This window comes from Oscillibacter sp. KLE 1745, from assembly GCF_000469445.2.
Lineage (GTDB): Bacteria > Bacillota > Clostridia > Oscillospirales > Oscillospiraceae > Oscillibacter > Oscillibacter welbionis.
On the sequence record NZ_KI271720.1, the window covers coordinates 20,908 to 117,052 of the forward strand.

Here is a 96,145-nt window from a genome sequence, read left to right on the forward strand (position 1 = left end):
ACCGGTTCCTGCCGGACAAGGCCATCGACCTGATGGACGAGGCTGCCAGCCGGGTGCGGATGGAGACGGAGGAGATCTCCCCGGAGCTGAAGAGCCTGGAGGAGAAGATCGCCGCCCTGGCCAAGGACAAGGAGGCTGCCATCGAGAAGCAGGACTATGAGACCGCCGCCAAGCTGCGGGACATTGAGAAGGACTACCAGGAGCAGGTGGAGATGGAGCGGGAGAAGCGCCGCAAGAACAACACCCAGCACCGCCCGGTGAACGCTGACGACATTGCCGCCGTGGTGGCCGGCTGGACCGGTATCCCCGTCACCCGTCTGACGGAGGATGAGGGCACCCGCCTGCTGCACATGGAGGACACCCTCCACGAGCGGGTAGTGGGTCAGGACGAAGCCGTAAAGGCCGTGGCCCGGGCCATCCGTCGGGGCCGTGTGGGTCTGAAGGATCCGAAGCGCCCCATCGGCTCCTTCCTGTTCCTGGGCCCCACCGGCGTGGGAAAGACGGAGCTGTGCAAGTCCCTGGCAGAGGCCATGTTCGGCGATGAGAACGCCATGATCCGGATCGATATGTCCGAGTATATGGAGCGGCACACGGTGTCCCGTCTGATTGGCTCCCCGCCGGGCTATGTGGGCCACGAGGAGGGCGGTCAGCTGACGGAGAAGGTGCGGCGCAAGCCCTACTCCGTGGTACTGTTTGACGAGATCGAAAAGGCCCACGAGGATGTGTGGAACATCCTGCTGCAGCTTCTGGATGACGGCCGGATCACCGACTCTCAGGGCAGGACGGTGGACTTCAAGAACACCGTCATCGTCATGACCAGCAACATCGGTGCCCGCAGCCTCACTGCCATGGGCAGCAAGCTGGGCTTTTCCGCCGAGGAGCGGGACTCCGATCCTGACGCTGAAAAGAAGTTCGAGACCGCCCGGGAGCAGGTGATGGCGGAGCTGCGCCAGACCTTCCGCCCGGAGTTCCTAAACCGGATCGACGATATCATCGTATTCCGCCCCCTGACGGAGGAGGACATCCGGGAAGTGGCCCGGCGGATGCTGAAGACCGTCTCCGCCCGGATGGAGACCATGGGCATCCACCTGGATGCCAGCGACGAGGCTGTGGCAGAGCTGGCTAAGGAGGGCTTTGATCCCAAGTACGGGGCCCGTCCCCTGCGCCGGGCCATCCAGAGCAAGGTGGAAGACGCCGTGGCCGAGAAGATGCTGGACGGCACCCTCAAGGCCGGTGACACCGCCAAGCTTACCGTGGAGAACAATCGACTCTGCGTTTCCAAGTGAAGAGACCTGGTCAAGCCGTCCGGAGGCCCCATAGCCTCCGGACGGCCTTTCCGACATACCGGCCGGAAGCGAATAGACTTGACTTTGGCGGAGAAACAGGTAAAATAGAGAGGTATAAAATGAACCCATCGTGCTGTCCACGATCCAGTAAAAGATGGTGCCAGAGTGCCAACGCGGCGGATCGCAGAGTATATTGCCGCACGTATGTGGGGAAGAACGCCCCCGGGTGGGAGAAATATCTATGACCAAATGTAGCGTAGTTGGCAGCACGCGTGATTTGGGAGGATAGACGACCTATCCATTCCCTTGAAAGTGAAATCCCGGAAGTCCTTGGGACAGTAGTCTACGGCGGAAATTTCCCGGTTGAAAAATTTCGGCAAAATCGGGCTTGACCACAGCGCCGCCCACAGACACGAAAAACTTGCTTTTTCTTTCTCCGCATGGTATCATGCAGAAAAACTGAATATCCGGGTGTAGCGCAGTTGGTAGCGCACGTGATTTGGGAGGATAGATGACCTATCCATTCCCCCAAAAGCGAGAGTCCGGAAGTCCTTGGGACAGTAGCTTGCGGCGGAAATTTTCCGGTTGAAAAATTCCGGCAAAATCGGGCTTGACCACAGCACTGCCCACAGACACGAAAAACTTGCTTTTTCTTTCTCCGCATGGTATCATGCAGAAAAACTGAATATCCGGGTGTAGCGCAGTTGGTAGCGCACGTGATTTGGGTTCACGGGGCCGAGCGTTCGAATCGCTCCACTCGGACCAAAATGTGTTGATAAAAAAGATGCACAGCAGAAATGCCGCACGAAAGTGCGGCATTTCTGCGTTTTTACAAAGAATGCTGGCTAAATAACAGGAAAAAGTCAAACTATTGAAAACCAGACCCCGTTTCCCCAAAATCACGCTCCAGAGAGATGCAAATGCGGCAATTTCAGCACTGAAGTGTTTCGAACTCTCCGGCTTTCCCGCACCTCCGAAGTTTTCCATTCGCAACGGTAAACTTTGGGGGCCTCTTTGCTTTTCAGAAGGGGTCGGGCGCATGGTACTTATGCTGCGCTTGTTCGCCATTCTTTGTTGGTGTTGGTAATAGCTTTCACAATGCTTTCTGGGTATACTTGCGTTACCATCAAGGAAGGAGGCCAGTACAGAATGGCAGAGACGAAAAACCTATGCGCCCAGATCGACCTGGCCCTCCATACGAAGGTATGTGAGGAGCGGGAAAAAGCAGGCCAGACCACCAGCCAGTACATCACCCAACTGCTTATGGAATACTACGAGATGAAAGAAAATGGAGGGAAAAGCAGCATGGAGAATAAGGGAAACAGAACGATGGCATTTCAGATCTCAGAGGAACTCTTCCAGCGGATCAAGCGGTACCTGGAGCGGGAGAGCAAGCACCTGGGCCGTAAATATACGCAGCGGGAATTCGTTCTGGACCTGATCACCGAGGCACTGGACGCGGCAGAAGCGGTTGGGGAAGCCTCTGGAACCCGCCAAGAGGAAGGGGAGGCCCTGGAATCGACACTGGCAGAGAACACCCCCGTAGAGGCGGAATCCGAACCGGAAAAGCCAGGGTATGATGCCGACTGGTCAACCGCCATCGGATGATGAACGAACCAAGCAGGAAAAGCTGTTCAGGACATCCGCTCAGACCGGATGTCCTGAGCAGCTTTTGTGCGTTGCTGCAAACCCAGCAGGACTTGACAGGCATTTAAAATGTAGCATATAATGGATATGCCGCATGAATAGTCTCTCGCCTCACTGATTCTGACTTGGGTAAATATACCCACATTATGATATAGGCGACAAGGCAGATCATGCGGCATTTTTGCAACAAAATGGAGATGAGCTGTTATGGAGAACAATGTGGTTTCAGAATATCTGCTCGGCATTGAAATTGACGGCGTGAAACAGGGCGTGGTTAAGGTAGCAAATCCATCCCCCCAGACAATCGAACTTGATTTGGCGTCGTTTGAGGTCTTAAAAGATGGGAAAACTCATCAGATTCGGCTGACGGAAGTGTCCGCCTAAAGAGTATGCGGTATAGGCATGGACGAACACTGAATGTTCGCTTAATGCCCAATATTCAACTATTATTAACAGAACAGCCCGGAGAGAGCTTTTCATAAAAGCTCTCTCCGGGCTGTTTTTGCTTTTGGGAGGTGAAGTATACGGAGACAAGAACAGATCATCGTTTTTCGGACACGGAAATGCAGATCGCCAGAGAGACGGATCTGCCGGACCTGCTGGAGCACCTGGGATACCAGGTCAGACAGATCGGCAGGTATCATACCACCAAGGAGATGGACAGCCTCCGCATCAGGAATCGACGCACGTGGTTTCGCTACTCTGACAAGACTGGCGGGGATGCCATTGCGTTTCTCCAGTGGTTCTGCGGCAAGAGTTTCCAAGAGGCGGTGAAGTGCCTGCTGGCCTACCATGGGCGGTCCAGGGATGCACCAGCCAGATCATCGCCACAAGCTCAGCCAAAGGAAGAACGCGCGCTGTTCATGCTTCCCCCCGCAAACGCAGATCACCGCCATGTATTTGCTTATCTTCGGAAGAGAGGTATCGCGCCGCAGGTGATTCGTGCTTTTCTCAGTTCCGGCCTGCTGTATGAGGACGCCCTGCACCATAACTGTGTATTTGTGGGCAGAGATGCTGAGGGAGTACCCAGATTCGCCAATCAGCGAGGAACGTATGATCAGAATGGCCCCGGTTTCAAAGGAGATGTGTCTGGCAGCGACAAGAGCATTGGATTCCGCCTCCCCAGCAGACCGGACCTGGATTGGGCGCTGGTGTTTGAGGCACCCATCGACCTAATGAGCTACCTCACCCTGCACCGGAAGGTTACCAGCAACGCCGTCGCCCTGTGCGGCCTGTATGAAGGAGCCCTGGACACATACTTGCGGGACAACCCCGCCATCCGACAGATTGCCCTGTGCCTGGATGCGGATGGCCCTGGGCAGACGGCGGCGGAACAGTTCCAGACCAAGTACGAAAAGCTTGGGTACACCGTAAAAATCAAGAAGCCGCCCAGGGGGAAGGACTGGAACGAATACCTGCAGCAGCGCAGCTGGCAGAAAGAAAGGGGGGATGCCTGCCAAGGAGAGAGCAGATAAGGAAAACCAGGCCAGCTATCATCAAAACACGGAGGAATAACCATGAAACGAATCCTGACAACCCTTTTTACCCTGGCCATCATCATGGCCGGGAGTGTCCCTGCTCTGGCTGCCGGGGAAGAAACCTCTACCGGCCAGAGCGTCATCTTCTACCCCATCTCCGTGGAGGAGTACACCTATGGCGAGGCAGAGGAACCCCGCATCAACAAGGTCTATCAGCTGTCCCTGTCAGATGACCCCTCCGGCATTCCCACAGAGGACTTCGTGCGCAATGGCCGCCGGTACTATCTGCTGGACATGACCCGGAAAAATGAGGTGGGCGTGGACACCAAGCCCCACATTGAGACGGTCACCCAAGCCAGCAGCACCGACGATATGGAAACCATCCTGCAGCAGCTGAGCGCGGAGCTGGAGGTCACCACGGAGGACGGCTACACCGGGACCTTGCAGCTGGATCACACGACGGTCAAGGTGACCGTGGATGGCTACGCCACCAAGACCCAGGCTCTCTCTGCCAGTCGAAACTATCCGAACTTGTCGGAGGCGGATGTCTCCCTCATTCCAAAAAGCATCGAGGAGAACGGAAAGACCCTGACCCTGGCGGATGCCCAATGGGACAGCACGGAACAGATAGACGGCGTGGGTGGGATCATCACCCGTTATACCGCTACCGCAAGCTACACCGGCACCAGCAGCTCACGCTATGCCACAGGCTACACCGTAACCGCGGATTATACCGGCGAGGTGGCCAAGCCCGACTGCGATGTTGTGACCTATACAGCGATCTTCGGCAGCACGCAGGCATCAGAGGGAACTGCCAAGTCCTCTGTGAGTCTCTCCGCGGTGAAGATTCCCCTGCTGGCAGGCGGCGCGGCAATCGCATTGACTGCCGGAGGTGTGTTTGTGTTCCAAAAGATCAAAAAGAGGAGATGATCACGCTTGAAAATTCGGGTCTTATTTCTGGCGGCCATGCTGTGCGCACTTTGCGTCGGCCAGGCCAGCGCATTAGAGTACACAATGGAGGCACCGGACGATTATCTGTTCGCCCGGCCCACAAGTGACGAAACGATCTACGAATGGGAGAATCCCAATGTGGACCGGAGCAAAAACACCGCTCTGATTCCCCCTACATTCGGTTCCCCGACCAGCTATCTCCCCGGATCGGGAACGCCTTTGACGCCCAATCTGGTGCCAGGCGCTCTGGACGGCGGCCTGGTTACGCAGATGGGGCCTGTGAACTATCCTAGCATCAGCGGCGGGGTGTCTTCGACTGGATCTGCCGGTTCAGGCTATACCGAAGTGACCTCAGACCTTTATTACGCCAACGGCAGCCTGGGTACCCTGAAAATTCCGGCCATCGGCCTGAGCGTCAAGGTCTATGAGGGGACCGGCAGCGCCACACTGGCTAAGGGAGCGGGTCACTTCTCCAATACAAGTCTGTGGGATGGAAATTGCTGCATTGCGGCGCACAATCGTGGAACGAACAATTATTTTGGCAAGATCCATACCTTGGAATCTGGTGATACGATCACCTGGACCACGAAGCTGGGCACCCGGACCTACGAAGTCGTGTCTGTGGAAAAGGTCCTGGAGACAGATACCAGCGGGACAGCGGCCACGCCAGATAATCGGCTGACATTATATACGTGTGTGCGCGACCAGCGGGAATACCGCTGGATGGTGCAGGCTGTGGAGAAGTGACATGAACAGATACCATATTTATATGCAGCTCATTTAGCCCCCGGCTCCAAGAATTTCTCGGAGCCGGGGGCTTTTTTCTCATTTCTGGAATGCAAGCTGTTTTTATGAAGGAGGCTATATGAAAAAGAGAATCGTCACATTGCTTCTGACTCTGCTGACAGTGCTCACGCTCCTGCCCACGGCGGCGATGGCAGCGGAGTCCACCGGTGTGGGGATTACGCCGGTGACGGACCCCAACCTCTGGACCACCCGGCTCAACTCCCAGGGCCAGTCCTATTCCTACCGCCCTCCCACGGCGGCCGGGCGGCAGCTCTGGTGCATGGATCTGGGCTACTCCTACCGCTACGGAACGGAGAGTTTTTTACAGTCCTACACCTACCGATCCGCCACCGGAGCGGACGCGGACGCCCTGTGGAATGACGCGGTGGCCGAGACCGGCTTGGGGGAGATGGACGCCATCACCCGGGAAAACGTTAAATGGATGATGAGCTACATCGCTGACTACACCGGCGAGATCCCCGGCAGCCTGTTCATGGCGCTCCAGACCTACATCTGGGACAACCAGAGCGATAAGAGCGCAGGCGGCGATCCCAGCGGCGACATCGACGCCGGAGGCTTTGCCAACGCAGATACCTACGACCAGTACGTTGAGTATTACAACTGGCTGCTGGGCCAGAAAGCCAACGAGGACGCGGAACTGCAAGCCCAGGTGGAGGAATACGCCGCCCAGGGCATCCGCGCCTCCATCGTGGAGGATGAGAGCTCCAAGTGGGTGGTGCTGGCCACCTCCAGCGTGTCCGGGCGGCAGACGTTTTTTGCCTATCATTCCGACCGCAAGGTGATAACGTCCGGAGAGCCTGGAGAGGACCCGGAGGAACCGTCTCTCCCCGCCGGAGATGGTGACATCACCTTCCAGAAGGTCATCGCCGGCACGGACCGGGGCCTGGATGGGGCAGTCTACAACATCTACCTGGACGGCCAGATCGCCGGCAGCGATGTGACCTCCGGCGGAGGGTACATCGAGGTCCACGACGTCACCGAGGGCCTGTGGTCTTTTGTGGAGCAGGAGGCCCCGTCAGGCTACGCCCTGGACCCCACGCCCCGCAGTGTCTATGTCAGCGTCACCGACGGTGACAAGCAGTACACCGTCACCGCTGAGGATGAAGAGCTGCCCGGCATCAAGGTCATCAAGACCTCGGCTGCCGATGGCTCTCCCGTGGAAAACGCCGTCTACTCCATCAAGGGCGTCACTTGCGCCTTCAGCACCTCCGTCTCCACCGGGCCGGATGGGTGCGCCCTGGTGGAGGACCTCCCCGCCGGCGTTTATGTGGTCAAGGAGGAGTCCGTTCCGGAGCCGTTCGTGCGGACCGCCAGTGAGCAGACCATTGCCCTGCGGCCCGGCAAGATCAGCGAGGCACGGTTTGAGGACTACACCCGGCCCGGATTGGAGATCGTCAAGCGGAATATTGCCGACGGCTCTCCCATCGAGGGAGTTACCTACCAGGTCCGACAGATCGACGGGGATTTCCAAGACACCGTGGTTACAGACAGCGAGGGCCGGGCCTTCCTGGAGGTGGACCCCGGCAGCTACGAAATTTCGGAGGTCAACGTACCATCCAACGTCATTATCAGTGAGATCCCCCAGACCATCTCTCTGGAGGCGGGCGTCACCCGGACGGTGCGCTTCTTCAACGCGGTCAAACCGTCGCTCACGGTCATCAAGCGGAATTCCATCACACAAGATCCGCTTGAAAACGCACGTTTCCATATCTATTATGCTTCGGACAATACCACCACCGGCGAGATCAACGATCTTGGGACGTACTACACGGACTCCTCGGGCCGCATCACCCTAACCGATATCAATAGGGGCTGGTACAAGGTCGTCGAGGAGGAGAGTCCGACGGGATTCTCCATCCAGGATGATGGTGTTTACGAGTTCTATCTGGAGGCCGGTGCCAGCAAAGAGCTGGTCGTGGACAACACACCCCTGTCGGCACTGGTGGTCTACAAATACGACAGCCGGACGGGAGCTCTGCTGGAGGGGGCTCGTTTCGAGCTGCGCTACCTCAGCGGCGAGACCTCCGGCACAGGGGGGACGGTCATTGGCGAATATGAGACCTCGAAAAATGGCTCCTTCACAGTCACAGGGCTGAAAGAGGGCACCTATATCGTCCAGGAACTGGAAAGCCCGGACGGCCACCTCATTGACTCCGAGCCCCAGACCGTCTACATCTCCGGCAAGGAGCAGGACGTGGTCACCCTGCGGTTCGGCAACGCCCCGCTGGGCAGTCTTTTAATTACCAAGGTCAGCGATGACGAGAAGCGGGAACCGCTCTCCGATGTAGAGTTCCTGCTGACAGACAGCTCCGGCAACTTCATTGGTACCAACAACGGCCGCTATGTGACCAACAGCGCGGGCGAGATCTTGGTGGAGGGCCTCACCCCCGGCACCACGGTGGTGGCGCGGGAAGTCCGGGCCAAGCCCGGCTACCTGCTGGATGACAGCCCCCGGTACGCCCTGATCCGCAGCGGCGAGACCGTGGGGCTGGAGTTCCGCAACGCCCCCGCCGGCAATTTGGTCATTGTCAAGCGGAGCAGCTCCGGCACCCATGAGCCGCTGGAGGGGGTGGAGTTCAAAATCACATATGCGGATGGGGCCTATGTCCCGGACGAAAACGGCCAGCTCTCCTCCAATGGCCTCTATTACACCGACCGGGAGGGGAAGATCACCATTTCCGGGGTGGTGGGCACTATCGTAGCAACGGAAACGGCCTCGATCCCAGGCTATACCATCGACGAGGCCACACGGACGCAGACGGTAGTGGTCCACCCCAATGACACCCAGACGCTCTATTTTTATAACAAGCCAGAGACGACCCTCGTCCTGGAAAAGTTCATCAAAGGCACAGACCGGGAGCCGTTGGCCGGCGTGGAGTTCCTGGTCACAGACGGCGCCGGGACGGTCATTGGTCCCAACAACGGCGTCTATACCACCGGGGAGGATGGCCGTGCGGTCATCACCGGCCTCACCCCCGGAACTACCATCACCGCCAGGGAGACCCAAACAGCGGAGGGCTTTGTGCTGGACGGCAGCCCCCAGAGCATCCTCATCAAAGAGGGCGAGGTCCAGACGTTGACCTTCTGGAATGCCAGAGAGGGCGGCGTGGAGATCATCAAGGTCAACGCCGCGGACAAGACGGAGCGGCTTCCTGACGCCGTTTTTGAGATCCACAAGGCATCGGATGACGCCCTGGTAGACACCGTTACCACCAGAGACACGGGCACTGTGTTTGCTCCGCTTGCCGAGGGCGATTATTATGCCTTGGAGCAGGAAAGCCCCTCCGGATTCAAACTGGATTCCACCCGGCACTATTTCTCCGTCAAGAATGGCGAGGTCACCCAGGAGGTCATCGAAAACGAGGCCGTCTCCGGCATCCTGGTACACAAAATCTCCACCGCGGACGGGGAAGGTATCCCCGGCGTATCGTTCATTCTCTATGACAGCGGTCATAACCCCATCGACCAGCAGACCACCGATGACCGGGGCTATGCCTGGTTTGAGGACTTGGAGGGAGGCGGTCGTTTTTACCTGCGCGAGTTGGAGAATGAGGGGTACATCCCGGACACCCAGCTGCGCACGGTCTATGTCAAGGCGGGTGAGACCACCCTGGTGGAGTGGGAGAATACGCCCATCACTGGCCAAATTCAGATTGTCAAGCGGTCCGCGGACTACAATCCCACCAACGGCCTGCCCGCTGGGACGCTCCTGGAGGGGGCGGTCTTTGAGATTTATGACAAGGCCGGCAATCTGGTGGACACCATCAAGAGCAATAGCCGGGGGCTTGCGGTTTCCAAACAGCTGCCCTTGTCGCTCTATTCCGTCCGGGAGGTCAAGGCCCCTGCCAATTATGGCATCAACGAGGAGGTCCTGACTGCCTATCTGGAGTACGAGGGCCAAATCCTCCGCTTTGAGGTGACGGATAAGAGCCTGTCCACTGGTGTTTCCATTACGAAAACCGGCCCCAAAGAGGTGGTCAGCGGCCAGCCGGTCAACTACACCTTCTCCGGGATCGCCAATACCTCTAATGTGCGCTTAGGCAGTTTTTATTGGCGCGATACTCTGCCCGCACAGGTGCGGCTAGACACTGTGGTGACAGGCACCTACAACTTCCCCGGCGCCTATAAGATCACCTACCGGGTGAACGGCGGAGAATACCGGACGTTGGCGGACAACCTATCCACGGCGCAGAATTACACGCTGGCCGCGTCTCCCGCGGCCCTGGGCCTCGCCGCCAATGAGCGGGTAACGGAGATCATGTTCGTGTTCGGCCAGGCGCCGGGCGGTTTTGCCCAGGTGGAGAAGCCCATGCTGAAATGCACCGCCGTCAGCGGCCTGACCGCAGGCAGCTCCTTCGTGAACATCGCGGATGTGGGCGGCGTGTATAACGACCAGTGGGTCCAGGCTATCAGCCGCTGGGTGACAACGGTGTATGGCAAGACAGAGACCCTGCCCAGAACCGGATATTGATTTACCCCAGGGAGGCCCGCGGAGGGCCTCCCTCTCTTATAGCAAAGACTATCACAAAGAAATCCATTTGAAAAGGAGAACAAAACTATGCTGAAAATCACTGCAATCGGGAACCTGACCAACGATGTGGAGCTGAAGATGAACGAAGCTACCGGCAAGCCCTATGCCATCCTGCGGATTGCCTCGGACCGCCGCTACCGGGATCAGGCGGGCAACCGGCTCACCGACTTTATCTCCATCAAGGTACGCGGCCCTCTGGCGGAGCGGTGCGCCGCCTTTGCCTGGAAGGGCTGCAAACTGGCCGCTGTGGGTGACTTTGAGACGATCACCTTTGAGGATGATCCTACCCGGCAACCGGGCTTCCTGATCAAAGCCACCGAGGTGGAGTTCCTCTCCCCCCGCAAGGTGGAAGAAGAACCCCAGACCATGGATCAGCCGGACGTCTGTGAGGCCGCCTGACCATGCGGAACACAGGCATCCTGTACAGTAGCACCGAGCGCAAGCCTGTGGTGCTGCCGGAGCTGGTCGAACTGCTCCCCCCGCTGAGTGGGGAGCAGTTGGCAGCCCTGGAAGCGGATCTGCTGCACAATGGCTGCTACTCGCCCATCATTGTCAACGAGGACCTGGTCATCGTGGATGGACACAACCGCCAGCGGCTGTGCGAGGAACACAGCCTGCCCTATCAGATGGCGGTGTTCGCCTTTGAGGATCTGTTGGAGGCCAAGCAATGGGCTCTGGATACCCAGAAGGGCCGCCGCAATCTGGACAAGTGGGAGCTGGGAAAAATTGCCCTGAAGCTGAAGCCGGAGATCGAGGCCAGGGCAAAGGCAAATCAACAGACGTACCATGGGAATCAGTATGAGAGTGGACTTTTGGCAACATTGCCGGAAGTCCACTCTGCCTCTGTGGATACCCGCAAAGAGTTGGCTGACTCTGTTGGGCTTGGGGAACGTACCATGGGCAAGGTGATGCAGATCGATGAACACGCCCCTGCTGCTGTGAAAGAGGCGCTGGACAAAAAGGAACTGTCTATCAACCAGGGGTACAATCTGACCCGTCAGCTCCAGGAGGTGCCGGAGGAACAGCGGGAGCAGGCGGCTGTCGCCGCTGTGGAGATTGAAAAGGCCAAAAAGGAGATCCGGCAGAAGGATACGGAGATCGACCAGCGGAGCAGGATCGCCGGCCTGTTTTGTAAAGCGTTTGAAAAGGCTGTTCTGCTGGAGCCTACAGAGGAGAATGTGCGGGCCTGGGTGGAATGCACCCGGATGAACCGGGAGGAGCTGACGGACACCGTAAAGGAAGCCCGTGAGCTGGCGGAGACATTCTCCTCCATCGCAGACATCCTGGAACAGAGCATCCTGCCAAGCCAGGGCCAGAAAGAGGAGGCGGTATAGTGACGGAGATGTCTGTGCGACAGTGGCAGGAGCGATTCCGCGCCGGTGACTTTAACAGCCGGGACCTGTCTGTGCAGTGTGAGGCCGGCTGGTTTGATTGGTTTTGCAGGAACGACGCCCTGGCTGGCAGACTGAAGAAACTCTCCAGCGCGGTGCTGGGGATCAAGGCCCCCTTCATCCTGGACAACTACTATGTATGGTTCAAGAATAACTGTCCCATGGCGGGGCCGCTGTATGACGATGTGCGTTTCGAGCCGCTGTCCGGTGAGCGTGAGGGGAAATACTTTGTCATCACACTGGACTGCCCCCACGAGCTGGCCAAGTGGGTACTGTACACAGAGCGGTATGGATACGACGCGCCGGAGTTCTGCAGCGGCAATGTGCGGGACATGGGACAGTACATCAACAGCATGGCCGCCGAACTGGAACAAGGCATCCAGCCCGCCTTTCTTTTGGAGAAGCGGGCGGTCAGCAAGTATATCTTTCGCCATGAGGGAGAACACGGCATTCCCGTCTATCGGGACAGAGAACACGAATTCAGCTACATCTCCCGGAAAGACCGTCAGCTGCGGAAGGTAATGGTCACGGACAGCATGGAGGCCCTGCCTCCCGGCTATGGCGCGGAACAGGCGGAGCGACACGGGAAGCTGTATGTGTTTGGCGTGGAGCCCCCTATCCCAGAAGGGCCCACTGTCCGGCCGAAAACTGTTCAGCGAGGGGGGCAGGAGCGATGAAGGAGCAGAATCAGGTCAGACCAGGGCTCCCGCCTGACGCCAGGGCCGAGATCCTGGAGACGCTGAGCGCCAATATGGAGATCGGCAGCGATGAGATCGTGGCCATTCTGAAACGGCACTATGTGGCGGAGGATACGGGCATTCTGCAGGACCGCTACCGCCGGCAGCTGGGGCAGCGTCTCATGGCCAGCCTGCGAGATGACGATGGCAGGCGTGAGGTCATGTCCAACGGCAAGGGGCGGTATTTTGTGTTGGAGTGCTGCCGGGATCAGCGGCAGCTCCAGAGCGTCCAGCGCCGTATCCAGAACCAGATGCGGGGCCTGGATGCCACGGCGGGCAAGGTACGGGTGCGCATCCGCGTATTGGATCGCCTGAAAAGCGTACTCATGCAGGGAAAGAGGAGAAAAGCGGGATGAAGGGACTGGATAAAGCGGAAGAGCTGAAAGAGCTGTATGAGCGCGTCGCATCACAGTACGATCCGGACGGTTTCCGGCTTTACTTTGCCGCCCAGGAGATCACGGGGATCAAGCGGCTGTGGGAGGAATATCCCTACGAGGACGCCTGCGGCCGCTTTACGGCGGCGGACGGCCATGAACTGCTGAGGTACCTGACCGCCGCCTATTTTAAGGCTGTTTCTTGGGAGATTGTGCCCGGCACGACCTATGAACGGGCCATCCTGCGAGGGGTGGACACCAACACTCCAGAATACAGTGCCTTCAAAAAACGGCTCTATGAGACTGTCCTGGAGCGCATGGGCTTCCGGGAACGGCCGCCTCAGCTGTCAGGCAGAGCACGGATGGACCATGCAACTGGAAAAGACAACTGCAAGCGAGGTGACGCACGATAGATTCTACGATCACGGAAATCAACAAGGAGACCTTTTGGGGCCTGATCCATGAAGCAAAAGAAAAGTGCGGACAGAATATGGAGGCCATGGCTTATGAGCTGCAGGATCGACTGATGTCCATGGGGCCGGAGCAGACCCAGGCGTTCCATGATATTCTGCATATCTACGAGGAACTGGCTGACCAATACGGTCTCTGGGATGCAGCCAGCATCATGATGGAATGGTGTTCTGACGATGGATTTATCGATTTCCGGGCCTGGCTTATCGCCCAAGGCAGGGAGGTCTATCTGGCCGCACTGAAAGATCCAGACTCGCTGGCAGATGTGGAACCGTATGGAAACTGCTGCTTTGAGTCTCTTTCCTATGTGGGCGATGCCACATATAGACAACTCACAGGAGAGGACGTCAATGAAAACGCAGATCCCGCTGCCAAAGAGAAGTGGAAAGCCATTCTGGAGGCAGACATCATTTATCGGGAAGATATCCGATTTCCCAGGCCGAGACAGGCTCTGCCTGCCGCATATCCCCGGCTGTGCGCCAAATATGGAGGGACAGAGCGATTTAACACCGAAAATATTGGATGGAACATCGGGGCGGAGGATGTGCGGTCGATGCTGGAGCAGGGGAAACAGTATGACTTAAAGAAGAAACTATCGCGGAAGAAAGACGGTGAGGCAAGATGAGCGACTTAATCATCATCGGGGTGGATCACGGCTATGCGGCCATGAAAACTGCCCATTTTTCCTTCCCAACCGGGCTGGTGGAATATGAACATGAGCCGTACACCCAGAAAGACGTCCTGGAGTACGGCGGAAAGTATTATGTGGTGGGCAGCGCCCGCCAGCCCCTCCAGCGGGATAAGACCCGAACGGAGGACTATTACCTCCTGACCTTAGCGGCCATCGCCAAAGAGCTGGACTCTCGGAGCATGGAGCGGACAGCGGAGGTTCTGCTGGCTGCCGGCCTGCCCCTGACCAGCTTTGGACGGGACAAGAAGAAGTTTCGGGACTACCTGCTCCGGGATGGCAAGCCTGTGTACTCCCGCTATGAGGGCAGGGACTATACCGTTCGCTTTACGGATGTGATGCTGTTCCCCCAGGGCTACGCCGCCGTGCTGACCCAGACGGAGCTGCTGGACGAGCCCTCCGTCATCGTGGCAGACATTGGCGGCTGGACAGTGGACTTGATGCGGTTGGACAACCGCATCCCCAACGCCGCTACCTGCCGAAGCCTGGAGCTGGGCATGATCCGCTGCCTGGATGAGATCGGCGAGAAGGCGCGTCAGATGTTCGGCGTGTCCATGACAGACGTGCAGATCGAGAGTATCCTGCGGGGCGGCGCTGTCAGCGTGGATGACCGCATCCGGGCTGTCATCCACACCCAGGCGGGCCAGTATGTCCAGGACCTGCTTTCGGCCATCATGGAGAGCGGCCTGGATGTGCGCGCCATGCCTGCCATCTTCCTGGGAGGCGGGGCGGCGCTCCTGAAGCGGCACGTTACCGCCACAGAGAGCCTGTGCCGGCCTTTGATCCTGGATGACGTATGTCTGAACGCCAAGGGGTATGAGCGGCTTGTGGAGCGGATGACGGGGAGTACGGCCCATGAGCAGTGACCGGCGCAGGCTGAATCTCTCCCTTTCTATGCAGTCGCCCCAGCAGCGGGAGGCGTGGAAGGTCCTGCGGGCCATTCCTCTAGGGCAGCGGACGGATGCTGTGTGCAGAATGGTATGTCGGGCCCAGGAGCAGGAGGCGCTGCTGGATGCTGTCCGAAAAGCAATTCGGGAGGAGCTGGAAAAATTCCACATTGAACAAAGAATAAAAGAAACTGAGCGGCCGCAAGCCGAGGAGGTGGACGAGAGCATCCTCGGCTTTCTGCGTGCGTTGCAAGAGGGAGATGATACAGCCTGATACGCTATTTTGATATGTTCGCGTGGATCGGCGGTTTCCGGGCCGGACTGACCCGCGCGAATGTGACTGGCTATGTGATCGAGGCCATTGGCCGCCGGCTGCAAGCTGTGGATGAGGCGTTGTGCCGGGAGGAAGCGGCATGATCGATATGAAGGATCAGTGCTTCGGCGTGGAGGTGGAGTTCACCGGCATCACAAGGGAGCAGGCTGCCGAAGTTCTGGCAGGGTATTTTGGGACTACGCCTCGGCACAAAGGCGGCACCTACGGCACATGGGTTGTCCGGGACACAGAAAACAAAGAGTGGAAACTGGTGAGCGACTCCAGTATCCGCGGGGAACAAAAGACATCGGACGGTTATGCGAGAACTGGAGACCGGCACTACTGGGTGGAGATGGTTTCCCCCAAATTGACCTATGTGGAGTTGCCTAAATTTCAGGAATGTGTGCGGCAGATGCGCCATGCCGGAGGCAAGGTCAACGACTCCTGCGGCATCCATGTCCATGTTGACGCCTCCAACCACAACCGGCAGAGCCTGAAGAATCTCCTGAGCATCATGTTCTCCAAGGAGGATATCCTTTTCAAAGCCCTGAATGTGAATCCTGACCGTGTTGCAGCATATTGCAAAAAAGTACGGGAACCTATGCTGCAGAAGGCCCGCCAGCTCTCCGCTGAGGAGACAACGGATCTGACGCAGCTGGAGAGCATTTGGTATGAGGGGAATGTCGAAAGCGGTAAACATTACAACTGGACGCGCTATTACGCCTTAAACCTCCACTCTGTTTTTTATCGTGGTACGGTGGAATTCCGCTGCTTCAACTCTACTCTCCATGCGGAGCAGGCAGCGGCGTATGTTAATTTATGCCTCGCCATGTCTGCACAAGCAATCAACCAACGCAGCGCGGTCATGCAGAAAACACACAGCGACAATGAGCTGTTTACCTTCCGGGTGTGGTTGGTACGCCTGGGACTCAACGGCCCGGAATTCAAAAACACGCGTGATCATCTGCTGGCCAACCTGGACGGAGACCGCGCCTGGCGCTATGACAAGGATAGTTATGAAGTCAACAAACGAAAGAGACAACATCGTGAAATGGAGAGATGATGAGATGAAGATTCGAATTGAAGCGGACGTCCTTTCCGGTACCGCGGCAGAGATCATGGACCAGCTGCGTGGGCGCGCCTTTGATCCCACAGAGTTTCCAGACACAGAGAGTTACATCTGGTTTCTACAGAACAATGTGATCCGGACAACCGGCTTGGAGTTCCCGCTGCCGGAGGGCGATGTGGAGCAGCAGGCGCGCTTCATTTTTGACCGGCTCTCCAAAATCGGGGCCCTGACCATTTTGGAGGGCTGAGATGGCGGAAAAGCTGTATTTTGCATACGGCAGCAATATCAACCTGAAGCAGATGGCATACCGCTGTCCAGATGCCCATATGGTGAGCCCTATCATTTTGGAGAATTATGAGCTGCTGTTCCGGGGAAATACCAGAGGAAACGGCGTGGCCACCATCGCTCCCAAGGAAGGGGGTCAGGTACACGGCCTGCTGTGGCGGATCACCCCAGCCTGTGAACAGTCTCTGGATCTCTATGAGGGCTATCCCCGGCTGTATGAAAAAGAGCAGGTGACAGTGCGAGACAGTGAGGGCAAGCAGCTCACAGTCATGGCCTATGTGATGACGGGCGACGAACGGTGGATGTCCCCCACGATGCCCTCTGCGTTCTACTACCGCGGCATCCAGGACGGCTACCGCCAGAACGGCCTGCCTGTGGAGGAACTGAAAAAGGCCTGGGAACACTGCGCCAGAGAGGTGAATCAGGAGACGGTGCGGATCAACCAGATGGTTGGTAAACGGGGTAAACCGCCCAAGGAGAAGCATGACCAGGAACGATAACATACACCGGAAAGATGGCGCGGAGATGTCAGGACGGAAGTTTCCTTTTTATGATGCGGCGGATGGCAGCCTCGATCCGCTGTTTACATCCAAGCTGCAGGAGGAGGCCCAGATGGGGTGTCTAAGAGGCGTGTTCTTAGGGGAAGAAGTCGGAGATGATGTTATGGTGACCTGGCTGCCTAATAACAAGAGACTTGACTCCTTCACGTTTCGCAAAGAGCTGTATGAGCTGATCGGTGAACTGCAGAGCGGCGAGATGTTAGGCAGCCTTCCCGCCATGATCGCGTTTTGCCAAGCCCATCCAGAGGCGCGGATGTCTGACCGGCAGACCTTCTATGCCTTCCGCATGGACAGCAGCAAATACAGATACCACCTCCGGCTGTTCCCGGATAAGCAGAAATTCTATATTTTCTGTTACCAGACAGATCGGATGCGGGAGGCGCGCCCCACACCGGATCGCAATTATTTATACAGAGGCAGAACAAAGAGACGAAGCGGGAAGGGGGAGCGGGCGTGAAAGTATTAGTCGTGGAACCACTGAAGCCCTGCTATGTGCGGGAGATCGAGGGCTTGAAAGCTATGCAGGCTCTCGTAGGCGGCCATATTGAGGCGATCTATCCTTACGAGGAGCCGGTGGCGATCATTGCAAACGAGGAGGCCAAACTGCTGGGCCTGCCCTATAACCGGCCTTTGATGGATGAGCATGGAGTCCCGTATGACATTGTCTGCGGGACATTTTTTGTGACCGGCCTTGGGGAGGAAAACTTTGTCTCCCTGACAGATGACCAGATCCGGCGCTATAAAGAGCTGTTTGACAGCAGAATAGTTCTGACCGTTCCAGCCAAATCACAGAAAGAGAAGCTGTACTTTGCCTACGGCATGAATGTCAACTTAAAAAAGATGGCGGGGCTTTGCCCGGATGCCCATGTGATGGGTCCCGCTGTCCTTGAGGACCATGAACTCCTTTTTCGCGGCAACACTGCCGGAAACGGATTGGAAACCATAGCGCGGAAGGCGGGAGGCAAAGTACATGGCGTTCTGTGGAGGATCACGCAGGAGTGTGAGAACAGCCTGGATACCTATGAGAGATATCCAAATTTGTACAACAAGCAGCAGATCATGGTGCATGATCTGAACGGACAGGAGTTTTCAGTTATGGCTTACGTCATGGCAGAGGATAGGTTCCCGCAATTGGCGAGGCCCTCCAGCTATAACTATAAAGTGATTTTTGAAGGATACCAGCAGAATGGGCTGCCCGTAGCAGCATTGAAAAGGGCGTTGCGGCACTGTGTGCAGGAAGCCCGGCGGCAGGCAGCAATCCAACAGGTGGAAAACCTGGGCATTCAAACAACAAAACCGAAAGGAACAAAAGGACATGAGAGATAAATACATCCAGACCGCGGAGTCGGTCACCGAAGGGCACCCGGACAAGCTGTGCGACACCATTGCGGACACCGTGCTGGACAACTGCCTGGAATACGACCCCAGCGCCCGCGTTGCCTGTGAGGCCCTGGCCACAGCCGGGAAGATCCTGGTGGCGGGCGAGATTACGGCCAAAGTAATTCCGGATATCCCCGCCATCGTCGCCAGAACCGTTCAAAAAGCCGGCTATGAGACTGAATATGAGATTGAGGTCATCACCCACGACCAAAGTACCGACATTGCGGAGGCTGTGGGGGGAGATAAGACTGCATCCCCTCAGCAGGGGGCTGGTGACCAGGGAATCATGTACGGCTATGCCTGTTTGGAGACGGACGAGCTGCTTCCCCTGCCCGTTGTACTGGCCCACCGCCTGACTCGCTTGTTGACCGATGTTCGAAAGGCAGGTACGATCCGGGGGCTGGGGCCGGACGGTAAAGCGCAGGTGTCTGTGGAGTATGTGTTCGGCCTGCCCAGCCGGATCACCAGCGTTGTGATTTCCTGCCAGCATGAGCCGGACAAGACTCTGAAGGACCTACGTCGGGAGGTCATGGAATATGTAGTCATGCCCGCACTGCAGGAGCTGCCCCCGGATGAGGAGACAGAGATCCTGATCAATCCCTCCGGCCGCTTCGTTCTGGGCGGCTTTGAGGCGGACACCGGCCTAACCGGCCGCAAACTCATGGTGGATACCTACGGCGGACTTGTCCCCCATGGGGGCGGAGCCCTGTCTGGAAAGGATGGGACGAAGGTGGACCGCAGCGGAACCTACATGGCTCGGTATATCGCCAAGAATATTGTGGCTGCCGGGTTGGCGGAGCGGTGCACGGTCTCTCTGGCCTACGCCATCGGTAAGGCGGAACCTGTGGCGGTGGACATTGACACCCACGGGACCGGCGAGTATGCCGCCACTGTGCTGGAACAGGCTGTTCACATGGCGTTTGATTGGACTCCGGATGGAATGATCCGCACATTGGGACTGGACAGGCCAATCTTCGCGCAGTATTGCAACTATGGACATTTTATGTACGCGGACGCCCCCTGGGAGCGGACAAATAAGACGGAGCTTCTGGCGGAGATCTGCCGGTTTAAAGAAGCGGGGGCGTCCAGGCGTTGAGATACATTGCTTCCTGCAGCTTTGGAAAAGACAGCCTTGGAGCGATCCTGCTGGCCCAGAAGTACGGGGAACCATTAGACGAGGCGGTTTACTGCGAAGTAATGTTTGATCAGAATATCTCAGGCGAAGTCCCGGAACACCGGGACTTTATTTATACCAAGGGCATTCCGGCTCTGGAGCGCATGGGGATCAAGGTGACTGTGCTCCGTGGGGAAAAGACCTATCTGGATCTGTTCACCGGGCGAATCACCCGCGGCCCTAAAAGGGGGATGCTGCGTTCCTTCCCCATCTGCGGGCGGTGTGCCATCCAGCGTGACTGCAAAGTAAAGCCCATCCGGCGATACCAGAAAAGCATTCCTCCCGACACGATCCAGTATATTGGTATTGCCAAGGACGAGCAGGAACGACTCTTGCGGCTTGGGCGGAATCAGGTATCCCTCCTGGAGAAGTACAACTGCACAGAACAGGATGCCAGGGAGCTCTGCGAGAAAGCGGGACTCCTTTCTCCTGTCTACGCCTTTACCGACCGGGGTGGATGCTGGTTCTGTCCCAACGCCAAGCGCCGGGAGCTGCGCCATCTCTATGACCACCACCCGGAGCTGTGGGCCAGGATGCTGGAGCTGCAGGCCCTGCCAGGCAAGGCAACAGAGAAATTCAACCGCACCCAGCGGTTTTCAGATATTGACGCGGCGTTTCGGCAGGAGGACGAGCAGCTGGATCTATTCCGAGAAGCTGCGTAAGAGAGGAGATGATAATGACGACCAATCAGAAATATGAAATCACCGAGATCGCCCATGAGAAGTACCCCTTCCTCCACCGCATCCGCGCCCTGCGGGACATCGGCAGCGAGGTCAAGACCGGGACTCTGGGCGGCTTTGTGGAGAGCGAGGACAACCTGTCCTTCAGGCCGGGAGATGATGCCTGGCTCTTTGACGACGCCATTGCCTGCAATGACGCCTATGTGGACAAGGGCTCCTACCTGCGTGGGAATGCCATTGCCTGCGGTCATGCCTATGTGTCCCGTGGAACCCTCCTGGCCGGCCATGCCCGAGCGGAGGATGACGCCTATATCCGGGGCGCGACCCTCACGAATCATGCCAGAGCATCCGGCTTTGCGGTGATCGTGTATAACCAGGATACCGGAGGCGTTCCCATGCTCTCCGGCCAGAGTGCCGTCTATGGCAGGGTGTCCGGCGATGTGCGGTTGACCGGCTCTGCGCTGGTAATCAGCGGTGAGGAGATTCAAAATGACACGCCGGATACTTTGGTCATTAGCGGCCGGGGCCGCTCCGTCATCCGGGATGATTCCAGGGATGAACTGGCGCCGCAGACGGGTCAGCCGGAGACTTCAAAGGCAAAAATTAAGGAGAGGCAGGTGGAGCGGTGAGCAACTTCTTCGAGCAGGAGCTGCGGAAGCTGTTTGGAGACGGGAAGATCATTCACGCTCCGGCCTTCGTGGGACGCGCCTGTGTGGGTGGTCTTGACGCGGGCAGGCAGGTGCGGGCAGAATTTGTGACCATGGGCCACGCGGACCATTATGAGGCCCTCCGTGTCACCCTGCTGGACAACGATCTGGGAGTGGTGGACAAATTAACTCTGCGCCTGGAGGATGTGTGGGGCAAAAAAGCGATCCCCAACAATCCTTACCTGAAAAGCGGCGTCACCCCCCACATCTGGGTCAATGACGACAAGACGGATTGGTACGCATATCACCCGACGCCGGCAGATTATCAGGTGATCCGGCAGGCGACAAGCGATTATCTCAGTGCTTTCCGGGAGAGAGTACCGGAGCATGACACCCGCAGTGGCCCCAAACTGGTGTATATTTGCACGCCTTTGCGGGGAGAAGCGGAGCAGAATATCACCCTCGCAAAAGAAACGGCGCGGGCGGTGTTTCAGGGCGGAGATATCCCGATCTGCCCGAACCTCCTGTTCACACTTATCGCCGCCCCCGGCGATCCTGTTCAAGAACAGGCGGCACAAGAGATGGGCCTGCGTTTGGTGGAGCTCTGTCAGCAGGTCAATGTGTATGGCCCGGTTCTTACACTTGAAATGCAGGCTGAGACGCAGCGTGCGCATGACCTGGGCATCCCGGTCATATTTGACCAGAAGCGGCTGGAAAAGACACGGCCCCGCCCCAAGCGGGGGCGGGCCAGATAGGAGGAGAGCGTGGCAGAGATTCAACAAATCACAACAGATGACCTGCGGCGCATGGATGGACAGGAGGGCCTGATCCTCCAGGGCTGCGGCGGCAACCTCCGGGAGTGGGTGGACGGGATCAACGACCTTCTGACGGAGGCGGGTATCCTGCTGGACGGCAGCCGGTTTGAAAACGTCTCTATGTTTCAGCATCAGGGGCTGACCAACCTGCTGTTCCCCTTTGATCGCGTCAAACTGGATGTGGGGAAACTGGCCACGTGGCGCCTGCAGACCCACGCGCAATTTGGTGGCACCTGGCTGAGCGACTATGTCCCCAATCAGCTGGGCGGGTACCTTGTGGAGCAGAAAAAGCCCTCCATGCGCTTGGAGGGTCAGGACGGGAACATTTTCAACATCCTGGGGCGGGCCTCCCGCCTGCTGAAGGAAGCAGGTCAAAAGGGCCAGGCGGATGAGATGTTCCGCCGTGTCACCAGCTCCGGCAGTTATGAGGAGGCACTCCACATCATCAGCGAATATGTGGACACCGAGCTGTCTGACTACACACCTTCTCCAAAATCCCATCAAAAGAAGAAAGGAAAATACGCCTATGAACGATAATCCCAAGTGGGAAATCATCCAGGGTGATGCCCTGCAGCTGCTTCCCAATTTTGCCCCCGGAACCTTTGATGCCGTCATCACCGATCCGCCCTACGCCTCCGGGGGGCGCACCCAGGCGGAGAAGAACAAATCCACCGCCAAGAAGTATTCCAGCATGGGCGACCACGCGCCCCCGCCCTTTGATGGGGACTCCAAGGACCAGAGATCCTGGACCCGCTGGGCGGCGGAGTGGCTTGGCGACGCCCGGAAGCTCTGCAAGCCCGGCGCCCCGGTGTGTATGTTCATTGACTGGCGTCAGCTCCCTGCGGCCAGCGATGCCCTCCAGTGGGCGGGGTGGATCTGGCGCGGCACCGCTGTCTGGGACAAGGGCAACAGCCGGCCCCAGAAGGGCCGGTTCCGGCAGCAGGCGGAGTACATTGTCTGGGGCTCCAATGGTGATATGCCCATCAGCCGCCCGGTGCCCTGCCTCCCCGGTGTATTCAAGTACGGCAATCCACAGAACCGCATCCACCTGACGGAGAAGCCACTCCAGCTCATGCGGGACATCGTGAAGATCACCGAGCCGGGAGGCCATATCCTGGACCCCTTCGCCGGCAGCGGTACTACCGTGCTGGCCGCCGTGCTGGAGGGCTACACCGCCACCGGCATCGAGGTCACGGACGAGTACGCAAGGCTGGCCAGAGAGCGGATCACGCGGGAGCTGGAGCCGTGTGCGTGAATTGCGGGGACTGTCTGGGAAAAAGAGTGGATAGATCGGTGGAGGTGAGGTATTTTGTGGGCAAGCCCGCAAAAGGGAGGTGAGACAGATGAGAGTTGACATGACCTTTGACCAACAGAAAGTGGAGCAGCAGGGCTACACCTTGGCTGCCGTGCGGCAGACGGTTCAAAAGAACTTCGCGGCTCATGGCCTGCACTGTGTTCAGAATGGCCCGGTGCTTTCCTGTGCAGATTGTGGCAGCGCGGATGACTTTGCCGATTTATGGGCGGTTATCATGGCGCTGCTGCGGACAGAGTGGTTCCCTGACCTGGCCTCCTCCTGCGTTTGGCAGGATGACAACGGCGCACAGGAGGATCTGCTGGCCCAGGCGGGAAAGCTCCAGGGATGGAAGGTGACCTGATATGGCCAGCAGCGGAAGCCGGAAGCAGATTACCTTCGACTTGCGTCAGGAATCCCTAAAGAAATACTATCCGCATTCCTTAACGCAAGCCTACTACGACATCCGTCGGTTTATGGAGAGCCATGGCTTTGAGCACCGGCAGTCCTCCGCCTATGTCTCCCTGGACAAAATGACGACCCTGGATGTGGTAAGTCTGGCGGAGCAGCTGGCAATGGCGCTCCCCTGGCTGAGCCGATGTGTCAATGAGATCGACGTGGCCAATATCGGGGTTCAGCACAGTTTGAAGAAGGTGCTGGAGAATGCCTCTCGTCCCCTGTCTGTGGAGCTGGAGGCACTTCCTCTGGAGGCGGCCGCTCCGCGGCCAACACACTCAGGGCATCTTCATGCCGGAAAGCGGCATTCTGCAATGGAGCGGTGACCCGTCTGGAACACAGAACTGTTTGTGTCCCGTTTCCCCTTGCGTAAATATGTGGGGGCCGATATAATGAGGGAGAAAGGAGGGACAGCGCATGGAGCAAGCGTATGTATTGCGGCTATACGACACCGACCTTCTGTCCTTCTCTCTGTCTGAGCAGGGTATTGAGGGCCTGAAAGCGCAGATCCACAGCATCGACGAAGAAGATCGGGCACTGTTCCCCCTGGACCTGGAGCTGACGGACGACGGGCTGGTGAAATGGCTGCAGCGGCGGGTGATCCCCAAGAACCGCGCCTATGTGGCGGAGATTCTGAAAACCTATGGCCTGAGTGTCAACGACACCAAGGGCATCATCGACGTGTGCAAGGGCCTGTCCCTGAACGACAGCTATTGGGTGGTGCCCCAGGGTTTTACCGGGACATTTGCCCAGTACAATCTATATGAGAACCGCTTCTCTGAGATCCTGTCCCTGGTGGCCTACACCGGCATCGGACAGAGCGACGCGGCCTTTACCACCTCGCCGGAGCTGACCACCAACGGGATGCTCCCCAAGGCATGGCGATTTATCGAGGGCGAGGGCATCTATCTGTACAAAGGCGGAACCTTCGGCGCGGCCAACACCGGGAATGAGCCGTACAGCGAGTTTTACGCCAGCCAGGTCGCCCAGGCCATGGGCCTGGATGCGGTGGCCTACGAGTTGGAAAACTGGAAGGGCATCCTGGCCTCCCGCTGCAAGCTGTTCACGGATATTAACACCGCCTATATCCCGATCGGTCGCATTGTGCGGGAGGGTGGCCTGAAAGCCTGCCTGGAGTATTACCGGCAACTTGGACCGGAAGCCTATGAGCAGATCAAGAGTATGCTGGTGTTTGATGCGGTGATCTATAATGAGGACCGACATTTCGGCAACTTCGGCGTCCTGCGGGACAACCACACCGGGAAGGTCACCGGCGCGGCGCCTGTGTTTGACAATGGGATGTCCCTGTTCAACTTCGCCATGCCAGAGGATTTCCAGGATCTGGACTCCTATGCCAAGACCCGTGGGACGGCCTACAGCGTCAGTTTTGAGAGTGTCTGCCAGGAGGTCATGGGACCCATCCAGGCCCGGCAGCTGCGAAAGCTCATCGGCCTCACCTTCCACCGCCATCCCCGGCTGAACTGGCCGGAGTACCGCCTGGAGGCTATTGAACGCCATCTGCAGAAGCGGGTACGTCAGCTCTTGGAGCTGGCGCCGGAGTTAAGGCGGAGGCAAGAAATCAAGCAAAGAGACCTGGAGAGGTAAGCGCAGACAGAGAATGCCATTCACAGCGTGTGGTTTTTCCTCGCATATCAAGAGTGAAAATGATGAGGTTTGACAGCACATTGTCTGCGGATTTAGATGGATGGCAGCGCCTTCCTGTGGTATATTGAAGTCAAGGACACAGCGAAGAAAAGGAGGAAATGGAACATGGGCCAAAAAGAAATCGAGGCTCTGATCGCGGCAGGCGGCGCCCCCTGTGAGATTTGCGGAGGCCGGATGCTGAAGGTGGATGGCTGCACATGGCCTGGGGTATATTCCAGAGGCAAGTATTATAAGCGGATCAAGTATGGCGATGAGGACTTTGCATGGCCTGATGAGCGGTGCCATGACTGCGGCGCGAAGCTGGGACACTACCATCACGCCAACTGCGATGTGGAGCAATGTCCAGTATGCGGCGGGCAGCTGATTGGTTGTAACTGTGAGATTGAATACACGAATGACACTCCAGCAGAAGCGCAATAAATTCAATCATTGCATCTATGACTCTGAAAAATATAATTACAAATAGGAGAAGTAAGGGAATATGGAATCTAAAATCTTTTTAATTTTTTTGGACAATATGGATGCTGGCTGCCAGTTTGTCGGATATGTGCGGAGTGAGGAGGCAGCGGAGAAAGTGTGTGAGGAACTCAATGCTACTACGCCGTGGGACTTTCGTTCTTCCGATTATCAATATCTCGAATTGGACTGCCTGGAACATGAATGATGAGGTGTTTGAAAAATGCCGTCATTCCTGAACGGGAGGCGGATCAAGAGATCAGAGGGGAGAATCGTGGATGACCGGCCATTTTGTTGAGGAACTGATCCACCGTTTTGAAGTGGAACAGCAAAAAAACGACCGCAGTGGCATCTATGCGCTGACTCAGCGGATGATGGCTTACAACTCCAATAAGATCGAGGGAAGCACGCTGACAGAGAAACAGACGGCATCCCTCTTCGACACCGGGACACTGAGCTCTGAAGATGCCGTGATCCGTGCGAAAGACGTGGAGGAAATGACAGGGCATTTCCTGATGTTCAACGAGATGTTGAAAACATACGATCTGCCCCTTTCTCATGAGCTTATCAAGCGGTATCACTATAAGCTGAAGAGCGGTGTTTTTGAGGATCTCGCCAATGGATATCCCGTTGGAGAATATAAAAGCAGGAGAAACATGGTCTCGGATATTGTCACGGCCCTGCCGGAAGAGGTGGAGGGACGGATGACGGAGCTGCTGGAGTGGTATCATACGATCCCCCAGCATACGCTTGGGGACCTGGCAAAATTTCATGCAGACTTTGAGGCGATTCATCCATTCCAGGATGGAAACGGCAGGACCGGGCGGATCATCCTGTTTAAAGAGTGCCTGAAAAACGACATCGTTCCCTTCATCATCCGGGACGGCAGAAAAGTGGAGTATTACCACGCCCTGAATGCGGCGCAGACAAAGGGAGCGTATGGGGCGTTGGAACAGTTCTTCTTGGAAGAACAGTCGGAATATAAAACGTTGGCGGAAGGGTTTGTGGTGCCGATTGAGCGCACCTCAAAACGGAGGCAAAAAGAGCCAGACCAAGAGCGATAACCGTATGGCATGGTGCAATGTATTTGCACCATGCCATTTTTCTATGGGTGCAAATACATTGCACCTGAAAGGAGGTGAAGCCTTGACAGCTCCTATCCAGACGGCGAGATTTGTCTGCAAAGCGGAACGTGTTCGGGAGCTGACGGATGCCCTGACCCATATAATCCGGCAATCCCCCTTCCAGGTGGTCAAGATTATCGAGCTGACCGAGGCGCAGTACCAGCACTATGCCGCACACCTGGGTGAGGAAGCTCCATTTATCACGACGAACCAGACCATCATGGGCACAGATAAGCACGGTGTGACCCGCTGCCTGCTGATAACAGTTCGGAGCCGGAGAGACGGTATCCTCATAGATGCCCAAGGCTATGACTATGCCCGCTACTCAGCCTATATCCGGGACAAATTGCGCCTAAGTCTGCGGGATATTCCGATGGAGCATTACAACCTGAAGCTACGGGAGCGCCAGAAGGGACGGGACAGATGACCCGTCCTTTTCTCTTGCTGGAGAACGCATCTCTAAAAGAACATCCAATCAACCTACCGCTGAGAGACGGCCCCAGCGGGGCCGAGGCCCTCACCGCCTCTGGCGGAGAGGGCGCAAGCATAGCGCGGATGTACATCCGCGCGCTTGCAGGGGTATCCCCCTGACCCCAATGCCGCCTGCGGGCGGAAAGGGCCGCGGCCCTTGGCCGTGGAAAGGAGCGTGACGTTGCGGCATATCGCCAGTGTCAGCTTCGGCAAGGACTCTCTTGCCATGCTGCTGCTATTACTGGAGAAAGGGATGCCACTGGATGAAGTGATTTTTTACAACTCGGAAATGGAATTTCAAGCTATCTATGATATTCGGGATCGGATGAGGCCGGTTCTGGAGCAGCGGGGCATCCGCTTCACAGAGGTGAAGCCGGATGCCCCGTTTTTGTACTATATGCTGGAGAAGCCAATCAACTCCAGAAAAAATGGCTTCCATCACGGCTACGGCTGGTGCGGCGGCCCCTGCCGCTGGGGAACCAAACTGAAAATGAACGCCCTGGATAGTCTAGCGCTGGATGCGGAAAAGCATTATGTTGGGATCGCCGCGGATGAGCTGGACCGCCTGGAAAAGCTGAAAGCACCCAAATGCTCACCGCTGGCCGAGGAGGGGATAACAGAGGCAGACTGTTTGGAATATTGCTATCAGCGGGGATTTTTCTGGGAAGAAAACGACGTCAGGCTGTATGACATCCTGGACCGGGTCTCCTGCTGGTGCTGCAAGAACAAGAACCGGAAAGAGCTGAAAGCGATTTATCAGTATCTCCCCCACTACTGGTCACGGCTGAAGGAACTGCAGGCCCAGATCCCTATGCCCATGAAGCCATACAGCCGCATGGGAGTCCCTTACGGCAATGTGTTTGACTTGGAAAAAGTCTTTGAGCGGGAAATCCGGGAGGAGAGTTCTGTTCCTCTTTCCAAAAGGAGGGCGGCATGAGTCGGCCAGATAGGAATGAAAAGCATCATCTTCACATCGAACTCACGGCACAGCAGTACCAGCTGCTGTGCCGTCAGGCTCAGAAATGCGGCCTGACCAAGCGGGCCTTCCTGGTCCGCTTGATCGAGGGGAGGCCGGTCAAAGCCCGTCCTGCCCAGGAGATCAAGGACCTGCGCACGGAGATCCATCACATCGGAAACAACATCAACCAGATCGCCCGCAGCGTCAACGCCGGGATCGCCAGGCCGGAGGATGCCAAACGCGGGCTGTACCTGCTGGATCAGGTCTATGAGCTGATGTACCAGGTGGCGAAGAAGTAGATGGCAGTCACCAAGATCTTGGCCCGCAAGGGCCGCCTGGATGTGGGGGTCCGCTATGTTCTCAACGGAGATAAGACCCAGGAGCAGATTCTCACCGCGCGCCTGAACTGTGAGCCTGACCGGGAGGTGCGGCAGATGCTGGAGACCAAGCGGGACTATGGAAAGGAGGATGGCGTCCAGTATTACCACATGATCCAGTCCTTCCGGCCCAGCGAGATCACACCGGAGCTGGCTCTGGAGATTGCAAAAGAGTTCGCCTCAGAGCACCTACCCGGTTACCAGACAGTCATCGGCGTCCATGTGGACAAGGAGCACATCCACGCCCACATCCTTTTCAATTCCGTCAACGCGGACACCGGCGAGAAGTATCACAGCAATGCTCAGAGCTACTACCGGCAGATCCGGGCCATCTCAGACCGGTTGTGCCGGGAGCATGGTCTCTCTGTAATCGTGCAGGGGGAACCCTCCAAAGCGGTGAGCTACGTTGAATGGCTCCGCCAATCCAGAGGTCAGGCCACCTTCCGCAGTCTGCTGAAGGCGGATCTGCGGGAGGCCATCCAGGATGCCAACGACTTGGGCCACTTCTTCCTGCTCATGGAGCACAAGGGCTATGAGATCCGCCACGGGAACCGGCTGGGCTTCCGCCTGCGGGGACAGGAACGTTTTCTCGTTCCCGGCAGGAAAGATCCATTGTTCACGGAGGAGGGCATCCGTGCCGCCATCCAGGGGAACCTGTCTGCCATCGAAGCGGGGCGGCGGCCTGCCATCCTGCCCCGGACAGTCTATCGACCCTACACACCCCATCCCAAGTACAAGGGCTTTCTGGCCCTCTATATTCATTACCTCTATTTGCTGGGGAAGGTTGGGCAGCGGCAGTATCCGCCTCGCATGACGCCCCAGCTCCGGCAGGAGGTAATGAAAGCCGAGCGATACCGGGAGCAGTTTGCATTCCTGCGGGAGAACAATATCGTTGGCCCTGATGATGTGATGGCCTTCCTTGCCCGCACAGAGGAGACGCTGTCCAGCTTGACCAAACAGCGTACCATCTTCAACGTGCGGAAAAAGAGGCGGAAGAGGCTGTACTCAGCCCTGGCGGACGCGGAGGCTCTGGCTCCGGTCAGGGAACTCTATGAGGATGGCCTGTCCGGGATGGAGGCGGAGTTTGCCCAATACCTGGAGGCGGTCTCCACCCTGGAGCAATGCGGAATCCCCCGAGAGCAGCTGATCTCGGAAAAGGCGCAGGTGTATCAGCAGCTGGCGGAACTCAACCGTCAGATCCGCCAGGAGCGGAAAAAGCTGGCCCTGTGCCGGGAGATTTTAGACCGGATACCTCAGATAGAAACGGAACTTCAGAAAGCAGAAGTGAGAGAAAAGGAGGTGAGAAGCGATGAATATCGGAGGCGGTGAAGCCGCCGATCAGCTGGTGCGTATGATGCTGACCGGCACAGAGGCAGCCGTTCGGTTATCTGGCTCGGCCTTGAAAAATATGCTGGCCCTCAGCTTGGCCCTGGCCAAAAACCATAAGCGGATTTCCGGTAAGATCAATCTGGGAAAGATGCTGCGGGAGACACGCGATCTGCGGCAGTTTCCCATGACCCTGGAACAGTATCATCAGTTTCAAAAGCTGGCAAAACGGCAGAAGCTGCTGTACTCCTCCATCCATGACCGGGACGGCCATGGGAAGATCATCGATGTGATCCTGCCGGTGACGGAGCTGGACCGGGCAAACCAGATCTTTGAGAGGATGCTGTATCAGGAACCATCCCGGCATCCGGAGCGGCAAGGGCCGCAGGAGGCGGAGAAGACCGCTCCCAGGCGCCAGGAGCAGCCAGTACAGGAGGAGAGGCAGGAGGGCGCTCAGAGCCGCCAGAAGGGCCCTGTGGCCCAGCAGCAGGCGCAGAGGCCAAAAAAAGATTTTCGGTCGGAACGAGACTCGCACGATACAAGAACCAGCTCCTCTACACCCAGAGAGAGCGGGAGTACCGGGATGACGCCTGAGCGTCCCTCCGTCCTGGAGAGGCTGAAGAGCTACCGGGCGCAGCTGGATCGGAAGTCCGCTCCGGCCAGACAGAAAACAAAAAATCACCATAAGACACGATAATACCGTCAACGACCAGACAGGCGTTCCTACCCAACGGGGGTGCTGGAGAAGCTCCGGCACCCCCTGGCTTTTTTCGTTTTATCAGAGGAGATGATCGCTGCTGCAGCAACCACCAAAAGCCAACAGCCTGCTTGCCTGGCTGTTTCTCTATGTCCCCGTTGCCTGGGCGGCCCTGCTTCTTGCCCAATCCCTGGGCGGAGGCTTGCCGGATATTCTGACCCACCTGACGGAAGCTCTGAAACACCCCTTCCAGATTCGCTGGACAGAGCACAGCTTCGCATCCATCCTGGTCTGCTCCGGACTCTACGTCATGGGCATCTGCCTGTATCAGTCTGAGCAGGGCCGGACACGGGATGGGGCAGAGCACGGCTCCGCTGCCTGGGCATCCCCCAAGCAGGTCAATGCAATGTTTGCCCAAAAGCAGAACAAGATCCTCACCCGTCAGGTCCGCCTGGGCCTGGACACCCACAAGCACCGGCGCTCCCTGAATGTGCTGGTCATCGGCGGCAGCGGCGCCGCCAAGACCCGCAGCTATGTGAAGCCCAATATCCTGGAGGCCAATACCAACTATGTCATCACGGACCCCAAGTCCGAGGTCCTGCTGGCCACCGGCGGCTGGCTGGAGAGCCAGGGCTATGACATGCGGGTTCTCAATCTGGTGAATCTGGAGCAGTCAGACGGCTACAACCCCTTCCGTTACCTACGGGACGAGAAGGACGCCCTGCGGCTGGTCAATAACCTCATCCAAGCCACCACGCCAAAGGGCAGCCATGAGTCCGACCCCTTCTGGACCAAGGCGGAGACCGCGCTGTTGCAGGCCATCATCCTCATGCTGTTTCAGGAGGCCCCAGAGTATGAGCAGAACTTCTCCATGGTCATGCGGGTGCTGGAATACGCCGAGGTGAAGGAAGAGGACGAGGAATATGTCTCGCCACTGGATTTGTTGTTCCAGGCCATAGAACGGGAGAACCCCAACAGCGTGGCTGTCCATCAGTATAAGGTCTTTAAGATGGCTGCGGGAAAGACCTCCAAGAGCATTCTGGTCTCCACCGCCGTCCGCCTGGCCCCCTTCAACCTGCCCCAGATCCAGGCCATCACCGACCACGATGACATGGACCTCTACACTCTGGGGGAGAAGAAGGTGGCCGTTTATGCCGTGATCCCAGACAACGATAACACCTTCAACTTTCTGGTGTCCCTGCTCTATTCCCAGGCGTTTCAGACCCTCTACTACAGCGCCGACCAGATCCACCACGGAGCCCTGCCCCGCCACGTCCACTTCGTGCTGGACGAGTTCGCCGCCATGCCTCTGCCGGGCTTCACCCGGGAACTTGCCACCATGCGATCCCGGAATATCTCCGCCAGCACCATCATCCAGAACATGGCCCAGATCAAGGAGTTGTACAAGGACTCCTGGGAGACCATCCCCGGCAACTCGGACACCATCCTGTACCTGGGCGGAAACGAGGCCAGCACCCACAAGTACATCTCGGAGGCTCTTGGGAAAGCCACGATTGATACACGCACGCATGGACAGACCAGAGGGCGGTCAGGCTCCTACTCCACAAACTTCCAAATGAGCGGCCGGGAGCTGCTCACTCCGGACGAGGTGCGCGGCCTGGACAACCGATACGCCATCCTATTCATCCGGGGCGCCAGGCCCGTCATGGATCTGAAGTATGAGCTGACCGACCACCCCGCCATCCGCCACACGGTGGATGGCGGCGGACCGCCCTATATCCATAAAGGCAGACACAAGCCAGCGTTCCAAGGCATCCCGCTCTTCCAGGCATTTTCCGCTGGCACATCTGATGAAGAAAAGGAGAATTCTGCATGAAAAATGATCTTCACAACCGCAGATTTGAACGCCGCGCACAGAGGGCATACGCTGTGTTTGCCTGCCTGGTGGCGGTCCTGACACTTACCGTCATGCCTGCCATGGCAGCGGACGATCCGCTGGCCGTGGTGGATAATCTCTCCGAGTTTGTCTTTTCCCTGATTCGAGCCATTGGCCTGATCCTGCTGGGGTGGGGCATCGTCCAGGTAGGTCTCTCGTTTCAGTCGCATGACCCCTCTCAGCGATCCAACGGATTCCTGACCCTGGCAGGCGGCATCGTAATCACCTTCACCAAAGAGATCCTCACCCTCATTACCGGCTGATGTTCAGGAGACAAACGATTCACCCGCGGCACCTTGCGGGGCCGCGGGTGGGGAAGGAGGTGTGGTAAATAGGAAGCGGAAACTGGATCGTGGACAATCTTAACTCCGCCCTGACCACCTGGAACGATAAGCTGGCGGAGCTCTGGACGCTCATCAGCACCAGTCCGGAGAGCTTCAAGGGCGGAGGCGTCTGGACAGTGATCCAGAACATCAATGGGGCGCTCCAGGCAGTGGGGTATGGCCTGCTGGTGCTTTTCTTTGCCGCCGGCGTGGTCAAGACCTGCGGCAGCTTTGCCGAGCTGAAGAAGCCGGAGATGGCCTTTCGTTGCTTTGTCCGTTTTGTACTGGCTCAGGCCGCAATCGGCCATGGGATGGAGTTGATGATGGCGCTGTTCAATATCGCCCAGGGCATGGTGTCCACCATCATGTCCTCCTCCGGTCTGACCGCTGTGTCAGCCACCGCCCTGCCAAGCGAAATGGTGACCACCATTGAAAGCGTGGGATTTATAGACAGTATCCCTCTGTGGGCCATCACCCTGCTGGGCTCTCTGTTTATCTGGGTGCTCTCTCTGGTGATGATCCTCACTGTCTATAGCCGTTTTTTTAAGCTCTATATGGCGACGGCGATTGCCCCCATCCCCTTGGCCAGCTTCGCGGGACAGCCCTCCAGCAGCATTGGCGTGGCCTTTCTGAAAAGCTACGCCGCCATCTGCCTGGAGGGCTGTGTGATTGTACTGGCCTGTGTAATTTTCTCAGCCTTTGCCTCGTCGCCGCCCGCCATCACGGACAGCATTCTGGCGCCGGCTACCATTGTGTGGAACTACATCGGAGAACTGATCTTTAATATGCTGGTTCTGGTGGGGGCCATCAAGATGAGCGACCGGCTCATCCGGGAGCTGATGGGACTGGGCTGACCTCAATCCCACAGCCCATCGGTGCTGACAGCGGACTCGCCGCTGGCCCTGCTCTGCCGCACTCGGCTGGCCAGCTCGTGCGCTGCGGCTCGTTCTGCAAGCTGTTCGTCCAGCCACGCATAGGCTTTCCGAATGGCAGTCACTACCCAAGACAGAGCGGACAGCCCTACCAGGACAAAGAATATGCCGTCTGCCAGCGCGGTATGGGTCTGGTACCAGCTGTGGAACACTGTGAGCATTCCCAGCGCGTATAGGATCGGAATTCCCAGCCGGAGCCGGATCGCCAGCCGGAGCAGAATGGGCAGGAGGAACAACCCTGCCACCAGGAACAAGTACAGCATTGCCACGACCTCCTTCGTCTGGTTTGTGGCATCTTACCATACGCGGACAGCCCCTGCAAGGTGTGTCTGCCGATTTCTGAAATAGGAGGAACTGTGAAATACGAAGAATTTGACCAGCAGATCCGGGAGATGATTCCTCAACCATCCGCAGCAATCACTGATGCCCTATACCGGATGGGCGTGGAGGCGCTGGAGGACAGGCCGCAGGACCTCCTGATCGCCTTTGAATTCATTTCCCGGTATTTTAGCGTGGATGTGCTGCAGGGAGTCTATGAAATTATCCAGCATGGTTCTGCCGTACTGCCGAATGAATTGGTAGCTGCCGCCGTCTTTTTACAGACCGGCGACACATCTGAGCACATGGCCCAGATGGCAAAGAATGGGGAGCTGATGTGCTTTTACAGTCCAAGAGAAAAAGGAGAAATCAGCCCCTTGGCCATCTGCTCTGTTCTGGAAGCCGGAAAAAAGGTCAATTATTTCACTACAAAATTCGGGAAGTTTACGCCAAAGGATATCCTGGCTCGGGCCAAGAGATTTGCCAAGCAGCAAGGAGTCTCTGTCACAGGAGCACTTGAATGTATTTCTCCAGAAGGAGAGGTGAGCACGGGCTTATATGCGGCGCGGAATGTCCTTGCCAGGCAGTGGACCAAGATGACTACGGCATTGGACACGATCTTTGGAACTTGTCCTGCTGTTGCTGCCCGCGTTACCTTTGATGCAGATCGCGGACATACTGCGGTAGAGTATAATCCCCTTTGGCAAAAAGCACACATGGCGCATGGACAGATCGCACATCGGGAAAAACAATCGAAACCCTTTTGCCGAGAGAGGTAGGTGATATTCTGGAGGTACGCATCAACAAGGAGGTCCGTGACTATCAGGAGAGCCTGTTCTTTGGGCTCTCCCTGCGGCAATTCCTGTTCGCCCTGCTTGCCGTCGCTGTGGCGGTGGGCGTTTACTTTGGGCTTCACACTGTGGTGGGCAATGCGGACGTGGGCTGGCTGTGTGTGCTGGCCGCCTTTCCCTTTGCCATCTGCGGCTTTTTTACCTATAATGGCATGACCTTTGAGCGGTTCCTGATCGCGGTGATCCGCTCGGAGCTTTTATATCCCCGGCATCTTGTGTTCAAATCGGACAATCTCTACGCAAAATTGATGGAACACACTTCGATGAAGGAGGATCTCAAGCTTGATTAGAACCCTGCAAAACACCATCAAACAGGACAAGGAATGTTTTGCGGTTCCAAAATCAGTACAGGAAGCCATTCCCATCCACCGCCTCTGGCCGGATGGGATTTTTCAATTCGGCACGAAATATTCCAAAACCATCCGTTTCTCGGATATCAACTATGCCATCGCCTCCAAGGAGGACAAGACCTCCATGTTCCTGGGCTACTCCGAGCTGCTCAATGCCCTGGACACCGGCTCCACCACCAAGATCACCATCAACAATAAGCGGCTCAACCGGGAGAACTTCCGGCGGGAGATCCTGCTCCCCCGGCAGGACGACTACCTGGATGGCTACCGGGCGGAGTACAACGCCATGCTCATGGACAAGGTCACCGACTCCTCCAACAGTGTGGTGCAGGAGCGATACATTACCCTGTCCGTCCACCGGAAAAGCATCGAAGAGGCCCGCACCTTCTTTGACCGGGTGACCGCGGACGTGACCTCTCGCCTGAACCACCTGGACTCCCACTGCGAAGAGCTGGACGCGGTGGAGCGGCTCCGGGTGCTCCACGACTTCTACCGTACCGGGGAAGAGACAGAATATCACCTGAGCCTGCGGGATTGTATGCGGAAGGGAGTCTCGTTCAAGGACGCCATCTGCCCGGACAGCCTGGAATTCAAGCGGGATCACTTCCGTATGGGGGAGAAATATGGACGGGTCCTGTTCCTCAAGGAGTACGCCAGCTACATCAAGGACTCTATGATCAACGAGCTGACGGCCCTGAACCGCACCATGATGCTGTCCCTCGATGTGATCCCTGTCCCCACCGACGAGGCGGTGCGGGAGATGCAGTCCCGCCTGCTGGGCGTGGAGACGAATGTCACCAACTGGCAGAGAAGGCAGAACAGCAACAGCAACTTCTCCGCGGTGGTGCCCTACGATCTGGAGCAGCAGCGGAAGGAAACGCGGGAGATGCTGGACGATCTGACCACCCGTGACCAGCGGATGATGTTCGCTGTGGTGACTCTGGTGCATCTGGCGGACAGCAAGGAGGAGCTGGACAGCGATACCGACGCCCTCCAATCCATTGCCCGCAAGCACCTGTGCCAGCTCTCCACTCTGAGCTGGCAGCAGGCGGACGGTCTTGCAACCGTCCTTCCCCTGGGCCTGCGGCGGATCGACGCCCTGCGTACCCTGACCACCGAGGCCCTGGCTGTCCTCATGCCCTTTAAGGCCCAGGAGGTACGGGACCGGGGCGGTGTGTATTACGGCCAGAACGTCATCAGCAAGAACCTCATTATTGCCAACCGGAAGGAGCTGCTCAACGGCAATGGATTTGTGTTGGGTGTGTCCGGCTCCGGAAAGTCCTTTATGGCAAAACAGGAGATGGTGGGGGTGACGTTGGCGGACAATGGCCGAAACGGGGAGCGGCTGCCGGATGACATTATCGTCATTGACCCAGAGGCGGAATACCGCCCACTCATCGAGGGGTTGGGCGGCGAGGTCATCAGCATCTCCGCCACATCTCCCAACCACATCAACGCCATGGACATGGAGCAGGGCTACGGCGACGGAGAGAACCCCATTGTGCTCAAGTCGGAGTTCCTGCTCTCCTTGTGTGAGCAGCTGGTTGGCTCTGGCAAGCTGTCTGCCAAGGAGAAATCCATCATTGACCGCTGTACGGCGCAATGCTACCGGGAGTATATCCGGAGAGGGTATCAGGGGAGCGTTCCCACCCTCCAGGACTTCTATGCCGAGCTGCTCCGGCAGCCGGAGGCCGAGGCCCGCGATGTGGCTCTGGCCATTGAGCTGTTTACTGAGGGCAGCCTCAACACCTTTGCCAAGCCCACCAATGTGGACACCAGCTCCCGTATCCTCTGCTATGACATCCGGGACCTGGGCAAACAGCTCCAGCCAGTGGGGATGCTGGTGGTGCTGGACAGCGTCTTCAACCGGATCATCCGAAACCGGAAGCTGGGAAAGAGTACCTGGGTCTATATCGATGAGATCTATCTGCTGTTCCAGCATGAGTACAGCGCCAACTTCCTGTTCACCCTCTGGAAGCGGGTCCGGAAGTACGGCGCCTGCTGTACGGGCCTGACCCAAAATGTGGACGACCTGCTCCAGTCCCACACCGCCCGTACCATGCTGGCCAACAGCGAGTTCCTGGTCATGCTCAACCAGGCTGCCACCGACCGGGCGGAACTGGCCAATCTGCTGAATATCTCCGACAATCAGCTCTCCTACATCACCAATGTGGACTCCGGGCGTGGGCTGATTAAATGTGGCAGCGCCATTGTTCCGTTTATGAACAGCTTCCCCAAGAACCGACTCTATCAGCTGATGACTACCCGTCCGTCTGAGACGATGGCGGCGGCGTGACCGGATGGGGCCGGAGCCCTGCACGGCTTCGGCCTCGCCAGACAGGAGGTGATAGAGATCGAGAAGATCAAGGAGAAGCATCCCAACACAAAGGATCTGAAGGAGAAGGTCAAATCCGTCCCCAAGGAGCTTGTCCACAGGGGACTGGAGGATGGTACAGAGCACCTGCGCCTCCAGTTCCGGGATGCCGCCCAGCAGGGCCGGCAGGACGGCTATGGCGAAGATCGGATCGAGGACACCGCCGCTGGCGGCGCCAGACGGGTGGAACGCGGTGTGGGGGACCTGCTGAAAAGACGAAGAAAATTCGAGGGAGGGCGGACATACAGCACGGAACCGCCCACAAGCGGCAGGGGCGATACTGTCCACGGCCAGACTGTATGGGGGCATCTTGAGCTGTGGGAGGCGGCAGGAAACAGCATCTGCGGAGAGGGCAGAGGCGCTGTGTCTCCGCCAGACGGCGGTAATACGCGTTCGGCCGCACGGCTGGAACATTGCAGTGTCAAAACGAAAGACACTTACATCCAAGGGCAGACTCCTTCTGTCCAGGGGCTATCCAGGGAACAGCGGGAGTTTGCTCAAGAGCGGGGGCGGGCACAGGCAAAGAAGCGGGCGGGGCGTTTTGGGCCGCATTCGGCCCGGAAATACGGCCCAGGAAACGGGGTGGCCACACCCCCTGAGACAACTGGGATCAAGGCGGGGAGTACCGGGAAAGCTGGTGCCCGGCAAGCCACCAGGCAAACGGTCAAGACGGCGGAGAATGCTTCCAGGAGTACCATCAAGACGGCAAAAGAAGCTGTCAAGACTGCCCATCAGGCCGGAACAACAGCGCAGAGGACAGCTCAGGCGGCCATCAGAGCTCCCCAGAGGGCGGCACAAGCCGCCCGCCTGACGGCAAAGACAGCCGCCGTCACCGCCAGATCCGCGGCCAGGGCCGCGGCTGCGGCAGCTAAAGCGGTGGTGGCCGCCGCACACTCTCTGGCTGCCGCTATTGCAGCCGGGGGTTGGGTAGTAATTGTGATTGTCCTGGTGATCTGCTTAGTTGGGATGCTCATTGCCTCGCCCTTCGGTATTTTTTTCGCGGACGGTAGCAACGCCCCGGATGCGGGCTCGCCCTCCGCGGCTGTGGCACAGATCAACGGGGAACTGGCGGATCGCCTGGCCGACCTGCAGGAGAGTGGGACATACGACCGGGTAGAGGTTCGAGGTCAGCCTCCAGCTTGGCCAGATGTACTGGCGGTATTTGCCGCCAAGACGGCGGGAGCGGAGGACGGCGTGGACGTGGCGGTGCTGGACCCACAGCGGGTGAATCTCCTGCGGACGGTGTTCTGGGACATGACTAAGATCACCGCCGCAGCTGAGACCGTGGAGATCCCAGCCGGTGGTAACGCATCAGCCTCTACGGAGAAGGTGCTGATCATCACCATCACTGCCAGGACGCCGGATGATATGCGGGTGTTTTACAGCTTCACGTCGTGGCAGAATGAGGCTCTGGACGAGCTTCTGGCCAATTCAGATATGCTGATGGCACTGGCCGGAGATTTGACCATTTCCAGCCAGGATGCCAGGGAACTCCTGGCCGATTTGCCAGAGGACCTGTCCCCGGAGCGGCGGGCTGTGGTGGAGACTGCCTGCCAGCTGGTGGGAAAACTGAATTATTTTTGGGGCGGAAAATCCCTGGTACTTGGCTGGGATGACCGCTGGGGCACACTCCGTCAGGTCACGGCGGCAGGTAGCCCCACCACCGGCACCTACCGGCCCTACGGGATGGACTGCAGCGGGTATGTGGACTGGGTATTCTATAACGCCACAGGTGGAGAGTACATCATCGGCCACGGTGGAGGCGCTCTCGCCCAGCATACCTACTGCATGAACATCTCTTGGGAGGAGGCGCTGCCAGGCGATCTGGTGTTTTACCCGGATGACGTACACGTTGGGATCGTGGGAGGACGGGACGAGAACGGGAACCTACTGATCATCCATTGTGCCAGCGGTGCCAACAATGTGGTGATTACCAGAGTAGATGGTTTTACCAGTGTAGCGCGCCCTCTCTTATACGATGAGCAGAGCTTGTCAAAATTTGCCTCGGTTTGAAAGAAGAACCATGAAAGGCCCCGCACCATCTTTAGAATGGTGCAGGGCCTTTTTCTCTATTGATTATGGCTATCGATTTTACACACGGTGCTTGTCAGAAGCTGTTATTGGAAAATCATTCATTTATGAGTTTCCCGGACAAGTAGTATTTGTGGGTATCGAACTCCAGGGAAAGGGTGAAATCGCTTGGCTCCTGTGGAAAAATAAACGAACAGAACCTATCACATAAAGTGAATAGTTCCGCAATGTATCGCGTCAGCTCGGAGGGATAGGAAGAACAAAACAGATGAAGATTGACCTCAATAAAATAGGACTTCTGCCAGATATCTATGTCTATTTCATACTTTTGGGAGAGCTCTATTGCCAGAGCAACAAAATGTTTGCCGCGATCAATTCGTTCTGGTATCAGGACGTAAGTGCTTTCTGTCTCGATACGGCGCAGAAATTCATCGAATGATTTTTTTGTGGTCGCTCGTTCCTCCGCGCTTTGTTGAGTATGGATTATCTCCATAGTCTCTGGGGCTGGCGGATATCGTTTTGAATAGACCTTTTTACCGCCTGGCATTCTGACCGCCTCCATTACTTGATGCAGATAAATACACGCTCTTATCCCTGATGTTCCCGTAAAAAGTCCTGAAATAATTCTCTGTAGTGTATCTGATCCTGTAACTGCTCAATCAAGGGAGAAATACGGCGGCGTAGCTCCGATTCCTCTTGGGGTAATATCATAATGTCTGTGTGCTCCTGTACGATCTCCGACTCCCGTACATCGTCAAAGATATCATCTACCAATCCAAGAAACAGACCGTCAGCATCGTAAAAGAAACTGTATTCTCCCTCTATATCCATCCGAACAACGCCAAATTTTGAAGATACCAGAATATCAAAAAAATGGTGATTTTTGATGTATGGACCAAACACCCGCAGGACTTCTCTGATTCGTTCTATCTCTGCGGAGGGGATGGTTACTTTTTTGGGGCGAATGGATTCCTCACGAGCTGCTGCCAACTGTAAAGCAAATATAAGCTCTTCCTGGGACAGCTTTTCATACTGCACGCCAATTTTCTCTTGTGTATTTTGGCACATATCTCCACCTTCCAATCGTGGCTTCAAAATTTCACATCATAGGGATGGGCGTCACAGGGAATTTATAAAAATCTGTTCCGGCCCCTGGAGTAAATAGAATTTGCTCTCCTATTGGAAGATTTGCATATTCTTCGGCGTCTTCTCGTGCATAGTCTGGGAAACATTTCAGGATTGCGTTTTTCAGGGCAGCCGTATTGATTTGCTTAGCCCAGGTCTCTTCCGCATAAGTCAGCAGTTCAAAAAGAGGCAGACAGCTCTGCCCGTATGGATAGAAGTGGTAGGCAAAGTCACTGTTTTCTCCGCCTTCCAAGGCGCTTGGGGCGGAAACTGCCAAGGCCGCAGTATTTTCCCGAACATCCTCAAAAAAGGGGAAGGCAAGTGCCAGGGCCCAGCCGGCTTCCGCTGTTTCCAGCCAGTAAATCCCATTCCATAATTTATCATACTGGAGAATAGGTCCCCATGGGGTTTCTACCGGAACTGGGAATTCTCCGAAATACTCCGGGCAGACCTCCATCCCCCGCACACGGTCTTCCGCCAATGATTCTCCATCCGGCAGCGGGATACCCTGGTCCACAAGGTACTTGTGGATCTCATAGGTTACAACCCATCGAGGCTTATTGAAATAGTCCTCTGTGCTATACATCAAGATTTCAGGAACTTCCTTTGACGGTGTTCCGTAGCCCTTCGCTTCATCTGAAATAGCTGGAGAATTTTTCAATACAACGATATATTCTGTGCAGAAGTGCCACGGTGGCACTGGTCCATTTCGGATTTGGTAAATGCCCGGGCACAGCTCTTCTTGGGTGCGAATAGGACCATACTCCTTTTCATAAGCATAGACATCGAAAGGAAGTTCCTCTTTTATGACCTGACTGGCAGTTGTATTTCCTTTATTAAGATCGTTGGACAGTTGTATCATATTCTTCCCTCCTAAGTAAGCGTTGTCGGACTGCGTTCAATTATAGAGGCCGCGGCTTAAATGGTGAGAAAAGCTGTGGGACATCCAGTTCAATTCGGAGATCCCGAATTAGCCGCATACGGGTCGTTTGAATGTGCCGCTGTAGCCGTACACGGTCCCAGCCCAGCTCTTCACAGATACTACCATAGCTGCGCCCTTCCAGACGCTGACGGAGGATGTACAGGTCCTTCTGTGTGACGTAGCCCCTGATAGATCTGGCAGGAAGCTTGCCTCGTTCCCAATCTAGCTGGCAAAGCTCGTCATCGGATGGCAACTCTTGTAGCAATTCCGACAGTTTGGTGTAACCTGTCATTGTTTGACTGATATGGAGCAACCGGCGAAGTGCAGGAATATCAATATCGATGTAATTTGGTACTCCAGTCAGCAGACAATTTCGCGTCCTGCGTGACCAATAGGCTACCTGGCTGATGGATGCTTGGAGTTTATCCGCAATTTCACTCAATTTAAATCCTTCTAGCCGAAGATTCAGCACCTCTAATCCAAACTTTGAAATGCCGTTGTTCACAGGATGCTTTGGATTGAAAAACAGTTTGGAAAGAATATCGTCAGACGGGATATTACGCAACAGATCCGAAAAATGAATGGCTTCCCCATGTGCTGCTTTTTCCAATAGTTGATCCATATTCCCCTTCTTTCACACAGAGACGCGACGAATGTTCATAAAATGACTTGGTTGTTAAGATACAATTAAAGGCAATTTACGATGTATAAAAAAGCCTCTATAATCGCAAGAAAACAGAGGTGGTTTAATGGGAACTGAGAAGAGCACTTTAGCGATTGAGATTGGACGCCGCATTGCGGAGCGGAGGAAGCAGCTTGGACTGACCCAGGCCCAAGCTGCAGAAAAGGCTGGTTTGACCCAGCAGTTTTTCGCCAGCGTTGAAACAGGTGCAAAAAATATTCGCGCAGAAAGCATTATTAAGGTGTCTCGGGCGCTGAACATCAGTGCGGATTTTTTGCTGACAGGAATTGTTACGGATTTGGACCGTCATCAGGTAATGAAAATGCTGGAGCCTTTGGATGAAAGACAGTTTCTGGAGATTCAAAATATCATCCGAGATATCCTGAAGTTCGGCGGATGTCCACCTGAAATCTGACGCGTGCAGAACCCTTATTACCGCTTAGAAGATTATCCGCAAAGTAACCAAAATTACTGTATGAATAACATATATTATAATTATATCAAATGGAACATCCTCAATCAAGTATATAAAATAGTAAGCGGAGGGGGATGTTGTGACAGAAGAATTTTCTGAATACTATATCAATATCGTCCTGAAAGTCTCATATTTTCGTAAGAAGGCAGGCTTAACGCAAGAACAGCTTGCAGAGAGAATGGGTGTGGCAACATCCTTCATTGGGCAGATCGAGGCCCCGAACATTGTGAAGGCTATCAGCTTAGACACGCTCTTTCGCATTGCAAAGGTATTGGATGTAATGCCATATAAATTTTTGATTATGGATTGATGGCATAACTGTTATTGCCATTATATCTTACCATTTCCGAAAAGTCCATAAAAAGTCTATCCGATTATGAACAAACAGGTAAACTGAAGACGATACTTATGGACAGGGGTGTGCAGAGATGGATACGCAAAAACTAGTCTCTATGCGCATTCAACAACTCTGTGCAGAGCATGGATATAACATCAATTCTTTGGCCCGGCAAGCCGGTATTCCTCCTACGACTCTTAAAAATATCATTTATGGTAAAAGCCATAATCCGGGCATTGTGACGATCAAACTTATCTGCGATGGCCTTGGGATATCAATTTATGACTTCTTTGATAACAGCCAATTTAAGAGTAAAATTCCAGAGGACGTAGACTGAAGCGGGAAGGCTGTGTATATTTTCGAAAAAAGTTTACTGGAAGCTCCCCATGCCTTTCAAGGACATGGGGAGCTTTTGATTTGAATTCATGCAGAACCTTCATATAATCCTACATCTCTGATTACATTTGTGGATTCCATATTTTGTTTCCGCAAACGGGTTTACCCCTACCGCCGGGTGGGAGTCGATTCCCTGTAAATCAATCAGCGAACCCGATAACAGAAAGTGGCGCGTATGCTGTATTACTCCATCCTCAGAATCTTACGACATCGTGATTTTTTGCGCGAAAGCGTCCACGTCGGCCTTGGCGGCCTGCATGAAGAGGTAGGTGTCGCAGGAGTAGCCGATGAACTTCACGCCCAGATCACGCCACTTCATACCACCCTCCACGGTGTCGGCGAAGCAGCCAAGCTTCACGCCCTTGGCGTTGGCCTTGGCGATGATGCCCTTGATGCACTCCACCACCTCGGGGTGGTCGATCTCGCCCACATGGCCCAGGGAGCTGGACAGGTCATAGGGCCCCACGAACACCACGTCCACGCCGGGGACGTCCAGGATCTCGTCCAGATTCTCCACGGCCTTTCTGCCCTCAGCCTGCAGGATCACCACTGTGTCCTGCGCCTTGGAGAAGTATTCGCTGCCGGGCACGGCGCCGAAGCCCGCGGAGCGGACGAACCGGCAGGTGCCGCGGGTGCCCACGGGAGAGAACTTGGCGGCGGAGACAGCGGCGCGGGCCTGCTCTGCCGTATCAATCTGCGGGATCATGATGGCGCCGGCCCCCACATCCAGGGCCTGATCAATCCAGATGTCCGTGCCGCGGGGGACCCGGACTACCGGGCACACGCCCGCCACATTGGCGGCGCGGATCAGATGGGGAAGGGTCTGAAAGGTGGTGGTGCCATGCTCCATATCCAACAGCACAAAGTCATAGCCGGCATAGCCGGCGGCCTCCACAAAGGCAGGGTCGGTACCGATCATGAAGGGACCCAGAGCGCCTTTGTCGGAATCCATGGCAGCCTTGAACCGGGCCACGCTATCCATGGTGGGCATATTCACAGAATACATTGAGATCATCCTTTCTTGCGGGCCCGCGGCAATCTGCCGCGCGACCCTATTTTTCCATTCTATCTTCCGGAAAGATTTGTCAACCAGCAGCCGGAAACGGATCAGGGATTGTACTGGGTATCGTAGTCCCAGGGGGCGCCGCCGCAGAGACAGCCGCCGTCGATGTGGTACGCCTGGCCGGTCATGTAGCTGGAAGCATTGGAGGCCAGCAGGATCGCCATGCCCACCAGCTCTTCGGGGCTGCCGGGACGCTTCATGGCGATGCGCTCCCGCAGCCAGGGCGCCCGGGTCGGATGGTCCCAGGTAACCTGCGTCAGGTCGGTCAGGATATGGCCGGGGCTGATGGCGTTGGCCCGGATGCCATATTGGGCGAACTCAATGGCCATAGCCCGGGTCAGAGCTACCACGCCGCTCTTGGTGGCGCCGTAGACAGAGCATCCGCCCAGCATCCCCTCGTCGTTGTGGGAGCCGATATTGATGATGCTGCCGGTGCGGCGCTTGTACATCTCCCGGGCCACCGCCTGGCTCATGAAGAACAGGCCCTTCAGGTTGGTGTCCATGATACGGTCATAGTCCGCCTCCTCCACGTCCAGAAGGCCCTCCCGCTTGTTGATCCCGGCCACATTGAACAGCACGTCGATCTTGCCGTATTGGGCTATGACCTCATCCACACAGGCGTGGATGCTGTCCAGGCTGGTGACGTCCAGCTTGTGAAGCGAGGCGGTGCCGCCTTCGGCAATGATCCGGTCCGCCAGGGGCTTGCACTTGGCGGTTGTGCGGTTGCACAAAGCCACCTCCGCTCCGGCGCGGAGCAGGCCCTCACTGATGGCCAGTCCGATGCCGCCGCCAGCGCCGGTGACCACAATGGTCTTGCCTTCCAGGCCGAAGAGAGACGCGAGATAGCTGTCACTTTTGATTGCCATTATCATTCCATCCTTTCCGGAGCTGCTGTTGTCCGCCCTGGAAACGCGGCCGCCCCGGCCATTTGGGCCGGGGCGGGGCGATTCATTCGAAACGCGGACACCGGCAGTCTGTCATGTTATCCTGCGGGGAGGCCCTGCGCCGGAGCGGAGGGAGCCGCCGCGGAAGCTGTGTCTTTTCGTTCCGTATGCGCTTACTCCAGGCCAGCGCCCTTCATGGCGGAGAGGGCATGATCGGTGTAGAGCTTGTAGAAGCCCTTGCGGGGTTCGCGGGGGATGATACCGGCCTTGGAACGCTCCGCCAGAACCTTGGTGGCCTCCTCTACAGAGCAGGGGACGCCGTGGATGCCGGTGAGGTTGATGGTGCGGTTCTCCACGCTGTAGGAGACCAGGTCGCCCTCCTCAATGAAGGCGATGGGGCCGCCGGCGGCAGCCTCGGGGCTGACATGGCCGATGGCGGCGCCGCGGGTGGCGCCGGAGAAGCGGCCATCGGTGATCAGGGCCACAGAGCCGTTGATCCGCTCGTCGCAAACGATGGCCTCGGTGGTCATCAGCATCTCGGGCATGCCGCAGCCGCGGGGGCCCTCATAGCGGATGATGACCACTTCGCCGGGATTAATCTGGTTGTCCACCACCGCGTCATGGGCATCCTCCTCGCTGTTGAACACGCGGGCCACGGCGTTGACCACCTCCCGCTGGTTCATGGCGCAGGCGGAGTACTTCAGCACAGCGCCCTCGGGGGCGATGTTGCCTTTCAGGATGGCCACGGAGCCCTTCTCGGGGGCCTTCTCCACGGGGAAGATCACTTGGTCCCGGGTCAGGCCGTAGTTGGCCAGATACCCCAGGTTCCGGTCGAACCAGTTGTCCTTCTGCAGATCCTCCAGATTCTCGCCCAGCGTTTTGCCGGTGACGGTCATCACGTCCAGATCCAGCATATCCCGCAGCATCCACTGTACCATAGGCACGCCGCCGGCAAACCAGAAGGACTCGGTCAGCTGGGTGCCGGAGGGGTTGATGTTGCCCAGGTGGGGGACCTGGTGGTTGATCTCGTCGAACAGCTCGATGGGCAGGTCATAGCCCAGCTCCCGGGCGATGGAGGGCAGGTGAATGGTGGCGTTGGTGGAGCCGCCGATGGCGCTGTGGACAATGATGGCATTGCGGAAAGCGGCGGGCGTCATGATCTGGGAAGGGGTGATGTTCTTCTCCACCAGTTCCATGATCTTCCGACCGGCATAGCGGGAGTACTGCAGCAGGTCCCGCATGGTGGCGGGCACCAGAGCCGCGCCGGGCAGGGTCAGGCCCAGGGCCTCGGCCATGCACTGCATGGTGGAGGCGGTGCCCAGGAAGGTGCAGGCGCCGATGGAGGGGCAGCCGGTGAGCTTGTAATCCCGGACCTCCTGCTCTGTGATGGCGTCCTTGCGCTTCTGGCGCAGGGAGATGTCGCCGGCCACCAGAGAGGTGGTCATGTTGGGGCCGGGCCGCATGGAGCCGCCGGGCATGAAGATGGTGGGGACATCCATCCGGGCAGCTGCTTTCAGGTGGGCGGGGATGGATTTGTCGCAGCTGGAGGCCAGGATGATGCCGTCCCAGGGCACTGCGGAGGCGTGGACCTCCACCATGTTGGCGATGGCCTCCCGGGAGGCCAGGACCACGTTCATGCCGTCATGGCCCTGGGCGCAGCCGTCACAGATGTCAGTGGCATAGTATTTGGCCGGCTTGCCGCCGCACTCATACACGCCGTAGACCGCCTGCTCCACCATCTGATTTAGATGATAGCTGCCGGGGTGGGAGTCGCCGTAAACGCTCTCCACCATGATCTGAGGTTTGAGGATGTCGGTGTCGTCCCAGCCGGTGCCCATTTCCAGGGAATCAAACTGAGCCCAAAGCATCCGGTCGTCATGGCTCTTTTGAATCATAAAACATTTCTCCTTAATTATATACAACAAAACTGTAGGGGATCTGAAAAGAGGGGAGGCGGCCCGGTCTTTCGACGGGCCGCCTCTCTTATGCCGCGGAGCTTTGCCCTTTCCGGAGGCGGAACTCCATAGCGGCAGGGGTGCGGATCAGTGCAGCAGACCTACGGAGGCCAGGATGAAGACACAGATGAAGCCGATCACACCGGCCACGGCGTCCGGGATGGTGATGTACTTCAAGCCCTGCTTCAGGTCCAGATTGAAGAACTTGCTGACAACCCAGAAACCGGAGTTGGTCACATGGTTGAAAATCAGGGTACCGGCTCCGATGGCCAGAGCGGTGGAGACAGGCTCCAGGCCCAGCAGATCCATCATGGGAGCCACAACGCCAACGGCGGTCACGCCGGCGGTCGTCATGGAACCCACGGCGGTCATCATGATGGCACCCACCAGGAACGGAATCAGCAGGCCGGGCACGCCGGAATCCTGGATCAGCAGAGCCAGATCGTTGATGCCGGGGAAGGTTTTGATAACCTGGGAGAAGCCGCCGCCCATGGCGGTGACCAGCAGGGCGATCAGAGCGACCTCCATGCCGCGGGCGATCCAGCTGTTGAGGACAACCTCACGGAAAGACTGTGGGTCTTTTCCGGTGGCATCCAGGTTGCTCTTGCGAACAGAGGCCTTGTGGGCCAGAGCCAGGAACATGGTGTAGATCACGCCCATGGACAGGGCCACAACCTTATCGCTGGCGATGGCCACTAAGGTGCGGACCATAGCGTCGTCAGGAGTGGACTCGGGAATCAACATGCCAACAAAGGAGCCGCCGGCGATCAGGATGACGGGAATCAGGATAGTCAGGAAGGAAGCGAAGGTGTTGGGCAGATCCTTGTCCTTGATGATCAGATCGCTTACCTCGTCGGAGGAGGTTTCCTTGATTTCCGCGGTGACCGCAGGCACCGCGGGGATCCACTCCTTGGCGGTCCAGCGTTTCAGAATGAGCCAAGTCAGGAAGAAGGTGATGACGGTGATGACAATACCCCAGGAAATCACCATACCCAGGTCAGCACTCAAGGCCACGGAAACGGCCAGGATACCGGGGGTAGGAGGAACCATGGCGTGGGTCAGGTTCAGGCCGGTCTGGGTGAAAGAGGCCATAGTGGACATGGAGATGTGCTTGCGCTTGCCCAACACGTTGGCGATGTTGGAGCAAAGGATGGTGGTAATATCGCCGAACACGGGGATAGACACCACATAAGCCGTCAGGGACGGGGCCAGCTCCAGATTCTTGCCGCGGAAAAGGCGGATGAAGAAGTTGGCGATAGACTTGGCGGCGCCAGTATCTTGCACGCCCATGGCCAGCACAGCGCCCAAAATGATGGGCATACCCAGGCTGCCCAAGGTGTTGCCAAAGCCGGTGGTAATCAAGGTCAGAGTCTCCATAAAGGAGTACCCTTCGGTCCCAAAGATACCCAGGGTAACACCGAAGCCTAATGCTACCACGAACAGGGACATAACGGGATTGAGTTTCACCTTTGTCATGAGCAGCATCAGTGCGATGATGGCAATGACAAGGAGAACCAGGAATCCGATTGCAGACATGGTTGTTGTTACTCTCCTTTCCAAATGTAAGCGACCGGCAGAGCCGGTACTGCCTGATGGCGGACGCCGAAAGAGAGACCGCTTTCAGGCCACACACGAGATGGCACGGTCTGCTCCGGAAAAACAGACTGCCAACCCACAGAATTTTATACAATATTTTTCGACACAAGTCAATTCAAAAATTTGGCGGTGTTCCATGACGGAAATATTCCCTCCTTCTGCGTTTTGGCTAAAGAGCAGGACTGCTTTTTGTTATATGGAGCGAACTGTCAAGATGCTGTTAAATAATCAAAAAAGCCGGTGAAAAAACGGTTATTTGCCAAAAAGCCCAACAGTCAAAAGTTTTTTGTTGCACGTATGCATTCGTGTGGTATATAGTTATATATGCGTGTCAAGAAGGCACACGTGTCAGATGCGGCGGCGCCCCAAGGGGTTCGGAATCTTCGATTGAATCGCAGTTTTGCCGGAGACGGTGTTCAGACCCGGACCGCTGCCGTGAAAACTATTCCAATCAAAAGAAGAGACGCCGTCCAGCGCCGCTGGCCGGTGTCACAAGGAGGAATTTATGGAGCGCAGTGAAAAAATTTTGCAGGGTCTAGGGAACCAGTACTACCGGGCGACGCTGAAGTCCATGGGCTTCACCACGGAGGACCTGAAGCGGCCGGTAATCGGCATCGCCAACGCATGGAGTGAGTGCGTGCCCGGCCATTATAATCTCCGGCAGGTGGCCCAGCGGGTAAAGGATGGCATCTACCGGGCCGGAGGCACCCCCATTGAGTTTGGCGTCATCGGCGGCTGCGACGGCATGGGCCAGGGCCATGACGGGATGCACTACATCCTTCCCTCCCGGGAGCTGATCGCCAACTCCATCGAGTCCATGGCGCAGATCAACCTGTTTGACGGCCTGGTTCTGCTGGGGTCCTGCGATAAGATCGTCCCCGGCATGCTGATGGCCGCTGCCCGGCTGGACATCCCCTGCATCTTCCTGCCCGGCGGCCCCATGGAGGGCGGTGTGGAGTTTGACGGCCGCCAGGCCGACCAGACCTCCAGCACAGAGGCCTACGGCATGCTCTCCGCCGGAAAGATCACAGAGGCGGAGTATGTGGCTCTCGAGGACACCGCCTGCCCCGGCTGCGGCTCTTGCTCCTATCTGGGTACTGCCAATACCATGTGCGCTCTGGCCGAGGCTTTGGGCATGACCCTGCCGGACGGCGGTCTGGCCCCCGCCACCTCCGCCGTCCGTATGATGATGGCTGAGGAGACCGGTGTGAAGATCATGGAGCTGGTGGAAAAGCAGATCACCGCCCGGAAGATCATCACCAACGGCTCCATCCGCAACGCCATCAAGGCGTGCCTGGCCATGAGCGGCTCCACCAACGCCGTCATGCACCTGACGGCCATCGCCCACGAGGCGGGGCTGGACATCAGAGTCCTGGATGAGTTCGACACCCTGTCCCGCACTACCCCCCAGATCGCCAAGATGAATCCCGCCTGCAAGTATAATGTCATCGACTTCTATTATGACGGCGGTGTGCCCCGGCTGATGGAGAACCTGCAGACCATGCTGGAGACGGACGCCATGACCGTCACCGCGCATACGCTGGCGGAGAACATCGCCTCTCACAAATACCGCTATCCTGCCACCGGCCTGGTGAATCACACCATGGACAATCCCTTTGGCTATACCGGCGGCGTGGCGGTGCTGCGGGGCAACCTGGCGCCCGACACCGGCATCACCAAGCCCGGCGCCTTTGACAAGAGCCTGCACCACTTCGAGGGCGAGGCCATCTGCTTTGACTCCGAGGAAGCGGCTGAGGAGGCCATCCTGGCCGGCAAGGTCCGCGACGGGCATGTGGTGGTCATCCGGTACGAGGGACCCAAGGGCGGCCCGGGCATGCGGGAGATGTACAAGGCCATGAAGTACCTGTATGGCCGGGGGCTCAGCAAGACTACGGCGCTGATCACGGACGGCCGGTTCTCCGGCACCAACAACGGCTGCTTCGTGGGGCACATCTCCCCCGAGGCGGCGGAGGGCGGCCCCATCGCCATCATCCATGATGGCGACCGGATCGTCATCGACATTGAAAGCCGCCGGCTGGACCTGATGGTCTCCCAGGAGGAGATCGACGCCCGCCTGAAGGCCTGGAAGCGGCCGGATCCCAAGTTCAAGAAGGGCTGGCTGGGCCTTTACTGCAAGATCGCCGCCTCCGGCTCCGAGGGCGCTGTCCTCAAATTCGACAACCTGTAAGACCGCTTCTTCCGCCTCCCGAAAGAAAGACTTTCGGGAGGCGAAAGCTTTCTGCCCTAGATACCGGCAGTGCGCTCTTTTCCTCCACAAATTCAGAGGTAACAAAGATCTCGGCGACTGCTGTACTATTTTTAAGCCCTGACCATTGCCTCTTCCACCATCATTCACAGTTATAAAGATCTATATCAGGATAAACACAGCCTAGTGAAGAAAAACAATCGTTTATATTAAAGACATTCTGCTGATGACGTGCGGGAAACACCGTATCATGCTTCAGAATCACCGCCTGACTGCTACACTGTAACGGTATCCGAGTAAGGGGATGGTCTCTGCCATCGTTTAGACGCAAGACAGCCGTTCTTACGTTTCAGTGCGATACTCATCGCTGCAATTTTGTCGCGTGGTAGCAGCAAGTGGTTCATCAAAACTACAACAGCTCTCTGCATTTTACCTACCGCGGCAGAGATGCCGGCAGAAAGAATCTGTCCCCGATGTTTCGAGGAAAGATGCTGATTGAAAAAATCCGAATACAGGTCCTACGATGACCTGCTGCTGTTTCTTAATGCGGAAATAGTGGCAAAGGCTCTGGGGGTGTTACCGTCCAGCGGTTACGAATCACTGTACGAGCCGGGCTTCCCGGTGCTGTGCGTCGGCAGACGCATGGTGGTTCCCAAGAAACATTCATCCAGAGGGGTGTGCAATCAAACAGGAGGGGGCGGTTGAAGCGTAACGGCTATCGAGATGGTTTCTTTCTCCCCAATGAGGTGTTCCAGCTGAGACTGACCTACGGAGATCTGGCGGTCTACAGTTTCTTGAAACGATGCACGAATCGCCGGACCGGCCAGTGTTAGCCCGGCGCCAAAACCATTGGGAAAGCAGTGGAGATGAGAGAGAACACGATGCGCAAGTACATCCTTCAGCTGGAAGAGCGGGAACTTATCGTCACCAGGTCCAGTGGGCGGCGCAACGGAAATCTGCTGTTCACCCCCGCCCGATTCAGGAGATGATCGACGAATCCTACGCCCGACAGCTGGAACAGTTAGAGCTGGCTGCGGAGCGTCAGCGGATTGCGAAGCTCATCCAGGAGTGGGAGGCCCCAGCGTGACCGCCTGTAAGCCGCTGTATGACTCGATGCCGGGAAAGGCGGAGTCCCCAGTAGCTTTGGACGGATTTGGCCCGCTTTGGGGATTTTCCGAGGGACCAAAAAGGAGTAAGAGAAAGCCCTGACACCTTTTGATGCCAGGGCGGTCACAACTGTCCGCAATGCGGGCAGTTGCGGGATTTAGAAAGGACGTCGTTCTGGATATGAAATAGAGGAGATGCCTTTTTAACACTGAATTACCCTTATTCCATAGAGCAACAAGGGCCCTCAGAGGCATTGCTGGTTATGTGGGCACAGATATGCCTCTTCAAGAATTGTGGCACTGAAAATGAAGCTAAGGGTTCCAACCAGATAGCCAAGTTGTTACTTTTCTGAAAATCTCCTCCCGGTCCACTGGCTATTGGGCTAGCGTTGTGGTATGGTGTGTCACTGACAGGGAGGCGGCACAATGTACGACTACATCAGGGCTCTGCACGCGGGGGCCTGCCGGGAGCCGGAGCTTCGGAGTACCCGGGTGGAACTGGACCGGGCCCACAGAGTGATTAAAGGGAAATCGGATCAGCAAAACCAGGAAATTCTGTTGCAACTGGCGGATCTGGAGAACGAACTACGGGAGGAGACCTCCCTGACATCCTTCATTACCGGGTTTCCGCTGGGCATGGGGATCACCGGGGAAATCGAGCCCTTCTGATAATTGTGGCCGCAAGCTCTGGCTTTTTCTTTTCCTGTGGTATGTTATGTTGTTGATGAGAGCCCACAGGCTCCATGCATGCGAGTAACCGAGCGAAGGGAGACACTGGTAAGTCATAAAAGGAAGCAATGCCATGGCAAAGAAATGAACCAACGGGGCAGCCACATCAGAAAAAGAAAAGATGGCAGATGGGAAGGCCGGTACACTGCCGGACACGATCCGGAGACCAGCAGGGCCATCTACAAGAACGTGTTGGGCAGAACACCGGCGGAAGCTAAGGCTAAGCTGAAAGCGGCCATCGCGGAAACCAAGAGCTTGTACGTGACTAAAACAAGAACGTACACTGTGGGGGCCTGGATGGACGAGTGGTTCAAAAACTATTATCATTGGGCATCTGTGCATCAACGAGATCCTGAACTCCGCCGGGGAAGGAGAATTCTCCATCGGCGGCGCTGTGGTCTATTCCTCCTATGCCGCCCTGGCCGGCGGCAACCACGTAGGCATTTTGATCAAATCCGCGCCCCGCGAGAAAATGATCCCATATATCCTGCCTGTCCACACAGAGGACATTTATTGGCTGAGATCCGATTCCGAGACCACCTCCATCCGCAATCAGTTCCTGGATGACAAGCACGAGCGCCGGATCACCACTGTGCTGGCACAGGGCAGTACCATCACTGTGGCGGAGCTGCCGGAAGGCATCTCTGCGAAGATCTATCAGTTGGCGGGACTGATGAAGGGCGACTATGAGGACGACATTATCAAGGTCCTGGCGCAACGGGGCAAGGTTGCGCTGGATATGCAGGGCTATCTCAGGGTTCCAGATTCCTCCACTAAAGAGATGGTGTACCACGTCTGGGACCGGAAACAGGAGTATTTTCCCCACATCACCTATCTGAAAACCGATGCCGCCGAGGCGGAGATCCTCACCGGCACATCGGACCGGCGGGAGGCTGCCCGCCTGATGGTGGAGTGGGGCGTCAAGGAAGCGCTCATCACCCACAATACCGAGGTTCTGGTCTATGACGGCAAGGAGTACTACACCTGCCCCCTGAACCCTCTGGGGCTGGCCGGCCGTACCGGCCGGGGCGACACAACCTTCTCCGCTTACATCACCGAGCGGGAGCGGGCAGACATCCCCCAGGCCCTGGCCTACGCCTCCCAGCTGGTGTCGCTGAAGATGCAGACACCGGGGCCCTTTAAGGGCGACCGGGCGGATGTGGCGTCGTTCGCAGACAAGTATTATCACTGAGGGCGTGCCATGGAAGCGATTCCTTACAAGCTGCGTCTCCAGCTCAGCGACGAGATCCCTCAGGAGGGGCAGCGCCGGGTCATGGCCCGCATCCCCGCCTTCGACGCACCGGAGATTGACAACTCTTTTTTCCCTCTCACCGGCGGCGGAAAGACACTGCGGGGCATGGTGCTCAATATGGCGCTGGGGCGTTTCCCTGCGGAAACGGCGGCTTTCCTTCGGGAATGCCCTCAGGCCCGGGATATGGACATCACCTTCAGCAATGAGTTGGATGACGGTTGCTGTCACAGCGACTGCCGGAACCCCTCCGCCGAAATCGCCAGGGCCATCGGGATGAACTACGCCTTCGCTCTGGAGTTCATCGGCTTGGCGGGGCCGCAGGATCCCAAGGGCTAGAGTGACAACACGCTGTTCAGCCGCTGGCCCATCAAACGGGTCTCTGTGCTGCATGTGCCCCAGGGGTTAACTGGTATTTCGACTCGCAAAAGCGCATCGGTGAGCGCGTGGCCATTCTGGCAGTGCTGGATGTGGCAGGTCGGGAGGTGGGCGCTGTCTGCGTCCACCTGGAGAACAAGACCCATGCAGCTGCCCAGACATTGCAGATGCGGGCCCTGCTGGACGCAGTGGACCGTTTGCCGCCGGGGATACCGGTATTCATGGGGGACTTCAACACCAACACCTATGACGGTGCCGGCCTGGAGGCTGCAGGACATTCCATCAGGGAACAGCATCTGGGCATGCCGCCCCGGGATGTGGCCGCCTGCGAGCTACTGCTGCCCGTGGCGGAAGAGGCGGGTTTTTCCTACTGGGACTGCAACGACCTAGTTGCCAGGCCCCGCAGGAAACCCTTGCCTGACGGCGTACTGTAGATGCATCTGGAGTGGATTTTTCTGCGGGGACTGACCTGCCTGGACCGGGGTACTGTGTCCACGGAAGTGTGGGACTGGATCTAGATGCCCCGAGAGTCTGTGCTGCGCCGTTTTAGTCGACCGGAACTGGCGGATTACAACGCTGTTTGGGCGCTGTGCGCGCTTCCCTGAAATGTCTTCCGCGGGCTAGACCGTGCCGGCGGGGCAGCACTGCCAGGACGGCACCCAGAGCAGTGGGGATTAGATGAGGTGCATTTGGGGCAGATGACCAGGCGGTGAGACCTGGTCGAACGTCCGCCGCTTTTCAGCGGCGGACGTTTCATTTTGTGCCGGTGGAGCTAAAATCTCTGTATGACCTAAGTGACTCAAAGGAGCGGACGGCAACGTCCAAGAACGCGGACCACCGTTCCTACGCAGGGAAAAATTGAGCCTGCTGCCACCTCTCAGTGGGCGTATTTTGAAAGACACACTTGAGCTTCTTTCCTTGCATGCGTTACACCCGCCGCCAGCTTGTATTTGCGGTATTGCTTGACCGCAAAGTGGTCAGGCTCACGGGCTTCCAGCTCATCGAACATGACATCCACTGGGTTCTTGAAGGATTCATCGTCCTCTCTGGCTTCTGAGGCATTGATCATTTCAAGGAGCGTGGTAAAGTTTTTCTCCTGTTCCGGTGCCTCGTACCAGATGTAACCGATGAGGGCTGTGTAGTAGAGCTTTTCAGCCTTGACCCAAAAATCTTCGCCGGACTTATCGCCGTCCCCCTTGGTATTGAGAATGATGGTATTGACCAATTTGAGGATGTCCTTCTCGCTGCGGATGTACGCGAACGGGTTGTAGTGCATGGATTTCCGGAAATTGATGGTGTTCAGCGACTTGATGACGTAGCCGCCCTTTTCGAGCATCCTGCCGCATTCCACCAGTACCGTACCCTTTGGGTCGGTGACAACGTAGCTGCTGTGCATCTGCATCAGGTTTGGCTTCACGAAAAAGCGCGTCTTGCCTGAGCCGGATCCGCCGATGACAAGGATATTTTTGTTGCGGGCGTATTTCGGCTGCTTCGGGCGGCTGTTCATCGTCAGATACTCTGTCTGCGTCAGGATGACGTTGTTTGAGAACTCTGGGTCCATGTACGGTTTGATGTCCTCCGGCTTGCCCCATCGGGCAGAGCCGTATTCTTCGCCCTGTCGGAACTTCTTGCGGTTCTTGCCTTTGACGTAGACCGCCAGCTTGAGCAGCGCACCGGCAATCACACCGATGAGCAGATCAACGGGATGAAAGCTGGGCAGCGGATTTGCGAAGGTAGTGCCGAACACGGCAAAGCCGTTTGTCAGCTTGTCGATGAACTCTGTGCCGGGGGCGAGACGAAACACGGCGGCGATCTTATCCGCAAAGTAGAAGGCGAAGACATACGGAAGGTTCAGAAGAATGAGTTTCTTCACATCGGGTTTGTTCACAGCTCCACACCCCGATCCTTGGTCTTGACCTTGACCTTCTCTTTGTGTTGTGCCTTGCTCTGGGCTTTCTCATGATCCAGCTTGTGCCGGATGGACGGCTGTTCCTTCTGCTTGACGGTTTTGGCGGAGAACTCCTTGAAGGCGGCTGTCATCACATCAACGTCCCGCCCCTTGAAGAAGACAAGATAGCTGGGCGGCTCAACGGAAACGTCCTTCTTGAGCGCAAAGTCCAGACCGTATTTACTGGCTGTTCGCTCAAAGGACTTGATGTTGCCGTCCGTCACTTCGATGTTGGAGATGGCGGCGTTCTGGCTCATCAGATGCTTGATGGACTGCTTGCCGCGATAGGTTTTAGGCTGCTTCATCTGCTTCTGCGCCTTCTCGATCTCCTGAACGAACTTGTCCAGAGCCTTTTTCAGCACCTCAGCGGAGATTTTACCGCCCTTGATCATGATTGCAACAACTTTGGTGTTGACTTCATCCTGCATTGCTGCGTTTACCTCCTTTCCTTGGAATGATTATGGGGACTGCTGCCGACGCTAAGGCGGCACAATCCGGCGATAGATGATTTTCATTTACACTGTCCTCCTTTCCGAGCAATGCTCACGATGGTATTCATTAAAGAGTGTCTTCACAAAGGCTATAATCGTAGGTCTTCGGCTTCTTTGACCCTGCTGATCTGTCCTGCCCGTAGAAATCATGGTTGACGAGGGCGGAGTAGTAATTGTCTATCGTCAGAGAGGCGTTATACAGAGCGGTTAAAAGGTATGCCCGGATATTGCGGATGTCTGACGGGTTCTTGTTCATTGCTTCCAGAACATACTCAATGTGGCTGCTGTTGAGTTTGAGAAACCGGGACTTGACCACTTGCTGCGGCATATCCTCACCGTTGATGCGGATGGTCGGCGCAGTGGAACAGACGGCATCCAGCATGATGTCCATGATCTCCCGGAAGCGGTCTTTATCGAACTTCGGATCCTGACAGAGAATGTCGTAATCAAGATTCTCTTTGATAATCTCTTCATACTCGCTTCGCTCATCCATCCTGTCCATCCCATCAAGATTGATGGATTGATAGTTCTTTGAGAGAGTATTTCTTTCTTGGGTAATAACTTGATTAGTATTTATTTGTGCGGACTTATCCCCGCGTGGATTATCCACATCTGGCTTATCCACACATGGATTTTCCGTGTGTGGCATTTCCCGTTCTGGCGTGGACTCCTGTGGCTCTTCGTATATCTCAAAGATTGTGCTGCTCATCCTGCCTTTACCTTCTCTCTGCCGGTGCCGGACAAGGTAGCCGTGCTTTTCAAGCTCACGGAGCGCGGAGAGAATGGCATCCGGACCTTCCTTGCAGATTGCAGAAAGCCCCTTGGTTGAGAACTTCCAGCCATCATTGAACGAGAGCATCTTTGAGAGAAGACCGACTGCCTTGAGTGACAGGCTCTTGTCTCGAAGGTGGAAGTTCGCCATGACGGTATAGCCACGATTCTTGTTTACGCGATAGACTGCCACGAAAATCACCTTGCCATCTTGGGAAGCAGTTCTTCACCACACTTCTTCTGGAACTTCATTCGGATGACCTCCTTACCCTTCGGCGTGAAGTAGGTCTGAGAACCGGTGTAGCAGTACGTCACGAAATCGCGGACGATGAATAGTCCGGCGTTGCTGTCCTTGTTGTAGGGAAGAAGCTGACCGGAAGGAGAACGGAACAGGTACTTTTCTCTGAGAAGGAACTGGACGAACTTGCGCTCCGGGACTTTCAGTTCCTTCGCCGTCGTTCGGATATTGGTGCAGTCATCCGGATTGATGAAGGCGTCGTAGTAATCGGCTTTAGGCTTTGCCGTGTTCAGCTCACACTCAAGAGCCTTCACGCGATTCTTTTCCAGAATCAACGCCTGAGCAAACTCCACGATGACCGCCGGTTCCTTCTGAATGCGTTCCAGAAGGGAATCCGTCATGTAGCCGCCTGTCTTGCGGATGGTGGGGACAACTTCATCGAACAGCCAGTGTTCAAACTTCTCAGCAGCAGGGAGTTTGCTGTGAACAATCAGTCGGTAAACATCGCCCTCCGGTATATAGGAAAGGGACTGCATACCACCGCTTGTAAGGGTGTCCCGTTTTAGGACACCCTTGCAGTGATCAATAATTGCCTTTCCGGGTCGGGCATATCCAAGTGCTTTCGCAATATCTGAACCGCAGAACAGGAGTGTTTCCCCTTCGAGGATCGTTCGCACCTCACCGAACTGTTCATTCTTGAAGACTTCGATTTTGTTATCCATGACTGACTTCCTTTCCGGCAGCAGATGTGCCACTTTGATTTTTGAGGGTTGAAACGGGATTGCAGCAGTAGGGACACTCTGCAAACACGCAGGACTGATATTTCCAGAAGGGACGGTGAAAGCGGCGGCTTCGGCACTCAGGGAGAATGCCATCCGCGCCGCTGTCAAAATGCTCAAAGCCGGGTGTGGTCTGCATCAGCAATTCGAGTGCTTGCAGATCACCGGCTGTCATGCGTTTCATGCTTAAAAACTCCTTTCCTTCGCCGCATCGCCAGCAAATATTCCGGCTTTTGGGCAACAAAAAAAGAGGGTTTGCTTCTTACTCCAAATTGGAGAAGAAACAAACCCTCTTCGTTTACGATGTAGTTCAGATGATTTCTCGGATGGTATGAATGACACCGAGCAGCAGCCCGATGAAGAAGGCAAGTCCTCCGATAAGACCGCCTATGATTAAGTTCAATGCGAAGATGCCGACTGAGCCGGAGATACCGTAGCCGCTGGGAACGAGCCAGAGGCACATCCTCCGGATGCCGAACGGTAATCCAACGCAGATCCACATAAGGAAGTAGTCGCATACGCCGTCAGGCATATAGATCGGCTTGAGAAATGACGCGAGGCAGAACGCAAGCGCGATTGGAAGCACAACCTCCTTCAAGAAGACTTTGATAGCACCCACTATATCCTCCTTCTGCCGGAAGTGTGCAGCAGCACCCTCCGGCTTGCTTGATTATTGTGAAAGTCCTTTGTTTTCGGTCAAAAAAAGAAGGGACTAAGCCAGAATGCCTTGATTTTCAAGGTCTTTCTGATTTAGTCCTATTATCGCACAATAATCTTTGGTAATGACCGTCGCCACTCGTCCGGCTTCCACTTCCTGCAACATCGCTTGCAGCCCCTCGCGCTCAAAACTCACGCCGGAAAATCCGTCGTCCACAAAAAACTTTGTGTTCAAAAAATGGTGTTCGTCCGCATAGCGTTGAAGTATCATTTTTTGGTGCTGTATGCTTCCGCTTTCTCCGGCTTGCATATCCTCTTGACTTAAACGGCAGTAAAGGGCGGTGATTTTATTCGACTGTAACATTAGTCCTCCTTTCCGACAGCCGAATAAACAGGTATAATGTGTTGCTATCATTATACCATATCCCGCCGCCTAATGCACTACTCGGACGCTAAAAATCCCGGATTTCCGGGCTTTTTCTGCAAATCCTTTACAATGAGTTTCTCAATCTTTTTATGGATTGTATCGGTTGCCTTTTCACTCGGCAACGCTTGAACAAGATAGGTGATTTTCCCTATTTTGCGTTCGGTTGTAATTGTCTGTTTTTTATCCATTAGAAAAACCTCCTTTTCCTGTATGGATAAACTATATTCGTCAAAAGGCAAAAACGGGCGGTTGTTAGCTGCAACCTCACGGGAGTTTCACCCCGGCCCATGCTTATGGGTGCGCCGCGCAATACTTTGAGGGTGTTCAACGCGGGAGTATCATTGTGCCGCCTTGTATGTCGTCGCCCACAAGCTGCTAAACCTGTTTTACGGCGCGGTAGTTCTCGCTCGGCTTTTCCCCTACGGGGAAAAGCTGTCATGGCGTACCCGCCGACTGGCTCGGTACAGACGGAATGTACCCGTTTGCCTGTTATGCTGCGCACCAAAGGCCGCTTTCTTTGTCAAAGAACAATAGGCTTTGTCGGCCTGCAAAAGCACATCAACAGCGGATATGCTTTTGCGGAACGACAAATAGCCCATAACGGGAAGCGTGGAAAGGGGACACGCTCCCCGCATGGGCTAAAAGATTATCCTACATGAAAAGCAAGGGTGCGGGTAATAAGGCGCACTTGCAGCCTGTTACGCATTTCCTCGTCCACATAGGAATAGGTATTGCCCGCGTCGTCTTTCAGCGTGCGGGTACAAAGTTTCGCTATGTAACCCTCGTAGTGCTTCAAGATCGCGCACATGGCGGTTGTGTCGCCGTTTGCCGCTGCGGAAATGACAGGGAACGGCAACAGATTTTCAGACTTCCTAACGGTATTCATCATCTGCTTTTCCCTCCAAATACTGTTTGATTTTCGCAAGCGCGGATTTCCTGTGCCGGAAAACCGTCGTGCGTACAACATTCAGCAGTTCGCCAATTTCCGCGTCGCTCATATCCAAGAAGTAGGACAAAAGGATAATGTCGCGTTTCCTTTCGGGCAAAGCGTTAAGGGCTTCGGCAAGCAGTTCATTTTTGACGAGTACATCAAAGCCGGACACTTGAAAACGGAAATAATCGCTTTCGTATTCGTCCGTTGTGAAAAGCTGCGCGAGTTCGCTTTCGCTCAAATCCGAAAAAGTAACTTCGCGTGCTGCGCGTTTCGCAAGAGTGCGGCGGTGGCTTTTCGCTTCGCCGACCAAAGTTTTCTTTGCTAATGCGTCGTACTGATGTTGTATTCTTTCCTTGTCGGAAGAAGATAGCTCCATAGAGTTCACCTCCTTCCCGCGTGGAGTAGAGGACGGGAGTTAAGGGCTTGTCCTCTCTGCCCCTTTCGCTCCGTACCCGTTCGGGAGATGGCTCTTGAGTGCGCTTTTCAGAAAAAAGTTGAAAAAAGCAAAATGCGCCCGTCCGCAAGACGCGGACGGGCGCAAAGGAAATGTAAGCAGTAGCTAAATGTATTGACAGTTCACATTCATAGCCGGAATATCCCGCTTGCGGAGCATAGCTTTTTTTGACCGCAAAGCATTAGGCGGGTTACAGTAAATAAAAATGGACACGGCGATACCTCCCCGATACCGCCGTATCCTTAAAAAAGGGCGACTTTAATACACTACCCGCAATCCATTCTATAATAGGGAACAGCGGCTTTTGCGCAATATTAAATAAAAAAGCCGATAACACATAGGTTTTTTGACCTAATGCGTTATCGGCTCTGCGTCTATGCGTCTGGCACTTTTAATCATTTTTTTTTGAATTTATTATATGTGTTAGCTAACTGTCCACAAGCCGCGTTAATCTCTCTGCCATGAGAAACTCTCATAGTAACTTCAAGTCCTGCTTGCTCTAATTGATGTTTGAATGCAACTATTTCCCGTTTCTGTGGTGCTTTAATTCTTGAATTGCTTGTTGGGTTGTATTGTAACACGTTAATCATAACTTTTTTGCCCCGAAACCATTTTGCAAGTTGTCTTACATCTGAGGGCCGGTCATTTATACCCGGTAAAAGCAAATACGCAAAGACAATTTTGCGATTATGCCTTTCAGAATAGGATAAGGCTTGCTTAACAACATCTTCAATAGCATATATGCGCATGTGAGGAATAATACGATTTCTTGCAGATTGTGTTGCTGCGTGTAAAGATATTGTCAACTGAATTTTAAGATGTTCCTCGCGCAATTTTTTTAATTGATCGACCGGACCAACTGTTGATATGGTAATGCCGTCGGTTGGAAAGTTGAGCCCATATCTATCTCGGAGAATATGGATTGCTTTTATCAAGTTGTCATAATTGAATAAAGGCTCTCCCATACCCATAAAAACGATACGGTTTACTTTTCGACGCAACAATATAATCTGTTGTACGATTTCTGACGATGTTAGATTACGAACAAAGCCATTTCGCCCGGACTCACAAAAAATACAACCAACAGGACAACCGACTTGTGTGCTCACGCAAACAGTTCCACCATCTCGCCGCTTGATAAAAACCGTTTCAATGTATTTGTTGTCTTTCAGTTCGTAAACATACTTTTCAGTATCACTGCTTTTGCAAATATTTTTTACCAACATTGATAGATTTTTTTTGCGTGGTAATTGCTTATATAATTCTTCATATAAGGCTTTTGCTTCATTCTCGCCAATAACTTCCGACATTTCTTTGTAAGTAAATCCGTATGGATCATTCCGTACTTCCGCAGGCGTATATTTAGGTAAACGTTTCATTTTTATATCCTTTCTTCTAAATAATAAAAGTTTGTTTTTCTGTATTTTTGATTACAATCTCTAATTTTTCTACATCAATGATATGCGTCAATTTGCATTTAGGGCAGAAAAGAGGAAAATCTTTTAATACAGTATTATGAAATACTTGAACTCTCGTCTTTCCGTTACAAATCGGACATTTTATCCAATATTTTTTAAGCATTATATTTCACTCGTCCTTTTTACACAAAAAAATGCAGGTCAATCCTCAACATGAGCATTGACCTGCATTTATAATGCACAGAGCAGTACAACAAAACTAAGGCATAGCTTGCACTATGTCTATACTATATCTATACGTCGTTAGTTTTTTGTATAGCATCCGCAAAATAAGCATGACAAAAAAGCCCATGTTGAAAATGGGAAAATCCTTTTTTTCAATGCTTATCTAATACGCATGCTATGCAACATAAACGCCGCCTCCTTTTACATAAATTTTATTTTATCAGAAAATCAGTCTACTGTCAATACACAACAGGAAGTATTTAACCTAATGATATGAATTGTGTGGACATATCCAAAAAGAAAGGTGAACTGTAAAATGTAACAGGGTGAATGAAAATGGCAAAAAGACCCGTACCATTGTACGACTTTAAGGCTTTCGGGGCAGCTATAAAAGCCGCGAGAAATGAATACGGCGAGAGCCGCAAAAAGGTAAGCGACGAGTTATATATTTCCCCGCGCTACCTTGCGAATATCGAGAACAAGGGACAACAGCCGAGTTTACAGGTATTCTATGACCTTGTAACCCGGTATCATATTTCGGTAGATCAATTTTTCTTCCCGAACAGCAATGCGGAGAAATCCACCGGGCGGCGGCAGCTTGACGCGCTGCTGGACGGTATGAGCGATAAAGGCATACGGATTGTAACCGCAACAGCAAGGGAGATAACGGAAGTCGAAAAAGCAGAGGATTAACCTCACAATATGAGAAATCGGGAGATTGCAGCGCATGGCGGCTGCAATCTTTTTTTGCGTCCAAAATCAAAGGAACGCGCAACAAATACCGCCTTTCGGTGGGGGTATGGAGTAGATAGCAAGCACAGCAAACGAGTACCCGTTTGCGGAAAATGCTTGTTGGGATAATCCCAAACCCTTATACCGAAAGGCGGTGCGGAAATGGAAAACCGAAAGAGAAATATACAGATGAAGTTTTACGTTACGGAAGAAGAAAAGCGGCTGATCGACGAGAAGATGAAGCAGCTTCCCATAAAGCAGTATGGGGCATACTTCCGTAAAATGGCGATAGACGGGTATATTCTTGTCGTTGACCGAAGCGACACAAAAGCATATATCCGGGAACTGCAAGCGGTGAGCCGGAACATCAACCAAATTGCAAAACGCGCCAATGCGACGGGGACGGTTTACAGGCAGGATATAGAGGACATTAAAAAGGCGGTGGACGAGATATGGCGGTTACAAAGACGCACCCTATTAAATCAACCTTAAAGGCTGCGATAGACTATATCTTAAATCCCGAAAAGACAGACGGGAAGCTGCTTGCGTCCTCTTTCGGCTGCGGGCTGGAAACCGCCGATATTGAGTTTGCATGGACGCGGGAAGCTGCCGGAGATCGCGGCACACATTTAGGGCGGCACTTGATACAATCCTTTGCGGTGGGAGAAACCACACCGGAAGAAGCGCACAAAATCGGCATGGAACTTGCCGGGGCGGTATTAGGCGGCAAGTATGAGTTTGTTTTGACAACTCACGTCGATAAAGACCATCTGCATAATCACTTGATTTTCAACGCGGTTAGCTTCGTTGACTACAAAAAGTACCATTCCAACAAGCAAAGCTATCACTTTATCCGGCGCACCAGCGACAGGATATGTAAAGAGCATGGGCTATCCGTCGTCGTACCGGGACAGGACAAGGGAAAAAGCTATGCAGAATACACCGCCGAAAAGCAAGGGACAAGCTACAAAGCAAAGCTGAAAACGGCGATAGATACTCTCATTCCCCAAGTGAAAGATTTTGACGAACTGCTGCGCCGCTTGCAGGAAATGGGGTATGAAATCAAACAGGGCAAATACATTTCCTTTCGCGCTGCCGGACAGGAACGGTTTACCCGCACAAAGACGCTCGGCGCGGCCTATACGGAAGAAGCGATAAAGGAGCGTATCAAGGGCGTGTATGTTGCCAAAACAAAAACGCTGCGGGAAGATAAGAAAATCCGGCTTGTCGTCGATCTTGAAAACAGTATCAAAGCCCAACAATCGGCGGGCTATGAACGGTGGGCGAAAATCCATAATCTGAAACAGGCTGCGAAAAGCATGAACTTCTTGACCGAAAACAAGATTGAATATTATAGCGACCTTGAAAGCAAAATTGCGGATATTATGACCGCCCATGACGCGGCGGCAAAGGCGGTTAAGGAAGTGGAACAGCGTATGTCTGATTTGTCGCTGCTTATCAAGCACACCACCACATACCGACAGTTAAAACCGATTTACGATGAATACCGAAAATCGCCGGACAAGGAAAAGTATCTGCGGGGGCATGAAAGCGAAATTATCCTGTTTGAAGCTGCGGCAAGGGCATTAAAGGAAATGCAGATAAAGAAGCTGCCCGATCTCGCCGCGCTGCGCAAGGAGTATAGAAGCTTAAACGACAGGAAAACCAAATTGTATGAAGATTATCGGCAAGCCAAGAAGCAAATGCAGGAATACGGCGTTGTCAAAAAGAACGTCGATAGTATTCTTTACCCGTCCCAAAGCAGGGCGCGGGAGCAGGAGCGATAAGGCGCAAAACATGGGGTGGCAAGTGGAATGTTAAGGGCTGAAAACGCCTGTGTTTCTGCGGCTTCCAGCGCATGAAAACGACATAGACGATAAAGTATATTCAAACCCGCAAAAACGGCTTTCTAATTGTCCACGCAAGGACAAAAAAAGAACAGGGGCGCGGTGCCGGAAATCGGCAACCGCGCCCCTGTTCTCTATGGGCTATTCCTCGTCGGTCAAGATAAACTCCCTTTCGGAAAACTCGCTGTCCGTCATGGCTTGCAGCTTGTTCACCGCTGCGGCGGCAAGCTGGCGCATATCCTCGTCCATGTAGGGCATGGCGGCAAGGATATTTTCAAGCGTTGTTTCCCGGCTGTCCTCGGCGTAGATCGCAACAATGTTTTCTTCCTCAATGGTAAAGCGGGTATTCATGCTATCAAACCTCCAAATCCTTTTTATGCTCTTTCTGTTTATCTTTCGGCTGCTGCGCCGCCTGTTTCTTGTATTCGTCCAGCTTCTTCAAAATGGACGGTTTTTTCTGCGGCTGTTCCCGTTTCTCGGCTTTTACCGCTTTTGCAAGGTCGGTAACGGAAATCGCTTCCCCCGCCTTTGCCCGCTGCTCAAAATCTGCAACGGTGGGCGTTTGCGGCGTATTGTTGATAAGCCCGTCAAAATTGTTGTCGTTCTGCTCTATGGTGTCCTCGACGTGCTTTAAGGGATTATCCCGCTGCGGCTGCTCGGCGGCTATGGCATAAGCCTGTGTGCCATTCCCCATAATGAGATACTTCCCGTCCTCCGACGCATGGTGAAAACCAAATCCCGCCGCTTCGATCTGTTCACGGCTCATATCGGTAATATGAAAATTGCCCCTCGGCGTTCTAACGGTTTCACCCGTCAAAAGGCTGTCGGGGGTCGCTTCCGGCTGCTGCTTTTCAAGCTGCCCGTCCTTGTAGGAATATCCTTGCGCCGCGATTGCTTCAAGGGTCTTGCCCGTAACGTCGCCATAAATCCGCTTGTCTGCGTCAACCAGCATTTGCAAAGTGTCTTGTACGGTGTCGGACAAGGCTTGCTGCTGTTCGGGCGGCAGCTTGTCAAATACGGGGGTCTGCTGCTCCTGCAAAAACTCCGGCACTTGCTGAAAACCGATACTGTCTACATAGTGGGCGGTGTCCTCGTCGTTCTGATGAAGCACAACAATGTCGGAAACGGAAAGGCTATGCCCCTTAAAGTCGGCGGGGTGGTCGATATTAAACCTTTCCCAAATGTCGCCCAGCGTCATATCCTTTGTAAGCGGTGCAGTATAGACGAGTTCATAATTTACCCGGTCAATGGTAAGTCCAGCCGCTTGCAGACGGTCATAAGGCTCAAAGCGCAAGTCCCTTGTTTCGTCCCCGCGCTTTAACTGATAAATGGAAAAGGTATCGCCCTGCTCCTGCTCGGCTTGCCGCTGCTGCTGCAACTCGGTAAAATGCCCCTCAATCTCGGTAATGAGTTCCTTTGCGGTGGTCTGTATTGTTTCAAGGGACGCTTTTAACTCGGTCATTTCCTTGCCGCTGCTCCAACCAGCCACATAGCCGAAAGAGTAATCGGAAGTATCAAGGCCGAAATGCTGGCAAACCGTATAAGCGACGCTTTCCGCTTCTACCTCGCAGGTATGGCGGTCAACGCGGTTTTGCTGCTCCGGCGGGGCGTTTAAGTCTACGTCGTGCAGCTTCGCATGGGCGATTTCGTGAATGGCGGTCTTTACCGCCTGTAATTCACTCACGCCCTCTTTGATTGCAATACGCTTGTCGGTCAAACTGAAATACCCATTTGCGCCGTTTGTGATCTGCTCAAATGCAATCGGGACGGGGGACGCTTTTTCAAGGGCGGCGAAAAAATCCTCGTACTGCTCCACATCGGCAAGCAGCGGTTTAACGGAAAGGTCGGGAAACTCCTTGCCCTCGGTCTGCGAAATATCAAAGACGGTTATAACCTTAAAGGCGGGGACGGTGATTTCCTTTTCTTCCTTTACCACTTTTCCCTCGCGGTCAAGCATGGGCTTTCTCGTTTCGGGGTCGATTTTATCAACCAGCTTTTTCACCTTGTAGGGCGCGGGGGCAAAGATTTTAATGCCTTTCTCGCCTTTCTTTACATGGCGGTCAAACTCCTTTTCCCATTGACGGAAGCCCATTACCAAATTGCCGCCCTGCATAGCAATTAGGATAGTGTTATTCAAACTATAATCATGGAACTTTGACATAGCGGTTAGAAACTCTTTGTAGCGGTCGCTGTCAAAAATCGCCTGTACGCCCTGTTCCAAACGCGCGGTGATCTCCTTTACCTTTTCGGCGGGCTTTTCGGAAGTAAGGATAATGGGGACGACGGGGCGGGGCTGCTGCGGCTCTGCGGCCTGTGCGTCTGCTTGCTGCGTTTCGGCTGCGTCCATATAGGCTTTGTCCTGTTCGCCGCGCTCCGGCTGCGGGTAACTCATAATGCGGTATTCTTCCGGCACTTCGCGCCCCTCAAACTGACGCTCCCACTCGTCGCCGCTTTCCACGATATAGCCGTACTCGGTAAACGCGCCTTTTTCCTGCGCGGCAGCGTTCCTGCCAAAAGTAGAAAGGTCAATGCCGCCTTTCCATTCTTCGGGCATTTGTACCATGCCGGATTGATTTAAGTAATAGTCGCCCAAATCGTGGTAGTTATGTACTTCGGGGATATGGACGTAAAAATCCACGTTGTAGGTGAAGTCAATTACCTGTCCAATATTTGCAAGCCCGTTTTTCTGCTGCAAAGCTGCGTTCAGCTTGCCAACCTCGGCGGGGTCAAGCTGTTCGAGCCGCGCCGCAAGAAAATTGAGTTCGTCCACGTCGGCGGCGCATACCATTTCATAAGGCAAGGCAATATGTTTCTCCGGGTCGTCGGAAAAGCCGCGAATGGAAAAATCCTGCGGGTTATCGGCGGTAATGCCGACGCTCTGCATGGCTTCGTGAAGCTGCTCCTTTGTGGCGGGCATATCCAGCCAATAGCCGCTTGGGTCGCCCGCTTCAAAACGGCTGCGGTTGCCAATCATAATAGAAAACTGTTCGCTCATGTGTTCACGCTCCTTTTCCTGCCCGGTAGTTTCGGGGATAGCTGCCGCCTGTTGCTGCTGCTGCGGGGGTTCTTCGCCCTCTATGGTGTAGTCCGGCATGAGCATACCGTTTACTTTGAAATAGTCGGCGTACTCCTGCGGGATAGGCGGGGAGATTTCCGTAAACAAGCGGTCATACGCTTTGATACGCCCATTCAGATACTTTTCCATAGCTGCCTTGTCGGTGAAAACCTTTCTATCTTGTCCGGCAATCTTCGCTTGGGTTCTGCTTGGGCTGTTGGTGCGCACGCTCCATGTAAGCGTCCATGAATACGGGATAGATTTCTGCGCTTCTTTGTCGTAGCGGGTATTCTCGTAAATGTAGTAATTCATCTGATATACCCGGTTGCTGCGAATATGGCGGTTATGCTCGGTGGTCTGCCACTCGTTAGCGGTGTGCTGCACAACGGTTGTCCTTGTGTATTCAATCGCTTTGTCAAGCAAAAGCGTTTTGCCCGCCTGTTCCTCCCATGCGGCGGCGCGGCTTGAGAGATCGTTAAAAATCGCCTGTTCCGCTGCCGCGCTTTCCTCGCGCATGGCGTGTAGCTGCTCCGGCGGCAAGGAAACATAGGGGGCAATATCCCCGTCCTTTGCTTCAAAATATATCCGGCGTTCTATCCGCATGGTTTCGGCGGTTTCCAATTTGTCATGGTCGTATGAAGAATACGGCATATTGTTTCATCACGTCCTTTCTCGATTTTTAAGGGTTTGGGACTATCCCAACAAGCAAAATGCCCGCGCTCTCTATGGGAAGCGCGGGCATTTCTCGCAAACGGGTACTCGTTTGCTGTGCTTGCTATGTAGTTGTTTTTATCCGTAAACGCCTGTTTCTCTCGCTTTGGGCTTTCTGTCTGCGGCGTATCTTTGCCGCGCAATCGGGGCAGTATTTCGCCCGGTTGCTGCCCGCCGCAAACGTGCTGCCGCATACCGCGCAACGCTTCAAATCGGTTTCCCCGCTGCGGGTGATCTGTTCGCAAAGCTGCCTGTCGGCGGGTAATACCGCTTCGCGGAAATAGCGGCATAACAGCGAATAGCTGATACTCTGCACACACACGCAAGTTTCCCCGTCGTCCAGCAGCAGACAATTCCCGCAATCGTTGTTTGCACAAGCGGCGCGGGTCATTTTCTTTACGGCGCGGTATTGCTTTTCATCAAGCCTTATCATTTTCGGTTCTGCTCGACGCGGAAGTTTACATACTTGCCGCCTGTGTCGGCAAGCAGCACAACTCCGTCAAAGGTCTTTCCCGTCTTGGTCGAGTACATACCTTTGATTTTTACCTTTCCGTCTTTCAAAAGGGCGGCGGCAATCGCCTTTGTGAAAGCCTTTTTGCGCTGCTCAAAAAAGCGGTCATTCTTCCACATCACAAAGCTGCAAGCCCTGTCGGAGCAGTAAAAGTTTTTCTTGCCCTCGTAAACCGCCGCGCCGCAACGGGGGCAAGTGCCGATTGCTTCCCGCTGCGGGGTAAACAGCTTCGCTTTATCCTCGGAAATCGCGGAATAGGTCTTGACAAGCCCCGCTGTCATTTCCTCAATCCCGCGCATGAAGTCGGCGGGGCTGTCGCTGCCCTTTGCAATCCCGGTAAGGCGCGTTTCCCATTCTGCCGTAAGCTGCGGGGACGTAAGGCTGTCGGGCAGGATAGCGGCAAGGTTATACCCGTCCTTTGTGGGGATTAGCTTTTTGCCCTTGCGCTCGGCAAAGCCCGCACTAATGAGTTTTTCAATGATACCCGCCCGCGTTGCGGTAGTGCCTAACCCTTTGCGCTCTGCGTCCTCCGGCGTTTCTTCCTTGCCCGCGTTCTCCATAGCGGACAGAAGCGTATCTTCGGTATATGCTTTCGGGGGCTGCGTGTAACACTCGGAGATCTCCGCTGCCGGATTGTCAAAGGTCTGCCCCTCGGCAAGCGGCGGCAAAACGGTTTCCGGCTCTGCGTCCTCGTCCTGTTCCTCGGACGCGGCGCGGGACAGCTTTTCAATCTCACGCCACCCCTCGCAAAGCGTCGTCTTTCCCTTTGCGGTAAAGGTATAACCGCCGCAAGAGATAACCGCCGTAACCGCTTCATATTCATAGGGCGCGGCTGCGGCGCAAAGCAGCTTCGCGCATACAAGGGTCATAAGTTTTGTTTCGCTGTCGGTAAGGGAAGAAAAGCCCGTTTTCAAAAACTCGGCTGTCGGCAAAATAGCGTGGTGGTCGGTTACTTTGCTGTTGTCGCAAACCCTTGTAAGGTCTGCTTGCAGCTTCACGTCCCGCATAAAGGGAAGCAGCGAACAAAGCCCGGTAATGAGTTCCTTTGTGCTGTCCTGCATATCGGAAGTGATATATTTGCTGTCGGTGCGGGGATAGGTCAAAAGCCGCTTTTCATAGAGGGCTTGCGCATAATCAAGGGTCTGTTTCGCCGTAAACCCGTACAGGCGGTTGGCTTCGCGCTGCAACGCGGTAAGGTCAAACAGCTTCGGCGGTGCAACGGTCTTTTTCTCTTTTTTGAGGGAAGTACAAACGGCTTGCGATTTCTCGCAAGCCGCTTTCATCTGCTGCGCTGCCGCTTCGTCGTTCAACCTTTCGGACAAAGCCGAAACACCGCCCGCGTCCAGACGGACAACATGATATTTTTCTTTCTTAAAGCTGCTGATCGCATAGTCGCGGTTTACCAGCATGGTAAGGGTGGGCGTCTGCACTCTGCCGACATTCAGCGTTTTGTGATAGAGGATAGAGAAAAGGCGGGTCGCGTTAATCCCGACAAGCCAATCTGCCTTTGCTCTGCAAAGCGCGGATTGATAGAGGTTGTCATAGCTGCGCCCGTCTTTGAGGTTTGAAAAGCCCTCGCGGATTGCGCTTTCTTCCATACTGCTAATCCAAAGGCGGGAAAAGGGCTTTTTGCAATTTGCCTGTTCATAGACAAAGCGAAAAATGAGTTCTCCCTCGCGCCCGCTGTCGCACGCATTGACAATCTCGGAAACGTCGCTGCGGTGCATAAGGTCTTTGAGTACGGAAAACTGCTGCTCCTTGCCGTTGGCAACGGTAAACTGCCAATCCTGCGGGACAATGGGGAGATCGTCATACTTCCATTTTCGGTACTGCTCGTTGTAGGTCGCCGCGTCCGCAAGGCTAATCAAATGCCCGATACACCAGGACACAAGGTAGCCGCCGCCCTCAAAATATCCTCTGCGCTTTTCATTCGCGCCAAGTACGGCGGCAATCGCCGCCCCGACGCTCGGTTTCTCTGCAATTACAAGTTTCATACTTTCTCGTCCTCCTGCTCGGTTTCTAATTCTTCCTCGTCCTCGTCGTCCTCGTCAAAATCGAGATCGTCAAGGTTGCTGCTGCCTTTTGCCGCGTCCTTTTTGGGCTTCATAATCTTAAAGTAATAGAACGCGCCGCCGCCCACTGCGGCAAGAAGCAGCACGACAAGCAGAATAGCACCGCCCATGCCGCCGCCTTTATCTTCCTCCGGCTCCGGCTGCTCGGTTTCTTCCGGCTCCGGCTCGGCTTCCTTGCCCGCGCACTCGCTCATATTGACGCTGCAAACGGGGCAATCGGTGTTGACGCTTCCGGCAACGCATTTTTCAGTACAGCTACAAGCGGGGGCTTCGGTCTGTTCGTCCTCCATAAGCTGCAAAAGGTCTTTTTCATCAACTTGATTGAGGAAATGGACGGTGTTTTCTCCGTCCTCGGCGCGGTCAATGATGATGTAAAAATAGTTTCCGTTTTTCGTAACGACGGTAATAAACTGCTTATCGCCGGACGCTTCGCCCGTTATGTCGTCCACAAGGCTCATGTTGCCCTCCGGCGTTAAGGGCTGCGGCTCATAGCCGCCCGTCGTTTCTTCCGGCTCGGTTTCGGTTACGGGGGTAGGCGGCTCGTCGCTCACATCACCGCCGCCCGCAAAAGCGGTAACAGAAAAGCCGCCCATGAGTACAAGGGCGGCAAGCAAAGCGGTAACGCTGCGGAACAGTTTTTTATGCTTCATCTTCGGTTTCCTCCTGTTCGTCGGTATAGTCTGTGTCCGGCTGCGGCAAAATGATTTCGCCGTTGGCATAGGCGGAGAGGAACGCGGCAAGCTGCGCCCCGTCAAGGTGTACCGCTTTCACCATTTGAACGATCTGCGCGTTTTCTTCCTCGATTTTCTGCGCTTCAAGGTCTTTCAGCCTTTTTTGGTATTCAAGGACTTTCGCCCTCGTTTTCTCAATATCCCTTTCGATACGGTCAAGTTTCGTGTTTGCCATAGAAATAAACTCCTTTCAAAGTCAGTTGTAATGTAGCCGCCCATAGGCGTAAAAATGGGATTGCCAATAGCTTGTATCAAGTTTTGCGTATTGTATCGGGTCGCCACAATGCAGCATGACGGGGCTTCCGTCCCCGTCCTCGCCAACGTAGATACCCACATGAGATACCCCCGGTGTGTCATATGTACCCGTAAAGAAAACCAAATCCCCCGGCTGCGGGTTGGAAACGCGGGTTGAAATGTTGTAAAGCCCCTGCGCCCCAAGTCTGCCCGTATTGTATAAGCCGCTGTTCGTCAGCACATAGCTAACAAAACCGCTGCAATCAAAAGAGGTTTCCGGGCTGCTGCCGCCCCACACATAAGGAAAACCGACATACTTTTCCGCTTCCTCAATGAGCCGCGCAAACTGTTCATCTTCCAGATAGGCGGGCGGGATTTCATAATCCGCTGGCGGGTTTTCATAGTATTTTGAAATATAGCCGGATTGCGGGAAAAGATCGGGTCTGTTTCCCAGCGACGACATATACATAGCGTACATGGATAGCTGTTCCTCGCCCATAATGTAAACGGGAACATGGGAGAGGTTGAAGTTTTCCAAATCCACATTGAGAATGTAATAGTTATAGGCTACTTCAACGTCGTATTCGTTGCCTTCGCTGTCCGTCCGCGTTTCGGTGCGGTAGCGTACCTCGACTTCCTCCGTAACCGTCAAGATATACTGTTTATCAAAGAGCATTTCAAGGGTGCTTTGCGCTTCATCGAGAGTAAACACGCCCTCATGCCAAGCGGAGAGGATAGAGATTAGCACATACGGGTCATGCTCGATCTCGTCAGCCGTTACCCGGTATTCGTCATAGCCGGGGTATTCGCTTTCGATGTTATCCAGCATATCCTGTAACTCGGCTTCCATAGCGACATACGCGCTTTCTGCGCCTGTAATATCCGCGTCCTCGGAGAGATAGGACGACGCAATCAAGCCGCTGCCGCTGTTGCCGCCGAACAGGGAACAAGAGGACAAGCCGCCGAAAAACAGAAGCACGATAAAGGCAATCCCGCCCACAATCAAACAGCCTTTCCAATGCCGGACGACAAAGAACGTCGCCCGTTTGGTTTCCTGCGCCGTTTTCTTCGCCGCCTTTGCGGTGGCTTCGGCGGTCTTTTTCACCTTGCCGCCCGTTTTCAACGCCTTTGCATACTGCTTTTTAATGCGCTGTTTTTGCCAAAAACGGGAAATCGGGTTGGAGTGCGCAAGGGCGGGGTTATCATGCAGCGCCTTTTGGTAGAGGAAATCGGCGTTTGCCTTTGCTGCCTTTTTCTCGGCTGCTGCCGCCGCCCGGTAAGGTTTCAGCTTATGGCTGCGTATGCCGCGTTTTACTGCCCGCGTCGTCATGCCGCCCGCTTTCTCGCCCACAAGTTCTATCCTGTGTCCGCTTTCCACACCGACGTTTTCTTTCTCCACCTCATAGATTTTTCCATGTACGGCGGCGTCCAATTCCTGCGCCGGACGGGATAACGGGTTATGACGCAACTTGCCGTTTGGGGGCTTATCCGTTTTTTCAAAAGCAAGGCGCGTCTTTGCTTTGCCTTTGGCTTCGTCAAAAACGCGCTCTTTTGTGATTTTGGTCTGTTTGGGGATAGCTGCCCGCGCTTTGTCTAAACGGTCAGCCGCCGTATCGGATTTTTTGATTGCCTTTTGCAGGTCCGGCGTTGCCCGTTCCGCTTCGGAAAACTGCAAGCGGGACGTATGGGTTTTAAGCTGTGCTGCGTCAAGGGTCTTTTTCTCCGCGCCCTTTTCAAAGTGGCGGCTAACCTCTGTGCTGATACGTTGGGTTGTCTTTTCTGCTGCTCCCGCTACGGGGGCTGAATAGTTTTCCTCCGGCGGTCTTTCGCTGATACTCGTTGTTTCGCCCGTCGTAAGGTTTTCCGCAATCGCCCCGTCGCGGGTCATTTTCTGCGTTACCTTGTCGGGGGCTTTTAATTCCTTGCTCAATGTTCATCACCTCCAATACGCTGTTTTGCAAGGGTGCAGTATTCGGGGTTGATCTCTATACCCACATAGCGGCGGGAAAGGCTTTTTGCCGCCGCTGCGGTCGTGCCGCTGCCTAAAAACGGGTCAAGCACAATCCCGCCGACAGGACAGCCCGACAAAATGCACGTTTCCGCAAGTTTGGGCGGGAACGCTGCAAAATGCCCGCCGCGATAGGAAGCTGTGTTGATCTGCCAAACGTTGCGGCGGCTGCGGACGGGGGAAATCATTTCGTCGGTGTATGCGCCTTTCCTGCGGGGACGGTTGATTTTCTGCGGCTGGTTTTGCCCCGGAACGGTAGCGGCATATTTGTTGCCTTTCCCAACTCCGCTTTTCAGCCGTACCGCCGTTGTGGGGGCTATCGGCTCGGCTACTGCTTGCCAATCATAGTAATATTTCTTTGACTTGGTAAGCAGAAACACATATTCATAGCAGCGCGTCGGTCTGTCCCGCGTGCTTTCCGGCATGGCGTTTCCCTTGTGCCAAATGATAGAACTGCGCAAATACCAACCGTCGCCCCGCAAGGCAAGGGCTACAAGCCACGGAATACCGATTAGGTCTTTCGGCTTGCAGCCGGGGGCGCGGTGGTTTACCGCCACTTGCTGCCCGTTCCTGCCTTTGGGGTATTTCGGGTCTTGGTGGTCGGCTTTGCTGCCTGTGCCGCAATAAGTGTCCGCGATATTCAGCCAACAAGTACCCTCCGGCGTAAGCACCCGCTTTACCTCATGGAAAACCGCCGTAATGCGGGAAACATATTCCTCCGGCGTTGCTTCCCGCCCGATCTGCCCGTCTGTGCCGTAATCGCGCAAAGCATAGTAGGGCGGGGACGTTACGCAACAATCCAAACAGTTATCCGGCAAGGTTTGAAGCACCTGCAAGCTGTCGCCGCAATAGATTTTATCCGTTTCTATCCTCATGCCGACACCTCGCCGGGCTTGGTCGTCATTACGCGGTAGAGTTCCGTATCTTTCGGGAAACGGTCAATAAAGGGCAAAATCACGTTGCCATAGAAGATAAGTCCCTCGCCCGCTTCGGAATGGGTTACATAGGTCATTTGCTGCTGCGAAATGTTAAGCTGCTTGGCAAGGATTTCCCGGTCGCCCTGGGCTTGGTTGAGCATATAGACAAAATCGCTGTTTTCAAAAACGTTTGAAACTTCTCTGCTCGTCAAAAGGTCTTTGACGTTCTGCGTGATACCTGTCGGAATACCGCCCCACTTGCGAAAACGCTTCCAAATCTCGACGGAATAGGCGGCGGTCTGTTCCTCTTTCAAGAGCAAATGAAACTCGTCGATGTAATACCGCGTCGCCTTGCCCTCGCTGCGGTTTACCGTTACTCTGTTCCATACTTGGTCTTGGACGATAAGCATACCGACTTTTTTAAGCTGCGTACCGAGTTCCTTAATATCAAAGCAGACAAGGCGATTATGAATGTCAACGTTTGTCCTGTGGTTAAAAATGTTCAAGCTGCCGTTTACATAGAGTTCCAATGCCGCCGCGATACGCTGCGCTTCCTTTTCCGGCTGCTTCTTGATTTCGTCGTAGAGGTCGCCCAAAATCGGCATATTTTCAGGCTTCGGGTCGGCAAGGTAGTTGCGGTACACGCTGATAACAGCGCGGTCAATCAAGGTCTTTTCAACAGCTTCCAGCCCGTTTTTACCGCCCATAATCAACTCACAAAAGGAAAGGATAAAATCGCTCTTTAAGGCTATGGGCGTGTCGCCCTCGCTGTAATTGAGGTTAATATCCATAGGGTTAATGTACTGCGTGCTGTTCTGCGAAACCTTGATAACCTGTCCTTTCAAACGTCCGACAAGGGGGTAATATTCGGCTTCGGGGTCGCAAATGATAATATCATCTGCCGTAATAAGAAAAGCGTTTGTGATTTCGCGTTTTGCAGAAAAACTTTTGCCGCTGCCCGGTGTGCCGAGTATCAAGCCGTTGGGGTTTTTCAGCTTCTTTCGGTCGCACAAAATCATGTTGTTGGAAAGGGCGTTTAAGCCGTAATACAATGCTTCGCCGCTTTGGAACAGCTCTTGCACCGTAAAGGGAACGAAAACGGCGGTGCTGCTGGTCGTCAAGCCGCGCTGGATATGGATAAGGTTTTCCCCCAACGGGATAGAGGACATAAGCCCCTGTTCCTGCCGGTAGTCAAGGCGGGTCAAAATGCAGTTGTATTTCTGTGCGATTGCCGCCGCCCCAAATACTTCGTTATCCAATTTCTGCTTGGTATCTGCAAGGTTTAAGACAAGCAGCGTGAGCAGAAACATTCTTTCGTTGCGGCTCTGCAAATCGCGGAGTAGGTTTTTTGCTTCCCCGCCGTAGGTGGCAAGGTCGGACGGAATAATATCCATGTCATAACCGCTGCGGATTGCTTTCTTTTGTTCTTCAATCTTCATGCGGTCAAGGTCGGTGATCTTGCGCTTAATCGTCTTGATTGCTTCGTTGTGGTCGATACTCTGAATGTGCAGATTGACGATAATCCCGTTTTCCGCGTCCATGAAGTCGGCAAGCATACGGTCGGAGAGTTCCGGCGCGACGATCTGCAAAAAGGAAACCGCACCAAACTTGCCGCCCATTTGAAACATTCGCCCGTCGCCAAATCGGAAAGAGGACGGGGCGATAAAGTCCTTGACGGAAAGCCCGCTTGCGGGTAGCCATTCCCACGCAAAGTTAAAGCGTTCCCCGTCCGGGTGAAAAATCCCATGCAGCACTTCAAGACGCTGTTTCCCGTCCAATACCCGCGCCGCCGCGCCGATCACCTTAAAATGGTTGAGGGTGTCCGTTTCAATGCGGGCAAGACGCGCCCGCGCCGATCTAATGTCCTTTGCTTCAACGGTAAAGGTGAGAAACTTGGTTTTGATAAGCCCGTTGTTTCCGCGTTCAAGCTGCGTCCTAAGCATTTCGGTGTATTCTGCTCTGATACTGTCGAAGTCGTCATTCTGCGGTGCAATCGTGATACTGTTCTTAAAATCGTCCTTGTTCGCATGGCGGCTGATTAGGGAAAGCTGCACGCTGATAGAAGCGTCGAACGAGTTATACATATCGCAAAGGGCTTCAAAAATGGCGGTTTTGTCGTCCGGCTGCGCAAGCTGATAATTTATATCCTCAAACTCAATGCACTTGGAATACCGCCCGTTTGCAAGGCGGCAAATCCCGTCCTTATACATTCGCTCAAACGGTATGCTGTCCTGCGCCGTATGGGGCTTCCCGTCGCCCTTTGCCTGTCGGATAAGGGTATCTATCTGTTTTCTTTCCTGTCGGGAAAGTTTACGCTTTTCGTTTTGGGTGTTTTTCTTTTCCTTTGACAATCGCCCGTACCTCCTTATCTAATTGCTCTTGCCGCGCAAGGGCGGCATAAAAATTGTTGGTCTGATAAGGTCGCTCTTTGGGGCGAAGAAACTTCACTTCCACAAATTGCCGAATAATCACTTCCAGCGGTTGCCCGTTTTTCTCGTACATGGCAAGCAAAAACATAGGCAGCATGGCAAGCACCATGCACAATGCCGCTGCGCTCGTTCCAACGCTGCCTTTTACCAAAAAGAACAGCGGCAGTCCGATTGCCACCGCCGCGCTGAAACAAATTAGCTGTCGTTTCGTAAGGTTGAACATTACCTTGCTTTTGATTTTTGTTAAGTCCTTTGGGACGGTTACATACGCCATTTCATACCTCCTTTCTGCCCGGAATGTAATCTTCAAAGCGGGGAACAGCATAGAAAAGCCGCTTGTTGTTTACCCATCGTTGCAAATGGCGGGTAACAGGCGGGGCGGTTGGACGCTCGTAAATCATCACATACGGGTCAAAGCCCATAGCCCGCAAGGTGTTCACGCGGTATAAATCCTGTTCGTGAGTGCTGCCGTAGTTGGTAAGAACATACACGCGCCGCTGGCGGCTGCTTTTAATGGCTGTCAAATCCAAAAAACGTTGGAAATACCCGGTCAAGTCCTCGTCGGGATTATCCCATGCAAAATGTACCGCTTTTATCCGTACCCGATTTAACAGGCTGACATTATCCCTGTTCACAAGGCGAATATCCAGCCCTTGCGAAAAATCCACCCATGCGCGGCTTCGTATAAGCTGCTCAATGAGATTTTCATGGTCGGGACAGGCAAGCAGATTAGCGTCCATGATTTTTATTTCCGGCTGCCATTTCCAAAACTCGGACAAATCCGCAACCTTAACGCTTTTGCGCCCCTCTTTACCGCTGACAATGCAAAACCCGCAATTTCTCGGACAACCCCGGCTTAAAAAGCCGTAGGCAATCCCGAAAAACTGCGGGTAGATAGAATAATCCGGGTAACTGTGTTCCACTTCCGGCGGCAAGCGGTTTTTCGTGTCGTAGCCCGTACCGCCGAAAATAACCTGTTCCGCGTTGGTAACGGTTATCGTGTCTTTGGAATAGGTGTCCGTAAAGACGCGGCTTTTATATACAAGGTCGTACCGCCCCTTTGCGTTCCACCATTCCACCGTATGCCCCTTTGCTTTATGATACGCGGATAGCTTCATCAAGCAGAGGTTGGGGAAATTATGGCTGTCAACGTCGATTAAGCCGATTTTCAAATCATAACTCACCCCCTTAATGTGCCGAAAAGACGCTCTTTGCAAGGCTCCCCGTTTTGAAAAGGGTAAAGCACAAGAGGACGGTATAGCCCATGCAAGCCCAGATCGCGCCGGAAATGTCGTCGGTTGCTGCGATTGTCTGTATCAAGACCGCATAAATGCCCACGCACACCAAAATCAAAAACGCCTGAAAACCAAGCGCAAGCAAAGATTTTAAGTAATTCTGTCCCATGCTGCCCCATTCGTGATTTACCATTGTTGCCATAGGGATAGGGGCAACGCTCGTTACAAGATATATTTCAATCATGCGCCCATACACCACAAGCATAATGCAGATTGACAGGGCTTTCATGGTAAGCCCTACAAAGAGGGATTGAAACCATAACCCCAAAAGACCGCCCACGCTCATAGCGTCGAGTTTTGCTTCAATGTCGGTAATGACGGTGGTAACGTCTATGCTTGTATCGGATATGATAACCCCCGCGCTCTGATTGACGACGCTCTGCGTAACGTCGAAAACTCCCATGACGATGTTCCAAGTGTTTGTTACCAGCAGCACCGCAACAAAGGTCTTAAAAATCCATTTGAAGAAAATCCAAGTGTCGAGATCGTGCAGATTGTTTTTTTCAATTACAATCTGGATTAGTTCGTAGCACATGACAAAGGTAATGATAACGCCCGCAATCGGTACAATGACATTTTCCGAAAGGCTGCGTATCATGTTGAATATGCCCGCGTTCCACCCGGCGGGGGTCGTGCCGACTTGCGTTGCGATTTCTCCAACCTCTGTATTTACGCTGTCAAACAAGCCGGAGAGGTTCGATAAAATCCCGTCTGTCAAAATGCCACGAAACCAATCTTCAATCATCTGCCATATCAAAAGTTAATCCCTCCTTTCCCGCGCCCTCCCGTTTCCGAGAGGGCGCGGCGGGTGGTATTTGTTTTAGGCATTATCCAAAAAGTTTGGAAAGAAGCGGAACAAGGGTGCCGCCGATCAAAGCGACGCCGCCGCCCGCCATGAGCTGCTTCATGCCCTGGCTTTTTACTGATGTGCGATAAAGAAGTAATAGAAGTGTAAAAAATTTTGCCGTTCCTATCCGGCACTTGCGCATTGTGTCGGATAGGTCGGGCGGTTATTCGGGCAAGTCCACCTTGCCAACAAAAGAATAATAAATCTCAATGTCCTGTCTGCGGGTCTTGTTCTCGTCATAGCTGCACTCATGCACAACGATTTTCTCTACAAACTCCCGCAGCAGAGTAGGGGTAAGTTCTTCAAAGCTGGTATGCCGCCGGACAACATTCATAAACTTTTCTGCGTTCACGGTGGCTTCCTGTGCTTTGGAAAGCTCCGCTTGAATAGCAGCGGCTCTTTCTTTCAGCTCCCGTTGCTCTGCTTCATAGTCTGCCGACAGCTCTGTGAAACGCTCGTCTGATATGCGCCCGGTCACGCTGTCCTCATACAGCCGCTTGAAGATAGCGGATAACTCGGCTATGCGTTTCTCGGAGGCTTCCAGTTCCTTTTTCTTGGCGGCGTTCCTGCGTTTGCCCCCGTCCTCGTTCTGCTCAATCAAGAGTTTCATAAACCGGGCTTCATGCTTTGCCGCATAGCTGGTCACTTTCCGCAGATTGGAGAGTACACCAGCGGTCAAGAGGTCGGTGCGGATAAAGTGCGCCGTACAGTCATGGGTGCGTTTCTTGTAGTTGCCGCAGATATAACAGTCCTGCTTGCGCTTGTCCGTCTGGTATCGCTGCTGATACATCACGCTGCCGCAGTCCGCACAGAACAGTATGCCGGAGAACAAACCCACTTCATCATAGCGGTTTGGGCGTTTGCGCTGTTTGCGAAGCTCCTGCACCCGTTCCCATGTTTGGGTGTCTATGATAGGCTCGTGGTGGTTCTCGAAAATCACTTGCTTTTCCGGGGGATTTTCTACACTGTGCTTGACTTTGTAAGAAAGTTTTTCTGTCTTGAAATTTACCAGACAGCCTGTGTATTCCCGGTTTTCAAGGATATGCACTACGGTATTGGTCGCCCACTTGCACTCATAGCCGGGGTGGTAGCGGCGGGTGCTGCCCGTCCTGCGGTATTCAAGCGTTCCCGGCGTGGGGATTTGCTGCTCTGTGAGCATACGGGCTATCTTGGTCGGACCATTCCCGGCAAGACAGAGGTTGTATATCTGCTTGACTACGGGTGCAGCTTCCTCGTCAATAATGAAATTTTCATCCTCGTCCATGAGGTAGCCATACACAGGCTTGCTTGTGATGGGCTTGCCATTCATGCCTTTTGAGCGTTTTACTGCTTTGATTTTCTTGCTCGTATCTCTCACCAGCCATTCGTTAAAGATATTCCGCAGCGGGGCAAAGTCATTGTCGCCCTGTGCGCTGTCCACTCCGTCATTGATAGCGATGAAGCGGACACCTTTCTGTGGGAAAATCATTTCCGTGTACATTCCCACTTGCAGGTAGTTTCGCCCTAACCTCGACATATCCTTTACGATAACTGTCCCGACTTTTCCGGCTTCAATGTCCGCAAGCATGGCTTGAAAACCGGGTCTTTGAAAGTTCGCACCAGAATAACCGTCGTCCGTGTACCAGCGCAGATTGGAAAAGCCGTTCTGCTTTGCATAGGTTTCAAGGATACGCTTCTGATTGGAAATGGAATTGCTTTCGCCTTGCAGCTCGTCCTCATGGGATAGTCTTGGGTAAAGGGCGGTAATTGGTTGTTGGTTGGTCTGTCTTAACATAAAATCCTCCGTTTCCGACAGCCAGCCCCACTATTCCGTACCTTGATTGTACCACATGGGGCGGCTGTCTGTATAGCGGCAAAAGCGTCAAATCTGCTTCTTTATGGTCGGTCAAATCGCCGTTTTTTGTGTAGCAGCTTCCGCTTCCAGCACTTTCATCATCTTGTCGGCTGCGGTGTCGGTTGCGCCCTGCTTGAAGAAGCCGGAAACGGTAAGGACGGAGTTGCCCATGCGGATTTCCGTCACACAGTCCGGGCGGCGGTCTGTTTTGGTGGTGCTTGTCTGTTTCGTTTCTGTCATAGGCTCTCCTTTCGCTGCTTCATCAGTTGCTTTAAGCGTTCCAGCTTTTCCTGTGCGGTTTCCTTTCGGAAGTTGCTGCCCGTGAAGCGGACGGGGGCGCACATGGAAGTCAGCCTGTCATAGATACGGGCGTGGGGCGTGTCCTGCGGGTGCTGCAATTCCTCCAGCGTGAGGTTGGTCGTGGCGATCAGCGGCTTGCCGCTTCGGTAACGGCTGTCAATCACGCTGTAAACCTGTTCCAGCCCGTATTCTGTTCCTCGCTCCATACCGAAATCATCAAGTATCAGCAGAGGGTAGCTGCAAAGGCGGGAAATATATTCGTTCCTGCCCTCAAAGCTGGCGGCAAGGTCACCCAGTATCGTTGCAAAGTTTGTCATGCAGACGGCAACCTCTTTTTCCATAAGGGCGTTGGCGATACAGGCGGCAAGGTAGCTTTTTCCCGTCCCCACGCCGCCCCAAAACAGGTAGCCGATATTTTCAGCCTGCATGGTTTCCCAGCTCTCCACATAAAAGCGGGCGGTTTCGGTCTGCGGGTTTCTGCCGTTGTCATGCTCAAATGTCCAGTTCCGCATAGCAGGGTCGGTAAAGCCCCGGCGTTTCAAGTCCTCCACTTTTTCAAGGTGCTTCTGTCGGCTTTCGGCGGCTTGCTGCTTTTCACGGGCTGCCCGCTGGCAGTCGCACTCTGCCGGGTGGCGGTCACGCCCGAAACAAGTCTTTCCCTCTGCAAAATAGGCTTCTTTGGGCGTATGGCACTTACCGCAGTATAAAAGCCCGTCCTCGCCTGTGTAGTCCTCCGCTTCGGCGGTAGTGGCTGTAATGTCCGTAATCATAGCTTCAATTCCGTTTTTCATAAGCTCTCGCCCTCCTTGCATGAATAATCGGGTATGCCCTGTTTCGGGGCAGCCTTGCCTTTGGCAGCGTCCTCCTGCGCCCACTTGTAAATGGTGGCTGCATGGCTGTGGTACTGTTTCCCGGTGGAAGCGATATGGCAGGAAAGCCGGTCAATATAATACTCCCACTTGTCGGGCAACTCTGTTTTTAGCCCGGAAAGCTCTGTATCGGTCAGTATCACATTGTTGTATCTGCCATAAGCGGCGGGGGCGGGGTGTCCCGTTTCTCCCTCTCTCTCTTTTTCTATCTCTATCTCTTTCTCTAACTCTATCTCTATCTCTGGTGGACGAATGTCGGACAAATGTCCGCCTTTTGTCCGGGGCGGTAAAAGTGCCTTGTTTTCCAGTCTTGCAGCCCGTTTCCGCTCGGCTTCGGTAGAGGACTGTCCTATCATCAGCTCAATGTCGGTCATATAGAAAGCCCCGCTGTCAAGCTGCTCCACAAGCCCCAACTGCCGGAAAATCTCTAAAGCCCTCTCAACCGTCCCTATCTGGTGGCGGGTCAGTGTCGCTATCATCTGCGCTGTGTAGGGGATATGCTCGTCAAGCTGCAATTTCCCGCCGTTTTTCAGCGATTTTAAGTACAGCTTCAAGAGGATATTGGAGTATAAAATCCCGTCTTTCATATCTTCCAGCAGCACAATGGAGTCGCTGTCAAAAAAGTTCTCTTTCAGCTTGAGGTAGTAATACTTGCGGTTATCTGCCATTGTCCCTGTCCTCCTTTTTCCGGCGTTTGGAGTAGTAGTGGGGGCAGAGTATGATAACCGCCCGGAAGCTCTGCTTGCAGCTATGGGTACAGCCCCGGCAGAGGTCATTGTATGTGATACGATCGCAGGTGGAATTCCCGACTTTCACTTGCCGCAGGAAAAAAGACCATTCCAGCCGCCGTTTCTTGCTCATTCTTGGCATGGGTGCGCTCCTTTCTGCCGTTTCCGCTGGTGTGGCGGTATCGGCGGTAATTCTGTATCATCTCGGTATCATTTTCGGGTTTTTTCTGCCCTATAAGCCCGTTAAAAAATCCTTTGGTATTTGCGGATAGGGTACGGGGCAGCCCCCTTGTTCTGTATAGGTTCGGGTACATTTTGGGGCGGTTTTTATCGTTCCTGTTCCTGCCTTTTCACAGGCTTGCGCTCCCGGTGTAAAATCTGGTCGATATTGCCCTTGACAGTCTGTAAGCGGCGGTATTCCTCCCGTTTTGCCCGGTAATCGTTGTAGCCGCTGTTTTTCTCTTGGATAAGGGTTTCAATCTCTGCTTGCAGGGCTTTATAGCTCGGCAGCTTGGAAATGCCGTTTTCCCTGAAATAGCGGGCGGCTGCGTCTGCTATGATAAAGTCGCTTTCGTACTTCTGACGGTAGGCTGCTTTTGCTTTGGCGTTTTTCTGCTGTTTCAGCCCGTCCCGGACAGGGCGGGTCTTGGAATAGGCAAGCACCTGCCGTTGCAGCTCCTTTTTCCCGTTCAGCGTCTTTTCCATCTGCTTCAGCTCTGTAAGGCTTTCCCGCATGGCGGTATAGGCGGCAGAACAGGCTTCGTCCAGTTCCTCCGGGGAAGAAAAGCCGTACTGCTGATAGGCGGTAACGGTAGCTGCCATTTGCTTTAGGTTGTGCTTTGCCGCCCAGCGGTCATAGCCCACGCCCTTGCCCTCGGCTCGCTTGGCTTCCCGGTCAACCATGCGCTGCAAGGTGTTGTCTGCCGGGGTGGTTTTTGTGGTTTTTTCCCCTTGTGACAGCTTTTTAACCGCGGCAGGGTATTCGAGTATGGCTTTGCTCTGTTCGGCGGCTCTGTGGGCGTTCTGCGTAAGCAGGACAAGGACAGCAGCCTTGTCAAAATCGTCCCCCAGCTTCCGGGCTGTGATAGGCTTTGTCCTGTCCGGCGTGAGGTAGGAAAGCCGCCCCCGGCTCTCCTTGACGGTCACACCCTCCCGCAGCAAAAGGGAAGAAAATTCGTCAAAGCTGCCAGCTTGGGAAAGTGCCTGCCGTATCGTCCGGCGCAGCTTCGCCTTGTCCGTTTCAAACTTGGTGGGCTTGGTCGGCTGTCCTGCGGCTTCTCTGACAGCGTTCTCTTTATCAAGGGCAAGCTGTCCTTTCTTTGCCGCCCAGTATTCCCGTTCGGTTATCCGTTCCTTGCTGCCGCTTAGGAGGTCGATTTGGTAAAGCCCCTCCCGGTGGCACATCTCCATGACTTCACTCTTGAAATATTCCATAGCGGCGTTGGTGCAGCGGTGCTTGTAGCCCTCCCGTGTGTCGGCTGGTCTGTCCATGTAGGGCAGAAGCGGGACTTCATAAATCCGCAGGGAGTTGATGACGATATGCACATGGATATTGCCGCTGTGGTTATGCCCGTCCGGGTGGGTGCAGACTAAGGCTTGGTGTCCGGGGAAATGCTCTTTACAGAACTGCTCGCCCAGCTCCTGCGCCCGGTCTACGGTCAAGCCGTTGTCTGTCCCGTCCCGTGGGTCAAAGCTGATGATATAGTGGTGGCTTTTCACATCTTCCCGTTTTTGGTTTTTCTCATAGCGGAGATTAGCCCGCATACAGGCAACAGCGAAATCCTCGCCCCCACAGTTGAGGGAAGAAATGCGGTAATCCTCCCTCGGTATCAGCCGCCCGTTTTCATCAAGGGTGGGCTTCATGGTAAACTCGTCATGCTCAAATGTGAGATAGGCTTCCGCTGCGCCATAGTCCGCATTTTTAGAGCTGATATGTTTGAATGTTGCCAACAGCGTCACCCACTTTCTGCAAGACTTCAAACTTTAGGGCAGCAAGGTCGGAAACCGCCGCCCGTACCTCCCCGGCAAGCTGCGGGTAGGGGCTGTGCCACTCGTTCAGCGTCCGGGCTATCTGGTTTAAGTTGCCGCCGATCCTGCCGTATTCGGCGGTCAGCTTCCCGACAGCGGCAAGCAACTCGTCATTGACGGGGGAAACGGTTATGATGGGGCGTATGGCTGCCCCGGTTATGGCTTGCCGGATAAACTCGGCTTGGCTCATGTTGTAAGCAGAAAGCCTTTCCGCAAACTCGGCGTATTCTTCCTCGGTCATGCGTGTCTTGACTACCCGGCTGCGGTGCGGCGTGTTATATCGTTTTCGCATGGTAAAACCTCCTTCGGCTGTGCGTGGTGTCCTCTCACTAATAGGAGAAAAACAGGGTGTAAAGCGGAACTGTTTTTGAAAAATCCGAAAAATTATTTTGAGGGATTTTCCAGCGGCGTAAGCCGCATAAGCAGGGTTTGGGGAAGGCACTCCCCAACAAGATTCCCGCAGGGGCAAAATGAGCGATAAGCGAATTTTGGTACTGCGGTAGAATCTTGCTCTGAAAAACTCCGGCGTTCCCCGGCTTCCGTACTTTCCGCTAACAAGACGTTTCAAAAGGGCTTTGCTACCCGCTATTCCGGCATATCTTGAAAATTTTCCTTTCACTACCTACAACACCACGCAAAGCAAAATGGACGGAGATTTTTAGAATTTCCCCTTATTCCCTACAACACCACGCAAGCCGAAAAAGGCGGACAATGGCAGTATTTTTTTCTTTGATACCCTCCACGGATAAGTAAGGGATTTTGCCAACTGCGGCGGCAATTTTCCCTTTTGTTTTTTCATACTGGGGATTTTCAAAAATGCCAAACAGGAACGAAAAAAAGCAGCAAATCTGTTGAATAGATTTACTGCTTTCTGGTTGCCGGCGAAGCGGCGGTTATTCAGTTGTAGGCGGTAGGGCTATCTCCCAAAGCGGAACTTGAAAATAGCTGTGAGAAGCGTCTGGGTGATGTAGTCCTCTGTATCTTGGTCTACCCGTCCATTCACACGGGCGGCACATTGTATGCGGCGGCGGTAATACTGCAATACAGTTCCCACCGCTTCCGGCTCCCCGCTGGTGGCTTGGACGATTGTTTCATAGGGGAGAAGCCTATTATTTCTCATATGCCATTCCCTCCATTTCCGCTTGGAGCTGCCGTAGGACTTTTCGGATATGGTAGCCCGCTGTGCTGCGGCTGCGCCCGTACTGTCTGCCAATTTCGTGCTGTGGAATACGCTTGAAAAAGGACAGGTAAATCATTTCCCGCTCCCGTTCGTCCAGCCGTGACAGGGCTTCCGCAAGTAAGCCGCTGCTGAAAATGACCGTATCGCCGCAAAGGGTAAGTATGTATTCCTCGTCCGGCTCCGGGGCTTGGAAATATTCATCTGTCGTGCCTAAAGGGTAGTGCTTTTCGTCTGTGAGGTATTCAAGGGATATTTCTCTTTTGTGCTTCCTGCTCCGTGTCCTCGCTGCGTTGATCGTTGCATTTCGGATAACGACTTTGCAAAAGGCATGGAAAGTGTACTCGATATGTTCCCGATATTCTTCTGTACAGGTCATGGAAAATCCCCCTTTCCTCCCAAAAGGGCTGTGGCTGGTTAGTAGTTGCTTTTTATGATAGTAAGGGGCGGCAGCACTTTAGGCTGTCGCTCCTTGACTGCCTAACTGCAAAACCGGGCGGGGCTGTCAACGGCGGGCGAAGCCCGTTCATCTTGACCGTTGACTGGCTCGGCCAGGTTTGCTATTTATCCGGCAAACTTGAATTTATTTTAAGCTATCACGTTTTACCTTTTTAAGCCTTACTATCATTACCATAGGAATTTCTTTGTTGTTTTTGAAACATTCTTCATAAAATCCATCAATGACAAATCCAGCTCTAAAACAAAGGTTAAAAATATCTTGTATGGAACGATGATAATAAATCTGCTCCTCCGGTTGCCCTTCAATCGCTATACCATAGTAACTGTGCGGTGTCATATATTTTTCAGTCAACGTGATAAAACAAGGGTGTTGCGTTGCAAAGACAAAAATTCCGCTTTCCTCCAACAGTTCATAAACAGCCATAAGAAGTGGTTCAATATCCGTAATATCCATAATTGCCATATTAGAAACTGCTTTCGTAAAGGCTCGATTTCTTTTTAATTCTAATATACTTTCTCTATTGGTCGCATCCGCTACACAAAATTCAATTTGTTTTGCATATTGTGATTGCCGTCTTTTAGCCAATTCTATCATTTTTTTGCTGTAATCAAAAGCGACAATCGAAGCGCCTCTTTGTGCAAGATACGAAGAATAATTTCCATTGCCACACGCAATATCCAAAATGTAATCCGCAGGATTAGGAGATAGAAGTTCCGTTACTTTGGGACGCACTACCTCTCTGTGAAATTCATTAGATTTGTCACCCATTGCATTATCCCAAAATTGTGCGTTTTTCTCCCAGATTTTTTTACTTTCCTCTGTTCCCATGTTCTCTCCCACTCCCAAAATTTGCCTTTTTGCTTCCATTAAATCTTCCTTACTATATTCCATTGTTACCCTCCATAACTTCTGATTGTTGCCGTCTTGACGATTATGTATCTTTACATTACCTTCTGAAACATATGGCGCACCTTGTCCAGGCGGCTGTTTGGACGGCGGGGCTGGATGACCGGCTGACCGACAGCGGCCTGATATCCTTTCAGCTCTGTAAGGCATACGCTCCGCCCGTTGGTGTAAAAGGCCAGATCAGTACGGTATGCCTGTATACAGCGGGCGGGAATCTCGCCAGTAAAGACAACTTCATCCTTTTTTACCTGGGCCGTTTCGATGGTGGCACAGTATTTCGGTGCATCATGATAAGCCCTGGAAAGGTATTCCTGGGGCGCATAGAGGATGAAGGAGAGATAAGGTTCCAGCAGCTGCGTCCCCGATTCCTTCAATGCCTGTTCCAATACAATCGGGGCCAATGAGCGGAAGTCCGCCGGCGTGCTGACCGGACTGTAATAAAGCCCGTATTCAAAGCAAATCTTACAGTCCGTTACGTTCCAGCCGAACAAGCCCTGCTCCAGCCCGTAACGGATACCATCCCTGACAGCGTTTTGAAAACTCTGGTTCAAGTATCCCAGCGAAACCCGGCTCTCGTATTGTACACCGGAGCCAAGCGAGAGTGGTGTAACAGACAGTCCTATGGATGCCCAAAACGGGTTGGGCGGCACCTCGATATGGATGGTGTGGCTGGCTGCTTTGAGCGGCCGCTCCATATAAATGACGGAGGGTTCCTTTACCACTGTTTCAAGCTTGTATTTTTCCGACAGCAAAGCGGAAACAACCTCCAACTGCACCCGGCCCAAAAAAGAAAGAATGATCTCATGGGTGATGGAATCCACTTCGCAACGCAAAAGCGGGTCAGTATCCGCAAGTTGCGTAAGAGCGTCCAGCAGCCGTTCTCTTTGCGCTGCCGTTTTCGGCGCAATCGTCGTCCGCAGCATGGGGAGGGGGTCCTCGCGCCACCTTTTACGAGGGAGCCGGGTTTGGTCCCCTAATACATCGTTTAACCTCACGCTGTCGCTGGGAAGGATAACAATTTCACCCTGATAAGCGGTGTCTGTCCGAACAATTTCCCCTTTGGATGGAATACGCATCTCTGTGATTTTCAGCTTTTCTCTCCCGGCCAGGGCCACCGTATCCCGCAGGCGCAGCGTTCCGCTGTATAACCGTAGATAGACACGCCGCTGGCCGCAATCGGTGTACTCAACCTTGAAAACGCTGCCGCATAGGGCGGCGCCCCCCTGTTCCCCAATCGGTTGGAACAGCCCTGTCACCGCATCCATCAACGGTTGAATGCCAAGGCCATTTTTGGCGCTGCCATGATAGACTGGGAACAGGGAGGCGTCTTGAACCCGCTGCTGTTCCTCCCGCGCAAGTTTTTCCCGGCTGATTGGTTCTCCTGCGATATACTTTTCCAATAATTCATCGTTATTTTCGATGACCGCATCCCATGCTTCTATGTCGGTATTTTCCTCCAGGACTATTTCCGGGGACAGCGACACCGTCTGCTTGATGATAATATCGGCGGAGAGCTTATCCCGAACAGACTGAACCACGCTCTGCAAATCAACGCCAGCCTGGTCGATCTTGTTGATAAAGATAACGGTGGGAATGTTCATTTTCCGCAGGGCATGGAACAGAATACGGGTCTGGGCCTGCACGCCATCTTTAGCGGAGATCACCAAGATGGCCCCATCTAAAACAGCCAAAGAGCGGTACACCTCCGCCAAAAAATCCATGTGGCCGGGCGTATCCACAATGTTAACTTTACATCTGTGCCACTGGAAGGAAGTGACTGCCGCTTGAATGGTAATCCCACGCTGCCGCTCCAAAAACATGGTGTCCGTCCTCGTTGTCCCTTTTTCGACGCTCCCCGGTTCTGAAATGGCTCCGCTGGCATATAGCAGGCTCTCCGTCAAGGTCGTCTTTCCAGCGTCTACATGGGCAAGAATTCCAATATTGATTATTTTCATGTGATTGTCCTCCCTTTACAGCCCCAAAGGGCATAAAAATCCCCAGCAGTAAAATACTTTTACCACTGGGGATTCTAATTTGCGGACATACACATATACAGCATACACCTATTTGTGATTGCTGTTTTTTGAATATGTCAAAATTGATAAGGCAAAAGTATTCTTAAATTGGGTACAAAAAACCAAGCCCCCACAAAAGGAGCTATCATAATTCTTTGTTCCCACTATTTGATTATAGTTTTATTTAAGAATACCTTGCCGCATATTTTTTACTCCTTTTCTGGAATGAAGCTATTATATCACATCAGTTTTAGGAAAGCAAGTACCTAAAAGAAATTTTTCTTCCCCTTATATGTAACAATCATACCGGCTTCCTGGTGTTCAGAATGGTTTCTGCTGTCTGCTGTGGTGTTTGATTGGAATTGTCCAGCCAAAAGCCGATCCGTGGTGTTGTCTGCATAAATGTATCGTATAAGGTTTCAACCGTAAAGCCGGAATAGCCTGTTTTCTCCCTGTATCGTTCCCTTTCTTTTATTGTTTCCACATCTGGACAAAGAACGACAACCTCAACAGGGTATTTATGCAGATAATTTATCATTCGGTTTAATTCATCACCGTAGTAGTTATCTTGGATCACTACAGAAAAGCCGTTGTCAAAGTATGACCTTGCCGCATCAGCAGTCAATTTGTATCGAAGGTACAGCTGGCGGACTGCTTCCGCTGATGGGGTAGCTGACATATTTTCTCTGCCTGAAATAATCATTTTTCGGAACACATCACCACGAAGATGGACGCATTTTTCTATTGATTTTGCCAGTAAATCGGAAACTGTAGATTTTCCAGAAGCCATTAAGCCTGTAATGAGATAAATTTTTTGTTTCATTTCACTTCCTCCGGCACAAAAAATATGTACATGTAACTAATTCAACACATTTATAATTTGAATAGGGACATTATAGCATTTACTAAATACAAATTCAATGTATACGGAAAGAAAGATATAAGGAGTGGGAGGGATTCCGCCGTAGTCGGCATTGTAGGAAAATCCAAAAGTTTAGATTTTCCCACAATGCTTATCTTTTGGTCTTTGGTTCGGAATAGTGTAGTGCTGGCGGTCTATCTCTTGTTTTCGGTTGCTTGCTTCCTTACCGTACATGAGCATTGGCTCCGGGATTGTCGTTGCCGTAACCCTCCATTAAGTTAATGGCACCCCAAATGCCAAGACCTGCGCCAAGCGCGATAACCAAAGTCTGCAATACACCAACTGCGCTGTTAAAGAAATCCATATAAACCTCGCTTTCTGCCGTTGTGCGGCTCAAAAAATGTTATGGAAAATGAAAAATGCCGCCGTTATTCTTCGGCGGCTGCGTCCTCGTCGGACAAATCTATTTCGTATATGTCAAAGGCTTCATCGGGCTTTACGATTGCCGGACGGGTAGACATATACCGTTCCACGTCAAAAGCGTTTCTTTTGTCGAAGTCGGAAAGGTATTTGTAGTTCGGGTGTTTCGTGATGTCGTATTTGTCGCTTAAAAAGGGACGCACACCGCGTAGCTGCAAAATACATTTCCCACCGTCCATAACTGCTATTTCGTCCTGTGTCATCAGCTCCTTTCCTAATTTTTGATAATTCAGTCCATGAGAAACCTGCGTGCCGCGATTTTCGGAAGTGTTGAAACTGTCGATTGTTTCCCGTCCCAAGTTATCCGAAATCTCTTTTGCATTTTTCCCACGTCCTCCCAAAAACAAGGTGCTGTCGGCATTATCAAGTATGATTTCTGCCGCGTCCCTGTAAATGGCTTTTAGCTGGCTCTGCGATTGCAGAATGATAGAAGCGGACATTTCCCTACTGCGGATTGTAGCAATCAATTTATCGAAGCGGGGTATCTGTCCGAATAGCGATAGGTAAGACCTGAGCGGCGCGTCAGCGCCGCTTTCCGTCTTTTCCCCCGCTTCACACCGTGCGTGCGGCTTTCACCGCACACGGCGTTCCATCGACTTTGAAAGAATTGTAAATAGATACAGTTTTCAGTGAGCGATTGCGTTTAGATTGAGAATAAGCCTGCTATTTTGCGCAAAGTGTTTAACTTCGCACGCTGTCTTGTGTTTAACCGCAATGTTTGAACAAGGCGTGCAATTACCTCGCTATCAGTGGCATGGATTAAAATATGGACGGTCTCTGTAACCAGCACCAGATTCCCATATTGGTCGTTACCGCCTTTCTCTCGCGGGAGCTTGTGGTGACAATGAATGTCCCCGATTTCAAGCGGCTGTTTGGTAACGGCGCAGCACCCATGTTGAGCGCAATACAGTGCCAATCTGTTGTTGTTCAGTTCCACACTTGCAAATTGTACCGGGTTCCGCATGAGGTAGTGTAAAATGCTCATATTTACGGATTCCAGATTTTTGTGAATACTTCTGCGGCCTTGTTCCGTGTACTGGTTCACTTCCCGCCGTTTGTAGAGCGGTGCTTTGGTTTGGACATACCCAATAGGGATAACTGCCTGTCCGCTTACATAGCGAATTTGCTTGCTTCTTCCATACCGCTCCGCAATGTAGGCGGGCAAAGGGTTTCCTTGCTTTTGCAAGCGCTCTCTCAATCTGTTCTGCATGGTTCGAGTGATGCCGAGGGCGATTTTATGAATGTCTTTGCTGATGTGGGTAGCATAACGGTAGTAATTGTGGATGCCTGAAACATAGGCGTTATAGGCTCCAATGGCTTTATATTCCTCATTCACGTTTGCCGGGGACTGGATTCTTTTCACCATTTCCCGCGTTTGCCGCTTGACTTTCTTGACTGCCTTATCGTTCATGTGCGATTCTACCGCGTACTTTGCTGTGCCGTTGCTCTTGACGCCTTTTCTCACAGCTCTTAACTTGAAGCCGAGAAAATCGGAGTATTGCCTTTTCAAATTGACAATTCTGGACTTTTCGGGGCTGATGTCCAGCCCCAGCCGTTCCTTTAGCCAATCTCTTGTAGCGGCAAAGAGTTTTACTGCGTCGCTTCGCTTGCGGCAGAAGATTTTGAAGTCGTCGGCATACCGGACGATGTAGCACTCTTTTAGGGCAGAGCCTTTTCGGAGCATTTCATACTTCTGGCTTTTGTCAATAACCCCATTGTCAGACCGCGCATATTCACGGTTTTTGCGTGTAGGCATATTCTCCCACTGGCTGGCAATCCACCAATCCAATTCGTTCAAGACAATGTTGGATAGCAGTGGGGAAATGATACCGCCCTGCGGCGTCCCCTTTTGCGGAAAACCGATTCCTGCTACTTCCGCTTTCAGCATGGCTGATATGATACTCAGCACACGCTTGTCCTGTATCCCCATATTCCACATCTGCTTGAGCAGTTTTCCGTGGCTGACATTATCGAAGAAACCTTTTATATCAATATCAACCACATAATGCAGACCGCGTTTTTGTATCATTGCGTAGCACTGTGCCAGCGCGTGTTCTGCGCTCCTGTTGGGACGGAAACCGTTGCTCCGCTCATGGAATTTCGCTTCGCATATTGGTTCCAGAATTTGCAGGAAGCATTGCTGGATCAGCCTGTCGGCAATCGTAGGGATTCCCAGAGGGCGAGTTTTCCCTGTGTCTCCTTTGGGAATTTCCACCCGGCGCACCGGCTGGGGCTGGTACTGCTCCAACCGCCTTTTTATATAGTGAATGAGTGCTGTGTTTGTGAACTTTGACAGGTAGCGGACAGTTTTTCCGTCCGTTCCCGCCGTTTTGCTGCCCTTGTTTTTGCTGATATTTCGGTAAGCAAGTAAGATATTTTCATCGGCGGCCACCAACTCCATCAGCACGGTAAAGCGTTTGTTTTCCGCACTTTGGGCATAGAGCCTGTCCAATACCTCCTGCAAGCCGAAGTATTCAGCGTTGCGCAGTTTCGCTTTCTTTTGCAATTTCTTCACTGTCATAGTCGGCATACCTCCTTTGGGGTGTGCCTTTCTTAGTCATACTCGAACCTATGAATACTGTTCTTTTATTCTTGCTTTCAAAGCCGACTGGTGCCTGTTCCTCCACCGCCATTACAGCAGCTTCAACGGTCGTGGCACCGCTCTCAGTTGGATAAAGGCACGTTATACAGTCTGCTTTCCGTGCCAGCACTTCACAGCGCCGCAATGCGCTCCATGCTCCAACCTTTCCACGTTCCGATATTCCTATCTGTGCATATACCTTTAGGTGGCCCCTTTAAGCCAGTGCGCTTGGGCGGCGCCTGTAACGCCGCAGGGAGTTTCATACTAACAACTCTTACTCGTCCCCACGCACATCGCCATAGGCGGCAACCGCATTTCTGCGGCTCATTCGTCTTGACCCGTACATTCAGGGCTTCGTCAGTGCGCTTCACCGCACATTCTCACCATGGGCATTTTGTAGACCCCCGGCGTATCATCCGCACACCCCACCGCTGGGGCGCTTTCCTCGGCTTGACCCGTTAGGACAGACTTCCGCCGACTTCCGCGCGCTCTCGGACACAGTGCGTCTTTGCGCTTGCACCATGCCCGGCGCAGTCTTAGGGCAGACGTTTCAGGGCGTTACCCCATCATTCCACCTGTCGGAATATCAGTTCTATGAAACTGATTTATTCTCGAAACTCCTTTCAATTTTCATATATTTTTCTCAGCTTCACGCCTAACCTTTTCAGTTAGGAACGTGTCGCACTGTTCGCAAACTCGTCAAGCAAAAAGCGGACGTGAACAGGCAATTTGCCGTTGTATTCGTCGTCTGCTTTATCACAAAGCAAGTTGAAAAGCTGTGATTGCAAAATAGCGATAACAAAATTAAAAGTGTCGTCGGTATCGCTCATTATGAGGAAAAGCGCGGTTTTCCGGTCGCCCAATGTGTCAAGTTCCAATTCATCATAGGACATGAGTTCCCGGAGTTCCTCTATATCAAAAGGGGCAAGCCGCGCACCGCAAGAAATAAGGATTGACTTTGCCGTTTTGCCAGAGACGAAAAGTCAAGGACTTTTTCATCAAA

The 96,145-nt window shown here is 54.0% G+C and carries 103 protein-coding genes, 1 tRNA gene and 5 pseudogenes; 59 read left to right on the plus strand and 50 right to left on the minus strand.

Annotated features, from left to right (window positions below; all coding sequences use genetic code 11):
- From HMPREF1546_RS18235 to HMPREF1546_RS08090, 42 genes are all read left to right on the plus strand, one after another.
- Nucleotides 1-1,286 (plus strand): AAA family ATPase (locus HMPREF1546_RS18235; RefSeq protein WP_021751838.1); only part of this gene is annotated, 1,286 nt, incomplete at its 5' end.
- A 689-nt stretch (nucleotides 1,287-1,975) separates the two neighbouring features.
- Nucleotides 1,976-2,051, plus strand: a tRNA-Pro gene (locus HMPREF1546_RS07895).
- A 384-nt stretch (nucleotides 2,052-2,435) separates the two neighbouring features.
- On the plus strand, nucleotides 2,436-2,894 hold the full coding sequence (locus HMPREF1546_RS07900) for a hypothetical protein (protein ID WP_051319984.1): 459 nt from the start codon (nucleotides 2,436-2,438) through the stop codon (nucleotides 2,892-2,894).
- A 246-nt stretch (nucleotides 2,895-3,140) separates the two neighbouring features.
- Nucleotides 3,141-3,317, plus strand: coding sequence for a hypothetical protein (locus HMPREF1546_RS18810; RefSeq protein WP_021749155.1), 177 nt, complete (start codon nucleotides 3,141-3,143; stop codon nucleotides 3,315-3,317).
- Nucleotides 3,318-3,496: 179 nt separating this feature from the next.
- On the plus strand, nucleotides 3,497-4,408 hold the full coding sequence (locus HMPREF1546_RS07905) for a DUF3991 and toprim domain-containing protein (protein ID WP_021749154.1): 912 nt from the start codon (nucleotides 3,497-3,499) through the stop codon (nucleotides 4,406-4,408).
- Nucleotides 4,409-4,450: 42 nt separating this feature from the next.
- Complete coding sequence (locus tag HMPREF1546_RS07910; RefSeq protein ID WP_021749153.1) at nucleotides 4,451-5,341, plus strand: hypothetical protein; 891 nt, start codon at nucleotides 4,451-4,453, stop codon at nucleotides 5,339-5,341.
- Between the two features lie 36 nt (nucleotides 5,342-5,377).
- Nucleotides 5,378-6,109 (plus strand): sortase, encoded by a 732-nt coding sequence (locus HMPREF1546_RS07915; RefSeq protein ID WP_021749152.1) that lies wholly within the window; start codon nucleotides 5,378-5,380, stop codon nucleotides 6,107-6,109.
- A 118-nt stretch (nucleotides 6,110-6,227) separates the two neighbouring features.
- Complete coding sequence (locus HMPREF1546_RS07920; RefSeq protein WP_021749151.1) at nucleotides 6,228-10,640, plus strand: collagen binding domain-containing protein; 4,413 nt, start codon at nucleotides 6,228-6,230, stop codon at nucleotides 10,638-10,640.
- A gap of 87 nt (nucleotides 10,641-10,727) precedes the next feature.
- On the plus strand, nucleotides 10,728-11,099 hold the full coding sequence (locus HMPREF1546_RS07925) for a single-stranded DNA-binding protein (RefSeq protein ID WP_021749150.1): 372 nt from the start codon (nucleotides 10,728-10,730) through the stop codon (nucleotides 11,097-11,099).
- A 2-nt stretch (nucleotides 11,100-11,101) separates the two neighbouring features.
- Nucleotides 11,102-12,034, plus strand: coding sequence for a hypothetical protein (locus HMPREF1546_RS07930; protein ID WP_021749149.1), 933 nt, complete (start codon nucleotides 11,102-11,104; stop codon nucleotides 12,032-12,034).
- 8 nt (nucleotides 12,035-12,042) lie between these two features.
- On the plus strand, nucleotides 12,043-12,768 hold the full coding sequence (locus HMPREF1546_RS07935) for a hypothetical protein (RefSeq protein WP_301546146.1): 726 nt from the start codon (nucleotides 12,043-12,045) through the stop codon (nucleotides 12,766-12,768).
- Entirely contained in the window at nucleotides 12,765-13,184 is a 420-nt protein-coding gene (locus tag HMPREF1546_RS07940) for a hypothetical protein (protein WP_021749147.1), read from the plus strand. The genes HMPREF1546_RS07935 and HMPREF1546_RS07940 overlap by 4 nt, the downstream gene beginning before the upstream one ends.
- Nucleotides 13,181-13,615, plus strand: coding sequence for a hypothetical protein (locus tag HMPREF1546_RS07945; protein ID WP_021749146.1), 435 nt, complete (start codon nucleotides 13,181-13,183; stop codon nucleotides 13,613-13,615). The genes HMPREF1546_RS07940 and HMPREF1546_RS07945 overlap by 4 nt, the downstream gene beginning before the upstream one ends.
- Nucleotides 13,616-13,632: 17 nt before the next feature.
- Nucleotides 13,633-14,298: a DUF4240 domain-containing protein gene (locus HMPREF1546_RS07950; protein ID WP_083490983.1), complete on the plus strand. Its 666-nt coding sequence runs from the start codon at nucleotides 13,633-13,635 to the stop codon at nucleotides 14,296-14,298.
- Complete coding sequence (locus HMPREF1546_RS07955) at nucleotides 14,295-15,227, plus strand: ParM/StbA family protein (RefSeq protein WP_021749144.1); 933 nt, start codon at nucleotides 14,295-14,297, stop codon at nucleotides 15,225-15,227. Before HMPREF1546_RS07950 ends, HMPREF1546_RS07955 begins: the two co-directional genes overlap by 4 nt.
- The gene (locus tag HMPREF1546_RS07960) at nucleotides 15,217-15,522 is read left to right on the plus strand and encodes a hypothetical protein (RefSeq protein ID WP_021749143.1); all 306 of its coding nucleotides are present in this window, start codon (nucleotides 15,217-15,219) and stop codon (nucleotides 15,520-15,522) included. Before HMPREF1546_RS07955 ends, HMPREF1546_RS07960 begins: the two co-directional genes overlap by 11 nt.
- A 14-nt stretch (nucleotides 15,523-15,536) precedes the next feature.
- Nucleotides 15,537-15,665: a hypothetical protein gene (locus tag HMPREF1546_RS19580; RefSeq protein WP_021749142.1), complete on the plus strand. Its 129-nt coding sequence runs from the start codon at nucleotides 15,537-15,539 to the stop codon at nucleotides 15,663-15,665.
- The gene (locus HMPREF1546_RS07965) at nucleotides 15,662-16,624 is read left to right on the plus strand and encodes an amidoligase family protein (RefSeq protein WP_021749141.1); all 963 of its coding nucleotides are present in this window, start codon (nucleotides 15,662-15,664) and stop codon (nucleotides 16,622-16,624) included. The genes HMPREF1546_RS19580 and HMPREF1546_RS07965 overlap by 4 nt, the downstream gene beginning before the upstream one ends.
- 4 nt (nucleotides 16,625-16,628) lie before the next feature.
- Complete coding sequence (locus HMPREF1546_RS07970) at nucleotides 16,629-16,877, plus strand: hypothetical protein (RefSeq protein ID WP_021749140.1); 249 nt, start codon at nucleotides 16,629-16,631, stop codon at nucleotides 16,875-16,877.
- Between the two features lies 1 nt (nucleotide 16,878).
- Nucleotides 16,879-17,415, plus strand: a complete 537-nt coding sequence (locus tag HMPREF1546_RS07975) for a gamma-glutamylcyclotransferase family protein (RefSeq protein ID WP_021749139.1) — start codon at nucleotides 16,879-16,881, stop codon at nucleotides 17,413-17,415.
- Between the two features lie 112 nt (nucleotides 17,416-17,527).
- The gene (locus HMPREF1546_RS07980; RefSeq protein ID WP_301546143.1) at nucleotides 17,528-17,932 is read left to right on the plus strand and encodes a hypothetical protein; all 405 of its coding nucleotides are present in this window, start codon (nucleotides 17,528-17,530) and stop codon (nucleotides 17,930-17,932) included.
- Entirely contained in the window at nucleotides 17,929-18,801 is an 873-nt protein-coding gene (locus HMPREF1546_RS19900; protein WP_021749137.1) for a DUF3846 domain-containing protein, read from the plus strand. The genes HMPREF1546_RS07980 and HMPREF1546_RS19900 overlap by 4 nt, the downstream gene beginning before the upstream one ends.
- Nucleotides 18,791-19,951: a methionine adenosyltransferase gene (gene metK, locus HMPREF1546_RS07995; RefSeq protein WP_021749136.1), complete on the plus strand. Its 1,161-nt coding sequence runs from the start codon at nucleotides 18,791-18,793 to the stop codon at nucleotides 19,949-19,951. Before HMPREF1546_RS19900 ends, metK begins: the two co-directional genes overlap by 11 nt.
- Nucleotides 19,948-20,691, plus strand: a complete 744-nt coding sequence (locus HMPREF1546_RS08000; RefSeq protein ID WP_021749135.1) for a hypothetical protein — start codon at nucleotides 19,948-19,950, stop codon at nucleotides 20,689-20,691. Before metK ends, HMPREF1546_RS08000 begins: the two co-directional genes overlap by 4 nt.
- Before the next feature lie 14 nt (nucleotides 20,692-20,705).
- Nucleotides 20,706-21,338 carry a hypothetical protein gene (locus tag HMPREF1546_RS08005; RefSeq protein ID WP_287554796.1) on the plus strand — a complete coding sequence of 211 codons (633 nt, stop codon included), beginning with the start codon at nucleotides 20,706-20,708 and terminating at the stop codon, nucleotides 21,336-21,338.
- Complete coding sequence (locus tag HMPREF1546_RS08010) at nucleotides 21,335-22,111, plus strand: hypothetical protein (RefSeq protein ID WP_021749133.1); 777 nt, start codon at nucleotides 21,335-21,337, stop codon at nucleotides 22,109-22,111. The genes HMPREF1546_RS08005 and HMPREF1546_RS08010 overlap by 4 nt, the downstream gene beginning before the upstream one ends.
- Before the next feature lie 9 nt (nucleotides 22,112-22,120).
- Nucleotides 22,121-22,708: a hypothetical protein gene (locus HMPREF1546_RS08015; RefSeq protein ID WP_021749132.1), complete on the plus strand. Its 588-nt coding sequence runs from the start codon at nucleotides 22,121-22,123 to the stop codon at nucleotides 22,706-22,708.
- Nucleotides 22,698-23,426 (plus strand): site-specific DNA-methyltransferase, encoded by a 729-nt coding sequence (locus HMPREF1546_RS08020; RefSeq protein ID WP_021749131.1) that lies wholly within the window; start codon nucleotides 22,698-22,700, stop codon nucleotides 23,424-23,426. Before HMPREF1546_RS08015 ends, HMPREF1546_RS08020 begins: the two co-directional genes overlap by 11 nt.
- Nucleotides 23,427-23,514: 88 nt before the next feature.
- Complete coding sequence (locus tag HMPREF1546_RS08025) at nucleotides 23,515-23,826, plus strand: hypothetical protein (protein WP_021749130.1); 312 nt, start codon at nucleotides 23,515-23,517, stop codon at nucleotides 23,824-23,826.
- A 1-nt stretch (nucleotide 23,827) separates the two neighbouring features.
- Nucleotides 23,828-24,244, plus strand: coding sequence for a VapD family protein (gene vapD, locus HMPREF1546_RS08030; protein ID WP_021749129.1), 417 nt, complete (start codon nucleotides 23,828-23,830; stop codon nucleotides 24,242-24,244).
- A 91-nt stretch (nucleotides 24,245-24,335) separates the two neighbouring features.
- The gene (locus tag HMPREF1546_RS08035; RefSeq protein ID WP_021749128.1) at nucleotides 24,336-25,523 is read left to right on the plus strand and encodes a hypothetical protein; all 1,188 of its coding nucleotides are present in this window, start codon (nucleotides 24,336-24,338) and stop codon (nucleotides 25,521-25,523) included.
- A 165-nt stretch (nucleotides 25,524-25,688) separates the two neighbouring features.
- A complete protein-coding gene (locus tag HMPREF1546_RS08040) occupies nucleotides 25,689-26,003 on the plus strand; it encodes a hypothetical protein (RefSeq protein ID WP_051319985.1) in 315 nt (104 codons plus the stop codon).
- Between the two features lie 61 nt (nucleotides 26,004-26,064).
- Nucleotides 26,065-26,247: a hypothetical protein gene (locus tag HMPREF1546_RS08045; RefSeq protein ID WP_021749126.1), complete on the plus strand. Its 183-nt coding sequence runs from the start codon at nucleotides 26,065-26,067 to the stop codon at nucleotides 26,245-26,247.
- 70 nt (nucleotides 26,248-26,317) lie between these two features.
- Nucleotides 26,318-27,103 carry a Fic family protein gene (locus HMPREF1546_RS08050; RefSeq protein WP_021749125.1) on the plus strand — a complete coding sequence of 262 codons (786 nt, stop codon included), beginning with the start codon at nucleotides 26,318-26,320 and terminating at the stop codon, nucleotides 27,101-27,103.
- A gap of 82 nt (nucleotides 27,104-27,185) precedes the next feature.
- Nucleotides 27,186-27,590, plus strand: coding sequence for a DUF6329 domain-containing protein (locus HMPREF1546_RS08055; RefSeq protein WP_036630212.1), 405 nt, complete (start codon nucleotides 27,186-27,188; stop codon nucleotides 27,588-27,590).
- A gap of 219 nt (nucleotides 27,591-27,809) precedes the next feature.
- Nucleotides 27,810-28,571 carry a phosphoadenosine phosphosulfate reductase family protein gene (locus tag HMPREF1546_RS08060; RefSeq protein WP_301546142.1) on the plus strand — a complete coding sequence of 254 codons (762 nt, stop codon included), beginning with the start codon at nucleotides 27,810-27,812 and terminating at the stop codon, nucleotides 28,569-28,571.
- Entirely contained in the window at nucleotides 28,568-28,891 is a 324-nt protein-coding gene (mobC, locus tag HMPREF1546_RS08065) for a plasmid mobilization relaxosome protein MobC (protein ID WP_021749121.1), read from the plus strand. The genes HMPREF1546_RS08060 and mobC (HMPREF1546_RS08065) overlap by 4 nt, the downstream gene beginning before the upstream one ends.
- Nucleotides 28,892-30,298 (plus strand): relaxase/mobilization nuclease domain-containing protein, encoded by a 1,407-nt coding sequence (locus tag HMPREF1546_RS08070; RefSeq protein ID WP_021749120.1) that lies wholly within the window; start codon nucleotides 28,892-28,894, stop codon nucleotides 30,296-30,298.
- Nucleotides 30,279-30,992, plus strand: a complete 714-nt coding sequence (locus tag HMPREF1546_RS08075; protein WP_021749119.1) for a DUF3801 domain-containing protein — start codon at nucleotides 30,279-30,281, stop codon at nucleotides 30,990-30,992. The genes HMPREF1546_RS08070 and HMPREF1546_RS08075 overlap by 20 nt, the downstream gene beginning before the upstream one ends.
- Nucleotides 30,993-31,092: 100 nt before the next feature.
- Nucleotides 31,093-32,829 (plus strand): VirD4-like conjugal transfer protein, CD1115 family, encoded by a 1,737-nt coding sequence (locus HMPREF1546_RS08080; RefSeq protein WP_051319986.1) that lies wholly within the window; start codon nucleotides 31,093-31,095, stop codon nucleotides 32,827-32,829.
- A complete protein-coding gene (locus HMPREF1546_RS08085) occupies nucleotides 32,826-33,152 on the plus strand; it encodes a hypothetical protein (RefSeq protein ID WP_021749117.1) in 327 nt (108 codons plus the stop codon). Before HMPREF1546_RS08080 ends, HMPREF1546_RS08085 begins: the two co-directional genes overlap by 4 nt.
- A 68-nt stretch (nucleotides 33,153-33,220) precedes the next feature.
- On the plus strand, nucleotides 33,221-34,066 hold the full coding sequence (locus HMPREF1546_RS08090) for a hypothetical protein (RefSeq protein WP_036630203.1): 846 nt from the start codon (nucleotides 33,221-33,223) through the stop codon (nucleotides 34,064-34,066).
- Between the two features lie 2 nt (nucleotides 34,067-34,068).
- On the opposite strand, the gene HMPREF1546_RS08095 is transcribed toward HMPREF1546_RS08090, so the two are convergent.
- Nucleotides 34,069-34,407 carry a hypothetical protein gene (locus HMPREF1546_RS08095; protein WP_021749115.1) on the minus strand — a complete coding sequence of 113 codons (339 nt, stop codon included), beginning with the start codon at nucleotides 34,405-34,407 and terminating at the stop codon, nucleotides 34,069-34,071.
- Between the two features lie 93 nt (nucleotides 34,408-34,500).
- On the opposite strand from HMPREF1546_RS08095, the gene HMPREF1546_RS08100 reads away from it, so the two are divergent.
- The 4 genes from HMPREF1546_RS08100 to HMPREF1546_RS19175 are packed head-to-tail and all read left to right on the plus strand — an operon-like array spanning nucleotide 34,501 to nucleotide 40,050.
- The gene (locus HMPREF1546_RS08100) at nucleotides 34,501-35,241 is read left to right on the plus strand and encodes a hypothetical protein (protein WP_021749114.1); all 741 of its coding nucleotides are present in this window, start codon (nucleotides 34,501-34,503) and stop codon (nucleotides 35,239-35,241) included.
- An 8-nt stretch (nucleotides 35,242-35,249) separates the two neighbouring features.
- On the plus strand, nucleotides 35,250-35,603 hold the full coding sequence (locus tag HMPREF1546_RS08105; RefSeq protein WP_036630240.1) for a PrgI family protein: 354 nt from the start codon (nucleotides 35,250-35,252) through the stop codon (nucleotides 35,601-35,603).
- Nucleotides 35,596-37,959, plus strand: a complete 2,364-nt coding sequence (locus tag HMPREF1546_RS08110; RefSeq protein WP_021749112.1) for a VirB4-like conjugal transfer ATPase, CD1110 family — start codon at nucleotides 35,596-35,598, stop codon at nucleotides 37,957-37,959. Before HMPREF1546_RS08105 ends, HMPREF1546_RS08110 begins: the two co-directional genes overlap by 8 nt.
- Nucleotides 37,960-38,007: 48 nt before the next feature.
- Nucleotides 38,008-40,050: a C40 family peptidase gene (locus HMPREF1546_RS19175; protein ID WP_021749111.1), complete on the plus strand. Its 2,043-nt coding sequence runs from the start codon at nucleotides 38,008-38,010 to the stop codon at nucleotides 40,048-40,050.
- 115 nt (nucleotides 40,051-40,165) lie between these two features.
- Here HMPREF1546_RS19175 and HMPREF1546_RS08120 read toward each other — a convergent pair whose 3' ends face one another.
- Genes HMPREF1546_RS08120 through HMPREF1546_RS08135 form a run of 4 tightly spaced genes read right to left on the minus strand, consistent with a single transcriptional unit; the run spans nucleotide 40,166 to nucleotide 42,737 of the window.
- Nucleotides 40,166-40,615 (minus strand): hypothetical protein, encoded by a 450-nt coding sequence (locus HMPREF1546_RS08120; RefSeq protein ID WP_036630200.1) that lies wholly within the window; start codon nucleotides 40,613-40,615, stop codon nucleotides 40,166-40,168.
- A gap of 41 nt (nucleotides 40,616-40,656) precedes the next feature.
- The gene (locus tag HMPREF1546_RS08125) at nucleotides 40,657-41,163 is read right to left on the minus strand and encodes a hypothetical protein (RefSeq protein WP_147629918.1); all 507 of its coding nucleotides are present in this window, start codon (nucleotides 41,161-41,163) and stop codon (nucleotides 40,657-40,659) included.
- Nucleotides 41,164-41,167: 4 nt separating this feature from the next.
- Complete coding sequence (locus HMPREF1546_RS08130; RefSeq protein WP_021749108.1) at nucleotides 41,168-42,055, minus strand: hypothetical protein; 888 nt, start codon at nucleotides 42,053-42,055, stop codon at nucleotides 41,168-41,170.
- 40 nt (nucleotides 42,056-42,095) lie between these two features.
- The gene (locus HMPREF1546_RS08135; protein ID WP_021749107.1) at nucleotides 42,096-42,737 is read right to left on the minus strand and encodes a hypothetical protein; all 642 of its coding nucleotides are present in this window, start codon (nucleotides 42,735-42,737) and stop codon (nucleotides 42,096-42,098) included.
- Nucleotides 42,738-42,864: 127 nt separating this feature from the next.
- Here HMPREF1546_RS08135 and HMPREF1546_RS08140 point away from each other — a divergent pair, with 127 nt between their 5' ends.
- From HMPREF1546_RS08140 to HMPREF1546_RS08150, 3 genes are all read left to right on the plus strand, one after another.
- The gene (locus tag HMPREF1546_RS08140) at nucleotides 42,865-43,212 is read left to right on the plus strand and encodes a helix-turn-helix domain-containing protein (RefSeq protein WP_021749106.1); all 348 of its coding nucleotides are present in this window, start codon (nucleotides 42,865-42,867) and stop codon (nucleotides 43,210-43,212) included.
- Between the two features lie 139 nt (nucleotides 43,213-43,351).
- On the plus strand, nucleotides 43,352-43,582 hold the full coding sequence (locus HMPREF1546_RS08145) for a helix-turn-helix domain-containing protein (RefSeq protein ID WP_021749105.1): 231 nt from the start codon (nucleotides 43,352-43,354) through the stop codon (nucleotides 43,580-43,582).
- A 118-nt stretch (nucleotides 43,583-43,700) separates the two neighbouring features.
- Nucleotides 43,701-43,946 (plus strand): helix-turn-helix transcriptional regulator, encoded by a 246-nt coding sequence (locus tag HMPREF1546_RS08150; RefSeq protein WP_021749104.1) that lies wholly within the window; start codon nucleotides 43,701-43,703, stop codon nucleotides 43,944-43,946.
- A 261-nt stretch (nucleotides 43,947-44,207) separates the two neighbouring features.
- Here HMPREF1546_RS08150 and HMPREF1546_RS08155 read toward each other — a convergent pair whose 3' ends face one another.
- From HMPREF1546_RS08155 to HMPREF1546_RS08170, 4 genes are all read right to left on the minus strand, one after another.
- Complete coding sequence (locus HMPREF1546_RS08155; protein WP_198016063.1) at nucleotides 44,208-45,011, minus strand: HpcH/HpaI aldolase/citrate lyase family protein; 804 nt, start codon at nucleotides 45,009-45,011, stop codon at nucleotides 44,208-44,210.
- A gap of 101 nt (nucleotides 45,012-45,112) precedes the next feature.
- Complete coding sequence (locus HMPREF1546_RS08160; protein ID WP_036630197.1) at nucleotides 45,113-45,934, minus strand: SDR family NAD(P)-dependent oxidoreductase; 822 nt, start codon at nucleotides 45,932-45,934, stop codon at nucleotides 45,113-45,115.
- A 191-nt stretch (nucleotides 45,935-46,125) separates the two neighbouring features.
- Nucleotides 46,126-47,847 carry a dihydroxy-acid dehydratase gene (ilvD, locus tag HMPREF1546_RS08165; RefSeq protein ID WP_021749101.1) on the minus strand — a complete coding sequence of 574 codons (1,722 nt, stop codon included), beginning with the start codon at nucleotides 47,845-47,847 and terminating at the stop codon, nucleotides 46,126-46,128.
- A 147-nt stretch (nucleotides 47,848-47,994) separates the two neighbouring features.
- Nucleotides 47,995-49,443 carry a GntP family permease gene (locus tag HMPREF1546_RS08170; protein WP_021749100.1) on the minus strand — a complete coding sequence of 483 codons (1,449 nt, stop codon included), beginning with the start codon at nucleotides 49,441-49,443 and terminating at the stop codon, nucleotides 47,995-47,997.
- A 565-nt stretch (nucleotides 49,444-50,008) separates the two neighbouring features.
- Here HMPREF1546_RS08170 and ilvD (HMPREF1546_RS08175) point away from each other — a divergent pair.
- The 7 genes from ilvD (HMPREF1546_RS08175) (at nucleotide 50,009) to HMPREF1546_RS08195 (ending at nucleotide 55,605) form a co-directional block, all read left to right on the plus strand.
- Nucleotides 50,009-51,691 (plus strand): dihydroxy-acid dehydratase, encoded by a 1,683-nt coding sequence (gene ilvD / locus HMPREF1546_RS08175; protein ID WP_021751845.1) that lies wholly within the window; start codon nucleotides 50,009-50,011, stop codon nucleotides 51,689-51,691.
- Between the two features lie 513 nt (nucleotides 51,692-52,204).
- Nucleotides 52,205-52,414, plus strand: a complete 210-nt coding sequence (locus tag HMPREF1546_RS18245; RefSeq protein WP_021749519.1) for a hypothetical protein — start codon at nucleotides 52,205-52,207, stop codon at nucleotides 52,412-52,414.
- Between the two features lie 161 nt (nucleotides 52,415-52,575).
- The gene (locus HMPREF1546_RS19595) at nucleotides 52,576-52,698 is read left to right on the plus strand and encodes a hypothetical protein (RefSeq protein WP_021749518.1); all 123 of its coding nucleotides are present in this window, start codon (nucleotides 52,576-52,578) and stop codon (nucleotides 52,696-52,698) included.
- Between the two features lie 543 nt (nucleotides 52,699-53,241).
- Nucleotides 53,242-53,484, plus strand: a complete 243-nt coding sequence (locus HMPREF1546_RS08180; protein ID WP_021749517.1) for a DUF6809 family protein — start codon at nucleotides 53,242-53,244, stop codon at nucleotides 53,482-53,484.
- A 454-nt stretch (nucleotides 53,485-53,938) separates the two neighbouring features.
- The gene (locus HMPREF1546_RS08185) at nucleotides 53,939-54,736 is read left to right on the plus strand and encodes a PfkB family carbohydrate kinase (RefSeq protein ID WP_021751847.1); all 798 of its coding nucleotides are present in this window, start codon (nucleotides 53,939-53,941) and stop codon (nucleotides 54,734-54,736) included.
- A 9-nt stretch (nucleotides 54,737-54,745) separates the two neighbouring features.
- A complete protein-coding gene (locus HMPREF1546_RS08190; protein ID WP_021749514.1) occupies nucleotides 54,746-55,132 on the plus strand; it encodes a hypothetical protein in 387 nt (128 codons plus the stop codon).
- A 107-nt stretch (nucleotides 55,133-55,239) separates the two neighbouring features.
- Nucleotides 55,240-55,605: a hypothetical protein gene (locus HMPREF1546_RS08195; RefSeq protein WP_021749513.1), complete on the plus strand. Its 366-nt coding sequence runs from the start codon at nucleotides 55,240-55,242 to the stop codon at nucleotides 55,603-55,605.
- A gap of 491 nt (nucleotides 55,606-56,096) precedes the next feature.
- Here HMPREF1546_RS08195 and HMPREF1546_RS08200 read toward each other — a convergent pair.
- The 12 genes and pseudogenes from HMPREF1546_RS08200 to HMPREF1546_RS18275 all read right to left on the minus strand — a co-directional run.
- A pseudogene (locus tag HMPREF1546_RS08200) lies at nucleotides 56,097-57,059 on the minus strand (type IV secretory system conjugative DNA transfer family protein); the annotation flags it as partial.
- Complete coding sequence (locus tag HMPREF1546_RS08205; RefSeq protein ID WP_021749511.1) at nucleotides 57,056-57,547, minus strand: PcfB family protein; 492 nt, start codon at nucleotides 57,545-57,547, stop codon at nucleotides 57,056-57,058. The pseudogene HMPREF1546_RS08200 and the gene HMPREF1546_RS08205, both read right to left, overlap by 4 nt.
- A gap of 130 nt (nucleotides 57,548-57,677) precedes the next feature.
- A complete protein-coding gene (locus HMPREF1546_RS08210) occupies nucleotides 57,678-58,583 on the minus strand; it encodes a DUF6017 domain-containing protein (RefSeq protein ID WP_021749510.1) in 906 nt (301 codons plus the stop codon).
- Entirely contained in the window at nucleotides 58,580-59,341 is a 762-nt protein-coding gene (locus HMPREF1546_RS08215) for a phage antirepressor KilAC domain-containing protein (RefSeq protein WP_036630492.1), read from the minus strand. The genes HMPREF1546_RS08210 and HMPREF1546_RS08215 overlap by 4 nt, the downstream gene beginning before the upstream one ends.
- Nucleotides 59,334-59,582, minus strand: coding sequence for a hypothetical protein (locus HMPREF1546_RS19600; RefSeq protein ID WP_083490984.1), 249 nt, complete (start codon nucleotides 59,580-59,582; stop codon nucleotides 59,334-59,336). The genes HMPREF1546_RS08215 and HMPREF1546_RS19600 overlap by 8 nt, the downstream gene beginning before the upstream one ends.
- A 126-nt stretch (nucleotides 59,583-59,708) precedes the next feature.
- On the minus strand, nucleotides 59,709-60,017 hold the full coding sequence (locus tag HMPREF1546_RS08220) for a DUF6050 family protein (protein ID WP_007046096.1): 309 nt from the start codon (nucleotides 60,015-60,017) through the stop codon (nucleotides 59,709-59,711).
- 153 nt (nucleotides 60,018-60,170) lie between these two features.
- A pseudogene (locus HMPREF1546_RS08225) lies at nucleotides 60,171-60,419 on the minus strand (recombinase family protein); the annotation flags it as partial.
- Between the two features lie 77 nt (nucleotides 60,420-60,496).
- Nucleotides 60,497-60,670: a transposon-encoded TnpW family protein gene (locus HMPREF1546_RS18260; RefSeq protein ID WP_002604472.1), complete on the minus strand. Its 174-nt coding sequence runs from the start codon at nucleotides 60,668-60,670 to the stop codon at nucleotides 60,497-60,499.
- 458 nt (nucleotides 60,671-61,128) lie between these two features.
- Nucleotides 61,129-61,371: a helix-turn-helix domain-containing protein gene (locus tag HMPREF1546_RS08230; protein ID WP_002604473.1), complete on the minus strand. Its 243-nt coding sequence runs from the start codon at nucleotides 61,369-61,371 to the stop codon at nucleotides 61,129-61,131.
- Nucleotides 61,355-61,792 (minus strand): sigma-70 family RNA polymerase sigma factor, encoded by a 438-nt coding sequence (locus tag HMPREF1546_RS08235; protein ID WP_002604474.1) that lies wholly within the window; start codon nucleotides 61,790-61,792, stop codon nucleotides 61,355-61,357. The genes HMPREF1546_RS08230 and HMPREF1546_RS08235 overlap by 17 nt, the downstream gene beginning before the upstream one ends.
- A 473-nt stretch (nucleotides 61,793-62,265) precedes the next feature.
- A complete protein-coding gene (gene rlmN, locus HMPREF1546_RS18270; protein ID WP_002584956.1) occupies nucleotides 62,266-63,249 on the minus strand; it encodes a 23S rRNA (adenine(2503)-C(2))-methyltransferase RlmN in 984 nt (327 codons plus the stop codon).
- A 16-nt stretch (nucleotides 63,250-63,265) separates the two neighbouring features.
- The gene (locus tag HMPREF1546_RS18275) at nucleotides 63,266-63,451 is read right to left on the minus strand and encodes a cysteine-rich KTR domain-containing protein (RefSeq protein ID WP_003431289.1); all 186 of its coding nucleotides are present in this window, start codon (nucleotides 63,449-63,451) and stop codon (nucleotides 63,266-63,268) included.
- A gap of 398 nt (nucleotides 63,452-63,849) precedes the next feature.
- Here HMPREF1546_RS18275 and HMPREF1546_RS08240 point away from each other — a divergent pair, with 398 nt between their 5' ends.
- The 3 genes from HMPREF1546_RS08240 (at nucleotide 63,850) to HMPREF1546_RS08250 (ending at nucleotide 66,032) form a co-directional block, all read left to right on the plus strand.
- Entirely contained in the window at nucleotides 63,850-64,206 is a 357-nt protein-coding gene (locus HMPREF1546_RS08240; protein WP_002584957.1) for a helix-turn-helix transcriptional regulator, read from the plus strand.
- A gap of 201 nt (nucleotides 64,207-64,407) precedes the next feature.
- Entirely contained in the window at nucleotides 64,408-64,737 is a 330-nt protein-coding gene (mobC, locus tag HMPREF1546_RS08245; RefSeq protein ID WP_002584958.1) for a plasmid mobilization relaxosome protein MobC, read from the plus strand.
- Complete coding sequence (locus tag HMPREF1546_RS08250; RefSeq protein WP_021749504.1) at nucleotides 64,698-66,032, plus strand: relaxase/mobilization nuclease domain-containing protein; 1,335 nt, start codon at nucleotides 64,698-64,700, stop codon at nucleotides 66,030-66,032. The genes mobC (HMPREF1546_RS08245) and HMPREF1546_RS08250 overlap by 40 nt, the downstream gene beginning before the upstream one ends.
- Nucleotides 66,033-66,233: 201 nt before the next feature.
- Here HMPREF1546_RS08250 and HMPREF1546_RS08255 read toward each other — a convergent pair whose 3' ends face one another.
- From HMPREF1546_RS08255 to HMPREF1546_RS08380, 29 genes and pseudogenes are all read right to left on the minus strand, one after another.
- On the minus strand, nucleotides 66,234-66,443 hold the full coding sequence (locus HMPREF1546_RS08255; protein ID WP_002584960.1) for a transposon-transfer assisting family protein: 210 nt from the start codon (nucleotides 66,441-66,443) through the stop codon (nucleotides 66,234-66,236).
- Between the two features lie 4 nt (nucleotides 66,444-66,447).
- Entirely contained in the window at nucleotides 66,448-69,798 is a 3,351-nt protein-coding gene (locus HMPREF1546_RS08260; RefSeq protein WP_021749503.1) for a YodL domain-containing protein, read from the minus strand.
- A 124-nt stretch (nucleotides 69,799-69,922) separates the two neighbouring features.
- Entirely contained in the window at nucleotides 69,923-70,291 is a 369-nt protein-coding gene (locus HMPREF1546_RS18280) for a cysteine-rich VLP domain-containing protein (RefSeq protein WP_002584962.1), read from the minus strand.
- Nucleotides 70,288-72,363, minus strand: coding sequence for a type IA DNA topoisomerase (locus HMPREF1546_RS08265; protein ID WP_021749501.1), 2,076 nt, complete (start codon nucleotides 72,361-72,363; stop codon nucleotides 70,288-70,290). Before HMPREF1546_RS08265 ends, HMPREF1546_RS18280 begins: the two co-directional genes overlap by 4 nt.
- Entirely contained in the window at nucleotides 72,360-73,091 is a 732-nt protein-coding gene (locus HMPREF1546_RS08270) for a DUF4366 domain-containing protein (protein WP_021749500.1), read from the minus strand. Before HMPREF1546_RS08270 ends, HMPREF1546_RS08265 begins: the two co-directional genes overlap by 4 nt.
- Nucleotides 73,081-73,347, minus strand: a complete 267-nt coding sequence (locus HMPREF1546_RS08275; RefSeq protein ID WP_007709576.1) for a DUF4315 family protein — start codon at nucleotides 73,345-73,347, stop codon at nucleotides 73,081-73,083. The genes HMPREF1546_RS08270 and HMPREF1546_RS08275 overlap by 11 nt, the downstream gene beginning before the upstream one ends.
- Before the next feature lie 21 nt (nucleotides 73,348-73,368).
- Entirely contained in the window at nucleotides 73,369-75,336 is a 1,968-nt protein-coding gene (locus tag HMPREF1546_RS08280) for a C40 family peptidase (RefSeq protein ID WP_021749499.1), read from the minus strand.
- A complete protein-coding gene (locus HMPREF1546_RS08285) occupies nucleotides 75,333-76,289 on the minus strand; it encodes a site-specific DNA-methyltransferase (protein WP_021749498.1) in 957 nt (318 codons plus the stop codon). Before HMPREF1546_RS08285 ends, HMPREF1546_RS08280 begins: the two co-directional genes overlap by 4 nt.
- Entirely contained in the window at nucleotides 76,286-78,682 is a 2,397-nt protein-coding gene (locus HMPREF1546_RS08290) for a VirB4-like conjugal transfer ATPase, CD1110 family (protein WP_036630487.1), read from the minus strand. Before HMPREF1546_RS08290 ends, HMPREF1546_RS08285 begins: the two co-directional genes overlap by 4 nt.
- Complete coding sequence (locus HMPREF1546_RS08295) at nucleotides 78,642-79,034, minus strand: PrgI family protein (RefSeq protein ID WP_006774460.1); 393 nt, start codon at nucleotides 79,032-79,034, stop codon at nucleotides 78,642-78,644. The genes HMPREF1546_RS08290 and HMPREF1546_RS08295 overlap by 41 nt, the downstream gene beginning before the upstream one ends.
- 1 nt (nucleotide 79,035) lies before the next feature.
- Complete coding sequence (locus HMPREF1546_RS08300) at nucleotides 79,036-79,944, minus strand: hypothetical protein (RefSeq protein WP_021749496.1); 909 nt, start codon at nucleotides 79,942-79,944, stop codon at nucleotides 79,036-79,038.
- Between the two features lie 4 nt (nucleotides 79,945-79,948).
- Entirely contained in the window at nucleotides 79,949-80,812 is an 864-nt protein-coding gene (locus HMPREF1546_RS08305) for a VirB6/TrbL-like conjugal transfer protein, CD1112 family (RefSeq protein ID WP_242972565.1), read from the minus strand.
- Nucleotides 80,813-80,882: 70 nt separating this feature from the next.
- Nucleotides 80,883-81,044: a Maff2 family mobile element protein gene (locus tag HMPREF1546_RS18285; RefSeq protein WP_083490985.1), complete on the minus strand. Its 162-nt coding sequence runs from the start codon at nucleotides 81,042-81,044 to the stop codon at nucleotides 80,883-80,885.
- A 21-nt stretch (nucleotides 81,045-81,065) separates the two neighbouring features.
- Nucleotides 81,066-82,676 (minus strand): recombinase family protein, encoded by a 1,611-nt coding sequence (locus HMPREF1546_RS08310; RefSeq protein ID WP_002569232.1) that lies wholly within the window; start codon nucleotides 82,674-82,676, stop codon nucleotides 81,066-81,068.
- 111 nt (nucleotides 82,677-82,787) lie between these two features.
- Nucleotides 82,788-82,976, minus strand: a complete 189-nt coding sequence (locus tag HMPREF1546_RS08315; RefSeq protein ID WP_002569233.1) for a transposon-encoded TnpW family protein — start codon at nucleotides 82,974-82,976, stop codon at nucleotides 82,788-82,790.
- A complete protein-coding gene (locus tag HMPREF1546_RS08320) occupies nucleotides 82,973-83,827 on the minus strand; it encodes an ATP-binding protein (protein ID WP_002569234.1) in 855 nt (284 codons plus the stop codon). The genes HMPREF1546_RS08315 and HMPREF1546_RS08320 overlap by 4 nt, the downstream gene beginning before the upstream one ends.
- The gene (locus HMPREF1546_RS08325; protein ID WP_002569235.1) at nucleotides 83,824-84,573 is read right to left on the minus strand and encodes a phage replisome organizer N-terminal domain-containing protein; all 750 of its coding nucleotides are present in this window, start codon (nucleotides 84,571-84,573) and stop codon (nucleotides 83,824-83,826) included. Before HMPREF1546_RS08325 ends, HMPREF1546_RS08320 begins: the two co-directional genes overlap by 4 nt.
- Nucleotides 84,563-84,775 carry a hypothetical protein gene (locus tag HMPREF1546_RS08330; RefSeq protein WP_002569236.1) on the minus strand — a complete coding sequence of 71 codons (213 nt, stop codon included), beginning with the start codon at nucleotides 84,773-84,775 and terminating at the stop codon, nucleotides 84,563-84,565. Before HMPREF1546_RS08330 ends, HMPREF1546_RS08325 begins: the two co-directional genes overlap by 11 nt.
- A 185-nt stretch (nucleotides 84,776-84,960) precedes the next feature.
- On the minus strand, nucleotides 84,961-86,583 hold the full coding sequence (locus HMPREF1546_RS08335; RefSeq protein WP_036630484.1) for a relaxase/mobilization nuclease domain-containing protein: 1,623 nt from the start codon (nucleotides 86,581-86,583) through the stop codon (nucleotides 84,961-84,963).
- The gene (locus HMPREF1546_RS08340; RefSeq protein ID WP_002569238.1) at nucleotides 86,555-86,953 is read right to left on the minus strand and encodes a plasmid mobilization relaxosome protein MobC; all 399 of its coding nucleotides are present in this window, start codon (nucleotides 86,951-86,953) and stop codon (nucleotides 86,555-86,557) included. Before HMPREF1546_RS08340 ends, HMPREF1546_RS08335 begins: the two co-directional genes overlap by 29 nt.
- Before the next feature lie 624 nt (nucleotides 86,954-87,577).
- Nucleotides 87,578-87,781 carry a helix-turn-helix domain-containing protein gene (locus HMPREF1546_RS08345; protein ID WP_003505336.1) on the minus strand — a complete coding sequence of 68 codons (204 nt, stop codon included), beginning with the start codon at nucleotides 87,779-87,781 and terminating at the stop codon, nucleotides 87,578-87,580.
- On the minus strand, nucleotides 87,771-88,217 hold the full coding sequence (locus tag HMPREF1546_RS08350; RefSeq protein WP_003505338.1) for an RNA polymerase sigma factor: 447 nt from the start codon (nucleotides 88,215-88,217) through the stop codon (nucleotides 87,771-87,773). The genes HMPREF1546_RS08345 and HMPREF1546_RS08350 overlap by 11 nt, the downstream gene beginning before the upstream one ends.
- A 204-nt stretch (nucleotides 88,218-88,421) precedes the next feature.
- Nucleotides 88,422-89,189: a class I SAM-dependent methyltransferase gene (locus HMPREF1546_RS08355; protein ID WP_003505400.1), complete on the minus strand. Its 768-nt coding sequence runs from the start codon at nucleotides 89,187-89,189 to the stop codon at nucleotides 88,422-88,424.
- 50 nt (nucleotides 89,190-89,239) lie between these two features.
- Entirely contained in the window at nucleotides 89,240-91,159 is a 1,920-nt protein-coding gene (gene tet(W), locus HMPREF1546_RS08360; RefSeq protein WP_002586627.1) for a tetracycline resistance ribosomal protection protein Tet(W), read from the minus strand.
- Nucleotides 91,160-91,520: 361 nt separating this feature from the next.
- Nucleotides 91,521-92,042, minus strand: a complete 522-nt coding sequence (locus HMPREF1546_RS08365; protein ID WP_003505403.1) for an AAA family ATPase — start codon at nucleotides 92,040-92,042, stop codon at nucleotides 91,521-91,523.
- A 274-nt stretch (nucleotides 92,043-92,316) separates the two neighbouring features.
- A pseudogene (locus HMPREF1546_RS18300) lies at nucleotides 92,317-92,445 on the minus strand (Maff2 family mobile element protein); the annotation flags it as partial.
- Nucleotides 92,446-92,509: 64 nt separating this feature from the next.
- Nucleotides 92,510-93,052: pseudogene (locus HMPREF1546_RS08370) on the minus strand (type IV secretory system conjugative DNA transfer family protein); the annotation flags it as partial.
- A 152-nt stretch (nucleotides 93,053-93,204) separates the two neighbouring features.
- Nucleotides 93,205-95,091 carry a group II intron reverse transcriptase/maturase gene (gene ltrA / locus HMPREF1546_RS08375; RefSeq protein ID WP_021749487.1) on the minus strand — a complete coding sequence of 629 codons (1,887 nt, stop codon included), beginning with the start codon at nucleotides 95,089-95,091 and terminating at the stop codon, nucleotides 93,205-93,207.
- Between the two features lie 737 nt (nucleotides 95,092-95,828).
- Nucleotides 95,829-96,116: pseudogene (locus HMPREF1546_RS08380) on the minus strand (type IV secretory system conjugative DNA transfer family protein); the annotation flags it as partial.
- Nucleotides 96,117-96,145: the final 29 nt, after the last annotated feature.

Excerpts from the sequence above, each read along its gene's own strand:
- HMPREF1546_RS07900 (WP_051319984.1), top strand. The coding sequence starts at position 2,436 with ATGGCAGAGACGAAAAACCTATGCGCCCAGATCGACCTGGCCCTCCAT.
- HMPREF1546_RS18810 (WP_021749155.1), top strand. The coding sequence starts at position 3,141 with ATGGAGAACAATGTGGTTTCAGAATATCTGCTCGGCATTGAAATTGAC.
- HMPREF1546_RS07905 (WP_021749154.1), top strand. The coding sequence starts at position 3,497 with ATGCAGATCGCCAGAGAGACGGATCTGCCGGACCTGCTGGAGCACCTG.
- HMPREF1546_RS07910 (WP_021749153.1), top strand. The coding sequence starts at position 4,451 with ATGAAACGAATCCTGACAACCCTTTTTACCCTGGCCATCATCATGGCC.
- HMPREF1546_RS07915 (WP_021749152.1), top strand. The coding sequence starts at position 5,378 with ATGCTGTGCGCACTTTGCGTCGGCCAGGCCAGCGCATTAGAGTACACA.
- HMPREF1546_RS07920 (WP_021749151.1), top strand. The coding sequence starts at position 6,228 with ATGAAAAAGAGAATCGTCACATTGCTTCTGACTCTGCTGACAGTGCTC.
- HMPREF1546_RS07925 (WP_021749150.1), top strand. The coding sequence starts at position 10,728 with ATGCTGAAAATCACTGCAATCGGGAACCTGACCAACGATGTGGAGCTG.
- HMPREF1546_RS07930 (WP_021749149.1), top strand. The coding sequence starts at position 11,102 with ATGCGGAACACAGGCATCCTGTACAGTAGCACCGAGCGCAAGCCTGTG.
- HMPREF1546_RS07935 (WP_301546146.1), top strand. The coding sequence starts at position 12,043 with ATGTCTGTGCGACAGTGGCAGGAGCGATTCCGCGCCGGTGACTTTAAC.
- HMPREF1546_RS07940 (WP_021749147.1), top strand. The coding sequence starts at position 12,765 with ATGAAGGAGCAGAATCAGGTCAGACCAGGGCTCCCGCCTGACGCCAGG.
- HMPREF1546_RS07945 (WP_021749146.1), top strand. The coding sequence starts at position 13,181 with ATGAAGGGACTGGATAAAGCGGAAGAGCTGAAAGAGCTGTATGAGCGC.
- HMPREF1546_RS07955 (WP_021749144.1), top strand. The coding sequence starts at position 14,295 with ATGAGCGACTTAATCATCATCGGGGTGGATCACGGCTATGCGGCCATG.
- HMPREF1546_RS07960 (WP_021749143.1), top strand. The coding sequence starts at position 15,217 with ATGAGCAGTGACCGGCGCAGGCTGAATCTCTCCCTTTCTATGCAGTCG.
- HMPREF1546_RS19580 (WP_021749142.1), top strand. The coding sequence starts at position 15,537 with ATGTTCGCGTGGATCGGCGGTTTCCGGGCCGGACTGACCCGCGCGAAT.
- HMPREF1546_RS07965 (WP_021749141.1), top strand. The coding sequence starts at position 15,662 with ATGATCGATATGAAGGATCAGTGCTTCGGCGTGGAGGTGGAGTTCACC.
- HMPREF1546_RS07970 (WP_021749140.1), top strand. The coding sequence starts at position 16,629 with ATGAAGATTCGAATTGAAGCGGACGTCCTTTCCGGTACCGCGGCAGAG.
- HMPREF1546_RS07975 (WP_021749139.1), top strand. The coding sequence starts at position 16,879 with ATGGCGGAAAAGCTGTATTTTGCATACGGCAGCAATATCAACCTGAAG.
- HMPREF1546_RS07980 (WP_301546143.1), top strand. The coding sequence starts at position 17,528 with ATGGGGTGTCTAAGAGGCGTGTTCTTAGGGGAAGAAGTCGGAGATGAT.
- metK (WP_021749136.1), top strand. The coding sequence starts at position 18,791 with ATGAGAGATAAATACATCCAGACCGCGGAGTCGGTCACCGAAGGGCAC.
- HMPREF1546_RS08005 (WP_287554796.1), top strand. The coding sequence starts at position 20,706 with ATGACGACCAATCAGAAATATGAAATCACCGAGATCGCCCATGAGAAG.
- HMPREF1546_RS08020 (WP_021749131.1), top strand. The coding sequence starts at position 22,698 with ATGAACGATAATCCCAAGTGGGAAATCATCCAGGGTGATGCCCTGCAG.
- HMPREF1546_RS08025 (WP_021749130.1), top strand. The coding sequence starts at position 23,515 with ATGAGAGTTGACATGACCTTTGACCAACAGAAAGTGGAGCAGCAGGGC.
- vapD (WP_021749129.1), top strand. The coding sequence starts at position 23,828 with ATGGCCAGCAGCGGAAGCCGGAAGCAGATTACCTTCGACTTGCGTCAG.
- HMPREF1546_RS08035 (WP_021749128.1), top strand. The coding sequence starts at position 24,336 with ATGGAGCAAGCGTATGTATTGCGGCTATACGACACCGACCTTCTGTCC.
- HMPREF1546_RS08040 (WP_051319985.1), top strand. The coding sequence starts at position 25,689 with ATGGGCCAAAAAGAAATCGAGGCTCTGATCGCGGCAGGCGGCGCCCCC.
- HMPREF1546_RS08045 (WP_021749126.1), top strand. The coding sequence starts at position 26,065 with ATGGAATCTAAAATCTTTTTAATTTTTTTGGACAATATGGATGCTGGC.
- HMPREF1546_RS08050 (WP_021749125.1), top strand. The coding sequence starts at position 26,318 with ATGACCGGCCATTTTGTTGAGGAACTGATCCACCGTTTTGAAGTGGAA.
- mobC (WP_021749121.1), top strand. The coding sequence starts at position 28,568 with ATGAGTCGGCCAGATAGGAATGAAAAGCATCATCTTCACATCGAACTC.
- HMPREF1546_RS08070 (WP_021749120.1), top strand. The coding sequence starts at position 28,892 with ATGGCAGTCACCAAGATCTTGGCCCGCAAGGGCCGCCTGGATGTGGGG.
- HMPREF1546_RS08075 (WP_021749119.1), top strand. The coding sequence starts at position 30,279 with ATGAATATCGGAGGCGGTGAAGCCGCCGATCAGCTGGTGCGTATGATG.
- HMPREF1546_RS08085 (WP_021749117.1), top strand. The coding sequence starts at position 32,826 with ATGAAAAATGATCTTCACAACCGCAGATTTGAACGCCGCGCACAGAGG.
- HMPREF1546_RS08095 (WP_021749115.1), bottom strand. The coding sequence starts at position 34,407 with ATGCTGTACTTGTTCCTGGTGGCAGGGTTGTTCCTCCTGCCCATTCTG.
- HMPREF1546_RS08120 (WP_036630200.1), bottom strand. The coding sequence starts at position 40,615 with ATGCCAGGCGGTAAAAAGGTCTATTCAAAACGATATCCGCCAGCCCCA.
- HMPREF1546_RS08130 (WP_021749108.1), bottom strand. The coding sequence starts at position 42,055 with ATGATACAACTGTCCAACGATCTTAATAAAGGAAATACAACTGCCAGT.
- HMPREF1546_RS08135 (WP_021749107.1), bottom strand. The coding sequence starts at position 42,737 with ATGGATCAACTATTGGAAAAAGCAGCACATGGGGAAGCCATTCATTTT.
- HMPREF1546_RS08140 (WP_021749106.1), top strand. The coding sequence starts at position 42,865 with ATGGGAACTGAGAAGAGCACTTTAGCGATTGAGATTGGACGCCGCATT.
- HMPREF1546_RS08150 (WP_021749104.1), top strand. The coding sequence starts at position 43,701 with ATGGATACGCAAAAACTAGTCTCTATGCGCATTCAACAACTCTGTGCA.
- HMPREF1546_RS08155 (WP_198016063.1), bottom strand. The coding sequence starts at position 45,011 with ATGTATTCTGTGAATATGCCCACCATGGATAGCGTGGCCCGGTTCAAG.
- HMPREF1546_RS08160 (WP_036630197.1), bottom strand. The coding sequence starts at position 45,934 with ATGGCAATCAAAAGTGACAGCTATCTCGCGTCTCTCTTCGGCCTGGAA.
- ilvD (WP_021749101.1), bottom strand. The coding sequence starts at position 47,847 with ATGATTCAAAAGAGCCATGACGACCGGATGCTTTGGGCTCAGTTTGAT.
- HMPREF1546_RS08170 (WP_021749100.1), bottom strand. The coding sequence starts at position 49,443 with ATGTCTGCAATCGGATTCCTGGTTCTCCTTGTCATTGCCATCATCGCA.
- ilvD (WP_021751845.1), top strand. The coding sequence starts at position 50,009 with ATGGAGCGCAGTGAAAAAATTTTGCAGGGTCTAGGGAACCAGTACTAC.
- HMPREF1546_RS19595 (WP_021749518.1), top strand. The coding sequence starts at position 52,576 with ATGAGAGAGAACACGATGCGCAAGTACATCCTTCAGCTGGAAGAGCGG.
- HMPREF1546_RS08180 (WP_021749517.1), top strand. The coding sequence starts at position 53,242 with ATGTACGACTACATCAGGGCTCTGCACGCGGGGGCCTGCCGGGAGCCG.
- HMPREF1546_RS08190 (WP_021749514.1), top strand. The coding sequence starts at position 54,746 with ATGGAAGCGATTCCTTACAAGCTGCGTCTCCAGCTCAGCGACGAGATC.
- HMPREF1546_RS08205 (WP_021749511.1), bottom strand. The coding sequence starts at position 57,547 with ATGCAGGATGAAGTCAACACCAAAGTTGTTGCAATCATGATCAAGGGC.
- HMPREF1546_RS08215 (WP_036630492.1), bottom strand. The coding sequence starts at position 59,341 with ATGGATAACAAAATCGAAGTCTTCAAGAATGAACAGTTCGGTGAGGTG.
- HMPREF1546_RS19600 (WP_083490984.1), bottom strand. The coding sequence starts at position 59,582 with ATGAAACGCATGACAGCCGGTGATCTGCAAGCACTCGAATTGCTGATG.
- HMPREF1546_RS18260 (WP_002604472.1), bottom strand. The coding sequence starts at position 60,670 with ATGGATAAAAAACAGACAATTACAACCGAACGCAAAATAGGGAAAATC.
- HMPREF1546_RS08230 (WP_002604473.1), bottom strand. The coding sequence starts at position 61,371 with ATGATGAATACCGTTAGGAAGTCTGAAAATCTGTTGCCGTTCCCTGTC.
- HMPREF1546_RS08235 (WP_002604474.1), bottom strand. The coding sequence starts at position 61,792 with ATGGAGCTATCTTCTTCCGACAAGGAAAGAATACAACATCAGTACGAC.
- rlmN (WP_002584956.1), bottom strand. The coding sequence starts at position 63,249 with ATGAAACGTTTACCTAAATATACGCCTGCGGAAGTACGGAATGATCCA.
- HMPREF1546_RS18275 (WP_003431289.1), bottom strand. The coding sequence starts at position 63,451 with ATGCTTAAAAAATATTGGATAAAATGTCCGATTTGTAACGGAAAGACG.
- HMPREF1546_RS08240 (WP_002584957.1), top strand. The coding sequence starts at position 63,850 with ATGGCAAAAAGACCCGTACCATTGTACGACTTTAAGGCTTTCGGGGCA.
- mobC (WP_002584958.1), top strand. The coding sequence starts at position 64,408 with ATGGAAAACCGAAAGAGAAATATACAGATGAAGTTTTACGTTACGGAA.
- HMPREF1546_RS08250 (WP_021749504.1), top strand. The coding sequence starts at position 64,698 with ATGGCGGTTACAAAGACGCACCCTATTAAATCAACCTTAAAGGCTGCG.
- HMPREF1546_RS08255 (WP_002584960.1), bottom strand. The coding sequence starts at position 66,443 with ATGAATACCCGCTTTACCATTGAGGAAGAAAACATTGTTGCGATCTAC.
- HMPREF1546_RS08260 (WP_021749503.1), bottom strand. The coding sequence starts at position 69,798 with ATGCCGTATTCTTCATACGACCATGACAAATTGGAAACCGCCGAAACC.
- HMPREF1546_RS18280 (WP_002584962.1), bottom strand. The coding sequence starts at position 70,291 with ATGATAAGGCTTGATGAAAAGCAATACCGCGCCGTAAAGAAAATGACC.
- HMPREF1546_RS08265 (WP_021749501.1), bottom strand. The coding sequence starts at position 72,363 with ATGAAACTTGTAATTGCAGAGAAACCGAGCGTCGGGGCGGCGATTGCC.
- HMPREF1546_RS08270 (WP_021749500.1), bottom strand. The coding sequence starts at position 73,091 with ATGAAGCATAAAAAACTGTTCCGCAGCGTTACCGCTTTGCTTGCCGCC.
- HMPREF1546_RS08275 (WP_007709576.1), bottom strand. The coding sequence starts at position 73,347 with ATGGCAAACACGAAACTTGACCGTATCGAAAGGGATATTGAGAAAACG.
- HMPREF1546_RS08285 (WP_021749498.1), bottom strand. The coding sequence starts at position 76,289 with ATGAGGATAGAAACGGATAAAATCTATTGCGGCGACAGCTTGCAGGTG.
- HMPREF1546_RS08295 (WP_006774460.1), bottom strand. The coding sequence starts at position 79,034 with ATGGCGTATGTAACCGTCCCAAAGGACTTAACAAAAATCAAAAGCAAG.
- HMPREF1546_RS18285 (WP_083490985.1), bottom strand. The coding sequence starts at position 81,044 with ATGCGCAAGTGCCGGATAGGAACGGCAAAATTTTTTACACTTCTATTA.
- HMPREF1546_RS08310 (WP_002569232.1), bottom strand. The coding sequence starts at position 82,676 with ATGTTAAGACAGACCAACCAACAACCAATTACCGCCCTTTACCCAAGA.
- HMPREF1546_RS08315 (WP_002569233.1), bottom strand. The coding sequence starts at position 82,976 with ATGACAGAAACGAAACAGACAAGCACCACCAAAACAGACCGCCGCCCG.
- HMPREF1546_RS08320 (WP_002569234.1), bottom strand. The coding sequence starts at position 83,827 with ATGAAAAACGGAATTGAAGCTATGATTACGGACATTACAGCCACTACC.
- HMPREF1546_RS08325 (WP_002569235.1), bottom strand. The coding sequence starts at position 84,573 with ATGGCAGATAACCGCAAGTATTACTACCTCAAGCTGAAAGAGAACTTT.
- HMPREF1546_RS08330 (WP_002569236.1), bottom strand. The coding sequence starts at position 84,775 with ATGCCAAGAATGAGCAAGAAACGGCGGCTGGAATGGTCTTTTTTCCTG.
- HMPREF1546_RS08340 (WP_002569238.1), bottom strand. The coding sequence starts at position 86,953 with ATGCGAAAACGATATAACACGCCGCACCGCAGCCGGGTAGTCAAGACA.
- HMPREF1546_RS08345 (WP_003505336.1), bottom strand. The coding sequence starts at position 87,781 with ATGAGAAATAATAGGCTTCTCCCCTATGAAACAATCGTCCAAGCCACC.
- HMPREF1546_RS08350 (WP_003505338.1), bottom strand. The coding sequence starts at position 88,217 with ATGACCTGTACAGAAGAATATCGGGAACATATCGAGTACACTTTCCAT.
- HMPREF1546_RS08355 (WP_003505400.1), bottom strand. The coding sequence starts at position 89,189 with ATGGAATATAGTAAGGAAGATTTAATGGAAGCAAAAAGGCAAATTTTG.
- HMPREF1546_RS08365 (WP_003505403.1), bottom strand. The coding sequence starts at position 92,042 with ATGAAACAAAAAATTTATCTCATTACAGGCTTAATGGCTTCTGGAAAA.
- ltrA (WP_021749487.1), bottom strand. The coding sequence starts at position 95,091 with ATGCCGACTATGACAGTGAAGAAATTGCAAAAGAAAGCGAAACTGCGC.